This window comes from Chitinophaga sp. 01L420, from assembly GCF_056399985.1.
Genome location: NZ_JBFTSK010000046.1, coordinates 1 through 87886, shown reverse-complemented (window position 1 = coordinate 87886; position 87886 = coordinate 1). Strand labels below are relative to the sequence as shown.

Here is an 87886-nt window from a genome sequence, read left to right as displayed (position 1 = left end):
AGCAACAGGCGTTGGACAGGCTCGGAGGAGCGCACGGCCACAAAGGAGAAGAGGCTGCCATCACTGCTTTGAAGATGATTGCATTGCAAAGAAAGTTAGCTAAGAGCTAGCAGCTAAACGAAAAAGGATAGCTAACAGCCAGTAGCTAACAGCTAAACAACAAAGGTTAGCTGCAGACTAACGGCTAACAGCTAAAAGCTATATAGATGAATGTACAGTTATTTATACCGTGTTTTGTAGACCAGTTGTTTCCTGAAACCGCTTTTAATATGGTGAAAGTGCTGGAGAAACTGGGATGTAATGTGATGTATAACACGGAACAAACCTGTTGCGGCCAACCCGCCTACAATGCGGGGTATCAGGATGAATGTCGTACAATCGCTACCAAGTTTGTAAAGGATTTTAAAACCTTCGACTACATTGTTGCCCCCAGCGGTTCCTGCACCGGTTTTGTACGTAATTACTATGGCAAATTATTCGATAATTCTGCCGCACATAATGATGTGAAACTACTTAAAAAGAACCTCTACGAGTTTACAGAATTCCTCACAGATGTATTGCATGTAACTGATCTCGGCGCCACCCTCAACGGGGTAGGCACCTATCATGATGCCTGTGGTGCACTGCGGGAATGCGGCATCAAAGAAGGTCCACGCAAACTGCTCGAAAAAGTAAAGGGCCTGGAACTGAAAGAGATGAACGACAGCGAAGTGTGTTGTGGATTTGGCGGCACGTTTGCCGTGAAGTTTGAACCGATTTCTATGGGTATGGGTGAGCAGAAGGTCAACAACGCCCTGACCAGTGGTGCAGATTACCTGATTTCTACTGACCTGTCCTGCCTGATGCACCTGGATGGTTATATCCGTAAGCATGGCTCCAATATCAAAGTAATGCACATTGCAGATGTACTGGCCAGCGGCTGGTAGATCGCCATATTAAAATCCGAAAATTTTATACAATATGAACTATTGGCTGGTGAAGTCTGAACCATTTAAATACTCCTGGGACCAGTTTGTAAAAGATAAAGTTACTTTCTGGGATGGGGTACGTAACTACCAGGCGCGCAACAATCTTAAAGGCATGAAAAAGGGCGACCAGGTACTGTTCTATCATAGTAATGAAGGAATGGAAATCGTTGGTCTGGCTACCGTGTCTAAAGAGTCTTACCAGGATCCTACCACACCTGATCCTAATTGGGTAGTAGTGGAATTGAAGCCACTGAAACCCTTCAAAAAATTCGTTACACTTGCGCAAATGAAAGCAGAAAAGAGACTGGCTGATCTGTCGCTGATCCGCCAGGGACGCTTGTCTGTCTGCGATGTGAAGCCGGAGGAGTTTGAAGCCATTATGGAAATGGGGGGTATGAAAAAGTAAATATTTTACAGAGATTATAAACGCGAAGGTTATCTTTCTTACCGGAAGATAACCTTCGGTGTTTTAAGAAAGGAGGGAAGATTTTTTTATTGGTTATGGAATTTGCAGCCGGTGAACATCATACAGGAAATTACGCCATATGAGATATTCCATTTTCCTGACACTCAGCACCGCTATATTAATATTATCTGCTTGTAGCAGCAACAGCTCTTCGGTTGCAAAACAATTATTAGTAGCGCCGGCTCCTGGTGCTACGTTGCCGGAAGAACGGGCAGCAGGGAAAGGGTTTACATCGGAATCAGTGAAGGAAGATGAGATGTCCCCTGCCGCCGTTGATGCTCCGGATAACAGCGACCCGTTACCCATCTCCCAGAAAATTATAAAAAATGGGATCCTCCGTTTTTCTACTTCCGATTTTGACGCCTGCCGGAATCGTGTAGCCGATACCGTTAAAAAATACGGTGGTTATATCGCCAATGAAAGCCAGACAAATACCAGTATGGAATGGCGTAATGAACTGGAAATTAAAGTGCCCTCCGCCACATTTGATAAATGTATGGAAGCACTGGCTGGTGGCGCCACACGGGTAGAAGAAAAAAGCATGACATCTACTGATGTAACAGCAGAATATGTAGACCTGGATGCGCGTATGAAAGCACGTATGGCGGTAGAACAACGCTACCTGCAGATATTACAGCAGGCAAAAAAAGTAGAGGAAATACTGGCCGTGGAAGCGCAGTTGAAAAGTATACGGGAAGAAATTGAATCCGCCAAAGGCCGTCTCCAATACATGGATCATCATGTGGCGTATAGCGGAATTCACCTTACCTATTATCAGACCTTTGCCAATACAGATCCGCAGGCGCCGGGATTTCTCAAACGTTCCTGGTTATCATTTGCAGAGGGTTGGAACAGCTTTTTAGCTTTCTCACTGGGCTTATTAAGTGCATGGCCTTTGTTACTTGGTATTGTTTTTATCTTTATTTTTATAAGACGAGGAATAAGGAAATGGAAATTAAAAAGGGCCATTGCCCAAACCCCAACTAACGTAAACCTATAAACGAATCAACATGAAACCAAGATTGGTGGTGCTGACCGGAGCCGGCATCAGCGCAGAAAGCGGGCTCCGAACCTTCCGCGACTCAGACGGATTATGGGAAGGCTATAATGTATACGAAGTAGCCTCGCCCAAAGGCTGGCAACAAAATCCTGCCCTGGTACAGGATTTCTACAATGGCCGCCGCAAAGATGTACAGGCGGCACAGCCCAATGCGGCCCACACAGGGCTTGCAAAGCTCGAAGAAAAATTCGATGTGCGGATTATTACCCAGAATATTGACGACCTGCATGAACGTGGCGGATCTACCAATGTACTGCATTTGCACGGGGAAATATTCAAGATGCGTAGTGTCAATAACGATCACGTGATCTACGATATCCGGGACGATATTAAAATGGGAGACCTGGCAGAAGACGGTGGACAGTTGCGCCCACACATCGTATGGTTCGGAGAAGCGGTGACGATGATTGAAAAGGCCGTAATGGAAGTACAGGCGGCAGATATTTTTGTAGTCATCGGAACCTCTCTGCAGGTATATCCGGCGGCTAATCTGCTGCAGTATGTGAAGTTCAGAACACCTACGTATATCATTGACCGTAAGATCCCATCATTTGAATCCATGCCGAATCAGTTTACTATTGAGAAACCCGCTACAGAAGGAGTGGCAGAACTGATCAGTATCTTATAAAAATAAAAACCTCCCCGCTCTGGGGAGGTATCACAAGTCCTTGGTGCCCGATAGAGTCCATCATAGGAAAACAATAATGTTAGCTTTATTCAAAGCTTTCCTCAAATCTGATATCGTACTCTTCTAATTCTTTTAGAACGGGGTTGTAAATTTCCGGCATGACCGGTATCTGTAAACCTGTTAGTGTTACTTTATCCTGTAGTATGAGTTTTGCCATGATACCCAGTGGGAGGCCCACTGTTTTGGCCATCGCTGTGTGTATATTGTCTTCGCCCTGGGCGATCATGTAACTGTGCATCCTGGTGGCCATGTTACGGCGCTCGAATTCAATTTCATGCATCATTACAATCATGTCCTTGTCTGCCGGTTCCATTTTCAGTTTGTTCTCCACGAGGAACTGGAGGATGTCCGCATTGGTTTGCTCACCTAAATTTATGACATCTGTGCTTAATAATCCCAGAAATTTTAGCTGGCGGATGACTTTGGACTTGGTGCTGACACCAAGATGCTGGGCGATATTCTCTTCCGGGGTGCCCGGTTGCTCCGTCACCAGGGCGGTAGCCCAGCTGGAATAGGTTAATTGCCCGGTGGCAATTTTAGTGGTGTCTTCCGTCAAACCCAGCTTTATCAGGGCATTCCAGCCTTCGCAGAAGTCGGGGTAGCGGAGGGTGGCACGCATAAACGTGGCCAGTTCTTCCAGCTTGTAGGCCTCCATGTAACCGAGAGAGTCGCGGTTAGGGTAGAAGGCCAGTTTGCCCAAACCCGGTACCTGTATGGTTTTGGTGTGGTCAAACAGCTGTTCATGATTCAGTTCTTTTACCTTCCCCTTTTCTTTGTAGGTAGCCCCGGAACTGCCTGCCAGCACGATGTTCCGGGCATTCCATGACACTTTATACTGCCATGGATTATCGTTACTGTCTGGCGAAATAAGGCCGCCACAGTACGATTTAAAGGAAAATATCTGGCCGCCTTTTTTCTCAATAGAATGAATGAGTTTCATGGCGGACATATGGTCGATGCCTGGATCCAGGCCCATTTCGTACATAAAAAGCAAACCGGCTTTTTCTATCTCTTCCTGTAGTTTACGTACTTCAGGATCAATGTAGGAAGCGGTGAGCAGGTTTTTCTTCGCTTCCAGGCAATCTTTTGCTACCAGGATATGTAGTTGGGCCGGTAGTAAGGAAATAACCAAGTCTGTTTCCCTGATCAGTTGCAGTCTGGCGTTATGGTCTTTAATATCAAGCGCCGTAGGCGTTGCATAATAAGATTTTCCTGTTTTGGACTTAATAAGCGACAGGTCGTGATCAGCTACAGTTAAATGCCATTTTTGTCTCGGCGCATTTGTTAACAGATAGTCGATCAGACTGGTGGCCGATTTTCCGGCGCCAAACAACAGTATGTTCTTCATAGTCTTCTTTAGAAAGTGATTAAGAATCAGGGGAATAACAGCTCTTTTGATACTAATGTTCGAATTTAAAGGCAAATTCGGATTTATTCTTCTTATATATATGTTTTCCGTTGATTCGATCTATTGATTATCAGTTGGTTAGAAACAAATACTTTGCCAATATTTATATTCTAATATATTAAACCAGCTTAACATATTGCAGATAAATTAAAAACAGGGCTATTTACCTATAACGTAAAGCACCTATAAATGGTTGTCATTCATTGTTTAAATCAATCATATATCGATATTGCAATATAATCGTTTATCCCTATAGCCCTTTTTATTCACATTTTCTGATATTTAGCTCGTAATAAGGGCTGAAATGGCTATATTTGCCTTTATCTGTTTTGAGCAGAAAAAACTGTAAATCAACACACAAAATGACAGAGCATACGGAAAATCATCAGGAAGGGAGAATTGTCCAGATAAATATCGAGGAGCAAATGAAAACGGCCTACATAGATTACTCTATGTCCGTGATCGTAGGCCGCGCCTTACCCGATGTGAGAGATGGTTTGAAGCCTGTGCACCGCCGCGTTTTATTCGGAATGAATGAACTGGGGAACCACAGTAACAAAGCCTACAAGAAATCAGCGCGTATTGTGGGTGAGGTAATGGGTAAATATCACCCGCATGGTGATGCTTCCATTTATGACACCATTGTACGTCTGGCGCAGCCCTGGAGCATGCGTTATCCAATGGTGGATGGTCAGGGTAACTTCGGTTCGGTAGATGGAGACATGCCGGCAGCGATGCGTTACACGGAGATCCGCCTGCAGAAGATCGCAGAGGCCATGCTGGAAGACATTGAAAAAGAAACGGTAGACTTTACCAACAACTTCGATGATACCCTCGAAGAACCTACTGTACTGCCAACCCGTATTCCCAACCTGCTCGTAAACGGTGCCTCCGGTATCGCCGTAGGTATGGCCACCAACATTATGCCCCATAACCTCAACGAGGTAGTGGATGGTGCCATCGCCTATATCGAAAACAAAGAGATCACCATTGAGGAACTGATCAAACACGTAAAAGCACCAGACTTCCCAACAGGTGGTGTTATTTATGGTTTTGAAGGCGTTAAGCAGGGATTTGAAACCGGAAGAGGCAGAGTAGTGGTAAGAGGTAAAATTACCTCAGAAACGGCTAAAAACGGCCGCGAAAAACTGATCATTTATGAATTGCCTTACCAGATCAACAAGGCCGTTCTGCATCAGAAAATTGCGCAGCTGGTAAATGATAAAATTATTGAAGGTATTTCCGATGTACGTGACGAAAGTGACCGTGAAGGAATGCGCCTGGTAATTGATCTGAAAAGAGAAGCTATCTCTAATGTGATCATCAACCAGCTATTTAAATATTCCGAACTGCAGACATCTTACGGTATCAACAACGTGGCGCTGGTAAAAGGCCGTCCACGTATCCTGAACCTGAAAGATATGATCGGTGAGTTCATCGACTTCCGTCATGAAGTAGTTATCAGGAGAACCCGCTTTGACCTGCGTAAAGCAGAAGAAAAAGCGCATATCCTCGCTGGTTACCTCATCGCTCTGGATCACCTGGATCAGGTAATTGCCCTGATCCGTGCGGCTGCTACACCGGAAATCGCGAAAGATGGCCTGATGAGCGAATTCGGCTTGTCTGAATTACAATCCAAAGCTATATTGGAACTGCGTTTACAACGTCTGACCGGTATGGAACGCGACAAGATCCGTGCTGAATACGATGATATCATGAAGCTGATCACTTATCTGAAAGAAGTACTGGGTGATGAAGGATTACGTATGAAGATCATCCGCGAAGAACTGGAAGAAGTGAAAAAGAAATTCGGTGACGAACGTAAAACAGAGATCCAGTACCTCGCCAGCGAAATGAGAATCGAAGATATCATCGCAGAGGAAGACGTGGTAATTACCATTTCTCACCTGGGTTATATCAAACGTACCTCTGCTTACGACTATCGTCAGCAGAAACGCGGCGGACGTGGCGCCATCGGCGGTAAAACACGTGATGAGGATTACATCGAACACCTCTTCGTGGCCTCTACACACCATACCATGCTGTTCTTCACGGAAAAAGGCCGCTGCTACTGGCTGAAGGTATACGAAATTCCGGACGGAGAAAAGAGCGGTAAAGGACGTGCCATCCAGAATATGATTCAATTACCAGGCGATGATAAAATCCGCGCCATCATTGATATCAAAGACCTGGGCGACAAAGATTTCATCAATAACCATTATATTGTACTTTGTACCAAGAAGGGTATCATCAAGAAGACCATGGTGGAAGAATTCTCCCGCCCACGTCAGAACGGTGTAAATGCCATTACCATCAATGAAGGCGATGAACTGCTGGAAGCTAAACTGACCACCGGTGACAGCCAGATCATGATGGCCATTCAGAGTGGACGCGCTATCAGATTCCCCGAAGCAACCGTACGTGACACAGGTCGTGGCGCTATCGGTGTAAGAGGAATTGAGGTAGACAGCGAAAACGATGAAGTGGTTGGTATGGTTTGTGTTAATAAAGACGACGATCAGAAAACAATCCTGGTGGTTTCCGAGAAAGGTTTCGGTAAACGTACCAATATTGAAGAGTATCGTATTACCAACCGTGGTGGTAAAGGGGTGAAAACCATTAACATCACTGAAAAAACCGGTAATCTGATCGCAATACTCGATGTAACAGAGAAACACGATCTGATGATCACTTGTAAATCAGGTATCACCATTCGTATGGCCGTTGCAGATATCCGCGAAGCAGGTCGCGCCACACAGGGTGTTAGACTGATCCGCCTGGATGACAGCGATGAAATTGCTGCCGTAGCACGTCTGGACGAACAGGAAGTAGTAGAAGCCATCCATGATGAAGAAGGTGTAGAGGGTAGCGAAACACCAGCTGTAGCCACTGACGAGACGCCAACTGCTGAAAGCAATGATGCTCCTCCGGAAGAAACCGCCGGCGAAGCAGAATCAACAAACGAATAACTGAATAACTTAGTTAAAAAACAGGCAACAGCTCCTTTAGGAAGAACTGTTGCCTGTTCCTGATAAAAAATACAGCCAGCTCTTAGTGGTAACGGGATTGCTGGTTGTATTATTATTTATTAGAGCACCATACTCTTATTGTAATCAGCAACTAAAAAAAACAAAAGCATGAAAAAATTATTGGTATCTCTTCTCTTTTGCACGGCCGGTGTATCGGTTATGGCGCAACGGGCAAAAGTTAGCAGTGCGGATGAGAACCTGAAGAAGCAAGATCTGGAAAAAGCCAAAGCGGACATTGACGCAGCATTACAGAACGATAAAACCAAAAACGAAGCTAAAACCTGGCTGGTAGATGGTAAAATCCTCGAAGCAATGGGCACCAAACAAAAGAACTCCGCTTTAGCTGGAGATGCTTTTGCCGCTTTCAAGAAAGCATTGGAAATAGATCCTAAAATGAAAGAGGCAGTTCTGGAAATGAACCAGCCTTTGTTCAATGTATACGCTACCATTGCTAATGCTGGTTATGCTAACCTGAACGAACAGAAATGGGATTCCTCTCTGCTCAACTTCAAAAAAGCTTTCGAAGTAGCTGAATTCTACAATGGTAAAAATTTAGGTGGTTCCATTCCTACAGATACTGCCCTGACTTTTTACGTTGGTTACGCTGCTAACCAGGCAGGTAAAAAAGATGATGCTTTCACTTACCTGAAAAAAGCAGCAGATCTGCAATTCAAAGGTGAACCAGCGCTCTATGTAATCCTGGGTCAGCTCTACGAAGAAAAAGGCGATCAGGCAAACTGGCTGAAAACCATTGAACAAGCTAAAGTTTTATTCCCTAAGGATAAACGCTTTAACGACATGGAAATGGCTTTCTACAGCAAAACCGGTAAGACAAACGAATTACTCGGTATGCTGGAAAAGAAAATTGCTGACAACCCAAGCGATGAAGCTGCAGTACTGGACTACGCTATCCGTGTAGACAACCTGGCTAATCCCCGTGATGATAAAGGTAATGACGCTCCTAAACCAGCTAATTATGAAGAACTGATCGGTAAAGCAGAAGCAGCTTACAAAAAAGCTATCGAAATGAATGCTGCAGATGCTACTGCTAACTTCCAGTTAGGTGCACTGTATTTCAACCGCGCTGTTGTTTTCAACAAAGAACTGAACGGTCTGGATAGCAAACAACAATCTTCTCCTAAAGCAAAAGAATTACAAGGTAAAGTGGAAGGTCTGATGAACCAGGCATTACCTTTCTTTGAAAAAGCTGATGCAGGTTTCACCGCTAAAGCCAGCAGCCTGGATCAAAGCGACAAACAAACCTACGAAAGCTGCTTATATGCTTTACAGAAGATCTATGCGATCAAAAACAACACTGCTAAAGTAGAAGAAGTGAAAAAGAAACTGGACGGTTTGAAATAATAGCAGCTACTATACATATCATTGAAAAGAGTCCACCGCGCGGTGGACTCTTTTTTTATGCTCCCTTTTCAGCAACCTGAGGGCACAAAAAATCCCGTCAACCTGAGGTAGACGGGACTTATTAACTCAAACGCTTTATAGCTTAAATTATGCTTTCTTAGCAGCAGCAGGTTTTGCTTCAGCTTTCTTAGCAGGTTTTGCAGCTTTTTTAGTAGAATCAGCAGCAGGCTTTGCAGCTTCAGTTTTAGCTTTTTCTTTCTTAGCTGGTTTAGCAGCAGGTGCTTGTGCGAAAGAAGCAGCAGAAATGCTCATTACTACTACAGCGGCGATCAGGCTTTTTTTCATGATAATTGTCTTTTAAAATGATTAGATGATGAATGTGTTGTTAAAATTTCTACAGTAAAAATACAGCAGGAGAGAAGGCGTTTAGGGTAGGTTTCGGTGAAAAGGGAATTACTGTCGTTGAACAAGGAAAAATGTACGGTAATGTATGCTGCGAACTATAATAAAATATTGATCGCTTCCTGTACGGCCTGTATACACAGTTGTTTCAGGGCATTGAACTGCCCGGCTACTACATTGGGATGGTAGTTATTTTCCTGCAGCTTTTCCAGTGGTTCCAGTATAGGATAGAGATGTGCTTCCAGCCCTATAAATGAAACGGTTGTTTTTAAGTTATGAGCGTTGGCACGGATCGCAGTAATGTCTTCTGCTACCACTGCTTTTTTCAGGAGAGACAGCTCTTCAGGCAGTTGTGCAATGAATTGCTCCAGCATCGTTTTTTCGAAGTGCAGATTGCCCTTGGAAAGATCGTGGAGGTAGTGCATGTTAATCAGCTGTTGCGGGGCATTGCCATTTTCATGCGGATGATACCAGGCTGCCGGTAATTCCCGGGGCGGCAATTTGCCAATGTATAGCTGGATCATTTTATAGAGTTCTTCTTCAATAATAGGCTTTGAAATATACTCATTCATGCCCATCTGTAAACATTTTTCCCGTTCTCCAGCCATGGCATGCGCTGTCATAGCAATCACCGGAATGGTGGAGTGCAACTCATTGCGGATTGCCTGTACGGTAGAATAGCCGTCCATTTCAGGCATTTGTATATCCATCAGCACCAGGTCGTAATGTTGTTTATCCAGCGTCTGTAATACCTCTTTGCCATTATTGACAATCTTATATTGCAACTGCCAGCTACTCAGCAGATGGCGAAGCAGGTTCTGGTTCATTTTATTATCTTCTGCCACCAGCAGACGTACATCCGGATGCAACGGTAACTGGTCATTCTCGTTAAAATAAGTATTACCTTCTTCAGAAAGCGATTCTCCCAAAGTATAAGGTAATTCTACTTTGAAAGTAGCGCCTTCACCGGCTTTACTTTCCACGGAAATAAAACCATTCTGCAGTTCTATCAGTTGTTTTACAATGGTTAACCCCAATCCTGTTCCTCCGAACTTGCGTGTGGTAGAGGCTTCTGCCTGGTTAAAGCGATCGAATATACTATGTAGTTTAGAGGCATCTATGCCAATGCCGGTGTCACTAACGGTAAACAATATACGAACAGCCTTTTCTTCCGACCATACCTTTGTTACGTGAATGCGTACTTCCCCTTCGTTGGTGAATTTAACCGCATTGCTCGTAAGGTTTATGAGCACCTGTGTCAGCCGCATCACATCTCCGTATAAAATATCCGGTACTTCCTCATCAATGGTAACGGACAATTGTAGTTGTTTTTCTTCTGCCTTGGGCTTGAACATAGTATTCACGCCATGCAGCACGCTGCGTAGGCTAAAAGCAGTGGCTTCTATGCGCATCATACCGGATTCTATTTTAGAGATATCCAGTATATCATTGATGATCTCGAGTAAACTTTGCCCGGCATTTTCAATAACGCCTACATATTCTTTTGACTTATCGTTGAGTGGCTGCGCTTTTAACAGATGAGTAAAGCCCAGCACAGCATTCATAGGCGTGCGGATTTCATGGCTCATATTAGCGAGGAACTGGTCTTTTACTGCGGCCAGCCTTTTCTCCTGTCGCTGTGATTCATCCAGGGCTTCTATGAGTTGTTCCTGCCGGTGGATACGGCTGGTAATATAAAGAAATGCCAGTAAGCTGGTTAAGCAGGCAAAGAAAACCAGCACGGTTCCCCAGCTTTGTGCTTTTTGCCCGCTGCTGTCAATCAGGTGAGTGGTACGGTTTACCTCTGATTGCCGGGTAGTATCCAGTTGCCGGATAATGCTGGTAATGGCTTCTCCCAGCCGTTTTCCTTTCTGATTATTGATCATCTTTTCAGCGGCCCATTTGCCATTGCTGTAAAAGGTATCCAATACCATCAGGTTAAAGTTGTTCTTCTCATCCACCAGGTAATTGAGTTGGGTGAGGAGCTTTTCCGTACTATCGTTTTTGATGATTTTATTAATCTCTTTGAGGTCAGCTTTGATGATGGCAATTTCAGCTTCGATGCCGGTGATGTGGGTAGTATCCTGGGAAATGACCGCCCCGCGCACTTTGCTATCGGTTTTGGCCATATTGGTTTGTAACTTCTGCAGTTCATTTTTTACATTCAGCTCCTGCAGTAGTTGCTCATTGCCTTTGATCAGCTTGCGGATATTGTTGGAAGAATTAAACTGCAGCACAACAAATAACACCATTCCGGAAATGAACAGGCCGAGGAGGTAATATTTAATTCTTTTAGGCTGCATGACAGTTTAGTACATAGTAAACGCTGATATAGGAACGCCAGTTCATTAAAAGTAGGAAATTATTCCTTAGTTCTCTAGTTATTTAGCCTCAGAGCACAATTACTCTGAGGCTAAATAATAGAAAAAATCAATAATGAATTGTAATTATTTCGCTTTTGGTGCAGCAGGAGCAGCAGCTGGTTTGGCTGCTTTATGATGATGCGTTGCATGCTTTTTATGAGCGGGAGCTTTCGCAGTCGCTTCTTTCTTAACTTCTTTTTTAGGTGTTATTGCTTGTGCAAAAGATGATGCACTGATAAACAACATAGCTGCAGCGATGATAATACCAAACTTTTTCATGGTTGTATATTTTAGTTAGTGATCAATTGTTTGACGACCTAAAGATACATCCACTTCAAAGGCAGTTGCATAACTTATGGCCCAACAGGCAGCAGCTATCGGTCAAAAAGGATAAAGTGTCGTTAAGCTACAGAAGATTCAGTTTATTATTCAGGGCAGAGCGGTATGCATCCGCTATGGGTATAGCATTCTTCTGAATGAGGATAGTACCGTCTTCTATGGACTCAATTTTGTCAAGCGCTACGATATAAGAGCGGTGTACACGCATAAACTTACCAGTAGGGAGCTTTTCTTCCAGTGCTTTCAAAGTAGTGTGTATGGCGTGAAATTTCTGAGGGGTATTTAGTTTAACATAGTCACCCATCGCCTCCAGGAAAAGAATATCTTCTGTACGTATTCTTTTTAATATACCATTATCACGTATAAAAACAAACTCCGTATCAGATACCTGCAGTTCCCGGTTATTGCTGTCAAAAATTTCTTTGGCCTTTTCAATGGCCTGTATAAAACGGGCAGGTTGTACCGGCTTGATAAGGTAGTCGGCTACGTTTAGCTCAAAAGCTTCTACCGCGTATTCTTTTTTTACTGTGGTAAAAATGATCACCGGACGCTTTTTACCCAGGTTACGGGTTAGCTCCAATCCGCTCATGCCGGGCATTTCTATGTCCAGCAGGAGGAGATCTATTTTCTCTTTCTGTAAAAGATTATAAGCTTCCATCGCGCTGCTGCATTCGCCAACAACGTGAAGATGCTCTACATGGCTGGCCAGTTGCTTCATGGCGGTCCGGGCCAGCTTATTATCATCTACTATCAGGCAATTCATGCGGCTAATTTAAGGACAAATCATAATATAAAATCATCTCAGCCGCAACTACGATGCAGTTTTTTCCGGGAGACTTATACTTTTAATTTTTACATTTGTAATCATGAAGTGGCTACTTTATATATTAAGCTGTTATATACTGCTGTTGTCCTGCATCCCATGCACGGATAACAATGCCGTGAGCAGTAGCCCGGGAGTGTCTTATGCACTGCTGACCCCTTCACATAACCACGAATCACAACCAGACTTCTGCTCTCCTTTATGTGTGTGTAGTTGTTGTAATGTACAGGTAACCCCTGCTACTCCCGTGGTTGTTTATTTCTACATGCAGCAGGTAATCCTTGATTATCCTGTTTTGCCCGTTAATCCGCTCCCTTCTTCTTCAGATAATATCTGGCAGCCCCCACAGCTGGTTTAATAATGTTTTACGGGATGTTTTTGCTATGAGCGTATCAGTGCCTTTAAAGGGTACAGATATGGTTCAGGTACATCATTTTATTACTTATTGAATCAATCATGCTGGATAAGATTATTCGTTTCTCTGTGAGGAACAAATTAGTTATAGGTATACTCACACTCTTGCTGGTGGCTTGTGGTACCTACTCACTGTTACGCCTACCCGTAGATGCGGTGCCTGATATCACCAATAACCAGGTACAGGTGATCACACAGTCCCCTTCGCTCGCTGCACAGGAAGTTGAAAGGCTCATTACCTTTCCGATAGAACAAACCATGGCGGTTATTCCCGAACTGGCGGAAGTCCGCTCTATATCCAGGTTTGGCTTGTCTGTAGTCACTATCGTATTTCACGACGATGTAGATATTTACTGGGCACGGCAACAGGTAAACGAAAAGCTCGGAGAAGCTAAAACCAATATCCCACCCGGAATAGGAACACCGGAGATGTCGCCCATTTCCAGTGGACTGGGAGAAGTATATCAGTATGTGCTGCATCCTCAGAAAGGATATGAAGACAAATTTAATGCGCGTGAACTACGTACTGTTCAGGATTGGTATGTAAGACGACAGCTGCTGGGTACACCCGGTGTGGCGGAAGTCAACAGCTTTGGTGGTTTGCTGAAGCAATACCAGGTAACCCTGAATCCTGATAAACTGCGCAGTTATCAGCTGAGTATTGCAGATGTGTTTAATGCACTGGAAAGAAATAACCAGAATACAGGCGGTGCATATATAGATAAAAAGCCTAATGCTTATTTTATTCGCAGCGAAGGCCTGATTGGTAATCTGGCGGATATAGAGAAGATTGTGGTGAAGAATATCCCGAACGGATTGCCTGTACTGGTAAGAGATATAGCTACTGTGCAGATAGGTGATGCCGTGCGCTACGGGGCATTGACCCGCAATGCCAGCGGCGAAGCCGTAGGCGGCATTGTGATGATGCTGAAAGGGAAAAACTCCAACGAGGTGGTAAAGGCAGTAAAGGTCCGGATTGCACAAATACAGAAAACGTTGCCTCCGGGTGTAGTGGTAGAGCCTTTCCTGGACCGCAGCGAGTTTGTTGGCAGGGCAGTAGGCACGGTACAGAAGAACCTCATAGAAGGGGCGCTCATCGTTATTTTTGTATTGGTGCTGTTCCTCGGTAACCTGCGTGCCGGGCTGATTGTAGCCTCGGTGATTCCTTTATCCATGTTGTTTGCCATTTCCATGATGTACCTGTTTGGGGTGTCCGGTAACCTCATGAGCCTGGGAGCGATTGATTTCGGACTCATTGTAGATGGGGCGGTGATTATTGTGGAAGCCACCTTACATCATCTGGCCGGTAGAAATAAATCTAAAGGTCTGTTGCGGTTATCGCAGGCGGAAATGGACACAGAAGTATATGACGCTGCCAGCAAAATACGCAGCACCGCTGCTTTTGGTGAAATCATCATCCTGATCGTTTACCTGCCTATTCTGGCGCTTACCGGTATTGAAGGGAAGATGTTCCGCCCGATGGCGCAAACGGTTTCTTTTGCCATCCTGGGTGCATTTATACTATCACTCACCTATGTGCCGATGATTTCGGCCTTACTGCTGAGCAAAAACCTGGATAATAAAGTAACGATCTCCGATCGTATGATGCGCTTCTTTCAGCGTATATACGATCCCGTTATAAAGGGGGCACTACGGGCAAAGGCCCTGGTAACAGGAACTGCCATCCTGCTTTTTGTAATAGCATTATTTTTATTTAGTAAGATGGGGGGAGAATTTATTCCTACCCTGGAAGAGGGCGACTTCGCCGTGGAAACCCGCTTACTAACAGGCAGTTCACTGTCCGAAACCATTGACAAAGTTAGTCTGGCTTCCGGCATATTGATGAAGCAATTTCCGGAAGTAAAAGAGGTGATCGGTAAAATAGGCGCCGCGGAAATCCCTACGGATCCTATGCCCATGGAGGCCTGTGATCTGACCATTTTATTGAAACCTAAAAAGGAATGGACCAGCGCCCGCAGCCGGGAAGAGCTGGCCAATAAAATGCAGGAAGCGCTGGAAGCTATACCAGGCGTCAGCTTCGGCTTTAGTCAGCCTATACAGCTGCGCTTTAATGAACTGATCTCCGGCGTGAGACAGGACGTAGGGATCAAGATATTTGGGGAAGACCTGGCCACGCTGGCCGGGCTGGCTGATAAGATTGGCGGCATTGTAAACCGCACTGCCGGCGCCAAAGACCTTTACGTAGAACAAACAGGCGGCCTGCCACAAATAGTGGTAACAGCTGATAGAGATAAGATCGCCCGTTACGGACTGGATATTGCCACTATTAACCAGGCAATCAACACCGCCTTCGCCGGACAAAGCGCTGGACTGGTATACGAAGGCGAGAAGCGTTTCGACCTGGTACTCCGGCTCGATCAACAGAGCCGTCAGAGCCTGGCGGATGTACAAAACCTATACATTACTACTCCCTCGGGCAACCAGGTACCGCTGGCAGAAGTGGCCAACGTAAGTATGACGATCGGGCCTAACCAGGTGCAACGGGAAGATGCCAAACGCCGCACCATTGTAGGCTTCAACGTACGCGGACGCGATATCGCCAGCGTAGTTACCGACATTGAAAAAGCGATAGATAAAGAAGTGAAATTACCGGCCGGCTATTTTATACGATACGGCGGCCAGTTTGAAAATCTGAAAGAAGCGAATCAACGTTTATCCGTAGCCGTGCCCATTGCATTGTTACTCATTTTCGGATTGTTGTATTTCACTTTCCGGTCTGTAAAACAGTCGTTGCTGATTTTTACCGCCATCCCCATGTCGGCCATAGGAGGGGTGTTTGCCCTGTTAATAAGAGGACTGCCTTTCAGTATTTCTGCCGGCGTAGGATTCATTGCCCTGTTTGGCGTAGCGGTATTGAATGGTATTGTGCTGATAGGAGAATTTAACCGTTTAAAACAATCAGGCCTTCGCGATCTGAATAGTATTGTACTAAATGGAACGGCTACACGCTTACGTCCGGTGCTGATGACGGCATTTGTTGCCTCGCTCGGATTTTTACCCATGGCGCTGGCCACCAGCGCAGGCGCGGAAGTACAGCGGCCATTAGCCACCGTAGTGATCGGAGGATTGATTACTTCCACATTGCTGACACTACTGGTATTACCCTGTTTATACATCTATTTTGAAAAAGGCTTTTCAAAACAAAAATTATGAGCATCAGGATATTCATCTTTTTAATGTTTCCATTTTCGGTATTGGCACAAACGCAGCCACTCACCATGGAAACCGCTGTACAACAGGCTTTACAGCAAAACAAAGGACTTAAATCGGCAGATGCGTCTATCGATTATTACCGGAAACTGGTAGGTACCAGTGCAGAACTTCCCAAAACGGAATTGAGTCTGCAATATGGGCAAACGAATAGTTATGTTTCCAATGATAACAACTATAGCGTATCCCAGACGATTCCCTTCCCGTCTTTATTTGGTGCAAAAAAACAACTGAATAATGCCCAGGTAGAGAAAGCTGTTTGGTTGAAAGCTGTTACAAAAAATGAGCTCATTTACCAGGTGAAACAGGTATATGTGCAATTGCTGTACCTGCAGGAAGTCAGAGCACTGATCATTCACCAGGATAGCCTGTTTACCAATTTTGCCCGCAGCGCCGACCTGCGCTACAGAACCGGCGAAAGCAGGATGCTGGAAAAAACAGCAGCAGAAGGCAGGTTAAATGAAGTGCGTAATTCCCTGCGGCAAAATGAAGCAGACATTAAGATATATACCGCACGCCTGCAGGCCCTGTTAGGTACCACTGCACCAGTGACTATTTCAGAGTCTGTAATCCCGGAAGCCAATATGCTCCTCAGCAGTGATTCTGTGGCCGTAGCGGCTAATCCGCAACTGCAATACCTGAAACAACAAATCAATATTGCCGAGAAACAGCAGAAGGTATTCAAAGCCGCTATACTGCCGGATATCACCGTGGGCTATTTTAACCAGTCATTTATAGGTAACCCGTTAAATGCCTCCGGATCGCCATTGGCTACCAATAGTAACCGGTTCCAGGGATTCCAGGTAGGACTGGCCTTACCACTCTGGATGGGACCTCTCAAAGCAAAAGTGAGAGCGGAAGAAAAGCAGCAGCAAGCCGCCAGTCTGCATTACGATAATAACGTGATCCAGCTGCAATCGCAATACGAACAGGCCGTTCAACAGTTTATTAAAAACCGCAACAGCCTGGAGTTTTACCAGCGTACCTCGTTGCCCAATGTAGAATTGTTACTGAAGCAATCTGGGAAATCATACAGTAGCGGCGACATTGGTTATGCGGAATACTTCCTGAACCTGGAACATGCACTGGCAGCCCAGCAAGGCTATTTACTGGCGCGCAACGATGTAAAACAGGCAGAGTTATATATGGCTTTCCTGGCAGGACAACCGTAACCAGGACGTAGCACTGTTAGTATAAACCGACTACCTCGTCTTAACTGGCCGGCAGTCAACATTCATAAAACGATCCATCATGCAACAATTAAAAAAATATATCCTTCTTCCTGTTATCTCAATGGCTGCTGCCATGTTAGTGGTTTCCTGCGGTAATAAGCCGGACGCCAATAAAGCTACGGAGGCCCACGACCATGAAGAAGAAGCCGGAGTAGTAGAACTGACCGCCGGGCAATTTAAAACAGTAGGAATCGCCTATGGTAAACCGGAAAACCGACAGATCAGTGGCGCTGTAAAAGTAAACGGACTGCTGGATGTACCTCCGCAGCAGCAGGTAAGCATTGCGGTGCCTATGGGCGGTTTTGTAAAACAAACGAGTTTACTGCAAGGGATGCGGGTAAAGCAGGGGCAGGTAATAGCCGTTCTGGAAAACCTCGACTACATACAAATGCAACAGGACTACCTGGAAGTAAGAAGCCAACTGGAATATGCCACGAAAGAACACGAGCGTCAGCAGGAGTTGGCCAAAGAAAACGTAAACGCCCTGAAAACGCTGCAGCAGGCCAAGGCTACCTGGCAAACCCTGCAAGCTAAAGAGAATGGGCTGAAACAGAAATTGGCGGTGTTGAACATCAATCTCGCTTCTTTGGAAAAAGGGAATATACAGCGCACCGTAAACATTACAACGCCTATCAGTGGGTACGTTACACAGGTAAACGTGAACCTGGGACAGTTTGTAACGCCTGCGGATATCCTGTTTCGTATTGTGAATACAGAGCATTTGCACGCCGAGCTAACCGTATTTGAAAAAGATATTCCAAAGCTGAAACTTGGGCAGCTGGTGCGTTTTACTTTGGCGAATGAAACTACCCAGCGTACGGCCACCGTGCACCTGATAGGCCGCGAAATCAGCCCGGAAAGAACGGTAAGGGTACATTGCCACCTGGAGCAGGAAGATACACAATTGCTACCCGGCACCTATTTACAGGCCATGATTGAAACCGGCGCCGGCAACGTGAAAGCATTGCCCGATGCAGCCGTTATTAATTTTGAAAACAAGGCGTATGTGTTTATGAAAAAGCCAACCACAGACAGCAGTTTCCATTTTAACATGGTGGAAGTGCAAAAGGGCAACAGTGAACAGGGATACACAGAAGTGACCTTCCCTAAAGATACACCGGATGCTGATATCGTCGTGACGGGTGCATACGATCTGCTGGCCAAGCTGAAGAACAGCGGCGAGCATGAAGGGCATTAGACAGTTTTTATAAGATGATCTTCAGGCGGTTACAGCCGCCTGAAGACTTTAACCCGGATTCCCTCGCAGCGTTCCCATGCTTTAAGATTTAAATAATTTCATATATTTGAAATTATTAATCAATAAGGCGATGAGTTATTTAAGATGGCCGGTCCTTTTAGGGGCATTACTTTTCAGTACCCTGGCATTTGCCCAGGTACCTGTTGTAACATTAGGGCCCGATTTCGGGGAGCCGGGAGATGGTTGGGATAAACTGATGCAGTTAAAGAATGGTAATACCTTCTACCTGCATTTTTCAAAAAAAGAGGGGCTGTCGGTATCGGTGTATAATGCGGCGCATGAATTAACGGTAACGGATACACTCCATACACAACAATGGAACAGCAGCGATCTGGAGTCCACGGAAATAGATGGTATTTATGAAATAAACGGGCAGCCGGTCATCTTCCTGCAACAACTGGTAAAATATAACCCGGTGTTATACCGGTTGGTACTGGATGCCGAAACAGGTAAACTTGTACGTGAAGACAAGCTCGGGGAATTGCCGTCTATTCAGCATCGCAGCGTGTTTGTAGAAGATAACCTGGCATCGCATGATATTTATGTAGAGAAAGATCCTAACAGCGACTATTATGCAGTGGCGTTATTTTCCGGGGCTGCTATTCAGAAAAATGACAGCATTCATGAACGCATACAAATCCTCCATTTTTCACCCACACATGACATCATAAATAAAGGCTGGTTTTACGTGGCAGATACTTCGTATAACTATTTCAGTTATATCAGTATGGCGGTAGCGGGCAAAGCGCAGGTATACCTTGGTACCGTAGCATTCAATGCCAAACGTGCAGAAGGGGATGCAGGTCCCAAGGTGCTCTTTTCCATGCTGTCGGCAGACTCGGCCACGTTCGCCCACCATGTGTTGGATTATACCGCCGGCGCAGGTAATGTAGGCGGTTATATTCAGGCAGCGCCAGCTGTAGGGCAGGTACGCATGGTATTGTATATACCTGCTAAGCAAAAAGAAGGCGGCAGCGGTATTATCATGAATACTTTTCAGGCGGCTACCGGCAAGTTAAAGAAGCATGTACAACTGGCATTTCCGGAGCTGGCCCGCAATGTGGAAGTGAACCTGGGGTATAAAGATCCCTATAAAGGAACGCCACAACGGTTACTACTAAACGAAGATGGCAGCAGTACCTTGTTAATGGAAAATCTTTCTTTCTTTAAGCAAGGGAATTCGCAGATCAATAAACTCCACACTAACCTGGGAGATATTGGTATTGCCCTGCTGGACACTATTGGGAGAGAAAATACCACCATGGCTGTTTCCAAATACCAGGTGATTACAGGTATCTGTGAGCCTTTCCAGTTGCAACGCCGCACTAAAAGTGAATGGATGTTCCGCAACAAAATTGCAGCGCTCAATACCAACACCTGGCTCTCTTACGATTATATTCCGCGCCCGGATGTTTCTTTTGTATTGTTTAATGATTACCTGCAATACCTGGATACCGGTGGGTCTGATAAAGTACGTAAGCCGTTGAAATTCGCTACAGACGCTAATTTCGTTTGTTACCGCTTTTATAAAGGAAAGATGGAAAGAATGTTTTTGTTCGGCGTTCCGGAAGTAACAAAAGGATATGCATGTATGATGGGCGCAGCAGATTACGATGCACAAAGCGGCGTATATGCTACAGTATTGATTTCCCGCAAAGGATTAGATAAGAAAGCAAACATCGCCTGGATAAAATTCTAAGTTATAGCTCACTCCACCCCGCAGGAATTTCTCCCAACCGGAATTGATTCACCGCATTATGCGCCAGGCGCGTAGGTTCTGGCAGCCGGTACCCTTGAATGCATTGTTGTAAGATATCGAGGCTACCGGCAACATCCGTCAGGTGACCCGGAGATACAAAAATCGGTTTGACTTTATTTTTGCTGCGCAATACATAACCCAATACCCGCCCCTGTTTATCTGTCAGTGGCGTATGGCTGCCTTTCTCCGGTGCAGGTTCTTCATAATTACCGAACAGCTTTTTCTTGGCACTGCCTATCGTGGGCTGGTTGGTCAGTACACCAAAATGTGTGGCAATGCCCATGCGCCGGGGATGCGCAATACCATGACCATCTACTACTAAAATATCTGGTTTTACTGGAAGCTGCTCCCAGGCATCCAGCAAGGCAGGTACTTCCCGGAAAGCAAGGAAGCCAGGCACATAAGGAAACAATACTTCCTTTTTTACGAGGCTATAACCAACGGGCGTAAGCGATGGAAACTTTAGTAATACAATGCCCGCATATACGGTGGTACTGAATTTATTAAACGAAATATCAGCGCCTGCTATGTAATTTACCGGGCCCTGATAAGGAATAATCTGTATTTCGGATTGCATTTCCCGCTGAATACGGGTGGCTTCTGGTACCGTTAACTCATTATAGTTGATCATGAATGCGGCTGTTTATGATTCCATTCAGAAAAGCTTTAGCTGATCACCGTTCTTTGGTGGGGTTGGTTTTACAGCCTTCCCAAAAACAGTTCTGCCGCCGTATCGCCAGGAGTCTTGTCGTTCCTGTTCTACGACTTTGTCAAAATTGGTATTGGGCTCAAAGTCCTTTTCTATTTGCTGGGAGAGGGCAGACAGTTTGCGTATCGCATCCTTCTTATCCGACTCACCTATTTTAGCCTTATGCAGGGCTTCCTTGAGCGTATGAATGGTTTCATCGTAAATCCTGGTAGGTACCGGGAAGGGATGACCATCCTTACCTCCATGGGCAAACGAAAACCGGGCCGGGTCTTCAAACCGGGAGGGAGTGCCGTGTATTACTTCGCTTACCAGCGTGAGTGACTGTAACGTCCTCGGACCTACGCCTTCCAGCATCAGCAGGGCTTCAAAGTCGGCTGGATGGGTATCATGCGCCAGTGCGAGCACACTGCCCAGTCTTTTCAGGTTCACATTTTCTGCTCTCACATCGTGGTGAGAAGGCATCAACAGGTTGCGTATTTCCGGCAACAGGTGTACGGGCTTTTCCTTTGTCAGTTGGAGAATACCTGATTTGGTAACGTTGGCCTGCAGATCAGTCAGGTTCAGGATCTGTCCCTGGTTACGTCCGTAGATAAAAGTGTGAGGCGCTTCTGTAAACGATTTAAAGGCAGAAGAATGCCAGTGGTAACGCCTGGCCATACTGCTGGCATCATTCATTCCCTGTTGTACCACTGCCCATTCGCCTTCATCAGAGAGGATGAAAGAATGCAGGTATAACTGGAAGCCATCCTGTATGGCGGTATTGTCTACTTTGGCAGTGAGCTTACTGCTATACACCAGCTGATCTCCCGGCAGGCCGGTTTTATGCGCAATGGCGGTCAGTTCCGCTGGCGTTTGTTTGCTGTGGCGACCTTTACCACCACAGATATAAATACCCAGTTCAGCTGAGCGGGGATTAATGGCTTTCTTTAAAGCCCCCATTACGCTGGTGGTTATTCCTGAAGAGTGCCAGTCCATACCCAACACACAACCCAGTGCCTGAAACCAGCAGGGATCGCTAAGCCGCTTTATCACTTCCCCTTTACCGTAGTCGGTCACAATGGCCTCTACAATAGCGCCGCCCAAAAGGCTCATGCGCTTTGCCAGCCAGGGTGGTACCTGTCCATAGTGTAAAGGCAGATCTGCATGTGATGGCATATCAAATTAATTAAGAAGATGGTTACAATGGATTCGCCTGCACCTGGTACTGAAAGATATTTGCATTCTGTAGCAAAAACTCATCTAACTTTTCCATTTTGCTGCGGTGGCCCCGCACTGCGTAATTTACTTCTATGATATTTTCCTTCCGCGTTACCATCAGTTTTCTATATTTCAGATGGAACCCCTGTAGGATATTGTCAACATCCATGTGTGGAAATTTCTCTTCATAAAAGTAAAGTGTGTAGAGACGCTTATCATTTACTTCCGCAATTTTTCTTTCCAGTATTTCCAGTGTCACCAGTACGATCAGCGAGCCCACCAGAGCGGCTATAGCCAGCCAGTACTGGCTCATCCCAACCGCCATTCCAATCGCGGCAGCGATCCAGATAGCCGCTGCAGTGGTAATACCATCGATCGTATAATCTCCTTTGAAAATTACACCTGCACCGATGAAACCCACACCAGTAAGGATGTTGGAGGCTACACGGTCCGGAGAATTGGGGAATCCCAGTTCTGCAGAAAGTATCGTAAATACCGCACTGCTCATACATATCAACGTCATGGTGCGCATTCCTGCAGCTTTACGTTTATATTCTCTTTCCAGTCCCAGTAATGCTCCCATAACCAGTGCTATCAGCACTTTCAGGATCTGATCTTCTTCTATGACCTGCAAAACATGCTTCATACAGTGAAAATATATTATTACAAATGTACGCGTTGGCACAATTCTTTCCTGTAAGAAAAAGTGACAGCTATTTAAACTGTTTGTCCTGATGAGTGTTATGACTACAGTTACTAACCATAAATTTATTTCATAATGGAACCCTTTTTTTACAAGACTTGTGTGGTATTATGTATAGCCGGAATGCTCAGCATTTTTCTTTTTGCCTGCAGCGGCTCTAAAGAAGCTGGCAGGGAAGCTGATTCTGCTGCGGTGTCTATCCCTAAAGTCGATAGCACCAGTGTGATTCCTGTTGATACCACCAAGACCAGGCCCGATACCGCCCGGTTATAATCAATGATCCTGTTTAAGGTGTGACTTTGTTAACTATACGAACCTGATTTACTTCACCCTTAAACAACGGTATTATGAAAAAAGTCACGAACATGTTCATGCTGGCCGGAGTAGTAGCATTATTCCTCGCAGCATGCGGCAACGGCAATAAGCCGGCATCAGATTCAACGGTCACTGTAGAAGATACAGCAGCCCTGATAAATCCAGACACCGTTCCGGCAGCGCAAGCACCACCCGGGGCTATCAATCCCGGGGAAGATTCATCCCGTTTCGGCACAGGCGCCGGGGATTCTTCCAAAAACAAACCGCGGCGTTAAATTCGCAGCATGACGCCTCCGGCGTTTGTTTTTCTGCAAAAAGAGAAACAAACACCGGAGGCGTTATAAATTTTATACCACTTTTTGCAATATATTTGGATACACTTCGTCTACCTCTATTAACAAAGACTTATATCCGAAATGCAAAACGACCTTACATCCACCTCACCCAAAAAGCCCATTAAAGTGGCGTCCCTGAAAAAAACATTCCGCCTGTTCCGTTATGTTAAACCCTACTGGCCAGAATTCGCACTGGGCCTGCTTTTTCTCTTTATTTCCAGCCTGGCTGGACTGGCTTTCCCGAAATTATTGGGCAACCTGGTAGATCCTGGCAGTAATACGCATCTGATTAATGGCATGAATAAGGCCGGCGTCATGATGATTGCCGTACTGATAGGGCAAGCTATTTTCTCCTTTTTTCGTATTGTATTATTTGTAAATGTAACAGAGAAAACGCTGGCCACACTCCGCCAAACCATTTATAGTCACCTGATCCGGCTGCCAATGAAATTTTTCCTGGAAAGAAGGGTGGGAGAGCTGAGCAGTCGCATCTCATCTGATATTTCCCTGTTGCAGGAAACATTCACCACCACCCTGGCCGAATTTATCCGGCAAATGATCATCATCATCGGAGGAGTAGTCATATTATTGATTACCTCTCCTCAGCTGACCGCCTTTATGCTGGCCATTTTGCCGGTAATGATGGTAGGTGCCGTATTTTTTGGAAAGTTCATCCGCCGTTTTTCCAAAGAAGTACAGGAAAAGGTAGCTGCTTCTAATACGGTGGTGGAAGAAACGCTGCAGGGAATCCTGAACGTAAAAGCATTCGCCAACGAATTTTTTGAAATAGCCCGTTATCGTCAGCGGACCAATGAAGCTGCCACTATTGGGATAAAAAGTGGTAAGTATCGCGGCGCTTTCTCTTCTTTTATCATCATGGGTATTTTCGGTGCGCTGGTAGCGGTGATCTGGAGAGGGGTCGCCATCGGCATGCCCACATCTTCCCTGTTATCTTTTGTGCTGTATTCCCTTTTCATAGGCGGCTCTATCGCTGGTCTGGCAGAGGTATATACCAACCTGCAAAAGAGCATTGGGGCAACGGAACATTTGCTGGAAATACTTGATGAACCAGCAGAACCCATCACACCGGTAACGGAAATTGCACAGGAAAATCAGCTGGATGGGCAGATCAGTTTCCGCAATATCTCTTTTCATTATCCTTCCCGTCCGGATCTTTCCATCATGAATAACGTATCATTTGATGTATATGCCGATCAGAAGGTAGCATTGGTAGGCCCTAGTGGCGCCGGTAAAAGCACCATTGTATCCTTACTGTTACGCCTGTACGATCCGGTGAGCGGCAGCATCCTGTTCGATGGTAAAGAAAGTACATCTTTCCCTTTATCACAGCTGCGTTCGCAAATGGCAGTGGTGCCACAGGATGTATTCCTTTTTGGTGGTACGATCGCTGAAAATATCGCCTATGGTAAACCAGGTGCCAGCTTTGAGGAAATGGAAGCCGCAGCAAGACAGGCCAATGCCTGGGAATTCATACAGCGGTTCCCGTTAGGACTAAACACAGTAGTGGGTGAAAGAGGCATACAGCTTTCCGGCGGACAGCGGCAACGCATCGCCATCGCGAGAGCGGTATTGAAGAATCCCCGTATCCTGATCCTGGACGAAGCTACATCTGCACTGGACTCCGAATCAGAAAAACTCGTGCAGGATGCATTGGATAAACTGATGGAAGGACGCACCTCTATCGTTATTGCACACAGACTCGCCACCGTAAGACAAGCCGATAAAATTATTGTGCTGGACAAAGGGCATATTGTAGAAGAAGGTACACACAGCGAGTTGATAGGCCTGGATGGATTGTACAGAACACTCAGCGATATGCAGTTTGCGAGTTAAGCTTTTAGCCATTAGCTGTTAGCTGTTAGCAAATGCAGCGGATAAAGATGAGTGAAGATTATATAATATCAATAAAGAAGCCCTTCCGTATACCGGAAGGGCTTCTCCTATTAAAATATATCTTCATCTCCGCTGCATTTGCTAACAGCTAACAGCTAACAGCTAACAGCTATCTCTACATATACGGTTTCATTTCTTCATCAATATCCTTACGTAAATCCATCAGTTTTTTCGCATAGCCTTCCATGCTGATTTCACTGGCGGTTTGCGGGATCCACTTAGGCACTGTCACTGTTTTACCGGTATCATCTACGGCTGCAAAAACCATCACGCAGTGAGTAGTCTTTGTTTTTTGCTGTTGTCGTGGATTGCCGGCAAATACATCAATGGAAATATGCATGCTGGTGTTGCCGGTATAAATAATTTTAGCGTTGATTTCCACCAGGTCTCCTATAGAAATAGGCTTAAAAAAACGAATACCTCCCACATAAATCGTAACAGCATATTGTCCGCTCCAGTTGGCCGCACAGGTATAACCTGCCTGGTCAATCCACTTCATAACGGAGCCTCCATGTACCTTTCCGCCGAAGTTTACGTCTGATGGTTCGGCCAGGAAACGGAGGGTGATAGTGTGATAAATAGAATCCATAAGTGTTGTTTACGGACTACAAATTACGAATTAAAAATTATCACCTCCGCCCATTTCACCATTGTTTTCTTTTGACTTGTTATTCTTCCTTTTGAACAGGTTGGTGTCCATTTTGCCGAAACGCCAGGTAGCATTCAGTTTCAGCTCACGGGTAAGACGTTTACGGTAGTTTTCCTGCTCTGAAAAAGGGGTGGTGGTATAAGAAAGATTACGGTCGGTATTGAAGATATCACTGATGCCAAGCGAAATAGACAGAGCTTTGTTTTTCAGCATATCTTTTTTGATCGCTGCATCTGCAGACCATTTCGGCTCTCTTTCTCCCTGTGGCATAATTTGTTTGGACTCATATTCCGCACTTACCTGGAACGTGAGGTTCCAGGGCAGTTTAGTGTTGCTGTTTAATTTACCGAACCAGGTAATCCCCTGATTGGATAAGTTACTACCATTGCTGGTGGCATCGATCTTTGTCTGAGCGAGGTTGATGTTGGTAGTCAGATCCCAGCTCTTGGTCAGTTGACTTCTCAGGGTAAATTCTGCTCCGTAGGAATTCCTCGTGCTGGCGTTGATAGGATACTGGAGCAATACATGCTGCACCTGTCCGTTCAGATTAAGGGTGGTATCTACATAAAAATCGGTGATGGCATTGGTGGTATTGCGATAGTATAAAGATATCAGCAGGTTATGTTTATGCGCAAAATCTTTCAGGTAAGACAGCTCAAAGGAATTGGTGAATTCAGGCTTCAGATCCGGATTGCCGGTGCTGGCGCTTTGGCCGCTATAGTCGATCGTAGGCAGTAGGTCCCTGAACCAGGGACGGCGTATACGGCGGCTGTAATTCAGTTGTACTTCGTTATCTCCCTTGAATTTCTGTGATAGGAAAACGCTGGGGAAAAAGCTTACCGGGTAGCTGATCTTATAGGAAGATTTTTGTCCCAGTCTTGTTTCACCATCGTAGTTAGACTGCTCTGCTCTTAAGCCTACCTGGTAGCCGAAATTATCTTTGGCGCCGGTATAGCTTACGTAGCCTGCATTGATCTGTTCCTGGTAATGGTAGCTATTGGAGAGGGCAGAGTCCAGGGTGAATGTACCGGAAGGATAATTCTGTCCGTAGGTATTCGTGAAGTTATCAAATTGGCGGGTGTTGCTGCGCAATCCCATTTCAATTTTGGATTTTTCAGTCAGCGGTCTCACATAATCCAGCTGCGCAGTAAGATAGGTCGTTTTGCCTTCGCCGCTGCCATTGCGTATTTCAGGCTTCTTGGGATCGTAGATCGGCTTGCCCGGGAGGTCGAAATATTGCAGTGAATAGTTAGAACTGTTGTCACCTGTAGCATAGTTATATGTGAAGTCGGCGGTCAGTTCTTCACCTTCTCTCGCAAAGGTATGTTTGTATCCCAGCTGCGTGGTGTAGTTACGGAAGCCGTTCAGTGTATTGTCGATACCGGTTCCATACCGCACTTTCTGTTGTTTGGCATCCAGCTCATTCACTGTTTGCTCATTGTATTTATTAAAGTTGCCGCCGGTAATATTCTCTGAAACAGTAATGGTATTGCGGTTATCAATGAACCAATCGAATCCTATACGGCCAGTCTGAAATTTGCGATAGAAGTCACCGTCTTCCAGTTGTTCGGTGTAGGTAGTGGTATCAGCACCTATATTTTTTCTGTACAGGCGGCTGGTCATCGGTGATTTACGGTTGCGGACATTGTAGTTGATGAAGAAATTAAATTTCTCCTGACGCAGGTTGAAATCAATGCCACCATTGGTGCTGCCAAGGGAGGTAGCGCCCGCGCTGATCACACCGTTAATGCCTGCTTTTTTATTTTTTTTCAGCACGATGTTTAAAATACCGCTCATGCCTTCTGCGTCATATTTGGCAGAGGGATTCGTCACTACTTCAATATTCTGAATTGCATCTGCAGGGATCTGATCCAGCGTGAGGGTAGAAGGGCGGCCATCAATAAAGATGGTGGGCGTACCATTGCGAACGGTGACGTTGCCGTCAATGTCCACGTTTACAGAAGGCACCTGTTTTAATACATCTGTGGCAGTACCACCAATGCTCGACAGGTTTTTATCTACATTAAATACCCTTTTATCTATCGCCATGGTAAAGGCAGGTCTTTCGCCTACTACATTTACTGCAGCCAGTGATTTTACATTTGCTTTCAGCTTTACATTACCGATATCAATGCTGCCGGTTTTAGCAGAAAGGGCAGCGACTTTATAAATCGTTTCATATCCGATAAAATTAAACTTGAGGATATATTTGCTGAGGGCAATATTTTCGAAAATGAAATCTCCGTTTGTTTTGGAGAGCATTCCTGTCTGCACGGAAGAATCCGGACGTAACAATGCCACAGATGCGTACTCAATAGGTTTGCCGGTTTGTGCATCCAGGAGTTTACCATAAATAACACCGGTGCTGGTGGAGGCAGCCTTCCCTCCGGGTTGTTGCGCCATAGCGGTAAAACAACATAACAATAGCCAGCCTGTAAATAACGATACAATTTTTCTCATAATAGCTTCCAACAATTTATAGCCCTGTAAAATTAGTTTTTATGAATGAGGAAACACCCGTTTTTGGGATGAAAGGTCGAATGGAACCCTTTACAGTCCGATGTTTCAACTACAGAATTGAGCAGGATTCTTTGTGGTAGCAGGTTGCAGAAAGATTGGGTAAAAATACCCCAAATGTTAATTAGTGTTAAGCCCTCCTTATATCCGGCGTAATTGTATGGAGGCCAACGTAAAGCATACGCTAAATTTTGTGGATAAAAAAGGGTTCAATACAAGTTTATCTTTTCCGTTGTAACGGAGAGCAACGTATCTTTACAGCCAGCTGTTGCGTTATTTTAATTTTTTTATATGCATAAGGATTACCGCCCGGACTGGGATATTTATACGTGCCATATTGAAGAAAGTCCAGCAGTAATAGGCCTTGACCTTGATCTGAGACGATTTGCGCCATTAAAGGAAAAGCCCAATGCCATATATATAACAGTATATCTTAACAATCCACGTGAGGACGGATTCCCGCAGAACGATGAATTTGCCATCATGGGTGAAATTGAGGACAGTTTGGTAGAACAGTTGCAAACCAGGCTGGATGCGCATTTTGTAGGCCGTACTTTTTCCAATGGTGTACGTGACTTTTACTTCTATGCGGGTACTACATTGCTGCATGATAAATTCATTGCAGATGCAATGATTAGTTTCCCGGATTACAGGTATGATTACGGTGTGAAGGAAGATAATAACTGGGAGTTATATTTCGATTTCCTCTTTCCTGACGTATACGAATTTCAACGTATACAAAACAGGAAAGTTTTACGTATGCTCCGGCAGCACGGTGATGCTTCTGAAAAAGAACGTCCAATTGAACACTGGATTCATTTCAGAACAGAGGAAGATAAGATCGCCTACTGGGAACATATTAAAGAAAATGGCTTTACACTTGCCAGAGAAGATAAAACAGATAACCCGGAGTTTCCTTATAAACTATGTATTTCCCGCCCGGACAAAGCCAGCGAGGCAACGATAGATAGTGTAGTGATGAGTCTCTGGGAACTGGCACAACAAGTAAACGCAGAATATGATGGCTGGGAAACCAGTATAATGAAATAGCTTTTAGCGGTTAGCTTTTAGCTTTTAGCAAATGTTATGTTGGACATCGGCATATGATCCTCAACATAACAATTGCTAAAAGCTAACTGCTAAAAGCTGTTGTCCAACATAACATTTGCTAAAAGCTAAAAGCTAACTGCTAAAAGCTGTTGTTCAACATAACATTTGCTAAAAGCTAAAAGCTAACTGCTAAAAGCTGTTGTTCAACATAACATTTGCTAAAAGCTAAAAGCTAACTGCTAAAAGCTATCACAGCTATTTTCTCAGCATCCCTGCCAGTAAAGAAATTGCAAATAACACCAGGAAAATAAAGAACAGGATCTTGGCAATAGAAGCCGCACCTGCTGCGATACCACCAAACCCAAATACGGCGGCAATGATGGCTACAATAAAAAAGATGAGTGCCCAGCGTAACATAAGTAGATGCTTTTATGGTGAACAATTGGTATCTGTAACTTTCTTATAAGTCATTCGTTCAATTTTTTATACAATTATCATTCCGCAAGAACAATATTTGCAGTAGTTGCAATTCCAGTTTTTTTCAATATAATTGTTGCCTGCTGCTAGCCTTGATGAATTATTTTAAAATATGGCCTACACTAACTGTCTTCTGCTGGCTTATTAGCCTGCATTGTCCTGTATTGGTATCTGCAGAAGGACTACAGTCCCCGCATTCAGGGGATACAATCCCGCATAAAGGTAGTGGCCTGTTTAAAAAAATCGGTGAATACCGCGATTCCATGCGCAATAAGGAGTACCGCCAAACACTGATTAAGCGTATTACCAGGCAGGATGAACCCGTGCGCTCCAACGATAATGACAGTACTATTATTAAAAGTGAGGCATATTTTACCCCCTTTGCGGGCAAAGTGATCAGAAATATCTACTATAGGAAGGTAAAAGTATTTGGTCCCAGCAACATCAATGATACCACCTTCTCCACCAGCATGAAATTAATTCACCTGGCCAACCGCCTGCATTATGACTCCAGAGAATGGGTAATCAGGCAATCATTGTTTTTCAGAGAGAATCAAATGCTGGATCCCTTTGAGATGGCAGATAATGAACGTTATCTTCGTAACAGACCTTTTATCCAGGATGCCCGATTATATATCCGAAACATGGATGGCGACTCCCTGGATGTGGAAGTCGTAACAAAAGACCTCTTTGAATATGGCGTTGATCTGTCACAATTCAGCGCAAAGGATATTCGGGCAAGTGTGTCCAACAACGATCTGTTCGGGGCAGGCCAGGGCCTTAAAGTAGGTATGCAATGGCGTTCTGACTATTCTCCTACCTGGAATACCGAAGTACGCTATACGAAATATAATTTTCTGGGATCCTTCGTCGACATGACCGTAGGGTACACTACCCTGAACAATTATGCCCAGTTGGACACCAATTCCTTTGAAGGGGCCGTGTTTATTAATTTAAACAGACCCCTGTACCGTAATGCAGCCAAGCTGGTAGGAGGTTTCGCCATGTCCAAAAACTGGTCTATCAATATCAGGGGAGCTATACCTTCAGAAGGAGACAGCATTTTCAGGGATTATAACTACACTGTCATAGATGGTTGGATTGGTTATAACTTCATTAATCACTATAAACATGATGGCACCATCGGCAGTAAACCCAACTTCGCCGTGCTCGCCAGGCACTATAATTTATCTTTCCAACGAAAGCCGGATCAGCTGAGGTATAAAGACGATCCCCTTTATAACGACCATCGCCTTTATCTCCTGGAGTTACAGGCATATCGGATTGATTATTTCAAAGCACATTATTTCTTTGGTTTTGGCCGTACAGAGGATATCCCCCTTGGCTACAATATCAGCGGCACCAGCGGTTGGGAGAGCTGGAAGGGCCGCAGGCGGCTGTATACAGGTTTGGAAGCACAGAAATTCTGGACCACCAGGCATTACGGGCTTTTTAATACCACCATCGGGTTGGGCACTTATTGGTTGAAATCCGCAACAGAAGATGCTGTTATACACGCCAGGCTGGAGTATTATAGTCGTTTGATCAATCTCCGCAAAGCACGTTTCCGGCAGTTTTTTAATATTGATTATCTGGGTACTCCTAATCCATTCTTTAATAAGCCGCTTAACATCAATATGGAATACGGCATATGGGGCTACAAGAACACTACCCTGAATGGTTTCCAACGATTAAACCTGGGTTCAGAAACGGTGTATTACAGTCCGCTTAAACTACTCGGTTTCAAATTTAATTTCTTCACAGCCCTGCAGGCGTCTGTGCTCACCAAAAACAACGATGACCTGTTAAGAAATCCCATGTATCTCGGTATAGGTGGTGGTTTCAGGGTACGTAACGAAAACCTCTCACTGAATACGATTAAAGTATCCGGTTACTACTATCCGAATGCACCGGATCCTATGAAGAAACTGATGCTGGAGATCACCACCATCGTGGATTTCCGTTTCGATGTTTCTGCATTGCGGGCACCTACTGTCCTGAATTTCCGGTAAGCGAAACTTCCGTATTTTTATAGTACTAAATTGTTGGTCATGGAATGGAAGAATGAATTAACCCGCCTGTTAGGTATTACTTATCCATTGATACAGGCACCGATGTTAGGTATCACAACTCCCGCAATGGTAGCAGCTGTGAGCAATAGCGGCGGCCTGGGGTCTTTGCCGGTGGGAGGTTTGCCTCCGGAAAAAGTGACAGCGTTGATCCGCGAGGTAAAAGCACTCACGCAACAACCGTTTGCTGTCAACCTGTTTACCTACGAACCCGCTTCCTGGCATGACCGCAAAGTTTTTGATGACATGCAGGATTTCCTCCAGTTCCTTTGTGGGGCCAATGGTTTGGCCGCGCCACCAGTGAACTTTGACAACGTTCCCTATTATTCATGGAAAGTGCAGTTGCCCGCGCTGATAGCTGCGGGTGTTAAATACGTGAGCTTTACTTTTGGAATGCCGGATGCCGAAGGATTTGCGTTGCTGAAGGAGCATAAAATCTGGCTCATGGGAACGGCCACCAGCGTGGAAGAAGCGGTTGCCCTGAAAACTGCCGGAGCAGACGCCATCATTGCCCAGGGGATAGAAGCGGGTGGACATCGTGGCTCTTTTCTGCCCGGGGAGCTGCCAAAGACTGGCACCATGGCGTTGGTACCACAGGTGATTGATCGTGTACGCATGCCCGTTATTGCTGCAGGAGGTATTATGGATGGCAGGGGAGTTGCTGCTGCAAAAATGTTGGGCGCTGCGGCCGTACAAACCGGCAGTATTTATCTGCGTGCCCACGAAAGTGCCGCTACGCCTGCGCATAAAGCTGCCCTGGCCGGTATAACGGATACGGATACACTACTTACACGCGCATTCTCCGGTCGCTGGGCCAGAGGAGTCCGCAACACCTTCATTACAGAAGTAGAGGCCTCGGGCCTGCCTATCAGTGGGTATCCTTACCAGGATGTGCTCACCCAGCCCATTCGCAAAGTGGCCAGGGAGCTGGATAATACAGCGTTTATAAATATGTGGGCAGGACAGGCTGCCGGCAAAGCCAGGGCCTGGAGTACGGCAGATATTTTTGCAGAACTGGTGCGGGAAACGGAATTGTTGCTGCCCTAGTAATAGATACGTTTAAAGATCCCCGGATAATCTTTCATAATACTGTTTTCATCAAAAGGCAGATCTGCCTTGAAGTCAGTCATTACATTATCGTATTGGTATTCCTGCTGTCCAAGTCTTGTGTAGCGCTGTTGTACTTTCTGTAATTCAAACTCAGGTAATTTGATATAGAGAATGTCCAGCATCATGCTTTCGTTGGCTTCAAGTTGCAGTCGCTTTACCGGCAACGTATTGGTAAACGGTGTAAGTGAAATATCAATGTCGATGCAGTTATCAAAAGCATCAATATGGTTATTGTCTTTATCGAACCAATGACCGTGGAGGTCAGACGTAAGCCGCAGCTCTGTAGGCGATAAGCCATTTTGCCGGATATAAAAAGACGAGACCTGCCAGGTTGGGGTAATCGCTATTTCATAATGAATACAAAATGGTTGTTCCTCTCTAACTCCGTTGATGTAGCCGGAAGCCAGCTTGCCCTGTGCATTGTCCTGCAGGGTGAAATATTCCGTAGCCGGCCATTGTACCGCCTGCCATATGATGGGTTGCATGCGCTAGTTTTTTATATTCGAAGATTTTATTTTTATGATCACGAGTTTGGATGTCGGTGTATTGCTTTTTGCAGCCACACTGTCTACCGGCACCAGTACATTCGTTTCCGGAAAGTAAGTAGCTGTGCACTTTTCCGGTATATGGAATGATACAATAATGAAGCCATAAGCTACACGTTCCGTTTGACCGTGATAGTTATATAAATCTACGATGTCTCCCGGATGAAAGCCCGCTGCAGCGATATCCGCAGGATTCATAAATATCACCCGTCTTTCGTGGTATACGCCCCGATAGCGGTCATCTAAACCGTAAATCGTTGTATTGAACTGGTCGTGGCTACGGATGGTCATCATCATGTATTCATCGATGGCCAATGGTGTTGTCAGTACCGCCGCTACGTTGAAATTAGCTTTTCCGGTAGAGGTATTGAACTGTCCTTTGCGTGCGCCATTTGGAAGATAGAAACCGCCGGGATGTCTTACTCTTTTATTGTAATCATCGAAGCCGGGAATCACTTTTTCGATAGCATCACGTATAGCATCGTAGTGAAGGGCATACTTTGCCCAGGGAACACGTGATTCCTCGCCAAACAAGGCAGTCGCCAGTTCACAGACAATCGCCGGTTCACTTTTTAAGGCGGAAGATACCGGCTGCAGATTGCCTTTGGACATCTGTATCACGCCCATAGAGTTTTCGCAGGTAACAAACTGTTGCTCGTTTTGCTGCATATCTTTATCGCTGCGTCCCAGGCAGGGCAGTATAAGTGCTTCTTTACCATGCACTACATGACTGCGGTTTAATTTCGTAGATACGTGTACGGTAAGATCGCAATTGCGCAGTGCCTGAGCAGTATACAGGGTATCCGGTGTGGCGGAAAGGAAGTTGCCCCCCATGGCCATAAATACTTTTGCATCGCCACGATGCATGGCATTAATGGCTTTTACCACATCATAGCCATGCTCCTGCGGGGGCTGAAAACCGTATACAGACTGAATTTTTTCCAGCAAAGCAGCGGAGGGCTGCTCGTAAATGCCCATGGTCCTGTCGCCCTGTACATTGCTATGGCCACGTACCGGGCAGGTGCCGGCGCCAGGCTTGCCTATACTGCCTTTCAGCAGTAAGAGGTTTACCACTTCCCGGATGGTATCCACGGCATTTTTATGTTGGGTGAGCCCCATGGCCCAGCAGGCAATGATCTTCTTTTTATGGAAAAGTGCCTGGGCGGCCTGTTGTATCAGTTCCGGCTCAGCACCACTATCTGCCATCAGTTGCGACAACTGTTGTGTTTTCAGGTGTGCGATATAAGCTTCAAATCCCTGTGTATTGGCGTCAATAAACGGCTGGTCAAATACGGTGCCCGGTGCAAGTTCTTCCTGCTGTAACAGTAGCAGCGCCAGGGCTTTCAGTAACGCCATGTCACCGTTTATTTTTACCTGCAGGAAAATATCTGTCAGGTGCGCCTTTATATTCAGTACCCCTTTTACGGTTTGTGGATTTAAGAAATTCAGCAAGCCGGTTTCCCGTAACGGATTAACGGAAATGATGGTAGCGCCGTTTGCCTTTGCCTTCTGTAACGCAGTAAGCATGCGGGGATGATTGGTACCTGGATTTTGTCCCAGGATAATAATCACCTCTGCCTCATAAATATCTTCCAGTGTTACAGATCCTTTGCCTATTCCGAGAGATTCACCCAGGGCCACACCGCTGGATTCATGACACATATTGGAACAGTCGGGGAGGTTGTTGGTACCATATTCCCTTACCATGAGCTGGTACAGGAAAGCCGCTTCATTGCTGGTTCTGCCGGAGGTATAAAAAATGGCTTCATCCGGCGAAGCCAGTTGATGAAGGTGCCGGGCAATCAATTGATAGGCATCTTCCCAGGAGATGGGCGCATAATGAGTGGCATCCGGTGCCAGGTACATGGGCTGAGCAATCCTGCCTTTTTTACCTATCTCATAATCCGTTAATAATCCCAGGTCATCGATACTATATTGTGCGAAGAAGTCGGGTGTTAGCTTTTTGGTAGTAGCCTCTTCAGCTACGGCTTTAGCGCCATTTTCGCAGTATTCTGCAATGCCGGATCTTTCATCGTCCGGATCAGGCCAGGCACAGCCCGGACAGTCAAATCCATCTTTCTGATTCAGTTCCAGTAAGGCTTTCATGCCACGGAAGGCATTCATTTCTTCCAGGATATGCCGCATGCTGGATACAACGGCAGGAATGCCCGCCGCTACTGTTTTCGGAGGCCCCAGTTTAATACCGGTAAACCGGACCGGATTTTCTGCACTATCCATGGGTGGTGATATTTAATTTGAAATCAATTCTTTCCGGGCCGCTGTAAATATTGAATCGTTGTTCTTTTAAGAAGCCCAACAAGGTGATGTTCCATTGCGCCGCCATTTTTACGGCCATGCTGGAAGGAGCGCCTATGGCGGCTATTACAGGTATTTTCGCCATCGCTGCTTTTTGAATCAGCTCAAATCCGGCGCGGCCACTTAATAACAGTAAATGATTTTTTAAAGGCATTAAATGCTGTGCCATGGCGGCGCCTATAATTTTATCTACCGCATTATGGCGACCTATATCTTCTCGTAGTATCAGCAGATGTCCGTTGTTATCGAAGAGCGCGGCAGCATGCAATCCGCCGGTAGTATCAAATAGCGCCTGTTCATTTCTTAACAGCGCAGGGAGACCGAATAAGCTGTCTGCAGAAAAACGAATATCGTTATCATTAACGGAAACGGCTGTATGAATAGCGGAGATGGCCGTTTTGCCGCAAACGCCGCAGGCGGCGGTAGCCGTAAAGTTGCGGGCAGTATTGCCTAATTGCGCGGCTACGCCGGGTTTCAGGTGTACCGTAGCAATATGGTCTTCCTTATCTTCCGACAAAATTATTTCCTGGATATCTTCCTGACCGGAAATAATACCTTCTGTAAAGAGAAAGCCGGCAGCCAGTTCCATATCTTCCCCGGGCGTACGCATGGTAACGGATATGTTTTGCTGCCGGCGGTTATGAGAAGGCCCATGCACCAGTCTTATTTCGAGTGGTTCTTCTGCAGCCAGTGTATCACTCGTGTCGGTGAAACTTTCTACGGCTACTTTTCTAACGCGGGTATGAACAATCGCATTTGTCATACTCAAAATTACACTTTCACTACCATCTTACCACTGTTCTTGCCTGAAAATAATCCCAATAGTGCATCGGGTAGCCGATCAAATCCTTCTTCTACTGTTTCCGTGTATTTTATCTTGCCCGCCTTCACCCATTCAGATAGTTGTTTTACGCCTTCCCCGAAACGGGTGGCGTAGTTACCAATAATGAAGCCTTGCATCAATATGCTACGGGTAACCATAACAGGCTGGATACGAGGACCTACGGGTACTTCTGTTGCATTATACAATGCAATCTGACCGCATAGCGGCACCCGTGCGAAGAAGTTGAGATGCCTGATAACAGCATCTGAAATGTCTCCACCTACGTTATCAAAGTAGATATCTACGCCATTGGGACAAGCCGCAGCCACGGCGGCGTCCATGTCTGCATTGCCTTTATAGTCAATGGCCGCATCAAAGCCAAAGGTATCTGTCAGCAGTTTAATTTTCTCCGCTCCGCCGGCAATGCCTACTGCGCGGCATCCCATTATTTTGGCTATTTGCCCTACTATAATGCCCACGGCGCCGGCAGCACCGGAAACTACCACCGTTTCTCCTGCTTTAGGCTTACCTATATCCACCATACCAAAGTAGGCAGTTAAACCGGGAACACCCAATAGCCCAAGGTAGTAGGTGAGGGGAATGCTGCTATCTATTTTCCGGAGATGATTAGCCGGGAAAATAGCGGCGGTTGCCCAGGGCAGAAAAGGACGGGGGCCGCTACTCATCACTGTTTCGCCAGCTTTGAAGTGGTCATCTTTGCTTTCGATTACTTCCGCTACACCTCCGCTTTCAATGGGTTCGCCCACCTGGAACGGAGGAATATATGATTTGGCATCGTTCATACGGCCACGCATATACGGATCTACTGAAAAATAGAGCGGTTTTACCAATACCTCACCAGGCATAAGTTCAGGGAGGTTGGTTTCCTCCATTTTGAAATCAGCAGCCTGGGGTAATCCTTTGGGGCGGGCAGCGAGCAGGATCTGTTTTATTTTCATACACGGAGGTATTTAGACGTAAAGAAAAGCAATGAATAATTAACAGGCAAAAAATGCTTTTGTTTAGGAGGAGGGAAAAGTGGGTGAATACATATGAAAAATGTACATTCGGGTTGAGAAACTTCACCACTTAATTTTAAAATCTATTTATGCGTCTTGATGATGAAGAAATGAGCGACAACGTCGAGAAACGTTCCGGTGGCGGCATGCGCAACATTGGTATCGGCGGCGGTATTGGCGGCATTATCATTATAGTGCTGGCGATGCTCTTTAAACAGGACCCGCAACAGGTAATGCAGGCAGTACAACAGGTGCAGGGCTCCGGAGAGGGGCAGGGCGGTACTGCCGAAAAGCTCACTAAAGAAAATGCATCACCATTTGAGGTGATGTCTTCCAAAGTGTTGCGCAGTACGGAAAGGGTCTGGAAGTTGGAGTTCCAGCAAAAGAACAAGACTTATGAAGTGCCCCGCATGGTGTCTTTTGAAAAAGGTACTGAATCCGGTTGTGGTTTCGCGGAATCTGCCATGGGACCGTTTTACTGTCCTGCAGATCATCGGGTATACCTGGATGTTTCATTCTTTAACGAACTGGAACAACAATTCGGTGTAAAAGGCGACTTTGCCAAAGCATATGTTATCGCACACGAGGTGGGCCATCACGTGCAGAATCTGTTGGGAATCAGCGGAAGAATGCAGGCGATGCGCTCCCGGTTGAGTGAGAAGGAATATAATAAGTTATCCGTCATGCTGGAACTGCAGGCCGATTTCCTCGCCGGGGTATGGGCTTACCGTGCCAACCAGATCAAGCCATTCCTCGATCCGGGTGATATTGAATCCGGTTTGAACGCTGCCAGCGCCGTAGGGGATGACCGTCTGCAACAGGCGAGCACCGGGCAGGTGGTACCAGATGCCTTTACACACGGCACTTCCGCACAACGGATGTTCTGGTTTAAAAAAGGTTTTGAATCCGGGGATGTTTCCCAGGGGGATACCGGTATTGGGCTAGGGTCGTGGTAAGAGGAAATTACGAATTAGGAATTTGTGGGTAGACAGTAACAAATGACCAACAGTTGCCTATCTACCCACAAATCCGTAATTCGTAATTCCTAATTCGTAATTCCCTGCAGCGTCTCTATCGCCTGTTCAATCATTTTTTTGTCCCCGGTATATTTCCCGCTCACATCTGACAACTTCACTACGGGTGTCCATCTGGGCGCATCTTCCGGTAGGGCTTCATACATTTTAATCACAATATTCAGGGCCGGTAACCCCACATCATTGGTGAAATTGGTGCCAATACCGAACGACATGCCTATTTTCCCCCGGCAATAGCTGGCGATGCTAGCTACCTTTTCATAGTCCAGACCGTCTGAGAAAATAATGGTTTTGGTGAGCGGATCTACTCCCTTTCCTTTATAATGGGTGATGGTGCGGTCGGCAAACAGGATCGGGTCTCCACTGTCGTGACGCACGCCATCAAACAGTTTGGCGAACTTTTTGTCGAATTGCTCGAAGAAGACAGGCGTGGTATACGTGTCAGATAAGGCAATACCCAGGTCGCCCCGGTATACCTGTACCCAATTTTCCAGTCCGAGCATATTGGCCATCTTAAAGCCGTATTTGGCGGCATGGAACATAAACCATTCGTGCGCATGTGTACCCACCGGCTTCACACCGTTGCGCATAGACAGGTGAATATTGCTGCTGCCGATAAAACAGCCCTGCCCATAGTCCCGGAGCGTTTTTACTACCAGTTTATGCACGGCCAGCGAATGCCTGCGTCGTGTGCCGAAATCGGCAATAGTAATACCCATTTGTTTGTATTTCTCAATTTTCTCACGGGTAATCCGGATCACTTCTTCATCAGCGACCCGTTGTTGTCCGGTTAGCTGGTAATACAGTTCGCAGATAAGAGACATCAGCGGCACTTCCCATAAAATGGTTCTATACCAGTAACCATCTGCATGTACCTCCAGTTCTTCTCCATGTTGTGTAATATGCACTTCTGTTGGATTATATCGATAGCCCTGCAGGAAGTCCAGGTAGGTAGGATCCAGGTAAGGGCAGGTAACTGCGAGGTATTGTTTTTCTTCGGCAGTAAGCTGCAGGTGTTGCATATTATCCACTGCCTCTCTTAATGCTTCCGCAAAACCGGGAGGAAAGGAATGCTTACCACGGTTAATAAAAGTATAACGGGCACGAGCCTTCGGGAATAATTTTATAACGCCATGTTGCATGGTGAATTTATAAAAGTCATTATCGAGGATAGATGTCAGAATCATTATTTGCTGTTTAGATTCACAATAAAATTATATTTTTGTCTTTAAATCATATTGTTAGTTACCATGCAGAATATTAAAGTAAAGTGGCCCCTTAACCCACATGAAACCGTACTGTACAAAGTAAACGCCGTTTATCTCAAAAGTACCTGGCAGGCCAAACAAGGCGCCATATGCCTGACCAACGAGAGGATTGTGTTTGAAACAAAGCCAATGATGATGTTTATGTTATTCGGCATTATTGGCTGGCTGCTTACAAAGAACAAAAAAACCGATGAATTCCAACTGTCTGATATTACCAATTTCCAAAGAGGTAAACAGGGATTCAACAAAAAGGTAGCCGAATTTGACCTGATTGACGGTAAGAAGTATCGTTTTGGACTTACCGGTAAATGGGAAGATTTTGATCTCGCTTACCAGAAAGCCATATTGGATGTACAACCGCTTTTCAGTGTGAAATAAACGCTTAGAGTTTAGTACCGCAATATTTACAATAGTCCGCATTGGTGTCGTGTCCTTCACGCATACAATGCGGACAAATTCTGTGATCTACCTCTTCTTTGTTACGTATTCTGCTCATTTCCACCGTGACTATTCCGGTAGGTACTGCAATAATAGCATATCCCATAATCATAATGATGGCTGAAAATGTTTGCCCCAGCGGGGTGATGGGGGCTATATCTCCATAACCAACGGTGGTAAGGGTTACCACTGCCCAGTATACACTTACAGGGATGCTGGTAAAGCCGGAATTATGTTCGGATTCTATAACATACATGATAGCACCCAGAACAACGGTTAGCAATCCAATAAAGAACAGGAACACAAATATTTTTCTTTTACTTTTTTCCAGTGCCAGCGATAATTGTTTGCTTTCATTGAGAAAGGGTACCAGTTTAAAGACCCTGAAAATACGCATCAGGCGCAGGATACGGATGGTGAGCAGAAAATGGGCGCCACCATAAAAAGCTTCCACATAAGTTGGCAGGATACAAAGTAAATCCACTATGCCGTAAAAACTGCTCATATAGGCGCTGGGCCTATAACTACACCATACCCTGAACAGATATTCAATGGTGAAGATGATGGTAAATACCCATTCCAGTAAATGAAAAAGATCGCCGTATCGCGCCTGCAACGGCACCACACTTTCCATCATTACCACTGCTACGCTGATAAGTATGGCGATGAGCAGTATGATGTCAAATACTCTTCCGGCAGTAGTGTCAGCCTCAAAGATGATGCTGTGCCACTTCTCCTGAAAGGGACTTAGTTGCCGTTTAGAATCGTTAGTCATCCTGCTGAGTTATGATGTTTAAACAAAAACTTGTTTATTTATGTTTAGTGAAAAATTATTAATTAGTTGAGGTGCAACCGTTTTTAAACTTTGTATACTCCATGCATGATGAATTGTTTAATCCTTTAACCATATTATGGCGAAACCAGATATTAGTGCGAAACTGCGCATGAACATTGCGAGCGCGGTTATTAGAACACATACTGCCTACCGGCTGAGATTACTGAATGTTTTTATGCAGGCCGGACTGGACATTACGCCCGACATGTACTTTATTTTGCGTTATCTGTGGGGTGAGCAGGACGGCAGCCGTCAACAGGAACTGGCTGATAAAACAGGCAAAGATAAAGCCAGTCTTACCAAGTTATTGGACAACCTTGAAAAGCGGAACCTGGTGAAGCGTACCGCAGACGAAACAGATCGGCGGAGTAAACGGATTTGGTTAACTGCGGCAGGTAAGAAATTAAAGGAAAAAGTATACCCGTTGGCGTTATCTGTTGTAGAGATGGCGGAGAGGGGGATTTCCAGGAATGAACTGCAGCAGGCGCAGGGAGTATTGGAATGTATTTATAATAATATTAAAAGATGATCATCGAAGCTTTTCCTATCTTTAGATTATGCTTACCGGTATATTAATTAATTTATTTGAGCGGGATCTCAGTAAACTGGAACAGGAGATCGCCGCGTACGAAACCTCAGCAGCTATATGGCGGGTTCCCCCCGGCATCACCAATGCTGCAGGCAATCTGTGTTTACACTTGTGTGGTAATCTGCAACATTTTGTGGGTGCCGTACTGGGAAAAACGGGGTATGTACGTAACAGGGAGCTGGAATTCAGCGACCGGAATGTGCCAACAGAAGACTTGCTGGTATTGATCAGCAGTACACGGCGTATAATCCTCACCGTTATTGCCGGTTTAACAGAGGAAGACCTGGAAAAAATCTACCCTGAAAAGGTATTTTTTGATTCTATGAGTACCGGGCATTTCCTGGTGCATCTGAGTACACATCTTAGTTATCATCTCGGGCAGATTAATTATCATCGCCGTTTAACCCAGTAGTTATTTGATGAATGCTTTTCTGCAGAAATTTATCAAAGTATATCAGCAGCTGAAATACTTTATATGGCCATATGCAACCGTTGTATTTGTAGTGCTCTTTATCCGTTTGTTACTCACCAACCGGGTAGACGCCTACTTTTTTATTAATGGGTTGCATACGCCGGCAGGAGATTTCCTGTTTCCCTATATTACTGAACTGGGAAGTACATCCGCCGCCGTATTGATTTCCCTGCTATTGTTACTGATCCGGAAACGTATGGGCGCTGTCATCGCTACAGCCTACCTGTTTACCGCCACAATTAGTTTCACGATCAAAGCGCTGGTAGGCTTTCCCCGCCCGCACCGCTATTTTACGGGCCGGTTACATGACATCTATTTTGTACCCGGTGTTGTTGTACTTGATAATTTCAGAAGTTTCCCTTCCGGACACAGTGTATGTGCATTCACCGCAGCAACGGTGCTGGCCTACTATGCCAAAAATAGGTACCTGGGGCTGCTTTATCTCGTATTGGCGATGCTGGTGGCTTACTCCCGCATGTATATGAGTCAGCATTTCCTGGAAGATGTGACTGCCGGATCTCTGGTAGGCGTATTTTTTACGATGGTATGGCTTAGTTTCTTCGGCCGTAAAGAAGCGCAACTATCAGGAGAGTAAATCTCTCTTCTGTTCAATCTCCTGTATAAGGGAATCCTGGTGTTGTTTCAGCATGTCGTTGTATAGCCTGGCCGGGTTTGTTGGTTCGGGTACTCTTTCCTTATACCATACAGGTGTAGGTGTATATCTTGCCCATAATATTTCATAGCCAATATAGATCTGGTATTTGCCTTCCCTTACATTATCCGTGTGGCCAAGGCGTCTTTCCTCCCCGGGAGCCAGGTTTTCAATCAGGCGTGCCTGATGGGTGGTGCCCATCGTAGTAGTGATGACCTGGTCAATGGCTACGGTCATAAATCTTTTGTCTGACAGGTTTTTAACACTCCGCAAATATTTGGAGACACTGAAAACGCTGTTGGAAACACCTACTATCCTGGCCGCCTGCATGGCATCTTCCCCTGCAACAGGCTTTAATTTCTTTTCCTTAAAATTAGCGCTGCGGAAACTTTGGGTTCTGAAATGGATATACCACATCATGAAAAAAAAGAAAATAATTACCGGAACATACATAATTAATAGCTTTTGAGGACGGGATTTGTTAAATTATAACTAGGCTACAGCAGGTCAACGGGATTTTAATTATCATTTTGATAGTGCTAAAATAACGGGAATCATTCATGGAATTGTAAATCCGATGTTAAATAAAGTAAGATTATATTACCTCTTCACGGTAGCTTTTCGTAAAAATGGGTATTTTTTTTTGACGTTAACAATTAAATCACAAAATTTCTCGACAGAATCCCGCAACTTTGCCCCATTGCCAAAAACAGGTGTTTATAACCAGGTCAGCTTTAGGGGTTAACCCCCAACTATTCTTCGCTTAATATTCCCCAATTTTTTTTAATATACGCTAGCAGCGACATTTGCATGTCAATGAGCCCATCCCGTTGTCGGTATGAGATATTTTTATCATGATTGGGAGATGATGAATCAAGTTGGAATAAACCCTTGATACCTGCTTCCTTTCAATAGTATATCTCTTTCCGAAGCTACAGCCCGGTAAGGAAGAAGTCCTGCTATGGCCATTTCTGACCTCTATCCATCTTTTGCTTCAATTTTATCGGGGTTATACATCCGGATCTTATCTCCGCATCAAGTCCACGTCATCCCCGCATCAAGTCCACCTCAAGTCCACCTCATCTCCGCATCAAGTCCACCTCTGCTGCTATGCTACTATAGGTCCTTAGCCAGTCCCAGGCATGGGATCGGCTGAGCCAACATAATGAAAAGGTAATGCTGACTATAATGATGGGGGGCAACTTGATCCGGGATTACCGTGGGAAGAAGATAAAACTAAGTCCGGCGCTGTGAAACTGGGGGTTATAGAACGGCATGATCACCTTGTCGGCCTTCCGGGAGTCGTCTTTAAACAGTGTCCGCTGTATCCAGGGATACATCCAGTAAGCCGCTTTGGTGCTTAACATGCCCACACCGGCACCAGCCACTACATCGCTCAGCCAGTGTTTATTATTGTACATTCTCAGGGCTCCTGTGGTAGTAGCAGCCAGATAGCCGGCTACCCCATACCAGGGCGACACGTCCTTATATTCCTGCCGGAGGAATTCCGCTGCGGCAAAGGCGGTGGCGGTATGGCCGGAAGGGAAGGAGAGGAAATCGGATCCATCGGGGCGTTCCTCATGTGTCCAGTGTTTCACACCTTCTACGGTACCAGCGGTCAGAATGGCTGAAATGCCAAGGATAATGGTCCGGTCGCGCAAATTGTGCTTACCGTGTACACCGGCAGCATTCAGTATATATACTGCGGCTACGGGCGCATATTGGAGGTAGTTGTCGATATGTGTCCGGAATGTGGGATGATCCTCTTTCAGTTCTGCCTTGGTGGTGGCATTGAGATCCCGGAGGGTTGGATTGTTCAGGGCAATTAAGCCATAGCCTATCATCGCTGCGGGAACGGCAATTTCAGCTACCGTTACGTGAAATCCGGAGGTCCGGGTTTGGGTAAGCGGGTATGTAGGGATTGCCGTTACCATACGAATGGAATCTTTTCCGGAAGGCAGGGAATCGGTATCCTGGGCTACTGCTACGTTACTGGAGCAGGTAAAGGCGCTCAATGCCAATCCTGCTGAGAATATCATTTTCTTCATGCATCACTCCTTAATCAGCCAAATGTATAGGCTAATTCTGGAGGAATTCTGAATCCCTATTCACCACCCCGGTCCACTTTAGGCAGGATCATTTCCGCTGTTTGCTTCGTATACTTGTTATGGAAGATAAATGTAATGAGTAATCCAAGGAGGCAACCGGCCAGTACAGACAGCACTCTTTCTACTGCGGTATCCCATACGTGCGCACCGGCTTCATGTGTCATCACAATTATGGTAGCTGCGAGGGCAGTGCGGGTCGCCGCTTCAAGGTGGAGCAGGTTACAGATGATCACCGTAATGAAAACAGCCGTGCACATCATCAGGATCATATTGGGATGCAATAGAATTAAAAGGAAGCCGGAAATGCCACCTACTACATTCGCTTTAATCCGTGTAACCGCTAACGTTACTGCATCAGATCCATCGGGAGACAACACCAGCATCACAGAAATTAATACCCATATGATGTCTTTATAATCAAATGCCCATGACAGGCCAAGCACTACCAGTACACCTGTTACGCATTTCGCCGCATAAATTAATAGCCGCTTTATTCGCTGTTGATCAACCATGTTGCAATGATAATAATTTATGGAAATATGCAGTGCAGGAAATAAAAATGAACTTTTGACGGTTAGGGGTTGTTGTAATTATTCAACCAATAAGCGCATGAATATAAGGAAACTATGCTACCTGGCCACACTGATGTTATTGTTTCACGCCTGTATAAAAGACGCACCCATCAACCCGGAAGCAGATATTGAAACCTTTAAGATAGACCGCCAATATTTAACCGGAGACGTTTTCATAGATCAGGCAAATGCCAGAATTGTTTTGTCGCTCACACCGGAAGCTTTTGATAGTGGCGTAGCTCCAAAGATTACTGTTTCTTCAGGAGCATCTGTGGTGCCTGCATCAGGTGACTCACTGAAATTTAATGGAACAGGTACGAGGCAATATGTAGTTACTTCTGCGAATGGTGCGAATAAGAAAACATATACAATTGTAGTGGCCAACTTAGGCGTATTTGCATGGGATTTTGAGCACTGGCTGGTGAATGATAAAGATAAGTATCAGTATGTGATAGAAATAGATAGTAGTATAGCGGACACCAACATGTTATGGTCATCCGGTAATCCCGGGGTGGCCTTATCCGGTGTAAAGAAAGATCCGCTGGAATATCCGTTGAGGGCTACCACAGATGCTTATCACGGAAAATATGCTGCGGAATTAGTAACACGCGGCGGTACAGCATTATCAAATCTGGTGGGCATTAAATTATTTGCGGGTTCTCTTTTTCTCGGTGTATTTGATCCCACAAATGCGTTTGTGGCGCCGTTGAAAGCTACGCAATTCGGACAGCCCTACCTGGGTAAGCCTTCCCGTTTTACAGGTTATTATAAATATCAGCCGGGAGATAAATACCAGGATAAAGCCGGGAATATTATTGCGGGCATGAAAGACAGTTGTTCGATCTACGCGGTACTGTACAGAGGAACGGTTCGTCTTGATGCCACTAACATTAATACGTCAGACAGGATACTTGCCCGTGCCACGATACCTGATGGTGGCCCCAGGGGAGCCTGGACAAAATTTGATGTACCGTTTGTAGAATTACAATCATATACAGGCAATGATAAAATGATGATGGCGATTGTAGCTTCTTCGAGTAAAGATGGGGATACTTATAAAGGCGCTATAGGCAGTCGTTTGGTGCTGGATAGCGTGCAGATTGTTCCGCAATAAATCTTTCATGCACAGCTATTGATGTGGTGCCTCCATTCATCTTTCGTACCTTTGCGAAGTTTTAACAAATCGAACGGAAAATGAATGTACGGAAACTATGTTGTATAGCGGCCTCGGTGGGCCTGCTACAGTCGTGTATTAAGGATGCGCCTCTCAACCCTGAAGCAGACATCGAAACTTTCACGGTAGCACAGCATCAATTGACAGGAGATGTTTTTATTGATCAGACAAAATCTCAAATCCGCTTGTATCTGACAGAGGAAGCTTTTGAAAAAGGAATTGCGCCCGTGATCAAGGTGAGTGCCGGTGGCCATGTGTCACCTGCATCCGGCGATACACTGCGGTTTGACAATACCGGGATTAAAAAGTATGTGGTTACTTCTGCAACAGGAACGGAAAGAGCATATACGGTAGAAGTAGTGCAGACAGGTGTCTGGAAATTTGGTTTTGAAAGATGGGATACGTTGGTGGCTCCATCCGGCGGCTCCTGGAAATATGTAAACCCATTGGCCGAAGATGGCCGTAATATCTGGGCTTCCGGTAATATTGGGATCGCCATCACTGGCGTAACAGAAATCAATGATTTCCCTTTGCATGTCAGCACCAATGCTTTTGAAGGTAAGTATGCAGCTGAAATGGAAACCATGCCAGGTAATGCACTGTCCGGATGGATGGGTATTCACCTGTTTGCCGGATCTATGTTCCTCGGCAATTTCGTAACCGACTACCTGATGGAAAATCCGCTGAAGTGTACCCAATTCGGACAACCTTACAGGGGCATCATGCCTAAAAGTTTTACCGGGAATTATAAGTACCAGCCAGGTGCTCAGTTCATAGACAAAGAGGCGAATCCTGTGCAGGGACAAATCGATAAATGCTCCATCTACGCGGTATTATACAGTGGTACTACCAGGCTGGACGCGACCAATATCCTTACTTCCGACAGGGTAATCGCTACCGCTATATTAGGAGATGGAACTGCAAAGAGCAGTTGGACACATTTCGATATCCCGTTCACACCTGTTGCCGGTAAATCGGTCATTCCGGGCGAGCCGTTGATGTTGGCGATCATCGCCTCTTCCAGTGCGGAAGGAGACCATTACAGAGGAGCGGTGGGCAGCAAACTGGTATTGGATAATTTGGAAATTGTACACGAGTAAAGATTATATCTGAGCATATGAATATAAAAATATCAGGACTGATGCTGGGTATGCTGATGGCAGCTACTACCTTATTTGCACAGGATAACGGAAACGAACAAACGAAGAATAATGGATTTAAACCGGTGCTGGAGCATCGTATCCTGGCAGGATTTAATTTCGGAGGAACTGCGCCGGTTGGCTTTCCCAACACCATCCGCAAAATAGAAGGCTTCTGGCCGGAATTCAGCCCTTCATTGGGTTATGAATTATCTTACCGCGCTACCAGTAAATGGGGCGCTGCAGTAGCCGTTAAACTCGATTACAAAGGAATGGGTACGAAAGATGTAGTACAGTATTTTCCTACTATCATTACCACCAGCGATGGAGGTCGTTTCGAAGGTGATTTCAGTGGTAAAAACAAAACCATTGTACGTAATGCATATGTATCTTTTCCGATAAGTGCTGTCTTTACACCAAACGACAAATGGCGCTTTAACCTGGGTGGTTACGTCGCCTGGTTATTCAGTTCTAATTTCCATGGAACTGTTTCTGATGGCTATATCCGCAATGGAGGCCCCACAGGTGAAAAGGTGATCATCTCGGAAGCTACCTTTGATTTTGGTACAGAAGTGCGGTCTTTCGATGCTGGTTTACAGGGAGGTGCGTCTTATCGGGTTGGTAAAAAACTCAGTATCAATGGTAACCTGGACTGGGGCCTGCGTCCTATCTTCCCAAGTGATTTCAAGGGCATGTCTTTCCCTTTATATAATATCTACTTCACACTGGGAGTGGCGTATAAAATATAAGGACTTACTGTTAAAGTATTGTGACTGATCCCATTTATCGTTTAGGCATTAGCGTTTGATCAACGCTAATGCCTAAACGATAAATGCTAAAAGCTGGTTCAGTACTTCGCCGCCTGTCCTGTTTTAGGCAGAGAGGCATTTATAAATGTCCGGATATCATCATTACCTGTTGTCAGATCATCTTTGCGCAGGTACATCATATGACCACTGCGGTAGCCACGCCAGGAAAGACGGTCTTTCAAACGCCCACCCGGATCCATTTGCCACATACTGTATTTGGCATTGAAGTAATCACAGGCGCCATCATAATAGCCGGATTGGATCATTACATGCAGATAAGGATTAGCCGCCATCGCATCGCGCAGATTTTCACCGGTATTGTCACCGTTGTTATCCCATGGATGCACCGGGCCAAACATCATGTACTTCAAATCAGTATGGAATTTCAATTCTTCTCTGAGGTAAATATTAATAGCAGGCGTAAACGCGTGTAACCAGGAGGTCAGCTCTGCATTATAGTCAGGACCGTTCCCCGCATCTTCCCGATCGATACCCCTGTAGCGGGAATCCAATCTACCTACCGTATATCCTTTATCTCTCAGTAATTCTTTCCAGAAAAAGCTGGGAGGTACATTCAGGTTATGCTGCAGGATTACTTTCTCCGATAAGCCGGAGTAGCGGGCCATTTTAGCGGCTATATTTTTACGCTGCTGTTCTTCCAGAAATCCACCCTGACTGATAGCAGGAATCAGTTCATGAATGGTAAATGCTTCTACCTCTGGTAAAACAGCGGTCAGGTCTTTCTGTTGCAGATCGGCTGGTAAGGCTTTATGATACCAGGCGGTAGCAGCAAAATAGGGGAGCCGCAAAGCAGCGTCCACAGGCCCGTTGCGCTGAATTCCGAGTTCAGTGGGGGAGACCAGGATAACGCCGTTCAGATACATCCATTGCGCATTCTGTAATTCCAGTGCCAGTCCGGATACACGAGTGGTACCATAGCTTTCGCCTATCAGGTATTTGGGAGATGCCCATCTGTTCTGCCGGGACACGAAAGTATTGATCCATTCAGCGAGATACCGGATGTCTGCATTAACACCAAAGAACTTTTCCCTGGGCACGTCCTTTCCAAGTAACCTGGAGAAACCAGTGTTGGCGGGATCTATGTAAATGATATCTGCAATATCAAGAATGGACTCAGGATTTTCGTGTATGCCATAAGGTTGTACAGGATACCCTTCCTCATCAATGTTCAGCAACCGGGGGCCGGTATAGGCGATTTGCATCCATACGGAGGGCGTACCTGGTCCGCCATTGAAAGAGATGACCAGCGGTCTTGTATTGCGGTCTTTCACATCGGTTCTTTCATAGTAGGTGTAGAAGAGCCCTGCTAATACTTTGCCGTCCTGATCCCAAACGGGTTGAGTGCCGGCAATTGCTTTATACGGAATCTTCTTGCCTTTCACTGTTACATCGTGATAAGTAGTAACCGTGGTATCCGGATTAAGCGTCACCGACCAATGTGATGGCAGATCTTCTTTTAAGGAAGGAGCCGGCAGACTCTTTTTTTGTTGGGCCTGTACAGTTGTCAGGCTCACCATGCCCGCCATTAGCAAGGGTAGCATGATTGGCTTTTTCATTAAGTTCATGAAGCAGATCTTGATTGACTTTAAAGATTGTGTAAAAGCCCGATAAATTCAAACACTTTGGGATGGACGGTTTCCCTTTGGTTGAAAGTCACTGGGTCTTTTTCCCACCAGTTTATAGAAGGTATTGCTGAAGGCGGAAACGCTGTTATACCCGGTATCCCAGGCGATTTCGTTGATGGTTTTCTCCGTTTCCAGGAGGTAGCCCATGGCTTTAATCATCCTGGCCAGTTTCAGGTATTGAAAGAAGGAAATATCCATGGTGGAGCGGAATAACCGTGTCAGCGTACGTTCACTGTAGCTGAATTCGTGTCCCACGCTTTCCAGCGATAATGGCTCCCCGAGGTTTTCCTGTATGTATTTTAAAACAGGCTTCAGCCGTGGATTGTCAGTGGTCGGCAATGTAATGGGCAATGGCACGGAGCTGATTTCAGGCAGCATGTTCTTCATGGCTTTAATGAATATAAAGCGCTTGTCGTTGGGTAGCACATCACCATCCCAGGAGGCAGTATGAAGAATCATTTCCAGCAAAAGATTGCTGACCGGATAAATGCCTGTTTTCGTATAGAAAGGATCGTCCTGATCTCCGGGTTCACTGAAAAAGTAAACTGTGCGTACATAATTGGCCGGATACCGGTGCTGGAAGTAATGTTCCACACCTGCAGGCACCCACATATAATGGCGGGCAGGAAGGAAGTAGGTTTTATCTTTTGTGTATAAAAAAGCCACACCACCCTCAACATACGTCAGCTGTCCTTTGTTATGCTTATGGTAGGAAAAATGATGCTCCGTTTTCCAGTGCCATACATATGCGGATTCCGGGATGGCATCAACATCTTCCAGTACGAGTTGTGGATTAATATCTTTCATTTGGCCGGATCTAACAATTTTATGGCAATTTATAGAAAATAAATTAACTAATAGGGTGGGAACTTTGCATCTTCATCATAATAGATATGTCTACAATTACTAATAAGTGGCTGGCCGGAGCGGTGTTTATCACACTATTCAGCACCCAAACAGCCTTTAGTCAGGACCCTGAGAAGAATACCCTAACGTTAACGGATGTATGGAAAAAAGCAGATGTCTACAACCGCCAGTTGCAAATGCAGTACCTCCGTGTACAAAGCATGGACGAACGCACCAAGGCAGCCAAAGATGAACGCTTACCGGAAGTAAAAGCAAATGGCGTGTATGCCCGTGTTTCCAATCTGGCCATCTACGAAGACGGCCTGCTTAACGCGCCCACACAGTATCCTGTTGTACACGGCTATTACCAGTTTGGCGCAGATGCTTATCTCAATGTATACAACGGTGGCAAAACCACCCGGGAAATCAAAGTCAGACAAACAGAAGCCGAGCTGGCGAAAGAGCAGCAAAACCTTTCTACCACCGAAATACGCTATAAAGCAGCCACTCTTTACCTGGACATCTACCGGGGACGGATGTATGAAAAAGTAATGTTACAGGATATCAATGAAAGAGAGAAAGAACTGGAAGAGATCAGGCAGCTCCTTAAGAATGGCGTAGTCCTTAAAAGTGACCTGCTCCGCGCAGAACTGAAACTGTCCAAACAAAAGATGACACTGCTGGAAATAAGGAATGGCATCGCCATCGCCAACCAGCGGCTGAATATTATGATAGGTCAGGCCGACAGTATAGAGAACCAGCTCTCAATAGACACCCTGATAGCCCCCGAAACACCTGCACGCACCTACGAAGATTATGTGGCAGATGCCTACGAACATTCCTTTGCATTTAAGATTTCTGAAAAGGAAACGGCGCTGAGTGAATTGAAACTGAAGGATGTGAAAAGTAACATCCTTCCTAAAGTAGGGCTGTATGCCGAATACGCCTATACGTACCCGCAGATCCTCTTTTACCCTTATTCCATCGCCCTGTACGGACTGGGGCAGGTAGGCGTTAAAGCAGGAGTTCCCATCTCTGCATTTTATCAGAACAAGCATAAGAAACAGGAAGCAAAGATAAACCTGGAGCGACAGGAAATTGAACACGCGGATACGAAGGACCAGGTAAGGCAGGAAGTGAAAGCTGCGTACCTGCGTTACACCGAAGCGCTTACCCGCATAGGCGTTGCTAATGATAATATCACACAGGCAAAAGAGAATTTCCGGATTGTCAATAATACCTATTTCAATCAGTTGTCTTTATTGACCGACCTGCTGGATGCAGAAACGCAATTGCTGCAATCCCGCTTTGATCTTACCACGGCGCAAGTCACAGCACAATTGCAATACTATCAACTACTGAAAGCAACAGGCAACCTTTAATATATGAAGACGAACACCAACACGAAAACCAATAGAACTGACAGACTCATTTCACGTATCACTACGATCATCGCATCTATTGTAGTGGTATGCCTGGCTATCTGGGGAATAAGAACCTTACTCCATCAAATGAAATTTGAAGAAACCAATGACGCCCAGGTGGATGAATACATTAACCCGGTAGTAGCAAAGGTGACGGGTTATATAGAAGAGATACGGTATGAAGAAAATCAGGAAGTAAAAAAAGGGGACACGCTGATTATCATTGATAACAGCGAGTATGCTGCACAACAACAGGAAGCAGAAGCCTCCCTGCTAAATGCAAAAGCACAGGTGGGTATACTGGAAAGTAATGTCAGCACCACCGCTCAATCATCGAAAGTATATCAATCACAAATTGCCGCCGCCAAAGCAAAATTGACACACCAGGAACAGGAATATGATCGGTATAAAAAGTTATTTGATGTAGAATCTGCCACCAAACAACAACTGGAAAGGGTAGAGGCAGCATTGGCGGTAGCCCGCTCAGATTACAACACTGCGATAGATGCCTATCAGGCTTCCCTGGCAAAGATCAACGATGCGAAAGTGCAGCAGAGCGCCCTGGAAGCAGAAATCAAGCGGCGAATGGCCGTAGTGACAAAGAATGACCTCAACGTTTCTTATACCATTATCACCGCCCCTTACAATGGTAAAATGGGCCGCCGCACGATTCAGCCTAAGCAACTTGTGCAGGCAGGACAGGTACTGGCATATATCGTAGACTGGGAAGCCGGTAAATGGGTGGTAGCCAACTTTAAAGAAACGCAGATCCGTCACATGGCGGTGGGTGAAACTGCACAAATAGCCGTGGATGCTTTTCCCGGGAAGAAACTGACCGGCAAAATTGAATCGTTGTCAGGAGCCACTGGCAGCCGTTTTTCGTTGTTGCCGCCAGATAATGCTACTGGTAACTTCGTAAAAATTGCACAACGTATTCCGGTGCGTATCCGACTGGATGGTACAGCTGAGGAATTGAAATTGTTATCTGCCGGTATGAATGTGAATGTATCTATTGCAAAAGAACGTAAATAATCATGGGGCAAGGTAAACAGATATTTCGCTCATGGGTGCCCGAATGGCTGATCAGACTGACTATCTTCCTGGTATTGTTTCCCACGGTGATGTTGTTCGCATTGTCTACGGCTAACGTGAACGCAGCTACGGGATTTTATGGAGCGGAACCGCAGGATATACAATTCTCCATGCTGGTGTATTACGCGTCCTTAGTGGCTTTTACGCCATTGGAGAAACGTTTTTTCAGCCGCATCGCTACAAAAGAATATTTTTTGATCTGCCTGGTACTACAGGTCATGGTGACTTACTGGTGCTATCATACCCGGGAGATTCCCGTTCTTTTCATCTGCCGTTTTCTGCAGGGAATACTGAACTGTGGTGTAACCAGTATTTGTCTAACCCTGCTGTTCAGCAGGCTGCAGTCAGAACACGCAAGGGAAGTAGGATACGCCATCTTTTATGGAATGATCCTCTGTTCAGGCTCATTGACCTCATTGGTGACCGCACCGCTGGTAGATGATTATGAATATAATGTGCTGTATAAAATGATCATTTATGCATTTGTTCCGGGGGCGGTATTACTACTCCTGTTGATGAACAAAGTGCACCTGGTACGCCGCATGCCGCTATACCAGCTCGATTGGACCAGTTTCTTTCTATATGCGCCCATGTTGATTATGCTGGGATATATTCTGATTTACGGGCAACAATATTACTGGCTGCAGGATGCCAGGATAGTTGGATGCTTGATCGGTGTAGTATTCCTGGCCGCCACTTTTGTGGTAAGGCAGTTACATCGTAAGCGGCCTTTTATTAATATGGATGTATTTAAATCGAGAGCATTTCTATTTGGTATTCTCTTATTGGGCGCACTTTACCTGATCCGGGGATCGTTTAATGTAACGACCAGCTTTTTCTCTACGGTTTTGGGAATGGATCCGCTACACACCTACGAGTTATTGTCGTACAACCTGGTGGGGATTGTGATTGGCGCCGTTATCTCAGCACGGCTGGTGATCAGGAAAAGACCGCTACAATTCATCTGGCTGGTGGGCTTTTTCGGGTTGCTGGTGTTTCATTGTTCTATGTACTTCCTGTTTGCCTCTGAGGCCGACCAGTCTACTTTTATATTACCACTGATCATCCAGGGCTGGGGGGCAGGCATGTTGCTAACGCCTATCGTACTGTTTATCATCTCTTCCGTACCGGAGAGTATCAGTGTATCAGCTTCCACTGCCGGGGTATTTATACGGTTTACTTTTTTCGCCATGAGTACCGCGTTGATTAATTATTTCTCCCTGTACTTCACCAAAACGCATGCGATGCGGTTGAGCGATGGTATATCAGGAGTGGATAACGGATTGGCGGAGCGGCTGCATACTTACCAGTCGGCCTTACAGGCACGGGGCCTGATGGCAGATCAGGCGGCGAAACTGGCGCCGGGACTATTGGACAAAGCTATTCAGAAGCAGGCATTTTTAAAATATGCGATGGACTACTACGAGTTGGTGGCCATCCTGATATTGGTATTGATGTTACTGATTGTGATGACACCGTATATTATAAATCGTACGGTCATTAACGTGAAAGCCAAACAGCCGGCAGCAGCTACAGTATAAGGAAGGGGCCCAGGAGAATTTTATTTTATCCCAGAGCTTATTCTTTACTACCTGCTCAATCCGCACAGAATCCAGTGCAGCGGGTGTTATAAAACTTACTTATACCAAATCATTTGGATCGGGGGCAAAGGGACCGGGAAAACGGGATACAGGGTCTAAAGCAGAAGGGGAGCGGATCAGGAAGGATTAGCCACAAGTCGTAGCTATATGCTTGGGGATTTTTTCGGATGTCATTGAACCCTTTATGTCCCGGGTGTGTTAATCAATCGTCCCTTCGCATAAACTTCCTGGCAGCATCTTTCATTCAACCCTATAATTATTAATGTATGAAGAAGATCCTGGTTATTAGCGTCCTGATCGGCGCATCTTTTACGATGTTTGCACAAAATGTGGCCAATTTGAATCTACGGAGAGTAGATAAAAAAGTAGTCCCGGTAGAAGTGACCGGGGCGGCAGAAAGAGAGTTTCGGGATGGGAGTATAACGACTTATTTCGCCGTACCTGCTCAGTATACAAAGGAGGATTGGCTGGTGACATCCAATGGGGCAAAGCCGGGGAGCAATCCGGACTATTATTCTGTGAGTGTAGAGAAGAATGGTGATACTTACTATGCGTTGTATGATAAAAGTGGTGTAAAGCTCGCTTCGCAGGTAAAAGTGAAGGATGTGCCACTGCCTGATAACATTATAGCGACCATTAAAAAAACATATCCAGGCTACACCATCGAGTCGGATAAGTACACACGGCTGGTAAGTGAAACAACAAAGAAATCTTATTTCAGGGTAACCGTAAAGAAAGGAAATACAGTGAAGAAGTTGTTCTATAATACAGATGGTTCGCCTGTAAAATAGTTTTGTTGGTTATTTTAATGATGCCAGCGGGAGCTTTTTCCGCTGGTTTTTTATGTAGGGAGATGAATACCGCCGCGTTGGTAGCGGATACCCCGATGTTTGTCAGTATATGTACCCTAAAAAGAGGCTGCTACGAAGTTGTTTTCCACCTTTTCTGGTAACGCGGGATCAATGATCTTTGAGTCACAGGATATTTAAAATTTCCAGGTTTTGCCTTACATTGAGTAAGATGTGCTGACCTGAAACATCCTGAATACCTGATCCATAAAATATTTATTCCCTGCTAATTTGTTTTTATGACTCCCTTGAAAATCTATGTTGTTGCAGCCATCGCGCTTATTGTTGGTATAGCATCCGGATGGATGGCTTCCCGTAAATGGCCGGCACCTGTTCAGTCTTTCTGTAATAATGCTGCCGTTCCGAAACATGCATTGTTGAGTTTTGAACAGGCCCGTCGCTACGTCGAAAATTATGGAAAGCAGGTGGATACGATACTAATGCAAGGCCCCAGCGGTTCTAATGTGGTTGATCTTGTATCGAACACCCGTTGTATTTGGTTTGATAAATCGCGGATAAGAGATTTGATTTGTCAGTTGGACCAGGATGGAGGAGATGGCATGCGGTTCTATTTCGCTACCTATGACAGTACCTATTCCCCCGGCAATTTGAAGTCAGACGGCGTGTTAGCGGAGCCTGCACCCGCGCCTGATTATTGGGGACGCAATACGCTGGTCATCGTTTCTACAAGAGATAAAGTTGATTATTTTGGGGATTCTACTCTGCCTGCAGGTACGCAGCAACGCAAAGGCTTTCTGTTAACGATAGAAGATAATGCGGAGAACCACGGTGAATTATGTCCACCTCCGGCCAGGTGCTATGGCGCCAGGTTGTTAAAAAATTAATGAGAAAACTGAGCCATCATGCGATACTTCACTGTTAACACCATGGCGGAATGGATCTGCTTTTTCATCGGTCTTGTTTGTCTTACGGCGGACAAAGACCTTTTGTGGCGGCGCTTTCCAGCTTACCTTCTCATTGTATGCCTGGTGGAAACCGGGGGAATTTATTTTCGGGAAACGCTGCATCTCCCCAACACACCTTTGTACAATGGATTAGTGCCACTGGAGTGTATTGCTGTCAGCAGTATGTTTTACTATTTGTTGAAACCCTACGGCCTGAAGCAAAGGATATTGACTGCCTGGTTAATATTGGTGGGCAGCAGTTTCCTGGTAGAAACGTTGCCCGGCCGGTTTTCCCGATATGCACATCATACCATCGTCCTGATGGCAGTGGTGTTCATTGTGGCGTCACTCTATTATTTTTACCTGGTGCTGAAAGATGATCATTACGTGAACCTTTTCACTTATGCGCCTTTCTGGTGGGTGAGTGGTACACTCATATTTTATTTCGGAGGAACGGCTACGAATACATTCTTTGAATACCTGGTGAACGATCACGTAGCGGATAGCATTCAATATTCACTGCGGTATCATATTTTTAAAGTACTAAACGTGTTATTGTATGGTTGCTGGTCATACGCTTTTATATGCAGGTATCGTCAAATGAAATAATGACCCTGATCGGTTGGATCAGTTTAATTTTCCTGATAGCGCCGGGATTCCTCATCGCGTACATTAGCGTGTATAACCGCCGGAAGAAGAAACACCGTGAGGAGACCCTGCAACTAAAACAAACCTTCCAACACGAATTACTGAAATTGCAGATAGAGGTGCAGGAGCAAACATTGAAAACAATCGCCACGGATTTACATGATAACATTAACCAGATCCTTGGCCTGGCCGTACTTACACTGAGTGCAGTAGACCTGCAGGATACGAAGCAGGCTTCTCAAAAAATACTGGCAACGGAAAATCTTACCCGTCGTGCTATCCGGGAGATTCGGGCCTTGTCTGGATTACTTCATGGAGAAGAACTGATCGGCAAAGGGCTAGTCCACGCGATCGGATTTGAACTGGAATGGCTTGAAAAATCGGACCGTTTCCAAATCATTCGCAAAGGAGAAATGCAACAACTGCCATCGCAACCAGATAAAGAATTAATTATTTTTCGCATCTTCCAGGAGTCGTTACACAACATTATCCGGCATTCCCAGGCTTCCGTTATTGTGGTGGAGCTGGCACTGACGAATGATCTGCTGACGCTTCGGCTGGAAGACAATGGCATTGGATTTAATGCTGAAGCGGTCATGATGCAGCGTAGCGGCATGGGATTGCAGAATATCCTTAAGCGGGCGGCCATGATAGGAGGGGCTGCCAGTATTGTTTCCACACCAGGAAAGGGCACTAATGTTACTATTTCCATACCATATTCAATCAAAAGTGAATGACAAACAAGACCAGTATAACCATCGCCATTGTAGATGATCATACATTATTTCGGCAGGGACTCACCAGTCTGTTGTCAGAATACAGCGAAATAAATATTGTATTTGAGGCTGCGAATGGAGCAGAAATGAAGGAGAAAATTGTGCTGCATCCCATCCCGGAGGTAGTACTAATGGACATCAATATGCCGGTAATAGATGGTTATCAGGCCACGCAATGGTTGAAGCAACATTATCCCGGTGTAAAAATTCTGGCGTTGAGTACTTTTGAAGACGATAAGCCTATCATCAATATGCTGAAAAACGGTGCAGGGGGCTATCTGCTAAAGGAATCAAGGATTGCGGAGGTAGTGAAAGCTATAACGGTTATCCATGAACAGGGTTATTTTCTCAATGAATTGATCTCTGCTAAAATGTTACGTAATATCCAGGACGACGGAACCTTTCGTGATTCCTCTATGCAATTAAGTAAGAATGAAATTACTTTTCTCCGGCTATGTTGTTCCGAATTGACGTATAAGGAAATAGCCAACGAAATGAAGTTAAGTCCGCATACGATTGATAATTACAGGCAGGAGCTTTTTGAGAAACTGGAGATTAAGTCAAGGACGGGATTAGTATTGTATGCGATTAAGAATGAGATTTTTACTCCTTGAAAATCATTGTTCGTCAGGAAGGGGGTACAGTTTAATTGTTAAATCAAACGAAGGGCAGAGATGTTATTATCTCTGCCCTTCGTTTCACCCGTTGTACCGGAATTATTTATTTTTTGATGCCAGGTGCTGCCAGCTCCTCGCCATGATAAGGTGATGGAGGTCGCTCATTTGCATGAGTGTGGGGGCTGGTTGGGGGCATATGGGTGCCGTTACAGAAGGTACATCTGTACGGGCGGAAGTTAGATTGAGTACCTGCTCAAATGTGGGCGCCTGGTTTACCCGTTCCCCGAGATTCCATTGAGCGCGGTCTATCTGCATCCAGCTCAGCACAGTAGCAATTAAAGATGTATGATCGAAAGGAGTCTGGCCCTCGGGCATACGGAATACGCTGCCTGGCGGCACCCAGGGCGAAATAAGAATGGCAGGAACACGCACACCGAATGTATCAAAACCGAAACCATATTCGCCGGGATCATTTGTAGGAGGAGCTGCTTTCTGTGCAATAGGTACATGATCATATGTGCCGCCGTGTTCATCAAAAGTAATGATGAATAATGTTTCGTTCCAGGCTGGCCCTTGCGAGAGCGCATCATACACTTGTTTCACAAATGTTTCACCTGGGCATACATTTCCGGGTGGATGATAATCGGACCCGTTAATACCCAGTTTCCAGTACATGAGTCCCCAGTCAGGTTCCAGGAAGCTATACGACGGCAGTGTGCCAGCAGCAGCCTGGTTATAAAACTGTTGTATAGGCGCAAAATTCTGATCAAAGTCGCTGCTTCCCAGGTTCGTCTTAAACAGATCCCGGGTAAGGCAATAATCATGTGCCCACCATAGTTGACTGTAGAATATCGTCCAGTCTTCAGCTTTGCCTTTTCCATTTTCAGAGAGCACATTCCAGTGAGTGGGCAATGTAAAATCAACCAGGAAAGAATTATCTACCCAGCCTTGTGTTGTACCGGTTAGCCAGTGTTTGCCTACCGAATTACCTGCCGCTGCAAATGCACGATTGCAGAATGTTTGGGATGGAACGGAGGCATACCATTTGTCGCAGACTGCGAAATTTCTGGACAGTCCATTTAATACTGGCAGGTCAGCAGGCGAGTAGGCCATCATGATGTCATCCGGACTATCAAATGCGGATGCATAGTCCATGTAAAATCCACCCATTTCAGGAGTTGTTCCTACCGCGCCGCCCTGCAAAGGGGTATAGCATTGTATTTGCACATGCTTAAAAACTTCGTGGGGATCAAATGGCGGAACAGTAAGATTTCCGGGAGGAGTCACGCTAACGAAGTGTTGATTGCCATCCTTGTCCATATTATATAAGTCAGGCGTAAGACCATTGAATACAGGAGGGCTTTGTACATCTATGAGGTTTACCGGGGGCTGGTTCCCGGTGTCTGCATATAGCCAGCCCAATATATTATCGAAGGACCGGTTTTCAAGCATGAGATGAACGACATGCTTGATCTGGGGCATTATCTGAGACATAGAGGATAGTTTTATTCTTGTTATTTACGTCATTTAACTCACATAAAAAAGACAGTGGCGATTATTAAAATATTCCACTGCCTTTTCTTTTTTCATTAATAGTTGGGACTAATAGTAGTTAGTTAATCACACATGCAGATACAGCTAACGTGGCGTCAGCAACTGCCTGGGCTACCAGTGCCCCCAGAATAACTATTTCAGCAATGGCCGCAATACCATCCGTGGCGACCCATGCCGTTACCTGCGCTGTGATTACAGTGCCCATCAGTACCCATTCGTACCAGGCCATATTATGTTCAATGGCTCCCAGAATCTGGCGAATACCAGTTACCTTATATACACCAGAGAAAATGGTAAAGATGGCTTTGGCCTTATCTGTCAATGAATCTGCCTGCTCAAGCGCAAGAATATCCTGTTCCAGACCGGTAAGCGCTTCGGTGGGGATGTCCGCCACAATAGCTTCTGCGGCATCTTTTGTAACAGACTCCGGTACGCCCGCTGCTTGTAGTACAATAGATACAACATCGATCACGCAGGTAACAATAGCGGCTATACAGGCACTGGAAAGATCTGTTGTACGGGGAATGATCGTGCCTTTCTGAAAGCGCAGGTCATATTTTCCATGTATCATATTATACATGTCTTCGAGGGCCTGTTCCTTACGGATTGTTTTTCCAGCAAGAGATGGCTGATGATCTACCAGGAACTGATCCAGTGAGGGAGTCAATTGCAAGGCAAAGGCGGGAACGTTGAGTTCTTTAATGTTTACGGTACTCATTGTTTTTGGTTTTAGAAGATGAATGAATTGTTTACTAAGGAGCGTATGATTTTAATCAATTCAAATTTCCGGAGAATGGCGCGGGGGTGACAGGTGGAAAAGAGCTTTTATATAACCTGTTTTTAGGAGAAAAAAACAATGAAAGTGGTATAGGATATCGCAGGTTGATGTTTGATTATAAATCCTGGAGCGAGGTTGTTGATTGAATCGCGAAATAGGGGCCAGTTCAAGTACCGTTTAGAAGGGCTTTAATCGGTAGTTTTCAGCGAGGCGATCGAGGCTTCAAATGAAACGAATCTGCGGCGCATAGGAAATGCTATCTAATAAGCTATAACATTAGAACTGAGTTAATACTATTTAACATAATATAAATTATAGGAATAATATGAGTCCATTTAAGTGTTTCAGGATTGTCTCTAATTTAATGGGGCGATCTCTGAGTTTTTGTGGGTGCTCGTCGCAAAAATTGATCCTATTTGTGTACCTCTTTTGCCTAAACCTGTATAATTCATTGAAAATGAAGGCGCTGAGGTTTGCGTAAAAAGAAATATTCGAGGCATCCCCCCGGGTTGTTTCATTCTCAGCGCCCTTGTTAAACACAAAAAAATCCGTTTAAAATGGCTGTGAATACTCACTCCCATTTTAAACGGATTAAATAATGATCCGATGGTTCCCCTTAGAGAAAATCTGCCGTATTACAGCCACCGGACGATTGTAAGCGCAGTAATCGGCTTTACATTGCCTCAAAACGGTCCTCGATGATTCCTATGACCGTTTTACCGCCAGCATTTCAAGCTAATGCCGTTGCCAAATTACTGAAAGCCTGTTTTAATTGTGTCCGGAAATCATTCACTAGGTTGCCGTCAGCCGTTTCGCCGCCTTGTCCGGATATGTATACTAAAGTATTGCCTGCAGGCACCACAGCCATATGAGAATATGCGTTCGGTGTAGGATCATACAATCCCGCAGGATTGATGAGTTGTGGAGCACTTGTTTCTTTTTCCATTCTTGTGAATTTTATCTTACAAAATAAAAGGAAATATCAGCAGCGAAACCCACACAGAATCAATCACTTTAAGCATAACAGAATGTGACACATACACCTCACCAATGCGGTTCAATGAATTCAATCACTTCTCCGTCTAATCCATATACAAGTGAATTCCTTACAATAAGCGGTGGTTCCCCCAGAAGCAGCACTGATGGCGGAACACAACTGGATGCTCCTAAAGAAATAGCCTCGTTATAAGCCAGGGTGGCGTCTTTTACGGTAAGTGCAAAATGTAATAGCGCACCTGCTACCGGTATTTCTCCTGCAGTAGCTTTGCGTCCCTGAGTAGCTACATTGGCGCCCTTATCAAATACTTCTATATAAGAAGTCGTACCAGGTATGTTCAACAACGCGGCATACTCAATATTGAATTCTGGTAAAACCCAACTGTGATACAGGGTAAGCCCCAGTGCTTCATAAAATTTTATCGTTGCTTTGTAGTCTTTAGCCTGTATCGCTATATGATGCATACCTGTAATGTTCGTCATACACCAAAGGTAAAAGCAGTATGGAAAAGAAAAAGGTACTAACAAAATTGTTAGCCCAACTTCCTTACTTCCAGCCGCTGTGCACCGTAGATGCCTGAATGTCCGCTGAAATAATAAGCGGTGAAACAAGCGATGGCAAAATATAAAACGTGCGTGGTACCAAATAATTCAACACCCATTAAAGTACAGGCAATCGGGGTATTTGTAGCGCCTGCAAAAACGGCAATGAATCCAAGTCCAGCGAAAAGGTCTACTGGAGCGCCTAACAGCAAAGCCAGGGTGTGGCCCAATGCTGCACCTATGAAAAAAAGAGGAGTGACCTCTCCCCCTTTGAATCCCATTCCAAGTGTAACTGCCGTGAAAACCAGCTTCCAGAGCCAACTCCAGTCGTTTACATTGCTATTCGCGTCAAATGCAGCCAATATACTGATACCATCGGGTGATTTACTGCTGACACCTATACCCAGGTAATCGGTTGTACCAGCCACATAACTCAATAATATTATGACTGCACCACCGACAATAGGAATCAGCCAGGGTATTTTAATATATGCATTGGCGTTATAATTAATGCTATGCATGAGTTTCGAGAACAAAAAACTACTCAGCCCAAAAGCTACGCCACAAACAATTACTTTCCCTAACATCCAGAGATCCAGGTGAATAAAAGGCATCGCCTCCATGAAAGGTTGGCCAATATAGCTGATGCTGTAATGTGTGTGATGAATGCCCCAGGCACTGCATACGATGTCTGCAAAAACAGAGGCTATCAAACAAGGTACCAATGCCTCATAACGCATCACACCTATTGCCAGTACCTCCAGGGCAAACACCGCCCCGGTAAGAGGAGTACCAAACACTGCCCCGAAACCAGCCGCGATTCCTGTCATCAGTAAAATTCGTATATCCGCAGGCGATAGGCCCAGTTTCTTCCCGATCAGCCCGGCCATACTGCCGCCAATCTGTACTGCTGTTCCTTCACGTCCGGCGGAACCTCCAAATAAATGAGTAATAATAGTGGTGAGTAATACCAATGGAGCCATGCGGGCAGGCACGCCACCTCCGGGTTGATGGATCTCTTCCATGATAAGGTTGTTGCCCTTATCGGCCTGTTTACCGCCAAGGCGGTATAACCAGTAAATCAGGAGGCCAGCCAGCGGCAATCCAAATAATAACCACTCATGCTCCCAGCGTATATGCGTTACCAGGTCCAGCAACCAAAGAAATAATGCCACCAGTGATCCGACCACGATAGCAACAGGTGTTACCAATACAGTCCAGCGCAGCAGCTGATAAGCCACTGTCAATTGCTCCAACGAAGTTTTCAGTTTATTCATATCCTACAAATAGCAGCGTTAAATGGTAGTGCATACCATTCTAATATTTGTAGGCGCCATCAGACAGCTCTGGGCTGACGGTTTGGGTCAGGAAGACACCATTTCCTGTTATCTCGCAAAAATAACTTTAATCTTTTAATAATCCAGCATAAAATGCTGCGCCCCATAGCGCTGACTTATCATTATTGACAATATGAATGGGTACACTTGCCAATAACTCCGCCATCCGATCTCCCTGCATATAATGATGATAGAATTCTCCGGTTTCCAGCAGTACCGCTATCTTGGGGGGAATTCCCCCACCCAGAAACAATCCGCCGGTGGCTTTCATTTTCAATACCAGGTTGCAGGATTCACGGGCCAGGTAACGTACAAACAACTCCATTGTTTTCACACATACCGGTATTCTACCTGCAATAGCCGCTTTACTTATTTCTGCCGAAGGATCTCCCGCATTCATAGCAGCCCGTAATTCCGCAGGTTCTTCCATCCCTTTTATATCTCTTAAAAACTGGTAGATATCATACAGGCCAGGCCCGCTGATCACCCGTTCCCAGCTCACCACATCATATTTCTCCTGCAGATATCTCAGCAATAAAATGTCCAGATCTGTTCTCGGCGCAAAATCGGTATGTCCGCCTTCCGTAGGAAATGGATGATGATGCTCCCCGTCCCAGTAGAGTCCGGCCATACCCAAACCTGTACCCGGTGCAATGATGGCTATATTACCGGTATGTTCGGATGCGCCGCGGTGAAGGGTTGTCAGCTGTTGCGGTGCCAGGGTCGCCAATCCATAAGCAGTAGCTTCCAGGTCATTGATCAGGGCTACTGCCGTGATCCCGGTGCTCTGCCTGATTTCATCTTCACTCAGCTCCCTGGATAAATTAGTCAGCTCCACCTTTCCTTTTACTACCGGACCAGCTACGCCAATGCATATACGCTGCGGTGGAGTGTCCCTGCTTTCACTGATAAAGTGCTGGATAATCTCAGAAAAATTAGCATAGTCACGGGACGCATATTTCTGCTCCCGTATCATATCCAACTCCCCGTCAACAGTACTGAATAGTGCCAGATTTGTTTTGGTACCGCCCAGATCACCGGCCAGCAGATAGGTTTTAGTATCCCCACTATGGGTTGGCGCAATAAACTGTGGCAGGTAATGCTGCTTTTTCAATGTTTGCATCGTTGTGGAACTTTATACTTAAAAATAAGGGATTCTGGTAAGACTTCAGAATGATATGTTTTGTTAATAAATGACGATAGAAATCCTGCGGAGCATTATTGGAACAGCTTTTGTTCCGGGATGAACAATTTTAAGTGAAAAGTGTAATTCAAACAAATCGCAGGCTTCATGGAAAGACATACTTATCAGACAGGAATTATTGGCAACTGCGCTTTTCTGGCGCATGTAAACAAGAATACTAATATTGATTGGCTTTGCTGGCCCCGCATGGATAGCTCCTTCGTTTTTGGCGGACTGCTGGATAAAAAGAAAGGGGGCGAATTCTCTATCCTCCCTGAGGCCGATTACGCTTCTCATCAGTACTACCTGGAAAATACAAATGTACTCTGTACTGAAATTACGACCTCTGAAGGCAGCTATCGCATTACCGACTTCTCCCCCCGCTTTCTGCAGTACGAACGCTTCTTTAAACCACTGATGCTTATCCGGAAAATAGAGCCGCTGGATGGCTCACCACGCATCCGGGTAAAATGTGAGCCTGTTTGTGATTATGGCGCCGAGAAACTGAAACGGCTACGGGGCAGCAGTCATATTGAATTTGGTGGCTGTGATGAAAACATCCGCCTCACTACTAATATCGCTGTCAGTTATCTTTTTGAAGAAGAATATTTTGTGCTGAATGATACCCGTTACCTCATTCTTACCTATGGGCATCCGCTGGAAGCCCCATTGGTAAGTACAGCAGAACGATTCCTGCGGGAAACCGTTTCCTATTGGAGAACCTGGATCAAGCACTCTTCAATTGCCAACTACTTCCAGCCATATGTTATCCGGTCAGCGTTAACGTTGAAAATACACCAGTATGAAGATACCGGCGCTATCATTGCTGCCAGCACCACCAGCTTACCGGAATTCCCGGAAAGTGGCCGCAACTGGGACTACCGCTACTGCTGGATGCGTGATACCTATTATGTGATCACAGCCTTAAACCATATCGGACATTTTGAAGAAATGGAACGCTACTTTGGTTATATAACAGATATCTCCTTCTCCGGCGATTTCCGTTACCAACCATTATACGGTATCACCGGTCAAAAGATTTTATCCGAAACCATCCTCCCCCATCTGGATGGTTACCTGGGTAATAAGCCCGTACGAATCGGCAACCAGGCCTATGAACATATTCAGAATGATATATATGGACAGGTACTGATATCGATGCTTCCTTTATATACAGATCACCGTTTTGTTTTTTCAGAGAGAAAAGATTCTGACCGCTGGATAGAACTCCTGTTGAAGAAGATTGAAAAAACGATCGATGAAAAAGATGCAGGCATCTGGGAGTTCAGAAACATGGCTAACATCCATTGCTATACGAATCTCTTCCAATGGGCAGGCTGTGCCGCCGCGGAAAAGATGGCACGGACCATCGGCAATGAGCCTCTCCTGCAAAAGGCAGTGGAACTGAAAAATCGTGCTGCCGAACATATTGAAAGCTGCTATGATCCGGTAAGAAAAGTATATACTAATGCTGCCGGCAGTCAGCACCTGGATGCCAGCACGTTACAACTCATCATGATGAACTACCTGGATCCGGCTTCCGAACGTGCACGTGATCACCTCATTGCACTAGAGAAAGAACTCAAAACGCCGGAAGGCTTGTTTTACCGTTATCGCCACTCCGATGATTTTGGTAAACCTAAAACTACGTTTCTCGTATGTGCGTTCTGGTATGTAGAAGCGCTTGCCTGTGTGGGCCGTTTGGATGATGCCCAGCGCGAATTCGGTAAGCTGCTGCAATATTCCAACCACCTGCTGCTTTTTAGTGAAGACGTAGAAGCAGAAACCGGCAGTCAGTGGGGTAACTTCCCGCAAGCATATAGTCACGTAGGTTTGATGAATGCCGCCTACAGGATATCAATGAAACTGGATATGCCGATATTTTTATAGCTATTAGCCATTAGCTTTTAGCTTTTAGCAAAATGCAGCGGAGAACATAATATATGTCTATCTCCGCTGCATTTTGCTAAAAGCTAAAAGCTAAAAGCTAATGGCTAATAGCTATTTACGCTTCCCTGTTTCTCAGGGTCCTTAACAGGTGTCTTACCTCATGATAACTTCTTAAGTAATACTGGGCAGCGGACACCTGGCTGCCGACTTTAATGGTAATGGCTTTGGGCGGAAGCGCTTTAAAGATATCTTCATCTGTTACATCATCCCCCATAGCCATAATGAAATCGTACTTTTTATGATTCAGCCAGCTGAGTGCTGCTTTACCTTTGTTGATCTCCACGTTTTTCACTTCAATCACTTTATCGCCGGGCAGTACCTGCAATCCTTTTTCCACGGTGTAATAGCGCAGGGTATTCATCAGTTCATTAGCGCGCAATTCGCCCAGGCCGGATTCTACTTTACGGTAATGCCATACGAGAGAATAGCTTTTCTCTTCTATAAAAGAGCCCGGAGTACGGTCTGTGGCTAATTCCATGATAGGCTGTATCTCTTTCTTCCACTTGTCCGTTAAACCCGGCAGCTGGTACCACTCTCCTTCCTTGGTCTTCTGCCAGGCGCCATGTTCAGCGATCAGGTCCAGTTTCAGATGACCGAACCACTCCCCTAATGTTTCATGGTTTCTGCCACTGATCATTACCAGGTCGTTACCTGGTATGCTGGCCAGCTCCCGGAGCAGCTGGTACAGATCAGGATCCGGCGATGCCATATCGATGTTGGGTTGAAAACCCACCAGTGTCCCATCGTAGTCCAGGAAGATGATCCGCTTTTTAGTACTGAAGTATTGCTGCCTTATTAATACGGCTGTTTCCTGGTTCACGCGGCGGGCGAGCATATTCTTTTGCATTTCATTTACTTCATCCAGCCGTGTCATGAACAATTTTACCCAGTGATTAATATTGAATTTGGCAACTATAGAGCGCATTTGTTTCATGCGCCGTTGTTGCTCCGGGAGCGGCATGTTGAGTGCATCTACGATGGCACGGGTAATGGCGCCAATGTTGTTGGGGTTTACGATGATGGCGTCTATTAATTCTTTAGATGCACCGGCCATCTCACTCAAAATCAATACTCCGTCATTGTTATTACGACTGGCTACATACTCTTTGCTCACCAGGTTCATGCCATCACGCATAGGCGTTACCAGGCAGATGTCTGCAAAATTATAGAGAGCCGATAAGGTTTCCAGGGGGAACGAACGATAGAAGTATTGGATCGGATGCCAGGCCAGGGTACGGAAGCGGGCATTCACATTACCTACATACTTATCTATCTGATCGCGTAGCTCCTTATATTGTGACACGGTATCACGGGAGGGCACTACAATCATATACAGCACTACCTTCCCAATATATTCCGGGTGTAGTTGTAATAGCAATTCAAATGCTTCCAGTCTTTGCAGGATCCCTTTGCTGTAATCAAGGCGGTCAATAGATAATATTAACCGGTCCTCTGCCTGGAAGTTTTCCTTCAGTTGCTGCATCTGTAGCAATACTTCCGGGTCTTTGCCCATGTCGGCATACTTATTAAAATCAATGCCCATCGGGAATGTTTCCACCACAATTGCCCTGTCATTATAAGACACCACATTCGCCGTGGTGTTGACAGGCAGCAGGCGGCTGGCCGCATTCAGGAAATGACGGGTATCATCAAAAGTATGGAAGCCCATCAAATCTGCACCGAGCATACCTTCCAATATCTCTGTACGCCAGGGGATCAGGCGAAATAATTCATAAGATGGAAATGGGATGTGTTGAAAGAAACCGATGGAGATCTCCGGCATTTCGGCCCTGATCATCCCTGGCAATAATAGCAGCTGATAGTCGTGTACCCAGATAATGTCTCCTGGTTCGGCTACCTTCATAATAATATCCCTGAATTTTTTATTTACCTGGTAATAGGAATCCCAATGTTCCTGTTCATAGTGTGCATATACGGCCATATAGTGGAAAACCGGCCACAGTGTTTCATTTGAAAAGCCCTCGTAAAAGTTGTTAATTTCATCCTGCGTCAGGTAAACCGGCATCAGGTTCATTTTACGCAACTGCTTCGTCATTTTTTCCTGTTCCTTCGGATCGGTGATTTCCTGTCCCGGCCAGCCTATCCAGATATTATTCCCTTCTCTGTAAATAGATCCCAAACCTGTTGCCAGGCCGCCTTCACTGGGCTGTAGTGTATAATCACCGTTTGTTTCTGAAATCTTTACTGGTAGCCTGTTCGATACAATAATGGTCTTTCGCATAGTCAGTTTATATAATCTATTATCTAATTACGTTCAATCGGAATAGCACCAACAAAAACAAAAAATGCACCCAAAAGAGCGGAACCTACATATATAAATAAATACAATGCTGCTACAATGGCTATGGTTCTTCAACAGGGTTTATCCCGAGAGGGATAAGGGCTATACCTGTACATGTGTGAAACCACAATATAGTCATTATCAAGAGGAAAAGAAAGTAAAAAGCTTATTTACGGCCCAGGGTCATCATCACTACACCACTGATAACGATGGCGGCAGACAGTCCTACCATCCCCGTAATCGCTTCATTGCCGATAGCCCAGCCGAGAAATAAGGCGACAATAGGATTTACATAGGCATAAGTGGCAGTGAGTCCTGGCGGCGCATTTTTAGACAACCAGCTATAGGAGGTATATCCTACCAGGGAGCCGATGAGTACCAGGTAAACATAAGCTTGCCAGGCTTCCATCGTCATGGCGGGCAGGGTACTGATGGCGCCGGGTTCAAAGATCAGGCTGACAAAGAAAGAGAAAACGCCTCCTGCCAGCATTTGAATAGCGGTACTGGTAATTTGCGTGGGCATGGGTAAGCGTTGCACAAATAAGGTACCTGCCGCCCAGCAGATATTACCTGCTACCACTACTGCCACCGGCCATAAAGGAAAGTTGCGGGCCTCATGATGTGCAAAGGGATTAAACAACAGGAAAAGACCTGCAAAGCCGATGGCAATACCCAGCAATGTTAATCCGGAGGGACGCTGCTTACTGAAAAAAGCCCAGTCCATTCCCATGATCCAGGCAGGCATGGCAGCCACCATGAGTGCTACCAGCCCGGAGGGCATATGATGTACTGCCAGGGCTACAGTTGTATTACCAATACCGATAAGGGCAACGCCTACAAAGCAGGCAGATAAAAACTGCTGACGGTTTGGCCAGGTCTTTTCCCGCAGGCATCCGATAGCCAGCAACAAGGAACCTGCAACCAAAAAACGCATAGACGACAGAAAGAACGGAGGCACCACTTTGGTGGCGATCTTCATACCAAGGTAAGTGGAACCCCAAATAATATATACGGCTAAAAGGCATAGGATCATCTTGGATGATAAACTGCCTGTCTTCTTATCCATTTTTCTTTCTTTTTGTACGCTGATAATTCCGGGTTACTTTATCTACATCTCCGCAGGTGCTCATGCTGCACCATTTTCGGGAGCCGTTACGACTCTTATCAAGAAAGAGCCATCCACAGGCGGGGCATTCTTTTATCTGTGCGGGTCTGTCTCCTGTATATAATTCTACCGCCGATTTTACTAACCACCAATATACCTGCTCCAGTGCCGGTGCGTTAAACTGTAATTTCCCGGCGCCTGCAGACCAACTGATTTCGATGTTAGCATATGCTTCCCCGAGGTAAGTATTGAACTGCACCTGGTCACCCGCCGCCGGATTTTTACCTGCAATCATGTCAGTAAATAGCCGGTGCAACAATTCCCGCAACAACAGACTTTTTTCAAAAACAATCGCTGCTTTTTGCGGATAGTCTTTTGCAAGCCGTTCCAGGGTATGAATAATTTTGGGAGATAAAGCTTTGGTATGTGCATACCATTGCAGCAATTCTTTGAAGCTCGAAAGGTAATCACAGGTTGTTGGTTTCCTGCGGTTGTCAATCGTGTTGACGAAATCAAGACACAGAATTCCGCCGTCAAGCCTGAGTGTAGAAATGGATTTGGGAACAGACATATCTCCTTCTTTTTAAGTCCTCCCAACAAAGATAAATCTAATTATTAACCGGCAAAACTTATTTTACTGGTTAATAAAAAAAGAGGTATAAAACAAGGTTTTATCTACCTAAAACAATGCTTAAACATTTATTTATTAACTAAATAAAAATCAACAATTTATAAAAATAAAAACAGCCCTTCAGTGGGCTGTTTTTTATAGACTATTGATAGTATTTTAATATCTGGAAACGAGAAACGTTCCTTGATTCAGGAAATGTCCGGCTAAAGATACATAATTTATTTTACGTATACTTCAATAATTGCATTTGTCGGTCTTCTTGGTGCAAGAAAACTATCTACCTGGTGGTAATGCAATTTCAATTCATCTCTCAGTGCAAAAGGGAAAAAGTTATTTAAGCCTGGTGCATATTCAAATAAAATGAGGTCATAATGATGATCCTGTACCTTCTGTTTATAGATCGCCAACTGTCTGTTGAACATCCCTACTCCCAAATGATACCATAACGGACAGTCCGGTCCGGTTTCCGGCTTGTAAGGAATAACTACTGCTAAGGGCGTCAACTCAGACATATTCAGCACCTTTAAATCTGACTTATTGTCCTTTACTACAGGTAAGGCCATGATCCGATCCATCCCTTTTACAGTGGAAGGTGGCATATATATTTTACGGAAAGGCTTCAGATCTGAAAATATCCAGGATGAAACCGGAACATCAGTTGTGTCTTCATTGATCATATAATTTCGCCTGTTTACTACATTTTCATGATTCGGATTATGGGCATCCACCATTTCCTGTGCAGGAAAAAGACGATCAGTAAAACGCCCAATATACTTCCACCAGGTACCTGACCACCAGAACAGCACCAGCAAGGTACCTATCAACAATGACCTGGGACTGTCTACATATACATGCAGCAGCTCACATAAATAAGTGGCCACGAAAGCAAAAGCGAAACTGTGGAAAAAGATGTTATTGTCTGGCGGGGTGTAGCTGGTTACCTGGAAAATAGCTGCTTCTCCTAAAATACCCAATGTCAGCAAAACAAATAATACTTCCCGGCGCCGTTGTAACCAGGTATTCCATTGTTTCACTTTCGCAACAATACAAAACACCACTAACACCACATATGCTTTGATCCAATTGGAGCTTCCGAAAATTTCATCCGTAAAATCGTTTAGAGCTAACCGTGAGCTATGCGGAGGTTGTCCGTGGTTAAACCAATAGCCGAATCCAGGCATCAGTGGAACAATAAAGAATACCGCTACCAGTCCAAACATCCCAATGAAGATGGGAAAGTCCACCCAGCGGCGGGTCTGGTAACAGTTATATGCCAGGAACAACAGGCAAAGCATAAAGGCCATACCTCCTCCGTCTTGTTTGGTAAAAACTGACAGGAAGATAAAAAGCGCCGCTGCCGCCATCCATAGGTAACTACGGGTACGGTTATCCGAAAAGAAAGATTTAAACAGGAAACTAATCCCTATCAGCTCAAACACGATGACGGTATGATTATACCAGGGCCAGAAATTGAAGAAGGAATAAGACAATACAAACACCAACAGGGAGAGCAACCTTATTCCCGGCCTTATGTCCAAACTTTTCAGGATGGAACGGAAAGCAAAACCAGCCATGATATTAATAAGCACCTGAGCTTTGACCAGGGAAACCATCTCCGGTCCAAAAATTTTAAAGAAGAGTGCGGGGATGATCCAGAATCCATAACCCAATGGCGATCCAAAATCCTTAAAGGGAATCTGACCTGAAGAGATGCGATATGCTCCTTCCCAGGAAAGGAAAATATTCACGCGATATGGAAATGTAACAAATAATGGCACGAGCGCCAGCAAAACAATAATTAAACTTTCGGTAATGGTCCACTTGCGACCTTTCAGGGAATAAATTGACATAGAAGATTGGGATTTGCTGTAATTGTAATAATCCGCTAATATGAATGGGGGCAAAAGTAATCGAATAAATTGTATCTTGACCCGTCAGAATCAACTTTTTAGTTCCCCATGAAATACATCAAATTACTTAGACCAAAACATTGGGTAAAAAATGCATTCCTGTTTATTCCACTTTTTTTTGCAGGAGAAATATTCAACACTGCCAAGTTGCTGCATTTACTGATAGGCTTTATTGCCTTCAGCCTTATTGCGAGCAGCATTTATATTATTAATGACTACAAAGATATAGAGGCGGATAAACAGCATCCTGTTAAATGTAAGCGCCCCCTGGCTTCCGGCGCCATATCCAAACCAACCGCCCTTCTCCTTTTTGCATTATGTGTGTTGGGTGGAGCTGGCATTGCCACTTTCCTGGGTGTCAAGTTCGCATTTGTGCTGGGCATTTACTTCGTCCTCAACCTGCTCTATTGCTTCGGCTTAAAGAATATATCTATACTGGACATTATGATCTTGTCTACCGGATTTGTGTTACGGGTAAAATCAGGTGGTGTTGCTGCCGATGTAGCCATGTCTGAGTGGTTGATGATTATGATCTTCCTACTGGCACTCTTTATGGCGATCGCGAAACGCAGAGATGACATCCTGATTAAACTGGATTCCGGGAAAGAAATGCGGAAGGCTGTCAGCGGATACAATATGGATTTCCTGAATGTAATGCTGGCACTCGTGTCTGCAGTGATCATCGTATGTTATCTAATGTATACCATTTCGCCTGAAACCCAGACCAGGTTTCATACTTACCGGCTATATTACACTACCCTCTTTGTAATTGGCGGATTATTACGATATTTGCAAGTAACCTACGTGGAGAACAATACAGGTTCTCCCACAAAAATCCTATATAAAGACCGTTTTATTCAATTGACCATACTCCTGTGGGTACTTAGTTTTTATGTATTAATTTATTTACCGACAGATAAAACATTTTTTGAATAATGCAAAAACGGTTAGCGAACTGGGGAAACTACCCCGCTGTTGCCAGTGAAGAAAGCGTATTTACACAGGAAGATCAGCTCCGCAAATATGTGGTAGCACACTCTCACATGATTGCCAGGGGCAACGGTCGGTGTTATGGTGATGCCTCTTTAGGCCAACATAGCATTTCCATGCTGAAGTATGATAAGATGCTTTCTTTCGACGCGACAAATGGCATTATTGATTTACAAGCTGGCGTAACACTGGACCAGATACTGGATATCATTGTCCCTAAAGGATGGTTCTTACCTGTTACCCCCGGTACCAAGTATATTACTGTTGGTGGCGCCGTGGCTTCTGATGTACATGGCAAAAATCACCATGTCGATGGCGCCTTCTCTGGTCACATCATCGATATGGACGTATTAATCGCCTCCGGTGAAACGATCTGCTGCGCAGCAGGCACCCATGATGATTTGTTCTGGGCTACCTGTGGAGGCATGGGCCTGACCGGGGTGATTACCCGGGTAAAATTCAGTCTTAAAAAAGTAGAAACCGCCTATATCAAACAAACGCAACTGAAAGCCAGGAACCTGGAAGAAGTCATCCGCCTGTTTGACGAATATAAACACTATACCTACTCCATGGCCTGGATTGATTGTCTGCAGAAAGGTGATTCCTTTGGCCGGAGTATCCTGATAGTAGGCGAACATGCCACCCCGGAAGAACTGAGTGAACAGCAAAAGAAAGCACCACTCACCCTGCCGGCTAAACGAAAACTGACGCTCCCCTTTAATCTGCCTTCCTTCGCACTGAATACTTTTACTGTGAAGGCTTTCAACTGGTTATACTACGGAAAGAATTATAAAAAGGTGATGCACAAGATAATCCCTTATGAGCCCTTCTTCTATCCACTGGACGCCATCCTGCACTGGAACCGCGGTTATGGCAAAGCAGGATTTGTACAGTATCAGTTTGTAGTGTCGTTGGAACAAAAAGATGGTCTGATAGCTATTCTTAAAAGGATCAGTGACAAAGGTTGGGGGTCTTTTCTGGCTGTACTCAAAGTGTTTGGCAAACAGGATAATCTTATTTCCTTTCCAATGGAGGGCTATACACTGGCATTGGACTTCCCTATCCGCAAGGGGCTCTTTGAATTCCTGGATGAACTGGATGAAATTGTACTGCAATATGGTGGCCGCTTATACCTGTCTAAAGATGCCAGGATGAAGCCAGAAATATATTGGAACAGCTATCCGAATGCGGGCAGGTTTGCCGATATTGTAAAACAGTACAACAGCGAGGCCCGGTTTGAATCCCTGCAATCCGAAAGATTGTCATTGATAAAATAGTTTTCCTCTGATTAACCAAACACCTCTCATGCCAACAGTTTTACTACTAGGCGCAGGTTCGGACATGGCAGTAGCCATTGCCAGAAAATTTGCATCCGAGAAATATGATATTCAATTAGCGGGTCGTCAGATGGCTGCGCTACAACTGCAGCAACAGGATCTGCAGGTACGTTATGGCATTACTGCCACTGCACATACATTTGATGCCAACGACTTTAACTCTCATACTGGTTTCTATACCAGTCTGCCGGTGCAGCCAGATATTACCATTTGTGTATTTGGCTACCTGGGGGATCAGGAGAAAGCCCAACAAAATTGGGTGGAAGCCGCTGCTATTATTAATACCAACTATACCGGCGCTGTCTCTATATTAAATGTAGTGGCGGAAAGCTATGCGGAAAAAAAGCAGGGTATCATTATAGGTATCAGTTCTGTAGCGGGTGAAAGAGGCCGGCAAAGCAACTATATATATGGTAGCGCGAAAGCCGGTTTTACCGCTTACCTCAGTGGACTGCGTAACCGACTTTTTCGTACTGGCGTACACGTGATGAGTGTACAACCAGGCTTTGTAGATACCCGCATGACACAGCATCTGACACTTCCTCCCCTGCTCACCGCGCAGCCTGGAGCAGTAGCGGATGCAATATTTAATGCGATGAAGAAAAGAAAAAATGTGTTGTATGTAAAGTGGCATTGGAAATATATTATGCTCATTATCAAATTAATACCAGAAGGTATTTTCAAAAAACTTTCACTGTGACGATTGCCTTTTTTGACTTTGACGGTACCATTACCAACAAGGATACCCTCTGGGAAATCATCCGTTTCCACAGAGGCAGGGCTGCCATGTATGCCGGTATAGTACAACTGTTGCCGGCATTGCTGCGGTTCAAGTTAAAAATGACACCCGCACAGGATATGAAGGAACAGGTGTTGGATTATTTTTTTGGAGAGATGTCTGCCTCGGATTTTGCCGCAGGCTGCGAAGACTTTTGCAGGGAACGTTTGCCTTCCCTTATCCGGCCCCTTGCGTTAACGGCTATACGAAAACACCAGCAGCAGGGACATCATGTAGTAGTTGTTACCGCCTCTGCGCAGGACTGGGTAGCACCCTGGTGCCGAAAGGAAAACATTGTATGTCTGGGTACCCGCCTGGAAGTAAAAAACAAACAGATTACAGGTAAGATCCAGGGTATCAACTGTAATGGAGAAGAAAAGGTAAGTCGCATCCGTCAGGCTTACCGGCTGGAAAACTTCCGGGAGATATACGCCTACGGCGACAGCGAAGGCGATCGCCCTATGCTGGCGCTGGCGCAATATGCCCACTTTAAGCCCTTTCTGTAAAGTCAGGCAGTATACCTTATACTGAAAAAGCCATTGAAGTAGTTGTTACTTCAATGGCTTTTTTATGATCTTATATTGGGAATGACTTAATTAGGTTCCTGTCTCGCCGCAGGCGGAAAAACATAATGAAAGAGCAATGCCAGTATAACCACGAGCAAGCAACCAATGGCATTCAGCCAGAGAAATGAAACGCTGCCCGTCCAGTAAATAACCAACACCGCGATTTCCGCAATGATAGCTGACCAGAAAGTAGCGGTTCCTCCTACCTTCTTTAAGTAAAAAGCTACCATGAAAATGCCCAGGGTGACCCCATAAAACCAGGATCCCAGCACATTTACCACTTCTATCAAACTACCCAGGCTGCCTGCAAATTGCGCTACCACAATACAAAACACGCCCCATATCAAGGTCCAGAGTTTAGACATTTTGAGATAGTGATCTTCTGAGGCATGCTCATTATACAACCGCTTGTACACGTCGATCACCGTGGTGGAAGCCAGCGAATTCAGTGCAGCAGCGATACTTCCCCAGGCGGCCAGGAAGATAATAGCTATCAGCAAACCTACCAGTCCTTTCGGCAAACTGTTCACCACAAAATGCAGAAATATATAATTGGTATCGTTCGTATCTGCAGTTGGATCAGATGCTTTGATCAGCGACAACGCCTCCGTTCTTATCTGTTGCGATTTATCATCGGTTTGCTGCAGCGCCTTTTTGGCGATGGCCACCTGTGCGCTGTTGTCTGTTTCCAATGCAGCAGCCAATTGTCTTACCTGCTGCTGCTTCAGCTGTCCTAACTCACTGTACTTATCCTCGAGCTTTACCAGTGCCGGCCCCTGTTCTGTTTTGTGTACCCTGGCCAACTGTGCTTCATTAAAGAAGATCGGCGCTTTGAAGTACAGATAAAACACAAACACCAGGGCGCCAATCAACAGGATCAGAAACTGCATGGGTACTTTCACCAGGCCGTTCATCAGCAACCCCAACCTGCTTTCCTTCACTGACTTGGCAGTCAGGTAACGGCCCACCTGCGATTGGTCTGTACCAAAGTAAGACAAGGCGAGAAAAAATCCCCCGATGATCCCACTCCATATATTGTATTTGTCTTTCCAGTTGAACTTTGTAACAATCACATTCAGTTTATCCATTTTTCCGGATACCTGTAATGCCTGTTTGAAACCAATATTTTCCGGCAGCAGGTGTACTACCATCCAGCCTGCGAGAAACATGCCCCCAAAAATGATCACCAGCTGAAAGGTTTGTGTATAGGCTACCGCCCGGGTGCCTCCCACTACGGTATAGATGATGAGCAAGCCACCCATAATCATATTCGTCCAGTAAAGGTTCCAGCCGAGCAGAGAAGATAAGATAATGGAGGGTGCGCAGATACTGATACCGGTAGATAAACCACGTTGTATCAGGAAGAGCGAGGATGTCAGCGTACGTGTTTTCAGATCAAACCGCTTTTCCAGGAATTCGTAGGCAGTATATACCTTTAGCCGGTGAAAGATGGGTACAAAGGTGATACAAAGCACAACCATGGCCAAAGGCAGCCCGAAATAATACTGGACAAACCGCATCCCGTCTGTATAAGCCTGACCTGGTGCAGATATAAAGGTAATGGCGCTGGCCTGGGTACCGATAATAGACAACAGTACAATATACCAGGGCATAGACTGGTTATCCAGGAAATAGCTTTCCATGTTTCGCTGGCCACGGCTTTTCCAGACACCATAAAATATAATTATTGTGAGTGTACTTATCAGTACAATCCAATCTAAAGGGCTCATGAAAAGGTTTTGGTGAATAAGTAGAAGAGTACGATCAGTAACACCAACCAGGCTATTACCAATACGTACCAATAATTCCATGTAGGAAAAATCGGCGGTTTCTCTTCGTGCAGGTTGTCAGCTGCCATAGACGTTAATCGTTTGAATTACTTTTACTCCACATACTTCCTGTCAACAGCCCCAGCGCAATCCCTATCACTAAACCTACCTGTACCCGTTTGATAGTAAAGCCTATCAGCAAGCCGAGTATAATACAGAAGATAGCCGCTATTCTCAATCTGGGCCGATGTTGTTGGTGCTTATTGCTCATTTTCGTTCAATCCCTATTTAACAGAAATCAGGTTTACAAATAACCGGTATGCACCTGGTACACCAGCAGGCAACTGCCTGAAAAATGATAAGCCGGTATATACATAGCTTCCTTTACCGTAATGTGCCACCAATGTAGAACCATCTAGTGGAGATTCTCCTTTATCATTCATGGTAAAGAGCTTATCATAAGCCTTATCGGCGTTTACCGTGTAATATAATCCCCTTTCCTGAACCCAGCCATTGAAATCAGCGGTGGTAATTTCATTGGGATAATGGAATACGGGATCTTTTGGGTTGATGAAATGCACAGGGGCATTTTCATCTGTGACCCTGTCACGGGAAAGCCCGAATGGATAAGGTCCCATATCATTGATGACCAGTGGCCCGTTTACATTATACTGGATAATCAGCTTGCCGCCTTTGTTTACGTATTCCATCAGCTTGGGCTGCCAGTATTTCATACGTGCGTTCACGTTATATGCACGCACACCGGCAATAATCGCATCATATTGTTGCAGGTTACCGCTCATGATATCTTTTTCTCCCAGCTCAGTTACGTCGTAACCTACCTGGCGAAGCGAAGCTGCCACCATATCACCGGCGCCGGGAATATATCCCAGGCGGTTGCCGTTATGTTTCAGGTTCACAGATACCAACCGCGCCTGTGCTGCAGGAAATAAAGTAATGAGCGGAATATGATCGTAGCGGATCTGTTGTAAGCTTTGCGTGTATTCTTTACCGTTACACTCCATTACTACGGTGAACGTATCTACGTGATTATCACTCACTCCCTTAACAGGATTGATATTAAAACGCAGTTCTACTTCGTCGCCTTTCTGAGCGAGCGTATAGGCAACGCTGTTGTTGGCGGCAGTGAAGCCGGCAGGTAATTGCAGGTGTACAGTACCCTTCACATTATCCGCCATTGCTTTTATTTTCACCGGTACAGATTGAGGTTTGGTATCGGTAAAAATATATACCTGGCTGTTGAGGTCAGCTACTACCGGAGGTGCAATGACCAGTGGCTGGTAGATCTCTCCTTTAACCGGATCGGTGTACTTGTATTGTAATGGGCGGCTGATGGTAAAGTCCTGGTCACCGATGCGCAGGTGAATTTGTGCCTGCAGCGCTGGTACATTTTCCGGATTGCCCACCAGTAAAGGATCTTTAATGATGTACATGCCTACGGGATGTGCATCCGCCAGCCAGTATGGCTGTGATTCCGGTGTATTAGCCGGCACTGGCAGGGTTTGGGAAATGCTGGTAAATTTATTGAATGCCAGGTCCTGTTTACCGGAGGCGTTAGGTTTACCTGGCAAATCGATCTGTTGCAGGGTTACTTTAACATTGCCTCTGTTGATCAGTTGTACAGTGGCCTCCATGTTATTGCCCGGCACTACAGTCGGTGAGGTGCTGTAGGCTTCTGCCCACAAACCTGCACAGGCATATATGAGTTGTTCTGTTTCTTTTAGCTTCAGATTGCGCCAGTAGCCCTCGGGCAGTGCCTGGATAGCGCGGCGTATTTCCAGCAATGCCGGAACGGAGGCGGTAGGATCTTCCAGGTTGTAGGCGGCGAGTGCAGCATCCACCAGCGCTCCTACTTTGTTTCCGCCCGGAATCCTTGACCAGCTGGTATTTACATCATCGAGCAGGCTGTTTTTAGGCGTATTCCCTTTTATCGTGAGAAAATATTCCTGGGAACTGCCGCGGGAGGCGGGAACTCCAAATCCCTGGCTTTTGTGCTGGGAGCGGCTTTCGGCGGCTATTTCCCCGAAACCTTTACCCAGCAATGGGTTAAAGGTGCCTACGTCCATTTTGAACTGGTCGTCTGCTGTGGTGTTGACACTGCCGAAGTTAAAGGTGTTCCACAGGATGCGTTTGGCTTGCCAGGGTTTCACCAGGGTGAGTTGTTCCGGGAAGCGTTTGGGATCTGCAGCAGCGGTGTAAGCTTCTTCCGCCAGCATGGCCGAGGCAGTATGATGACCATGACCAGCACGACTATCCGCCGGGAAACGGCAGATGATCACGTCCGGTTGAAATTTGCGGATCATATATACTACATCTCCCAAAATCCTTTCCCGGTCCCAGATGGTAAATGTTTCCTGTGGATTTTTGGAGAAGCCAAAGTCCTGTGCGCGGGTAAAGAACTGCTCAGCCCCATCGATGCGGCGGGCGGCCAGCAGTTCCTGGGTGCGGATCAGTCCCAGCAATTCGGACTGCTCGTTACCAACGAGATTTTGTCCGCCATCACCACGGGTCAGAGACAGATAGCCGGTACGGTACAATTTCTCTTTCGCCAGATAGCCTAACAGACGGGTGTTTTCGTCATCGGGATGGGCGGCAATATATAATACGCTACCGAGCGTATCCAGCTTTTTCAGTTGAAGTTTAATGTCAGCAGCATTCCATACGGGAGAAGGTTGTGCCATAGCAGGCAAACCCATTGCTGTCAATAAAATTATAACCAGGGCGGTGTAACGTCTTATAAACATTTGGTGGTACGTGAATTTACAGATTGCCAAAAGTAGTAATTAATTGGTGGGAGGAAAGGATAAATTGGTTGAGTGGCGGAAATCATGGCTGAAAAATAAAAGTCCCGGTTGGACCACCGGGACTTTATTTCTTCATAAGCAAAAACCAACCAGCTTAAAGCAAAAACCAATTATTAACAAAGGCGGTTTAGATTTAATTGTACCCTTCGTTCTGCTGGTTGCGAATATTGGGGTTAGCATCCAGTTCTCTCTGTGGGATGGGCAGTATCACTTTTGTACTGGGCCAGGCCACTTGTATTGTTTTGTCACTCGCCAGGTATTTGGTGAATGATTGTTTTGTTCGTATTAAATCAAATAAGCGATGTCCTTCAAAAGCAAGCTCCTTGCGTCTTTCCAACAGGATAGCATCCAGGAGTGCTTGCCCGGTAACAGTTACCGGTAAGGCATTGCGATCGGCACGTTGTGCCACTACATTCAGATCAGCCTGCGCTTCCGGTGCTTTTCCAAGGTGAGCCAGTGCTTCCGCACGGATCAGGTACAATTCAGCCAGCCGCATCACTTTTATGCCTTCTGAGAAAGTGGTAACATCACTGTATTTCGAAATCACATTGGCGGGGTTTTCACCGCCATTGCCTGCGCGTTTACTTTTCTTCAGAAAATTCCGCCGTACATCGCCGGAAGTATAAATATTAAATACATTGTTTGTTGCCAGTACATCTCCATAGCCGTCCTGGTTGAACATATAGCCCAGCCCATCTGTGCCGGGATTGTCTACCGGTGTATTGATAATTTCAAAAATCGTTTCGCTGTTGCCTGTAATTTTAAAATCACTGACCAGTTTGTCGCCTGTCAGCAGCGAATATCTATTGCTTTTGATCACCGCATTGGCCAGCGCCGCTGCGTCCTCCCAATCTTCTTTGTATAATAATACTCTCGCCAACAGCGCTTTTGCTGAATACACATTAAGTCTTGCCGAGGAGAAAGCAGTACTGTTACTTTCTTCAAATTTCCTGATAGCGGTTTTCAGGTCGTTGATAATCTGCGCATAGGTATCTTTCATACTACTGCGGGACGGCGACTGCACAGAGTCCACATTCGTGATCGTTACAATGGGAATCCCCATATGTGAGGCGTTTGCCGTAAAATTATAGGGCTGTGCATACATGCGGGACAGATCAAAAAATACCTGCGCCCTTACCGCATATGCTTCTGCCACTATCTGTTTTGCTTCAATACTATCTGCTACCGATGGTAGCAGTGAAATAGCTGGTCCTTTCGAAATGACCATATTCGCATTCGCTACCACACTGTATAATTGATTCCAGGAGTCAGTCGTATACACGTCATTAGCGGTAACGATATACTGGTCCTGGTTACGATAGCGGTTGGTGTTGATCACACTGATAAAACTATTATCAGCCCTCAGATCCGGGAGCAATGGCATGGTTCGTCCATAATAGTTTGCACTCTGCATCAGCGAATACACACCACTGATGGCTGCCTGCAGACCGGGAAGATCTTTGATAGCACGACCTGTTTCGGTAGACTGGTCCGGTTTTAATTCCAGAAAGTCTTTGCTACAGGCGCCTAACAAACCTGTCAGCAGTAGTATGATACTATATGTATATTTCTTCTGCATGAATACTTTAAAAATTTACATCCAGTCCTACCAAAAATGTTTTGAATACTGGTGGTCTTTGATCGTAATCCCCTGTTACCGGTACTTCCGGATCCATTGTGAGACGTTTATCCTTTACATACGTCCATAAATTATTCCCGCGTACATATACTTTCACTTCGTTGATACTGGCTTTCTTCAGCCAGGTTTGTGGCAGGCTATAAGCCAGCATCACATCTCTGAGGCGGATAAAGCTGCCATCGTAAAGGAAGCGGGATGATACCTGGTTGCTAAGCCCCGACTGCGTACCACCAAATACTACCTTTGGAACGGAGGTGATATCTCCCGGATGTTGCCAGCGGTTTTCGTAAGTAAGACGAGACATTTTTGAGCCGCCGCCAAATCCGCCGCTACCATCTGATTCCGTGAAGGGCCCCCAGTTATCGAACACTTTATTACCCCAGTTATAGAAGAACTGAAAACTCAGTTCAAAACCTTTATAGCTGAAAAAGTTGGTGATACCACCATAAAATTGGGGTAAGGCACTACCCTGATAAAATCGTTGTGCTTCGCCGTAAGACTTAGTGGTACTGGTTTTAGATGCATCTTTATACCAAAGCGCTTCTCCGGTTTGCGGATCTGCTCCTGCAAATCCCACCAGGTAAAACTGGTAAAAATCCCTGCCAACTTCTCTTCTGTAGTTAAGGTAGGTAATCTGGTTATCCAGCCTGGTAATTGTATTTTTCAGCGTAGAGAAATTAGCATCTGTACGCCATGAAAATTCATGTTCATTTTTAGCGATGATATTGCGGGAAGAAAGTGCTATCTCCATGCCGCTGTTTTTCATCTCTCCGTTATTCCTGAAAACGGTGGTAATACCATTAGAAGAAGACACCGGTACATTCAACAGTAACCGTGAGGTAGTCCTGTTATAGTATTCAATGGTGCCTGATAAGCGATTCTTCAACACCGCGAAATCGAGTCCTATGTTGAATGGTCTGTTCTGTTCCCAGGTAAGAAAAGCATTGGGATATTGCGTGAGCACGTACCCCGGTTTCCCATTATAATCATTACCGGGACTATACAGTGATAAAGATGCATAGTTATCAATAGCCTGGTTTCCGTTGCTGCCGTAGCTCGCTCTTATCTTTAATTCGTTGATGCCGGATATATTCTGCAAAAAGGGCTCCCTGTAAATATTCCAGGCAGTTCCCAGTGACCAGAATGCGGCGCTTCTCTTTTGACTGCCAAACCGGGAAGAGGCGTCTCTTCTGATAGAGGCCGTGAAATAATATTTTTGTTTGTAATCGTAGCTGTTGTTCAGGAACATGCCTGTTAAAGAATTTGCATTAGACACGGAAGTTACTTTTTCCGGTTTTGATGCATCCGCCAGTGACTCCATTCCCGGAAGCAGGTTAGATGCTTCAGAAGCGTTGCCGGTGTTGGTGGTTTTTTGTGCTTCATAACCGATGAAAGTATTGATGCCGTGGTAACCCCAGCGTCTGTTGAAGCGCAGGATATTAGTAGATACCCAGTTGTTCCATAAACTATTATTTACCGATACCCAACCATTGGTATTTCTGCCATCTGCAAAGCCTGGTGCAAAAAATAAATTGCTGCGGGCATAGTTCAGGTCAAGGCTGATCTTTGTTTCGAAAGAAAGGAAATCTGTAAATGCGTATTTAGCGGCGGCGCCTCCCAGCAAGCCATATGTGCTGCCTGTCCGGGAGTTCCCATTCATCACGGCTACCGGGTTAAAGCTATTATTATAACTAAAATCATAGCTGCCATCATTGTTGTAAACCTTCAGCCAGGGCTGTATCCGGACTAATGAACGTACAGGGTTTCCCATGAGTCCCATATCAGCTACTGCATTTGCACGCTGGTAGGATAAAGACAGGTTTACATCAAACGATAAACGGTTGGTGGCCTGGTTACTCAGATTCAGCTTACCTGTCATACGTTTATAGTCCACTCCTTTCAGGGCTGATTTAGAATCATATAACCCTCCGGAGACGTAAAATTTTGTTTTATTACTTCCGCCTGCGGCAGATAGATTCGCCTGTGTATAGCTTCCATGGCGGGTCAGCACATCGATCCAGTTTGTATTTACAGTTGTATCCACACCACGTGCACGGATTTCCTGCTGGAAGCCTGCTTCTCCGGTGCCATCTGCCTTGTTGATCCAACCTTCCCGCAACAGCTCCATCATCTCTTTTGTGTTGAGCGGATAGTTTGCCTGCGGAATAGTGAGTTGGTTGCTACCTCTTTGTATGGAGGCGCTGACCTTTGTTCTGCCCTGACTGCCGGTTTTGGTGGTAATTAAAATTACCCCGTTGGCAGCGCGGGAGCCATAGATCGAGGCAGATGCGGCATCTTTTAAAATAGAGATGGAGGCGATATCTGCGCTGTTGATTCCTGCCAGGGAATTAACATTGTAATCTGTAAGATTGTCCGTTACTACGGGTACCCCGTCTACTACGTAGAGCGGCGAGCTACCTGCTGTAATGGAACCGATACCACGAATATGAATACTCGGTACGGAGCCGGGTTGACCGGAACCGTTGGTAGATTGTAAGCCGGTTACATTGCCTTGTAAGCTTTCCTGGAAGCTGCTACGGGGTGCTTTATCATACAAAGAAGCACTTACCATAGTAGCTGATCCTGTCAAAGAACTCCTTGTTTGCACGGCATAAGCGACTACCACCACTTCATTCAATCCTTTGGAGTCGTCTTTCAGCACAATGTTGAAGTGGGTATTGTTACTTACCTGCACTTTTTGTTCTTCATAACCTATGAATGAACAGATCAATGTAGCGAAAGAAGGTACTTCCATATGGAATAGACCATTCTCATCTGTAGTGGTGCCTTTGTTAAGGCCCGCAATACGCAAACTCACACCTGGCAGCGGATGTCCGAAAACATCTGTTACCGTTCCGTTGATATTGATTCCTGTGATCACTTTGTCTTCCGGCGCTATTGCGACCAGGTTAGCAGAAAGCTGCTTAAAAGTGAGACCTGTATTCTTCAATATCTTTCGTAAAATATCTTCTGTCAAAGCATTATTTACATCGATAGAGACTTTGCTGTTAGCCGGGATCAAATCATTGCGGTACACAAAACGGTAACCGCTTTTCTTTTCAATCAGCTTTAGCAGCTTTGTCAATGGCAATGATTCAGCTTTGATAGAGATGCGACGGTCCTGTTGACCGAAGGCATCTCCTGCTATTTGCAAACAGGTAATAAGAATAATAAAGGACACCAGTTTCATTATCAGTACAACTTTTCCCAATGTTTTTAGACGCAAAAGGATTGCATAATGTATGAATTTTTTCCATACATTTAGGTTGTAAAAGGTCATAAAACTACGACAGGACTACATTGCCAAGTGAAGCTAACTGCCGTTTGATCTCAACAAAGGGGGTAAATGTTTGCAGCATTTGCCCTTTTTTTATATGAGAGGTATCGATTTTTAGTTTTTTTTTAACCCCCTATTGGGTAATAAATACTTCATTACTCACTATCCGGCAATGAAATGTTGTTGTAACCTTCAGCGCTTCCAGTACTTCCGGAAACGATTCATCTTTAAATGTGCCGGTAAAATGGTAGTTCTTTAACCTGTCGCCGAGATGTATTTTAATGCCATACCAACGTTCCATTTTAAGGGCAATATCTTCGAAATTATCGTTATCAAATATGAGGAAATTATCACGCCAGGCGGTTTCCACCAC

76 protein-coding genes and 1 riboswitch are annotated in these 87886 nt (G+C 45.3%); of the genes, 38 read left to right on the top strand and 38 right to left on the bottom strand.

Features of this window, described 5'->3' with window-relative positions; all coding sequences use genetic code 11:
- The first annotated feature begins 206 nt into the window (after positions 1 to 206).
- From AC1DP6_RS30105 to AC1DP6_RS30090, 4 genes are all read left to right on the top strand, one after another.
- Positions 207 to 926: a (Fe-S)-binding protein gene (locus tag AC1DP6_RS30105; protein ID WP_477024560.1), complete on the top strand. Its 720-nt coding sequence runs from the start codon at positions 207 to 209 to the stop codon at positions 924 to 926.
- Between the two features lie 34 nt (positions 927 to 960).
- Positions 961 to 1374, top strand: coding sequence for an EVE domain-containing protein (locus AC1DP6_RS30100; RefSeq protein ID WP_477058204.1), 414 nt, complete (start codon positions 961 to 963; stop codon positions 1372 to 1374).
- A gap of 139 nt (positions 1375 to 1513) precedes the next feature.
- Positions 1514 to 2434 (top strand): DUF4349 domain-containing protein, encoded by a 921-nt coding sequence (locus tag AC1DP6_RS30095; protein ID WP_477058203.1) that lies wholly within the window; start codon positions 1514 to 1516, stop codon positions 2432 to 2434.
- A gap of 10 nt (positions 2435 to 2444) precedes the next feature.
- Positions 2445 to 3122, top strand: a complete 678-nt coding sequence (locus tag AC1DP6_RS30090) for an SIR2 family NAD-dependent protein deacylase (protein WP_477058202.1) — start codon at positions 2445 to 2447, stop codon at positions 3120 to 3122.
- A gap of 85 nt (positions 3123 to 3207) precedes the next feature.
- Here the strand turns inward: AC1DP6_RS30090 and AC1DP6_RS30085 are convergent, their stop codons facing one another.
- The gene (locus AC1DP6_RS30085) at positions 3208 to 4530 is read right to left on the bottom strand and encodes a saccharopine dehydrogenase C-terminal domain-containing protein (protein ID WP_477058201.1); all 1323 of its coding nucleotides are present in this window, start codon (positions 4528 to 4530) and stop codon (positions 3208 to 3210) included.
- A 422-nt stretch (positions 4531 to 4952) separates the two neighbouring features.
- Between AC1DP6_RS30085 and gyrA the strand changes: the two genes are divergently transcribed.
- Entirely contained in the window at positions 4953 to 7559 is a 2607-nt protein-coding gene (gene gyrA / locus AC1DP6_RS30080) for a DNA gyrase subunit A (RefSeq protein ID WP_477058200.1), read from the top strand.
- Positions 7560 to 7727: 168 nt separating this feature from the next.
- Complete coding sequence (locus tag AC1DP6_RS30075) at positions 7728 to 8981, top strand: tetratricopeptide repeat protein (RefSeq protein ID WP_477058199.1); 1254 nt, start codon at positions 7728 to 7730, stop codon at positions 8979 to 8981.
- A 147-nt stretch (positions 8982 to 9128) separates the two neighbouring features.
- On the opposite strand, the gene AC1DP6_RS30070 is transcribed toward AC1DP6_RS30075, so the two are convergent.
- From AC1DP6_RS30070 to AC1DP6_RS30055, 4 genes are all read right to left on the bottom strand, one after another.
- Entirely contained in the window at positions 9129 to 9326 is a 198-nt protein-coding gene (locus AC1DP6_RS30070) for a hypothetical protein (protein WP_441575095.1), read from the bottom strand.
- Positions 9327 to 9481: 155 nt separating this feature from the next.
- Entirely contained in the window at positions 9482 to 11686 is a 2205-nt protein-coding gene (locus tag AC1DP6_RS30065) for a hybrid sensor histidine kinase/response regulator (RefSeq protein ID WP_477058198.1), read from the bottom strand.
- A gap of 144 nt (positions 11687 to 11830) precedes the next feature.
- Entirely contained in the window at positions 11831 to 12025 is a 195-nt protein-coding gene (locus AC1DP6_RS30060) for a hypothetical protein (protein ID WP_441575093.1), read from the bottom strand.
- A gap of 127 nt (positions 12026 to 12152) precedes the next feature.
- Positions 12153 to 12848, bottom strand: coding sequence for a LytR/AlgR family response regulator transcription factor (locus AC1DP6_RS30055; RefSeq protein WP_477058197.1), 696 nt, complete (start codon positions 12846 to 12848; stop codon positions 12153 to 12155).
- Between the two features lie 103 nt (positions 12849 to 12951).
- Here AC1DP6_RS30055 and AC1DP6_RS30050 point away from each other — a divergent pair, with 103 nt between their 5' ends.
- From AC1DP6_RS30050 to AC1DP6_RS30030, 5 genes are all read left to right on the top strand, one after another.
- Entirely contained in the window at positions 12952 to 13266 is a 315-nt protein-coding gene (locus AC1DP6_RS30050; RefSeq protein ID WP_477058196.1) for a DUF6660 family protein, read from the top strand.
- A 125-nt stretch (positions 13267 to 13391) separates the two neighbouring features.
- On the top strand, positions 13392 to 16496 hold the full coding sequence (locus AC1DP6_RS30045; protein ID WP_477058195.1) for an efflux RND transporter permease subunit: 3105 nt from the start codon (positions 13392 to 13394) through the stop codon (positions 16494 to 16496).
- Entirely contained in the window at positions 16493 to 17725 is a 1233-nt protein-coding gene (locus tag AC1DP6_RS30040; protein WP_477058194.1) for a TolC family protein, read from the top strand. Before AC1DP6_RS30045 ends, AC1DP6_RS30040 begins: the two co-directional genes overlap by 4 nt.
- Positions 17726 to 17804: 79 nt before the next feature.
- Positions 17805 to 18983: an efflux RND transporter periplasmic adaptor subunit gene (locus AC1DP6_RS30035; RefSeq protein ID WP_477058193.1), complete on the top strand. Its 1179-nt coding sequence runs from the start codon at positions 17805 to 17807 to the stop codon at positions 18981 to 18983.
- A 130-nt stretch (positions 18984 to 19113) separates the two neighbouring features.
- Positions 19114 to 20742 (top strand): hypothetical protein, encoded by a 1629-nt coding sequence (locus AC1DP6_RS30030; protein ID WP_477058192.1) that lies wholly within the window; start codon positions 19114 to 19116, stop codon positions 20740 to 20742.
- A 1-nt stretch (position 20743) separates the two neighbouring features.
- Here AC1DP6_RS30030 and nfi read toward each other — a convergent pair whose 3' ends face one another.
- The 3 genes from nfi to AC1DP6_RS30015 are packed head-to-tail and all read right to left on the bottom strand — an operon-like array spanning position 20744 to position 23354.
- Positions 20744 to 21433, bottom strand: coding sequence for a deoxyribonuclease V (gene nfi / locus AC1DP6_RS30025; protein ID WP_477058191.1), 690 nt, complete (start codon positions 21431 to 21433; stop codon positions 20744 to 20746).
- A 24-nt stretch (positions 21434 to 21457) separates the two neighbouring features.
- Positions 21458 to 22666 carry a DUF763 domain-containing protein gene (locus AC1DP6_RS30020; RefSeq protein WP_477058190.1) on the bottom strand — a complete coding sequence of 403 codons (1209 nt, stop codon included), beginning with the start codon at positions 22664 to 22666 and terminating at the stop codon, positions 21458 to 21460.
- 22 nt (positions 22667 to 22688) lie between these two features.
- Complete coding sequence (locus AC1DP6_RS30015; protein WP_477058189.1) at positions 22689 to 23354, bottom strand: MgtC/SapB family protein; 666 nt, start codon at positions 23352 to 23354, stop codon at positions 22689 to 22691.
- A gap of 132 nt (positions 23355 to 23486) precedes the next feature.
- Here AC1DP6_RS30015 and AC1DP6_RS30010 point away from each other — a divergent pair, with 132 nt between their 5' ends.
- From AC1DP6_RS30010 to AC1DP6_RS30000, 3 genes are all read left to right on the top strand, one after another.
- A complete protein-coding gene (locus AC1DP6_RS30010) occupies positions 23487 to 23684 on the top strand; it encodes a hypothetical protein (RefSeq protein WP_477058188.1) in 198 nt (65 codons plus the stop codon).
- Between the two features lie 74 nt (positions 23685 to 23758).
- On the top strand, positions 23759 to 24001 hold the full coding sequence (locus AC1DP6_RS30005; RefSeq protein WP_477058187.1) for a hypothetical protein: 243 nt from the start codon (positions 23759 to 23761) through the stop codon (positions 23999 to 24001).
- A 141-nt stretch (positions 24002 to 24142) separates the two neighbouring features.
- On the top strand, positions 24143 to 25915 hold the full coding sequence (locus AC1DP6_RS30000) for an ABC transporter ATP-binding protein (protein WP_477058186.1): 1773 nt from the start codon (positions 24143 to 24145) through the stop codon (positions 25913 to 25915).
- A gap of 175 nt (positions 25916 to 26090) precedes the next feature.
- Here the strand turns inward: AC1DP6_RS30000 and AC1DP6_RS29995 are convergent, their stop codons facing one another.
- Both AC1DP6_RS29995 and AC1DP6_RS29990 read right to left on the bottom strand, forming a co-directional pair.
- Positions 26091 to 26564 (bottom strand): acyl-CoA thioesterase, encoded by a 474-nt coding sequence (locus AC1DP6_RS29995; RefSeq protein WP_441575080.1) that lies wholly within the window; start codon positions 26562 to 26564, stop codon positions 26091 to 26093.
- Positions 26565 to 26594: 30 nt separating this feature from the next.
- Positions 26595 to 29084, bottom strand: coding sequence for a TonB-dependent receptor (locus tag AC1DP6_RS29990; RefSeq protein ID WP_477058185.1), 2490 nt, complete (start codon positions 29082 to 29084; stop codon positions 26595 to 26597).
- Between the two features lie 348 nt (positions 29085 to 29432).
- Between AC1DP6_RS29990 and AC1DP6_RS29985 the strand changes: the two genes are divergently transcribed.
- Positions 29433 to 30191: a DUF695 domain-containing protein gene (locus AC1DP6_RS29985; RefSeq protein WP_477024581.1), complete on the top strand. Its 759-nt coding sequence runs from the start codon at positions 29433 to 29435 to the stop codon at positions 30189 to 30191.
- Positions 30192 to 30446: 255 nt separating this feature from the next.
- On the opposite strand, the gene AC1DP6_RS29980 is transcribed toward AC1DP6_RS29985, so the two are convergent.
- A complete protein-coding gene (locus AC1DP6_RS29980; protein WP_477024582.1) occupies positions 30447 to 30608 on the bottom strand; it encodes a DUF1328 domain-containing protein in 162 nt (53 codons plus the stop codon).
- 323 nt (positions 30609 to 30931) lie between these two features.
- On the opposite strand from AC1DP6_RS29980, the gene AC1DP6_RS29975 reads away from it, so the two are divergent.
- Together AC1DP6_RS29975 and AC1DP6_RS29970 are read left to right on the top strand one after the other, a co-directional pair.
- Complete coding sequence (locus AC1DP6_RS29975; RefSeq protein WP_477058184.1) at positions 30932 to 32680, top strand: hypothetical protein; 1749 nt, start codon at positions 30932 to 30934, stop codon at positions 32678 to 32680.
- A 39-nt stretch (positions 32681 to 32719) separates the two neighbouring features.
- The gene (locus AC1DP6_RS29970; RefSeq protein WP_477058183.1) at positions 32720 to 33784 is read left to right on the top strand and encodes an NAD(P)H-dependent flavin oxidoreductase; all 1065 of its coding nucleotides are present in this window, start codon (positions 32720 to 32722) and stop codon (positions 33782 to 33784) included.
- On the opposite strand, the gene AC1DP6_RS29965 is transcribed toward AC1DP6_RS29970, so the two are convergent.
- The 4 genes from AC1DP6_RS29965 to AC1DP6_RS29950 are packed head-to-tail and all read right to left on the bottom strand — an operon-like array spanning position 33781 to position 38490.
- Complete coding sequence (locus tag AC1DP6_RS29965) at positions 33781 to 34332, bottom strand: putative glycolipid-binding domain-containing protein (RefSeq protein ID WP_477058182.1); 552 nt, start codon at positions 34330 to 34332, stop codon at positions 33781 to 33783. The two genes, AC1DP6_RS29970 and AC1DP6_RS29965, sit on opposite strands and share 4 nt — an antisense overlap.
- 3 nt (positions 34333 to 34335) lie before the next feature.
- Positions 34336 to 36630 carry an FdhF/YdeP family oxidoreductase gene (locus tag AC1DP6_RS29960; RefSeq protein WP_477058181.1) on the bottom strand — a complete coding sequence of 765 codons (2295 nt, stop codon included), beginning with the start codon at positions 36628 to 36630 and terminating at the stop codon, positions 34336 to 34338.
- A complete protein-coding gene (gene fdhD, locus AC1DP6_RS29955; protein ID WP_477058180.1) occupies positions 36623 to 37471 on the bottom strand; it encodes a formate dehydrogenase accessory sulfurtransferase FdhD in 849 nt (282 codons plus the stop codon). The genes AC1DP6_RS29960 and fdhD overlap by 8 nt, the downstream gene beginning before the upstream one ends.
- A gap of 8 nt (positions 37472 to 37479) precedes the next feature.
- Positions 37480 to 38490, bottom strand: coding sequence for an NADP-dependent oxidoreductase (locus AC1DP6_RS29950; RefSeq protein WP_477058179.1), 1011 nt, complete (start codon positions 38488 to 38490; stop codon positions 37480 to 37482).
- Between the two features lie 149 nt (positions 38491 to 38639).
- Here AC1DP6_RS29950 and ypfJ point away from each other — a divergent pair, with 149 nt between their 5' ends.
- Positions 38640 to 39506 carry a KPN_02809 family neutral zinc metallopeptidase gene (gene ypfJ, locus AC1DP6_RS29945; protein WP_441575070.1) on the top strand — a complete coding sequence of 289 codons (867 nt, stop codon included), beginning with the start codon at positions 38640 to 38642 and terminating at the stop codon, positions 39504 to 39506.
- A gap of 89 nt (positions 39507 to 39595) precedes the next feature.
- Here the strand turns inward: ypfJ and pncB are convergent, their stop codons facing one another.
- Entirely contained in the window at positions 39596 to 40771 is a 1176-nt protein-coding gene (pncB, locus tag AC1DP6_RS29940) for a nicotinate phosphoribosyltransferase (protein ID WP_477058178.1), read from the bottom strand.
- A 63-nt stretch (positions 40772 to 40834) separates the two neighbouring features.
- Here pncB and AC1DP6_RS29935 point away from each other — a divergent pair, with 63 nt between their 5' ends.
- Positions 40835 to 41230: a hypothetical protein gene (locus tag AC1DP6_RS29935; RefSeq protein ID WP_477058177.1), complete on the top strand. Its 396-nt coding sequence runs from the start codon at positions 40835 to 40837 to the stop codon at positions 41228 to 41230.
- A gap of 4 nt (positions 41231 to 41234) precedes the next feature.
- On the opposite strand, the gene AC1DP6_RS29930 is transcribed toward AC1DP6_RS29935, so the two are convergent.
- Positions 41235 to 42065, bottom strand: coding sequence for an ion transporter (locus AC1DP6_RS29930; protein WP_477058176.1), 831 nt, complete (start codon positions 42063 to 42065; stop codon positions 41235 to 41237).
- 136 nt (positions 42066 to 42201) lie between these two features.
- Between AC1DP6_RS29930 and AC1DP6_RS29925 the strand changes: the two genes are divergently transcribed.
- The 3 genes from AC1DP6_RS29925 to AC1DP6_RS29915 are packed head-to-tail and all read left to right on the top strand — an operon-like array spanning position 42202 to position 43781.
- Positions 42202 to 42654 carry a MarR family winged helix-turn-helix transcriptional regulator gene (locus tag AC1DP6_RS29925; RefSeq protein WP_477058175.1) on the top strand — a complete coding sequence of 151 codons (453 nt, stop codon included), beginning with the start codon at positions 42202 to 42204 and terminating at the stop codon, positions 42652 to 42654.
- A 28-nt stretch (positions 42655 to 42682) separates the two neighbouring features.
- Positions 42683 to 43126, top strand: coding sequence for a DinB family protein (locus tag AC1DP6_RS29920; RefSeq protein ID WP_477058174.1), 444 nt, complete (start codon positions 42683 to 42685; stop codon positions 43124 to 43126).
- A 7-nt stretch (positions 43127 to 43133) separates the two neighbouring features.
- Positions 43134 to 43781 (top strand): phosphatase PAP2 family protein, encoded by a 648-nt coding sequence (locus AC1DP6_RS29915; RefSeq protein ID WP_477058205.1) that lies wholly within the window; start codon positions 43134 to 43136, stop codon positions 43779 to 43781.
- Here the strand turns inward: AC1DP6_RS29915 and AC1DP6_RS29910 are convergent.
- From AC1DP6_RS29910 to AC1DP6_RS29900, 3 genes are all read right to left on the bottom strand, one after another.
- Positions 43770 to 44258, bottom strand: a complete 489-nt coding sequence (locus AC1DP6_RS29910) for a hypothetical protein (RefSeq protein ID WP_441575063.1) — start codon at positions 44256 to 44258, stop codon at positions 43770 to 43772. The genes AC1DP6_RS29915 and AC1DP6_RS29910 overlap by 12 nt on opposite strands.
- A gap of 794 nt (positions 44259 to 45052) precedes the next feature.
- Positions 45053 to 45886, bottom strand: coding sequence for a phosphatase PAP2 family protein (locus AC1DP6_RS29905; protein WP_477058173.1), 834 nt, complete (start codon positions 45884 to 45886; stop codon positions 45053 to 45055).
- Between the two features lie 56 nt (positions 45887 to 45942).
- A complete protein-coding gene (locus tag AC1DP6_RS29900) occupies positions 45943 to 46458 on the bottom strand; it encodes an FUSC family protein (protein WP_477058172.1) in 516 nt (171 codons plus the stop codon).
- A 97-nt stretch (positions 46459 to 46555) separates the two neighbouring features.
- Here AC1DP6_RS29900 and AC1DP6_RS29895 point away from each other — a divergent pair, with 97 nt between their 5' ends.
- From AC1DP6_RS29895 to AC1DP6_RS29885, 3 genes are all read left to right on the top strand, one after another.
- Positions 46556 to 47632, top strand: coding sequence for a PCMD domain-containing protein (locus tag AC1DP6_RS29895; RefSeq protein ID WP_477058171.1), 1077 nt, complete (start codon positions 46556 to 46558; stop codon positions 47630 to 47632).
- Between the two features lie 80 nt (positions 47633 to 47712).
- Entirely contained in the window at positions 47713 to 48792 is a 1080-nt protein-coding gene (locus tag AC1DP6_RS29890; protein WP_477058170.1) for a PCMD domain-containing protein, read from the top strand.
- 17 nt (positions 48793 to 48809) lie between these two features.
- A complete protein-coding gene (locus AC1DP6_RS29885) occupies positions 48810 to 49580 on the top strand; it encodes a porin family protein (RefSeq protein ID WP_477058169.1) in 771 nt (256 codons plus the stop codon).
- 98 nt (positions 49581 to 49678) lie between these two features.
- On the opposite strand, the gene AC1DP6_RS29880 is transcribed toward AC1DP6_RS29885, so the two are convergent.
- Together AC1DP6_RS29880 and AC1DP6_RS29875 are read right to left on the bottom strand one after the other, a co-directional pair.
- Positions 49679 to 51202, bottom strand: a complete 1524-nt coding sequence (locus tag AC1DP6_RS29880; RefSeq protein WP_477058168.1) for a S10 family peptidase — start codon at positions 51200 to 51202, stop codon at positions 49679 to 49681.
- Between the two features lie 72 nt (positions 51203 to 51274).
- Complete coding sequence (locus AC1DP6_RS29875; protein WP_477058167.1) at positions 51275 to 52093, bottom strand: helix-turn-helix transcriptional regulator; 819 nt, start codon at positions 52091 to 52093, stop codon at positions 51275 to 51277.
- A gap of 86 nt (positions 52094 to 52179) precedes the next feature.
- Here AC1DP6_RS29875 and AC1DP6_RS29870 point away from each other — a divergent pair, with 86 nt between their 5' ends.
- From AC1DP6_RS29870 to AC1DP6_RS29835, 8 genes are all read left to right on the top strand, one after another.
- Complete coding sequence (locus AC1DP6_RS29870) at positions 52180 to 53514, top strand: TolC family protein (RefSeq protein ID WP_477058166.1); 1335 nt, start codon at positions 52180 to 52182, stop codon at positions 53512 to 53514.
- A 3-nt stretch (positions 53515 to 53517) separates the two neighbouring features.
- Positions 53518 to 54588: an HlyD family secretion protein gene (locus tag AC1DP6_RS29865; protein ID WP_477058165.1), complete on the top strand. Its 1071-nt coding sequence runs from the start codon at positions 53518 to 53520 to the stop codon at positions 54586 to 54588.
- A gap of 2 nt (positions 54589 to 54590) precedes the next feature.
- Positions 54591 to 56189: an MFS transporter gene (locus tag AC1DP6_RS29860; protein ID WP_477058164.1), complete on the top strand. Its 1599-nt coding sequence runs from the start codon at positions 54591 to 54593 to the stop codon at positions 56187 to 56189.
- 326 nt (positions 56190 to 56515) lie between these two features.
- Entirely contained in the window at positions 56516 to 57040 is a 525-nt protein-coding gene (locus tag AC1DP6_RS29855; protein ID WP_477058163.1) for a hypothetical protein, read from the top strand.
- Between the two features lie 296 nt (positions 57041 to 57336).
- Positions 57337 to 57942: a hypothetical protein gene (locus AC1DP6_RS29850; RefSeq protein WP_477058162.1), complete on the top strand. Its 606-nt coding sequence runs from the start codon at positions 57337 to 57339 to the stop codon at positions 57940 to 57942.
- 18 nt (positions 57943 to 57960) lie between these two features.
- A complete protein-coding gene (locus tag AC1DP6_RS29845; protein WP_477058161.1) occupies positions 57961 to 58611 on the top strand; it encodes a hypothetical protein in 651 nt (216 codons plus the stop codon).
- On the top strand, positions 58587 to 59387 hold the full coding sequence (locus AC1DP6_RS29840; protein ID WP_477058160.1) for a sensor histidine kinase: 801 nt from the start codon (positions 58587 to 58589) through the stop codon (positions 59385 to 59387). Before AC1DP6_RS29845 ends, AC1DP6_RS29840 begins: the two co-directional genes overlap by 25 nt.
- Positions 59384 to 60040, top strand: coding sequence for a response regulator (locus AC1DP6_RS29835; RefSeq protein WP_441575045.1), 657 nt, complete (start codon positions 59384 to 59386; stop codon positions 60038 to 60040). Before AC1DP6_RS29840 ends, AC1DP6_RS29835 begins: the two co-directional genes overlap by 4 nt.
- 102 nt (positions 60041 to 60142) lie before the next feature.
- Here the strand turns inward: AC1DP6_RS29835 and AC1DP6_RS29830 are convergent, their stop codons facing one another.
- The 6 genes from AC1DP6_RS29830 to glk all read right to left on the bottom strand — a co-directional run bounded on the left by AC1DP6_RS29830 (position 60143) and on the right by glk (position 66374).
- Positions 60143 to 61537 (bottom strand): alkaline phosphatase family protein, encoded by a 1395-nt coding sequence (locus tag AC1DP6_RS29830; RefSeq protein ID WP_477058159.1) that lies wholly within the window; start codon positions 61535 to 61537, stop codon positions 60143 to 60145.
- Between the two features lie 118 nt (positions 61538 to 61655).
- Entirely contained in the window at positions 61656 to 62315 is a 660-nt protein-coding gene (locus tag AC1DP6_RS29825) for a hypothetical protein (protein ID WP_477058158.1), read from the bottom strand.
- 790 nt (positions 62316 to 63105) lie between these two features.
- A complete protein-coding gene (locus tag AC1DP6_RS29820) occupies positions 63106 to 63321 on the bottom strand; it encodes a RidA family protein (protein ID WP_477058157.1) in 216 nt (71 codons plus the stop codon).
- Positions 63322 to 63419: 98 nt separating this feature from the next.
- Positions 63420 to 63854: a VOC family protein gene (locus tag AC1DP6_RS29815; protein WP_477058156.1), complete on the bottom strand. Its 435-nt coding sequence runs from the start codon at positions 63852 to 63854 to the stop codon at positions 63420 to 63422.
- Positions 63855 to 63904: 50 nt separating this feature from the next.
- Positions 63905 to 65191, bottom strand: a complete 1287-nt coding sequence (locus AC1DP6_RS29810; protein WP_477058155.1) for a voltage-gated chloride channel family protein — start codon at positions 65189 to 65191, stop codon at positions 63905 to 63907.
- Positions 65192 to 65234: 43 nt separating this feature from the next.
- Positions 65235 to 65306: riboswitch (Fluoride riboswitch) on the bottom strand.
- A 12-nt stretch (positions 65307 to 65318) separates the two neighbouring features.
- Positions 65319 to 66374, bottom strand: coding sequence for a glucokinase (gene glk, locus AC1DP6_RS29805; RefSeq protein ID WP_477058154.1), 1056 nt, complete (start codon positions 66372 to 66374; stop codon positions 65319 to 65321).
- Between the two features lie 168 nt (positions 66375 to 66542).
- On the opposite strand from glk, the gene AC1DP6_RS29800 reads away from it, so the two are divergent.
- Positions 66543 to 68324, top strand: coding sequence for a glycoside hydrolase family 15 protein (locus tag AC1DP6_RS29800; protein WP_477058153.1), 1782 nt, complete (start codon positions 66543 to 66545; stop codon positions 68322 to 68324).
- A 115-nt stretch (positions 68325 to 68439) separates the two neighbouring features.
- Here the strand turns inward: AC1DP6_RS29800 and AC1DP6_RS29795 are convergent, their stop codons facing one another.
- The 4 genes from AC1DP6_RS29795 to AC1DP6_RS29780 form a co-directional block, all read right to left on the bottom strand.
- Positions 68440 to 70626: a bifunctional alpha,alpha-trehalose-phosphate synthase (UDP-forming)/trehalose-phosphatase gene (locus AC1DP6_RS29795; protein WP_477058152.1), complete on the bottom strand. Its 2187-nt coding sequence runs from the start codon at positions 70624 to 70626 to the stop codon at positions 68440 to 68442.
- Between the two features lie 226 nt (positions 70627 to 70852).
- A complete protein-coding gene (locus AC1DP6_RS29790; protein WP_477058151.1) occupies positions 70853 to 71752 on the bottom strand; it encodes an EamA family transporter in 900 nt (299 codons plus the stop codon).
- A complete protein-coding gene (locus tag AC1DP6_RS29785; protein ID WP_477058150.1) occupies positions 71745 to 72362 on the bottom strand; it encodes a CGNR zinc finger domain-containing protein in 618 nt (205 codons plus the stop codon). Before AC1DP6_RS29785 ends, AC1DP6_RS29790 begins: the two co-directional genes overlap by 8 nt.
- Positions 72363 to 72640: 278 nt before the next feature.
- Positions 72641 to 74272, bottom strand: a complete 1632-nt coding sequence (locus AC1DP6_RS29780; RefSeq protein WP_477058149.1) for a hypothetical protein — start codon at positions 74270 to 74272, stop codon at positions 72641 to 72643.
- A 108-nt stretch (positions 74273 to 74380) separates the two neighbouring features.
- On the opposite strand from AC1DP6_RS29780, the gene AC1DP6_RS29775 reads away from it, so the two are divergent.
- The 4 genes from AC1DP6_RS29775 to AC1DP6_RS29760 are packed head-to-tail and all read left to right on the top strand — an operon-like array spanning position 74381 to position 77943.
- Positions 74381 to 75268 (top strand): decaprenyl-phosphate phosphoribosyltransferase, encoded by an 888-nt coding sequence (locus AC1DP6_RS29775; RefSeq protein ID WP_477058148.1) that lies wholly within the window; start codon positions 74381 to 74383, stop codon positions 75266 to 75268.
- Positions 75268 to 76599 carry an FAD-binding protein gene (locus AC1DP6_RS29770; protein ID WP_477058147.1) on the top strand — a complete coding sequence of 444 codons (1332 nt, stop codon included), beginning with the start codon at positions 75268 to 75270 and terminating at the stop codon, positions 76597 to 76599. Before AC1DP6_RS29775 ends, AC1DP6_RS29770 begins: the two co-directional genes overlap by 1 nt.
- Before the next feature lie 28 nt (positions 76600 to 76627).
- On the top strand, positions 76628 to 77359 hold the full coding sequence (locus AC1DP6_RS29765) for an SDR family oxidoreductase (RefSeq protein ID WP_477058146.1): 732 nt from the start codon (positions 76628 to 76630) through the stop codon (positions 77357 to 77359).
- Positions 77356 to 77943: an HAD family hydrolase gene (locus AC1DP6_RS29760; RefSeq protein ID WP_477058145.1), complete on the top strand. Its 588-nt coding sequence runs from the start codon at positions 77356 to 77358 to the stop codon at positions 77941 to 77943. The genes AC1DP6_RS29765 and AC1DP6_RS29760 overlap by 4 nt, the downstream gene beginning before the upstream one ends.
- Before the next feature lie 86 nt (positions 77944 to 78029).
- On the opposite strand, the gene AC1DP6_RS29755 is transcribed toward AC1DP6_RS29760, so the two are convergent.
- The 6 genes from AC1DP6_RS29755 to AC1DP6_RS29730 all read right to left on the bottom strand — a co-directional run.
- Entirely contained in the window at positions 78030 to 79733 is a 1704-nt protein-coding gene (locus AC1DP6_RS29755; protein ID WP_477058144.1) for a sodium:solute symporter family protein, read from the bottom strand.
- A 133-nt stretch (positions 79734 to 79866) separates the two neighbouring features.
- Positions 79867 to 80043 carry a hypothetical protein gene (locus tag AC1DP6_RS29750; RefSeq protein ID WP_477024619.1) on the bottom strand — a complete coding sequence of 59 codons (177 nt, stop codon included), beginning with the start codon at positions 80041 to 80043 and terminating at the stop codon, positions 79867 to 79869.
- A gap of 13 nt (positions 80044 to 80056) precedes the next feature.
- Positions 80057 to 82537, bottom strand: coding sequence for a PIG-L family deacetylase (locus AC1DP6_RS29745; RefSeq protein ID WP_477058143.1), 2481 nt, complete (start codon positions 82535 to 82537; stop codon positions 80057 to 80059).
- A 193-nt stretch (positions 82538 to 82730) separates the two neighbouring features.
- Positions 82731 to 84176 carry a RagB/SusD family nutrient uptake outer membrane protein gene (locus tag AC1DP6_RS29740; RefSeq protein ID WP_477058142.1) on the bottom strand — a complete coding sequence of 482 codons (1446 nt, stop codon included), beginning with the start codon at positions 84174 to 84176 and terminating at the stop codon, positions 82731 to 82733.
- 7 nt (positions 84177 to 84183) lie between these two features.
- Positions 84184 to 87426, bottom strand: coding sequence for a SusC/RagA family TonB-linked outer membrane protein (locus AC1DP6_RS29735; RefSeq protein ID WP_477058141.1), 3243 nt, complete (start codon positions 87424 to 87426; stop codon positions 84184 to 84186).
- 220 nt (positions 87427 to 87646) lie between these two features.
- The coding region (locus tag AC1DP6_RS29730) for a FecR domain-containing protein (RefSeq protein WP_477058140.1) at positions 87647 to 87886 on the bottom strand (240 nt) is incomplete at its 5' end.

Bases quoted from the DNA above. Each gene is read 5' to 3' on its own strand.
- AC1DP6_RS30105 (WP_477024560.1), top strand. From the start codon at position 207: ATGAATGTACAGTTATTTATACCGTGTTTTGTAGACCAGTTGTTTCCT.
- AC1DP6_RS30100 (WP_477058204.1), top strand. From the start codon at position 961: ATGAACTATTGGCTGGTGAAGTCTGAACCATTTAAATACTCCTGGGAC.
- AC1DP6_RS30095 (WP_477058203.1), top strand. From the start codon at position 1,514: ATGAGATATTCCATTTTCCTGACACTCAGCACCGCTATATTAATATTA.
- AC1DP6_RS30090 (WP_477058202.1), top strand. From the start codon at position 2,445: ATGAAACCAAGATTGGTGGTGCTGACCGGAGCCGGCATCAGCGCAGAA.
- AC1DP6_RS30085 (WP_477058201.1), bottom strand. From the start codon at position 4,530: ATGAAGAACATACTGTTGTTTGGCGCCGGAAAATCGGCCACCAGTCTG.
- gyrA (WP_477058200.1), top strand. From the start codon at position 4,953: ATGACAGAGCATACGGAAAATCATCAGGAAGGGAGAATTGTCCAGATA.
- AC1DP6_RS30075 (WP_477058199.1), top strand. From the start codon at position 7,728: ATGAAAAAATTATTGGTATCTCTTCTCTTTTGCACGGCCGGTGTATCG.
- AC1DP6_RS30070 (WP_441575095.1), bottom strand. From the start codon at position 9,326: ATGAAAAAAAGCCTGATCGCCGCTGTAGTAGTAATGAGCATTTCTGCT.
- AC1DP6_RS30065 (WP_477058198.1), bottom strand. From the start codon at position 11,686: ATGCAGCCTAAAAGAATTAAATATTACCTCCTCGGCCTGTTCATTTCC.
- AC1DP6_RS30060 (WP_441575093.1), bottom strand. From the start codon at position 12,025: ATGAAAAAGTTTGGTATTATCATCGCTGCAGCTATGTTGTTTATCAGT.
- AC1DP6_RS30055 (WP_477058197.1), bottom strand. From the start codon at position 12,848: ATGAATTGCCTGATAGTAGATGATAATAAGCTGGCCCGGACCGCCATG.
- AC1DP6_RS30050 (WP_477058196.1), top strand. From the start codon at position 12,952: ATGAAGTGGCTACTTTATATATTAAGCTGTTATATACTGCTGTTGTCC.
- AC1DP6_RS30040 (WP_477058194.1), top strand. From the start codon at position 16,493: ATGAGCATCAGGATATTCATCTTTTTAATGTTTCCATTTTCGGTATTG.
- AC1DP6_RS30035 (WP_477058193.1), top strand. From the start codon at position 17,805: ATGCAACAATTAAAAAAATATATCCTTCTTCCTGTTATCTCAATGGCT.
- AC1DP6_RS30030 (WP_477058192.1), top strand. From the start codon at position 19,114: ATGAGTTATTTAAGATGGCCGGTCCTTTTAGGGGCATTACTTTTCAGT.
- nfi (WP_477058191.1), bottom strand. From the start codon at position 21,433: ATGATCAACTATAATGAGTTAACGGTACCAGAAGCCACCCGTATTCAG.
- AC1DP6_RS30020 (WP_477058190.1), bottom strand. From the start codon at position 22,666: ATGCCATCACATGCAGATCTGCCTTTACACTATGGACAGGTACCACCC.
- AC1DP6_RS30015 (WP_477058189.1), bottom strand. From the start codon at position 23,354: ATGAAGCATGTTTTGCAGGTCATAGAAGAAGATCAGATCCTGAAAGTG.
- AC1DP6_RS30010 (WP_477058188.1), top strand. From the start codon at position 23,487: ATGGAACCCTTTTTTTACAAGACTTGTGTGGTATTATGTATAGCCGGA.
- AC1DP6_RS30005 (WP_477058187.1), top strand. From the start codon at position 23,759: ATGAAAAAAGTCACGAACATGTTCATGCTGGCCGGAGTAGTAGCATTA.
- AC1DP6_RS30000 (WP_477058186.1), top strand. From the start codon at position 24,143: ATGCAAAACGACCTTACATCCACCTCACCCAAAAAGCCCATTAAAGTG.
- AC1DP6_RS29995 (WP_441575080.1), bottom strand. From the start codon at position 26,564: ATGGATTCTATTTATCACACTATCACCCTCCGTTTCCTGGCCGAACCA.
- AC1DP6_RS29990 (WP_477058185.1), bottom strand. From the start codon at position 29,084: ATGAGAAAAATTGTATCGTTATTTACAGGCTGGCTATTGTTATGTTGT.
- AC1DP6_RS29985 (WP_477024581.1), top strand. From the start codon at position 29,433: ATGCATAAGGATTACCGCCCGGACTGGGATATTTATACGTGCCATATT.
- AC1DP6_RS29980 (WP_477024582.1), bottom strand. From the start codon at position 30,608: ATGTTACGCTGGGCACTCATCTTTTTTATTGTAGCCATCATTGCCGCC.
- AC1DP6_RS29975 (WP_477058184.1), top strand. From the start codon at position 30,932: ATGCGCAATAAGGAGTACCGCCAAACACTGATTAAGCGTATTACCAGG.
- AC1DP6_RS29970 (WP_477058183.1), top strand. From the start codon at position 32,720: ATGGAATGGAAGAATGAATTAACCCGCCTGTTAGGTATTACTTATCCA.
- AC1DP6_RS29965 (WP_477058182.1), bottom strand. From the start codon at position 34,332: ATGCAACCCATCATATGGCAGGCGGTACAATGGCCGGCTACGGAATAT.
- AC1DP6_RS29960 (WP_477058181.1), bottom strand. From the start codon at position 36,630: ATGGATAGTGCAGAAAATCCGGTCCGGTTTACCGGTATTAAACTGGGG.
- fdhD (WP_477058180.1), bottom strand. From the start codon at position 37,471: ATGACAAATGCGATTGTTCATACCCGCGTTAGAAAAGTAGCCGTAGAA.
- AC1DP6_RS29950 (WP_477058179.1), bottom strand. From the start codon at position 38,490: ATGAAAATAAAACAGATCCTGCTCGCTGCCCGCCCCAAAGGATTACCC.
- ypfJ (WP_441575070.1), top strand. From the start codon at position 38,640: ATGCGTCTTGATGATGAAGAAATGAGCGACAACGTCGAGAAACGTTCC.
- pncB (WP_477058178.1), bottom strand. From the start codon at position 40,771: ATGATTCTGACATCTATCCTCGATAATGACTTTTATAAATTCACCATG.
- AC1DP6_RS29935 (WP_477058177.1), top strand. From the start codon at position 40,835: ATGCAGAATATTAAAGTAAAGTGGCCCCTTAACCCACATGAAACCGTA.
- AC1DP6_RS29930 (WP_477058176.1), bottom strand. From the start codon at position 42,065: ATGACTAACGATTCTAAACGGCAACTAAGTCCCTTTCAGGAGAAGTGG.
- AC1DP6_RS29925 (WP_477058175.1), top strand. From the start codon at position 42,202: ATGGCGAAACCAGATATTAGTGCGAAACTGCGCATGAACATTGCGAGC.
- AC1DP6_RS29920 (WP_477058174.1), top strand. From the start codon at position 42,683: ATGCTTACCGGTATATTAATTAATTTATTTGAGCGGGATCTCAGTAAA.
- AC1DP6_RS29915 (WP_477058205.1), top strand. From the start codon at position 43,134: ATGAATGCTTTTCTGCAGAAATTTATCAAAGTATATCAGCAGCTGAAA.
- AC1DP6_RS29910 (WP_441575063.1), bottom strand. From the start codon at position 44,258: ATGATGTGGTATATCCATTTCAGAACCCAAAGTTTCCGCAGCGCTAAT.
- AC1DP6_RS29905 (WP_477058173.1), bottom strand. From the start codon at position 45,886: ATGAAGAAAATGATATTCTCAGCAGGATTGGCATTGAGCGCCTTTACC.
- AC1DP6_RS29900 (WP_477058172.1), bottom strand. From the start codon at position 46,458: ATGGTTGATCAACAGCGAATAAAGCGGCTATTAATTTATGCGGCGAAA.
- AC1DP6_RS29895 (WP_477058171.1), top strand. From the start codon at position 46,556: ATGAATATAAGGAAACTATGCTACCTGGCCACACTGATGTTATTGTTT.
- AC1DP6_RS29890 (WP_477058170.1), top strand. From the start codon at position 47,713: ATGAATGTACGGAAACTATGTTGTATAGCGGCCTCGGTGGGCCTGCTA.
- AC1DP6_RS29885 (WP_477058169.1), top strand. From the start codon at position 48,810: ATGAATATAAAAATATCAGGACTGATGCTGGGTATGCTGATGGCAGCT.
- AC1DP6_RS29880 (WP_477058168.1), bottom strand. From the start codon at position 51,202: ATGCTACCCTTGCTAATGGCGGGCATGGTGAGCCTGACAACTGTACAG.
- AC1DP6_RS29875 (WP_477058167.1), bottom strand. From the start codon at position 52,093: ATGAAAGATATTAATCCACAACTCGTACTGGAAGATGTTGATGCCATC.
- AC1DP6_RS29870 (WP_477058166.1), top strand. From the start codon at position 52,180: ATGTCTACAATTACTAATAAGTGGCTGGCCGGAGCGGTGTTTATCACA.
- AC1DP6_RS29865 (WP_477058165.1), top strand. From the start codon at position 53,518: ATGAAGACGAACACCAACACGAAAACCAATAGAACTGACAGACTCATT.
- AC1DP6_RS29860 (WP_477058164.1), top strand. From the start codon at position 54,591: ATGGGGCAAGGTAAACAGATATTTCGCTCATGGGTGCCCGAATGGCTG.
- AC1DP6_RS29855 (WP_477058163.1), top strand. From the start codon at position 56,516: ATGAAGAAGATCCTGGTTATTAGCGTCCTGATCGGCGCATCTTTTACG.
- AC1DP6_RS29850 (WP_477058162.1), top strand. From the start codon at position 57,337: ATGACTCCCTTGAAAATCTATGTTGTTGCAGCCATCGCGCTTATTGTT.
- AC1DP6_RS29845 (WP_477058161.1), top strand. From the start codon at position 57,961: ATGCGATACTTCACTGTTAACACCATGGCGGAATGGATCTGCTTTTTC.
- AC1DP6_RS29840 (WP_477058160.1), top strand. From the start codon at position 58,587: ATGCAGGTATCGTCAAATGAAATAATGACCCTGATCGGTTGGATCAGT.
- AC1DP6_RS29835 (WP_441575045.1), top strand. From the start codon at position 59,384: ATGACAAACAAGACCAGTATAACCATCGCCATTGTAGATGATCATACA.
- AC1DP6_RS29830 (WP_477058159.1), bottom strand. From the start codon at position 61,537: ATGTCTCAGATAATGCCCCAGATCAAGCATGTCGTTCATCTCATGCTT.
- AC1DP6_RS29825 (WP_477058158.1), bottom strand. From the start codon at position 62,315: ATGAGTACCGTAAACATTAAAGAACTCAACGTTCCCGCCTTTGCCTTG.
- AC1DP6_RS29820 (WP_477058157.1), bottom strand. From the start codon at position 63,321: ATGGAAAAAGAAACAAGTGCTCCACAACTCATCAATCCTGCGGGATTG.
- AC1DP6_RS29815 (WP_477058156.1), bottom strand. From the start codon at position 63,854: ATGACGAACATTACAGGTATGCATCATATAGCGATACAGGCTAAAGAC.
- AC1DP6_RS29810 (WP_477058155.1), bottom strand. From the start codon at position 65,191: ATGAATAAACTGAAAACTTCGTTGGAGCAATTGACAGTGGCTTATCAG.
- glk (WP_477058154.1), bottom strand. From the start codon at position 66,374: ATGCAAACATTGAAAAAGCAGCATTACCTGCCACAGTTTATTGCGCCA.
- AC1DP6_RS29800 (WP_477058153.1), top strand. From the start codon at position 66,543: ATGGAAAGACATACTTATCAGACAGGAATTATTGGCAACTGCGCTTTT.
- AC1DP6_RS29795 (WP_477058152.1), bottom strand. From the start codon at position 70,626: ATGCGAAAGACCATTATTGTATCGAACAGGCTACCAGTAAAGATTTCA.
- AC1DP6_RS29790 (WP_477058151.1), bottom strand. From the start codon at position 71,752: ATGGATAAGAAGACAGGCAGTTTATCATCCAAGATGATCCTATGCCTT.
- AC1DP6_RS29785 (WP_477058150.1), bottom strand. From the start codon at position 72,362: ATGTCTGTTCCCAAATCCATTTCTACACTCAGGCTTGACGGCGGAATT.
- AC1DP6_RS29780 (WP_477058149.1), bottom strand. From the start codon at position 74,272: ATGTCAATTTATTCCCTGAAAGGTCGCAAGTGGACCATTACCGAAAGT.
- AC1DP6_RS29775 (WP_477058148.1), top strand. From the start codon at position 74,381: ATGAAATACATCAAATTACTTAGACCAAAACATTGGGTAAAAAATGCA.
- AC1DP6_RS29770 (WP_477058147.1), top strand. From the start codon at position 75,268: ATGCAAAAACGGTTAGCGAACTGGGGAAACTACCCCGCTGTTGCCAGT.
- AC1DP6_RS29765 (WP_477058146.1), top strand. From the start codon at position 76,628: ATGCCAACAGTTTTACTACTAGGCGCAGGTTCGGACATGGCAGTAGCC.
- AC1DP6_RS29755 (WP_477058144.1), bottom strand. From the start codon at position 79,733: ATGAGCCCTTTAGATTGGATTGTACTGATAAGTACACTCACAATAATT.
- AC1DP6_RS29750 (WP_477024619.1), bottom strand. From the start codon at position 80,043: ATGAGCAATAAGCACCAACAACATCGGCCCAGATTGAGAATAGCGGCT.
- AC1DP6_RS29745 (WP_477058143.1), bottom strand. From the start codon at position 82,537: ATGTTTATAAGACGTTACACCGCCCTGGTTATAATTTTATTGACAGCA.
- AC1DP6_RS29740 (WP_477058142.1), bottom strand. From the start codon at position 84,176: ATGCAGAAGAAATATACATATAGTATCATACTACTGCTGACAGGTTTG.
- AC1DP6_RS29735 (WP_477058141.1), bottom strand. From the start codon at position 87,426: ATGAAACTGGTGTCCTTTATTATTCTTATTACCTGTTTGCAAATAGCA.